General features: G+C 62.8%; 64 protein-coding genes and 3 tRNA genes. 44 read left to right on the forward strand and 23 right to left on the reverse strand.

Annotated elements, in window-relative coordinates; all coding sequences use genetic code 11:
- Positions 1-2 precede the first annotated feature (2 nt).
- Positions 3-75: transfer RNA gene (locus G5134_RS17685), tRNA-Gly, on the reverse strand.
- Between the two features lie 249 nt (positions 76-324).
- On the opposite strand from G5134_RS17685, the gene G5134_RS17690 reads away from it, so the two are divergent.
- The 11 genes from G5134_RS17690 to G5134_RS17740 all read left to right on the forward strand — a co-directional run bounded on the left by G5134_RS17690 (position 325) and on the right by G5134_RS17740 (position 16,764).
- On the forward strand, positions 325-3,762 hold the full coding sequence (locus tag G5134_RS17690; RefSeq protein WP_421232097.1) for an ATP-binding protein: 3,438 nt from the start codon (positions 325-327) through the stop codon (positions 3,760-3,762).
- Between the two features lie 416 nt (positions 3,763-4,178).
- On the forward strand, positions 4,179-5,864 hold the full coding sequence (locus tag G5134_RS17695; protein ID WP_005303255.1) for an ABC transporter substrate-binding protein: 1,686 nt from the start codon (positions 4,179-4,181) through the stop codon (positions 5,862-5,864).
- A gap of 119 nt (positions 5,865-5,983) precedes the next feature.
- Positions 5,984-6,967, forward strand: coding sequence for an ABC transporter permease (locus tag G5134_RS17700; RefSeq protein ID WP_005303257.1), 984 nt, complete (start codon positions 5,984-5,986; stop codon positions 6,965-6,967).
- A 1-nt stretch (position 6,968) separates the two neighbouring features.
- Positions 6,969-7,889 (forward strand): ABC transporter permease, encoded by a 921-nt coding sequence (locus G5134_RS17705; RefSeq protein WP_017778439.1) that lies wholly within the window; start codon positions 6,969-6,971, stop codon positions 7,887-7,889.
- Positions 7,886-8,908, forward strand: coding sequence for an ABC transporter ATP-binding protein (locus G5134_RS17710; RefSeq protein ID WP_042007195.1), 1,023 nt, complete (start codon positions 7,886-7,888; stop codon positions 8,906-8,908). Before G5134_RS17705 ends, G5134_RS17710 begins: the two co-directional genes overlap by 4 nt.
- An 11-nt stretch (positions 8,909-8,919) precedes the next feature.
- Positions 8,920-9,912, forward strand: coding sequence for an ABC transporter ATP-binding protein (locus G5134_RS17715; RefSeq protein WP_099359582.1), 993 nt, complete (start codon positions 8,920-8,922; stop codon positions 9,910-9,912).
- 114 nt (positions 9,913-10,026) lie between these two features.
- On the forward strand, positions 10,027-11,742 hold the full coding sequence (locus G5134_RS17720; protein WP_421232098.1) for a glycoside hydrolase family 9 protein: 1,716 nt from the start codon (positions 10,027-10,029) through the stop codon (positions 11,740-11,742).
- Positions 11,735-12,607, forward strand: coding sequence for a BadF/BadG/BcrA/BcrD ATPase family protein (locus tag G5134_RS17725; RefSeq protein WP_421165012.1), 873 nt, complete (start codon positions 11,735-11,737; stop codon positions 12,605-12,607). Before G5134_RS17720 ends, G5134_RS17725 begins: the two co-directional genes overlap by 8 nt.
- Positions 12,608-12,701: 94 nt before the next feature.
- Positions 12,702-14,570, forward strand: coding sequence for a beta-N-acetylhexosaminidase (locus G5134_RS17730; protein WP_005303270.1), 1,869 nt, complete (start codon positions 12,702-12,704; stop codon positions 14,568-14,570).
- A 216-nt stretch (positions 14,571-14,786) separates the two neighbouring features.
- Positions 14,787-16,340 carry a methyl-accepting chemotaxis protein gene (locus G5134_RS17735; RefSeq protein ID WP_421232099.1) on the forward strand — a complete coding sequence of 518 codons (1,554 nt, stop codon included), beginning with the start codon at positions 14,787-14,789 and terminating at the stop codon, positions 16,338-16,340.
- A gap of 67 nt (positions 16,341-16,407) precedes the next feature.
- Entirely contained in the window at positions 16,408-16,764 is a 357-nt protein-coding gene (locus G5134_RS17740; protein ID WP_017785210.1) for an MGMT family protein, read from the forward strand.
- A gap of 15 nt (positions 16,765-16,779) precedes the next feature.
- Here the strand turns inward: G5134_RS17740 and G5134_RS17745 are convergent, their stop codons facing one another.
- The gene (locus G5134_RS17745) at positions 16,780-16,947 is read right to left on the reverse strand and encodes a hypothetical protein (protein WP_005303277.1); all 168 of its coding nucleotides are present in this window, start codon (positions 16,945-16,947) and stop codon (positions 16,780-16,782) included.
- 114 nt (positions 16,948-17,061) lie between these two features.
- Positions 17,062-19,683 (reverse strand): type I DNA topoisomerase, encoded by a 2,622-nt coding sequence (topA, locus tag G5134_RS17750; protein WP_010633259.1) that lies wholly within the window; start codon positions 19,681-19,683, stop codon positions 17,062-17,064.
- Positions 19,684-20,044: 361 nt separating this feature from the next.
- Between topA and astB the strand changes: the two genes are divergently transcribed.
- Positions 20,045-21,382, forward strand: coding sequence for an N-succinylarginine dihydrolase (astB, locus tag G5134_RS17755; protein WP_211052463.1), 1,338 nt, complete (start codon positions 20,045-20,047; stop codon positions 21,380-21,382).
- Positions 21,383-21,454: 72 nt separating this feature from the next.
- Here the strand turns inward: astB and sohB are convergent, their stop codons facing one another.
- Positions 21,455-22,462, reverse strand: coding sequence for a protease SohB (gene sohB / locus G5134_RS17760; RefSeq protein WP_195878941.1), 1,008 nt, complete (start codon positions 22,460-22,462; stop codon positions 21,455-21,457).
- 233 nt (positions 22,463-22,695) lie between these two features.
- Between sohB and G5134_RS17765 the strand changes: the two genes are divergently transcribed.
- Positions 22,696-23,451 (forward strand): YciK family oxidoreductase, encoded by a 756-nt coding sequence (locus G5134_RS17765; protein WP_201877632.1) that lies wholly within the window; start codon positions 22,696-22,698, stop codon positions 23,449-23,451.
- Positions 23,452-23,568: 117 nt separating this feature from the next.
- Entirely contained in the window at positions 23,569-24,453 is an 885-nt protein-coding gene (locus G5134_RS17770) for a LysR family transcriptional regulator (RefSeq protein ID WP_336289259.1), read from the forward strand.
- A 59-nt stretch (positions 24,454-24,512) separates the two neighbouring features.
- On the opposite strand, the gene G5134_RS17775 is transcribed toward G5134_RS17770, so the two are convergent.
- Positions 24,513-25,685, reverse strand: a complete 1,173-nt coding sequence (locus G5134_RS17775; RefSeq protein ID WP_010633254.1) for an MFS transporter — start codon at positions 25,683-25,685, stop codon at positions 24,513-24,515.
- A gap of 161 nt (positions 25,686-25,846) precedes the next feature.
- Here G5134_RS17775 and G5134_RS17780 point away from each other — a divergent pair, with 161 nt between their 5' ends.
- Positions 25,847-26,986 (forward strand): MalY/PatB family protein, encoded by a 1,140-nt coding sequence (locus tag G5134_RS17780; protein WP_010633253.1) that lies wholly within the window; start codon positions 25,847-25,849, stop codon positions 26,984-26,986.
- 221 nt (positions 26,987-27,207) lie between these two features.
- Entirely contained in the window at positions 27,208-28,584 is a 1,377-nt protein-coding gene (locus G5134_RS17785; protein ID WP_421232100.1) for a TAXI family TRAP transporter solute-binding subunit, read from the forward strand.
- 70 nt (positions 28,585-28,654) lie between these two features.
- On the opposite strand, the gene G5134_RS17790 is transcribed toward G5134_RS17785, so the two are convergent.
- Positions 28,655-29,563, reverse strand: coding sequence for a LysR family transcriptional regulator (locus G5134_RS17790; RefSeq protein WP_421232101.1), 909 nt, complete (start codon positions 29,561-29,563; stop codon positions 28,655-28,657).
- 191 nt (positions 29,564-29,754) lie between these two features.
- On the opposite strand from G5134_RS17790, the gene G5134_RS17795 reads away from it, so the two are divergent.
- The 4 genes from G5134_RS17795 (at position 29,755) to ygjK (ending at position 35,251) form a co-directional block, all read left to right on the forward strand.
- Positions 29,755-31,011, forward strand: coding sequence for an adenylosuccinate synthetase (locus G5134_RS17795; RefSeq protein ID WP_005303296.1), 1,257 nt, complete (start codon positions 29,755-29,757; stop codon positions 31,009-31,011).
- A gap of 214 nt (positions 31,012-31,225) precedes the next feature.
- Positions 31,226-31,762 (forward strand): YbhB/YbcL family Raf kinase inhibitor-like protein, encoded by a 537-nt coding sequence (locus G5134_RS17800; protein WP_216973219.1) that lies wholly within the window; start codon positions 31,226-31,228, stop codon positions 31,760-31,762.
- 11 nt (positions 31,763-31,773) lie between these two features.
- Positions 31,774-32,571: a helix-turn-helix transcriptional regulator gene (locus G5134_RS17805; protein WP_421232102.1), complete on the forward strand. Its 798-nt coding sequence runs from the start codon at positions 31,774-31,776 to the stop codon at positions 32,569-32,571.
- Between the two features lie 199 nt (positions 32,572-32,770).
- The gene (gene ygjK / locus G5134_RS17810; protein ID WP_421232103.1) at positions 32,771-35,251 is read left to right on the forward strand and encodes an alpha-glucosidase; all 2,481 of its coding nucleotides are present in this window, start codon (positions 32,771-32,773) and stop codon (positions 35,249-35,251) included.
- Positions 35,252-35,329: 78 nt separating this feature from the next.
- On the opposite strand, the gene tyrS is transcribed toward ygjK, so the two are convergent.
- The gene (tyrS, locus tag G5134_RS17815; protein ID WP_065016864.1) at positions 35,330-36,529 is read right to left on the reverse strand and encodes a tyrosine--tRNA ligase; all 1,200 of its coding nucleotides are present in this window, start codon (positions 36,527-36,529) and stop codon (positions 35,330-35,332) included.
- 114 nt (positions 36,530-36,643) lie between these two features.
- On the opposite strand from tyrS, the gene G5134_RS17820 reads away from it, so the two are divergent.
- From G5134_RS17820 to G5134_RS17830, 3 genes are all read left to right on the forward strand, one after another.
- Positions 36,644-37,954, forward strand: coding sequence for a peptidoglycan DD-metalloendopeptidase family protein (locus tag G5134_RS17820; protein WP_065016863.1), 1,311 nt, complete (start codon positions 36,644-36,646; stop codon positions 37,952-37,954).
- 140 nt (positions 37,955-38,094) lie between these two features.
- Complete coding sequence (locus tag G5134_RS17825) at positions 38,095-39,198, forward strand: anhydro-N-acetylmuramic acid kinase (RefSeq protein ID WP_065016862.1); 1,104 nt, start codon at positions 38,095-38,097, stop codon at positions 39,196-39,198.
- Positions 39,199-40,292: 1,094 nt separating this feature from the next.
- Positions 40,293-41,558: a RidA family protein gene (locus G5134_RS17830; protein WP_065016861.1), complete on the forward strand. Its 1,266-nt coding sequence runs from the start codon at positions 40,293-40,295 to the stop codon at positions 41,556-41,558.
- Positions 41,559-41,699: 141 nt separating this feature from the next.
- Here the strand turns inward: G5134_RS17830 and G5134_RS17835 are convergent, their stop codons facing one another.
- The 3 genes from G5134_RS17835 to tkt all read right to left on the reverse strand — a co-directional run bounded on the left by G5134_RS17835 (position 41,700) and on the right by tkt (position 44,839).
- The gene (locus G5134_RS17835; RefSeq protein ID WP_156559711.1) at positions 41,700-42,155 is read right to left on the reverse strand and encodes a hypothetical protein; all 456 of its coding nucleotides are present in this window, start codon (positions 42,153-42,155) and stop codon (positions 41,700-41,702) included.
- Positions 42,152-42,574, reverse strand: a complete 423-nt coding sequence (locus G5134_RS17840; RefSeq protein WP_421232104.1) for a hypothetical protein — start codon at positions 42,572-42,574, stop codon at positions 42,152-42,154. The genes G5134_RS17835 and G5134_RS17840 overlap by 4 nt, the downstream gene beginning before the upstream one ends.
- Before the next feature lie 273 nt (positions 42,575-42,847).
- A complete protein-coding gene (tkt, locus tag G5134_RS17845; protein ID WP_065016860.1) occupies positions 42,848-44,839 on the reverse strand; it encodes a transketolase in 1,992 nt (663 codons plus the stop codon).
- A 342-nt stretch (positions 44,840-45,181) separates the two neighbouring features.
- Here tkt and metK point away from each other — a divergent pair, with 342 nt between their 5' ends.
- From metK to gshB, 5 genes are all read left to right on the forward strand, one after another.
- Positions 45,182-46,333, forward strand: a complete 1,152-nt coding sequence (gene metK / locus G5134_RS17850) for a methionine adenosyltransferase (protein ID WP_005303314.1) — start codon at positions 45,182-45,184, stop codon at positions 46,331-46,333.
- A gap of 69 nt (positions 46,334-46,402) precedes the next feature.
- The gene (locus G5134_RS17855) at positions 46,403-46,936 is read left to right on the forward strand and encodes a SprT family zinc-dependent metalloprotease (protein ID WP_290034795.1); all 534 of its coding nucleotides are present in this window, start codon (positions 46,403-46,405) and stop codon (positions 46,934-46,936) included.
- A 73-nt stretch (positions 46,937-47,009) separates the two neighbouring features.
- On the forward strand, positions 47,010-47,711 hold the full coding sequence (locus G5134_RS17860) for an endonuclease (protein ID WP_005303317.1): 702 nt from the start codon (positions 47,010-47,012) through the stop codon (positions 47,709-47,711).
- 130 nt (positions 47,712-47,841) lie between these two features.
- Positions 47,842-48,573: a 16S rRNA (uracil(1498)-N(3))-methyltransferase gene (gene rsmE / locus G5134_RS17865; RefSeq protein WP_017781922.1), complete on the forward strand. Its 732-nt coding sequence runs from the start codon at positions 47,842-47,844 to the stop codon at positions 48,571-48,573.
- A gap of 46 nt (positions 48,574-48,619) precedes the next feature.
- Positions 48,620-49,573 carry a glutathione synthase gene (gene gshB / locus G5134_RS17870; protein WP_005303321.1) on the forward strand — a complete coding sequence of 318 codons (954 nt, stop codon included), beginning with the start codon at positions 48,620-48,622 and terminating at the stop codon, positions 49,571-49,573.
- 105 nt (positions 49,574-49,678) lie between these two features.
- Here the strand turns inward: gshB and G5134_RS17875 are convergent, their stop codons facing one another.
- Positions 49,679-51,304, reverse strand: a complete 1,626-nt coding sequence (locus tag G5134_RS17875; RefSeq protein ID WP_065016859.1) for a methyl-accepting chemotaxis protein — start codon at positions 51,302-51,304, stop codon at positions 49,679-49,681.
- 118 nt (positions 51,305-51,422) lie between these two features.
- On the opposite strand from G5134_RS17875, the gene G5134_RS17880 reads away from it, so the two are divergent.
- Positions 51,423-51,977, forward strand: a complete 555-nt coding sequence (locus G5134_RS17880) for a YqgE/AlgH family protein (protein ID WP_005303325.1) — start codon at positions 51,423-51,425, stop codon at positions 51,975-51,977.
- Between the two features lie 46 nt (positions 51,978-52,023).
- Entirely contained in the window at positions 52,024-52,446 is a 423-nt protein-coding gene (gene ruvX / locus G5134_RS17885; protein WP_005303327.1) for a Holliday junction resolvase RuvX, read from the forward strand.
- Between the two features lie 45 nt (positions 52,447-52,491).
- Here the strand turns inward: ruvX and dtpB are convergent, their stop codons facing one another.
- Both dtpB and blaAQU read right to left on the reverse strand, forming a co-directional pair.
- Complete coding sequence (gene dtpB / locus G5134_RS17890; RefSeq protein WP_005303329.1) at positions 52,492-53,994, reverse strand: dipeptide/tripeptide permease DtpB; 1,503 nt, start codon at positions 53,992-53,994, stop codon at positions 52,492-52,494.
- 556 nt (positions 53,995-54,550) lie between these two features.
- On the reverse strand, positions 54,551-55,693 hold the full coding sequence (blaAQU, locus tag G5134_RS17895) for an AQU family class C beta-lactamase (RefSeq protein ID WP_065016858.1): 1,143 nt from the start codon (positions 55,691-55,693) through the stop codon (positions 54,551-54,553).
- Positions 55,694-55,885: 192 nt separating this feature from the next.
- On the opposite strand from blaAQU, the gene G5134_RS17900 reads away from it, so the two are divergent.
- Genes G5134_RS17900 through G5134_RS17910 form a run of 3 tightly spaced genes read left to right on the forward strand, consistent with a single transcriptional unit; the run spans position 55,886 to position 59,746 of the window.
- The gene (locus tag G5134_RS17900; protein WP_065016857.1) at positions 55,886-56,806 is read left to right on the forward strand and encodes an AAA family ATPase; all 921 of its coding nucleotides are present in this window, start codon (positions 55,886-55,888) and stop codon (positions 56,804-56,806) included.
- Positions 56,806-57,792 (forward strand): DUF58 domain-containing protein, encoded by a 987-nt coding sequence (locus tag G5134_RS17905; protein WP_065016856.1) that lies wholly within the window; start codon positions 56,806-56,808, stop codon positions 57,790-57,792. Before G5134_RS17900 ends, G5134_RS17905 begins: the two co-directional genes overlap by 1 nt.
- Entirely contained in the window at positions 57,779-59,746 is a 1,968-nt protein-coding gene (locus tag G5134_RS17910; RefSeq protein WP_065016855.1) for a transglutaminase TgpA family protein, read from the forward strand. Before G5134_RS17905 ends, G5134_RS17910 begins: the two co-directional genes overlap by 14 nt.
- 327 nt (positions 59,747-60,073) lie before the next feature.
- Here the strand turns inward: G5134_RS17910 and G5134_RS17915 are convergent, their stop codons facing one another.
- Positions 60,074-61,516: an alanine/glycine:cation symporter family protein gene (locus tag G5134_RS17915; protein ID WP_005298492.1), complete on the reverse strand. Its 1,443-nt coding sequence runs from the start codon at positions 61,514-61,516 to the stop codon at positions 60,074-60,076.
- Between the two features lie 742 nt (positions 61,517-62,258).
- Between G5134_RS17915 and tal the strand changes: the two genes are divergently transcribed.
- Together tal and G5134_RS17925 are read left to right on the forward strand one after the other, a co-directional pair.
- Complete coding sequence (gene tal / locus G5134_RS17920; RefSeq protein ID WP_010633233.1) at positions 62,259-63,209, forward strand: transaldolase; 951 nt, start codon at positions 62,259-62,261, stop codon at positions 63,207-63,209.
- Between the two features lie 160 nt (positions 63,210-63,369).
- The gene (locus G5134_RS17925) at positions 63,370-63,552 is read left to right on the forward strand and encodes a DUF3545 family protein (protein ID WP_005298488.1); all 183 of its coding nucleotides are present in this window, start codon (positions 63,370-63,372) and stop codon (positions 63,550-63,552) included.
- Between the two features lie 51 nt (positions 63,553-63,603).
- Here the strand turns inward: G5134_RS17925 and G5134_RS17930 are convergent, their stop codons facing one another.
- A complete protein-coding gene (locus tag G5134_RS17930) occupies positions 63,604-64,152 on the reverse strand; it encodes a hemerythrin domain-containing protein (RefSeq protein ID WP_329273392.1) in 549 nt (182 codons plus the stop codon).
- 159 nt (positions 64,153-64,311) lie between these two features.
- The gene (gene ung, locus G5134_RS17935; protein WP_017765029.1) at positions 64,312-64,980 is read right to left on the reverse strand and encodes a uracil-DNA glycosylase; all 669 of its coding nucleotides are present in this window, start codon (positions 64,978-64,980) and stop codon (positions 64,312-64,314) included.
- An 866-nt stretch (positions 64,981-65,846) separates the two neighbouring features.
- Between ung and grcA the strand changes: the two genes are divergently transcribed.
- Complete coding sequence (gene grcA / locus G5134_RS17940; protein ID WP_005298483.1) at positions 65,847-66,227, forward strand: autonomous glycyl radical cofactor GrcA; 381 nt, start codon at positions 65,847-65,849, stop codon at positions 66,225-66,227.
- A 136-nt stretch (positions 66,228-66,363) separates the two neighbouring features.
- Here the strand turns inward: grcA and G5134_RS17945 are convergent, their stop codons facing one another.
- The 7 genes from G5134_RS17945 to hemA form a co-directional block, all read right to left on the reverse strand.
- Positions 66,364-67,644 carry a dicarboxylate/amino acid:cation symporter gene (locus G5134_RS17945; protein WP_421232105.1) on the reverse strand — a complete coding sequence of 427 codons (1,281 nt, stop codon included), beginning with the start codon at positions 67,642-67,644 and terminating at the stop codon, positions 66,364-66,366.
- Between the two features lie 308 nt (positions 67,645-67,952).
- Positions 67,953-68,807 (reverse strand): 3-deoxy-8-phosphooctulonate synthase, encoded by an 855-nt coding sequence (kdsA, locus tag G5134_RS17950; RefSeq protein WP_005298479.1) that lies wholly within the window; start codon positions 68,805-68,807, stop codon positions 67,953-67,955.
- Between the two features lie 173 nt (positions 68,808-68,980).
- The gene (locus G5134_RS17955) at positions 68,981-69,781 is read right to left on the reverse strand and encodes a SirB1 family protein (protein ID WP_010633228.1); all 801 of its coding nucleotides are present in this window, start codon (positions 69,779-69,781) and stop codon (positions 68,981-68,983) included.
- A gap of 11 nt (positions 69,782-69,792) precedes the next feature.
- The gene (locus tag G5134_RS17960) at positions 69,793-70,176 is read right to left on the reverse strand and encodes a SirB2 family protein (protein WP_065016854.1); all 384 of its coding nucleotides are present in this window, start codon (positions 70,174-70,176) and stop codon (positions 69,793-69,795) included.
- Between the two features lie 43 nt (positions 70,177-70,219).
- Positions 70,220-71,068: a peptide chain release factor N(5)-glutamine methyltransferase gene (gene prmC / locus G5134_RS17965; RefSeq protein WP_421232106.1), complete on the reverse strand. Its 849-nt coding sequence runs from the start codon at positions 71,066-71,068 to the stop codon at positions 70,220-70,222.
- Complete coding sequence (prfA, locus tag G5134_RS17970; protein ID WP_010633225.1) at positions 71,068-72,156, reverse strand: peptide chain release factor 1; 1,089 nt, start codon at positions 72,154-72,156, stop codon at positions 71,068-71,070. The genes prmC and prfA overlap by 1 nt, the downstream gene beginning before the upstream one ends.
- Before the next feature lie 51 nt (positions 72,157-72,207).
- Positions 72,208-73,467, reverse strand: a complete 1,260-nt coding sequence (gene hemA, locus G5134_RS17975; RefSeq protein WP_005298470.1) for a glutamyl-tRNA reductase — start codon at positions 73,465-73,467, stop codon at positions 72,208-72,210.
- Between the two features lie 121 nt (positions 73,468-73,588).
- On the opposite strand from hemA, the gene lolB reads away from it, so the two are divergent.
- The 8 genes from lolB (at position 73,589) to G5134_RS18015 (ending at position 80,902) form a co-directional block, all read left to right on the forward strand.
- Positions 73,589-74,173: a lipoprotein insertase outer membrane protein LolB gene (gene lolB, locus G5134_RS17980; protein WP_123246801.1), complete on the forward strand. Its 585-nt coding sequence runs from the start codon at positions 73,589-73,591 to the stop codon at positions 74,171-74,173.
- A gap of 26 nt (positions 74,174-74,199) precedes the next feature.
- Positions 74,200-75,069: a 4-(cytidine 5'-diphospho)-2-C-methyl-D-erythritol kinase gene (gene ispE / locus G5134_RS17985; RefSeq protein WP_026140914.1), complete on the forward strand. Its 870-nt coding sequence runs from the start codon at positions 74,200-74,202 to the stop codon at positions 75,067-75,069.
- A tRNA-Gln gene (locus G5134_RS17990) sits at positions 75,049-75,123 on the forward strand. The genes ispE and G5134_RS17990 overlap by 21 nt, the downstream gene beginning before the upstream one ends.
- Before the next feature lie 309 nt (positions 75,124-75,432).
- Entirely contained in the window at positions 75,433-76,380 is a 948-nt protein-coding gene (locus G5134_RS17995) for a ribose-phosphate pyrophosphokinase (protein WP_005298464.1), read from the forward strand.
- A 102-nt stretch (positions 76,381-76,482) separates the two neighbouring features.
- Positions 76,483-78,474 (forward strand): bifunctional metallophosphatase/5'-nucleotidase, encoded by a 1,992-nt coding sequence (locus G5134_RS18000; protein WP_065016852.1) that lies wholly within the window; start codon positions 76,483-76,485, stop codon positions 78,472-78,474.
- Positions 78,475-78,668: 194 nt separating this feature from the next.
- The gene (gene pth, locus G5134_RS18005; RefSeq protein WP_017765021.1) at positions 78,669-79,265 is read left to right on the forward strand and encodes an aminoacyl-tRNA hydrolase; all 597 of its coding nucleotides are present in this window, start codon (positions 78,669-78,671) and stop codon (positions 79,263-79,265) included.
- A gap of 234 nt (positions 79,266-79,499) precedes the next feature.
- Positions 79,500-80,591: a redox-regulated ATPase YchF gene (ychF, locus tag G5134_RS18010; RefSeq protein WP_005298458.1), complete on the forward strand. Its 1,092-nt coding sequence runs from the start codon at positions 79,500-79,502 to the stop codon at positions 80,589-80,591.
- Positions 80,592-80,825: 234 nt separating this feature from the next.
- Positions 80,826-80,902 (forward strand) — tRNA-Met (locus tag G5134_RS18015).

The following is an 80,902-nucleotide window of genomic DNA, read 5'->3' on the forward strand; positions in this document are numbered from 1 at the left end:
GGAGCGGGAAACGAGACTCGAACTCGCGACCCCGACCTTGGCAAGGTCGTGCTCTACCAACTGAGCTATTCCCGCATTACTGCTTGTGTGCCAGTTGCCTGACAACGAGGCGCATTATACGTACCCCGAGCAGAGGCACAACCCTTTTTTCTCACTTTCAGCCCTTTCTCGTGCTGTTTGCTCAGGGTTTAGACGGCTTGCCCAAAAAAAACGCGCCAGGCTGTGACCCAGCAGGCGAATTCAAGATAAAGTCATTGAAATGATTAGCCTTTAATCAGAGACTTGCGGCGGTTAGTAACCGGATTCTCAATTGAAAATCTCCCGATGAAATGGATCTTCAAGCCTCGTGGACTCAGGCCGCAGCTGATGCTGGCATTTTTTATGCTGGCCATGGTGCCCTTCCTGGTTGTCACCCTGTTTTTCCTCTATAGCCACGGCAAGGATCTCACCACCCAAACCTCCAACCATCTGGTTTCCGTTCGCAACATCAAGAAGAGCCAGCTGGAAGATTACTTCGGCAACCTCAAACAGCAGATCATCAACTTTTCCCAGCAGGATTTTGCCGGCAACAGTATCGGTCGCTTCTACGGCTTCACCGGCGCCTTCGAGAAACTCGGCACCACACCGCAGGAGGCCCGCGCCCGCGCCCAGGCCCGCTATGTGCCGGGCTCCTGGGATCAGTTGCAAAAGCCCGACAACACCCCCGACATCGAGCCCTCCATCAGTGCCCTGATCCTGGCGGACGAGATGTATGGCCGGGTGCATCAGCGCTTTCATCGCGGCTACGCCGACATGGTGCGCAAGTCCAACTACAGCGACATCTTCCTGATCGACCTCAACGGCGACGTGGTCTATTCGGTCACCAAGCGCGCCAACTTCGCCACCAATCTGCTCTCCGGCCCCTACCAATCGAGTGGTCTGGGCCAGACCTTCGCCAAGATCAAACGGCGCCTCGACGGCGGCCAGAAGCCGCAACAGATCTTCGAGTTCACCGATTTTGGCCGCAACGAACTGACCGGCCAGGTGGTCGCCTACATGGCCGCCCCCGTGATGCAGTACGACTATGTGCGCGGCGTGGTGATCTTCGAGCTGCTGCCGGACAAGCTCAACCAGATCATGGCGGAGCGGGAGGGGCTCGGTGCAACCGGCGAGACCATCCTCATCGGCCCGGACAAGCGGATGCGCGCCAACGCCTGGCTGGCGCCCGAGTTCAGCGTGGAGAACAGCTTCAGCCCCAACTTCCGGCCGCTGCAGACGCCGCTGGTGGTCAAGGCGCTCTCCGGCGAGCAGGGGGTCGGGCTGTTTCGCTCCTACCACGAGGACGAGGTGCTGGCCGCCTACACCCAGGTGAAGGTGTTCGACACCGAGTGGGCCTTCATCGCCGAGATCTCCACCAGCGAGGCCTATCGCCCCATCCGCCAGCTGGAAACCCTGGTGATCCTGCTGGGGGCCGGCTCATTGCTGCTGCTGATCCTCTTCTCCCGCTGGCTCTCCCACTCCATCACGGCGCCGCTGCGCTCTCTCACCGCCGCCGCCGAGCAGGTGGCCGACGGCGCCCTGGATCACCCCATCGCCATCGCCCGCACCGATGACGACATCGACCGGCTTGCCCAGGCGTTTCGCCACATGCAGCGCTCGGTGAAGGACAAGATCGAACTCATCGAGCGGCAGACCCAGGAGCTGCAGCAGCAGGTCAAGCTGACCCACAAGCAGAACCTCAGCCTGCAGCAGGCGGACAAGCTCAAGGATGAGCTGCTGGCCAACACCTCCCACGAGCTGCGCACCCCCATCCACGGCATCAAGGGGATGGCCGAATCCATGCTTGCCAGCCAGCAGGACTTGACCGAAGGGCAGCAGAAACAGCTGGGGCTCATCATCAAGAGTGCCGACGGCCTGGCGCGGCTGGTGGACGATCTGCTGGACTACCACCAGATGCGCTACGGCCAGCTGGAGATCCACCCCCAGCCGGTCTCCTCCAAGGGGGTCATCCGGCTGGTGCTGGATCTCTGCCAGCACCTGGTGCAGGCCAAACCCCTCACTCTGGTGGACAAAACCCCGGCCGAGCTGCCGCCTGTGCTGGCGGACGAGCAGCGGCTCGAACAGGTGCTCTACAACCTGGTGGGCAACGCCATCAAGTACACGCCGCAGGGCAAGGTGGTGCTGAGCGCCCTGGTGGAGGGCAACTTCCTGCACATCCGGGTGACCGACACCGGCATCGGCATCGCCAGGGATCACCTGGAGCACATCTTCGAGCCGCTGGTTCAGATGAGCCCTGAGGTGAGCAAGCAGGGGGCCGGCCTCGGCCTCTCCATCACTCGCCAGCTGGTGCACCTGATGGGGGGCGAGCTGTTCGTGGAGAGCGAGCCGAGCGTCGGCTCCACCTTCGCCTTCACCTTGCCGCTCGCCAGCGGCAAGGCCGGCAGTCTGACCCTCGACAGCCGCCAGATAGAGCATCAGCTGGTGCGCCAGCAGCCGCTCGCCCTGCCGGAGTGGGAGAGCGATGACCTCCCCCCACCGCCCGAGGATGCGCCCCTCATTCTGGTGGTGGACGACGAGCCCATCAATTTGCACATACTGCGCCACCTGCTGCAGCCCTGCGGTTATCGCATCCTGCCCAGCAGCGACGGCCACGACGCGCTGGCCAAGCTGGCCCAGGAGCCGGTCGACCTCATCCTGCTGGACGTGATGATGCCGACCCTCTCCGGCTTCGACGTCTGCCGCCGGTTGCGGGAGCAGCATCCCAAGGAGAAGCTGCCGGTGCTGCTGCTCACCGCCCTCAACCAGCCCAAGGATATCGAGGAGGGTTTCAACGCCGGCGCCAACGACTATCTGGTGAAACCCTTCTGCAAGGAGGAGCTGTTCGCCCGGGTCAGGGCCCTGCTGGAGGCGAGCGCCGGGCGCGCCTCTCTGGTGGAGAACCGCTTGCTCAAACAGGAGATAGAGCACCGGCTGGTGCTGCAGGAGCAGCTGCATCAGGATCAGCAGCGGCTGCTGGCCCTGCTCGGCGAGGGGGCCGACCCCATGGTGTTCATCGATAGTCAGGGCACTGTGCTGTTCGCCTCGCGGGTGCTGGCCCGCCTGCTGGGCCAGGAGCCGGAAGCCATGGAGGGGCAGCCGCTGGACGACTGGCTGGCCAGCCCGCTGGCCAGCCAGTGGCCCGGGCTGCAGGCCGGCCAGGAGCAGTCGCTGGCGTTTCTGGTGGCGGGTCAGCGGGACGAGCTCAACGCCCGCGCCCTGCCCATCAGTCTGGGGGGGCAGGCCGCCTATGCGCTGGCCCTCAGCACAGAGTCGCGGCCCGACGAAAACCGGGTGATGGCGCTGGAGAACGCCCTCAAGAGCCTGTCGCGCCAGGCCATCATCGAGGATGGTCAGCTGCTGGGCGAGCTGAGCCGGCTGGGCGGGGAGTTCCGCTCGCTCGCCGACGATCTCATCCGCCAGCAGGATGACGAGCCATTGCGCCGCGCCCTGGTGGACACCATGCGGCTCACCCTGGATGCCTGGCAGCAGAGCACCGGCAAGGGCAAGATAGTGCTGGCCGAGAAGAGCAAGCTGTGGCGGGTCTACATGGACCGCTCCAGCCCGCAGACCCGCACCCTCGACAAGTACCTGAGCCTGGACACCCTGCCCAAGGCGCCGCGCTGGAAGACGGTGGTCGCCACCGCCGAATACGTGCTCAGCCACGGCCCGCTCAACGAGGCCCAGCGCCAGCAGCTACACCACAGCGCCCAGACCCTGCGCCAGCTCGCCACCCGCAAGAGCTAGCGCATCCCCTCCCCGCCCCCATCTCCAATCTGAGCCCTGGCTCACACTTGGCGGGGCGGTTTTTTTTTGTGCAAAATTAAGCCCGCTCCCCACGTCAAAACGAGAGCCGATCCAATTCACACAATTGTCATGAGAGGCAGATTGACGGGGACTTATTACGTCAGAGCAATTAACATAACCTCATGATTTAAATTGAGTTAAAAGCCATTTTGACGAAATTGACGTGATAGCGCCGATTTTTACGATATCGACGATCTGAACAGTTGTTGTTTTCCTGTTAACTCTGCTTTGCTAGGGACGTTGGATGACACAACTACAAGGGTGAAAAACCTGACCAACATTGAGGGCCGACCTCCCCAGCATGCGAAGTCGGTGCTCAAATCCAAACAAGGAATATAAATAAGAAAGGAAATAATATGCTTGCCAAAGTATCCAAAATCTCTACTGCTGTAATGCTGGGCACCATGATGCTTGCCGGCGCTGCCGGCAACGCCATGGCGGCCGACAACAAGACGGTGCTGACCCTGGTCGCACAACAGGAAACCGCGTGGGTCAAGAACTTCAACCCCTTCCTGCAGGCGGGTCTGCTGCACACCACCCGTCACTTCATCTATGAACCCCTGGTGATCTTCAACGATATGCAGGGCGGCAAGCCCGTCTATCGTCTGGCCACCCACTTCGAGTTCAGCAAGGACCTCAAGTCCGTCACCTTCGATCTGCGTGACGGAGTGAAGTGGTCGGACGGTCAGCCCTTTACCGCCGATGACGTCCTCTTCTCCTTCAACCTGGTCAAGGCCAACAAGGCGCTGGACGAGCGCTCAATCTGGACCCAGATCAAGAGCGTCGAGAAGCTGGCTCCCAACAAGATCAAGTTCGACCTGACCGACGTCAACACCAACGTGGTGAACGACCTGGTGCTGGTGCCCATCGTACCGGAGCATCAGTGGAAATCGGTGAAAGACCCGGTCGCCTTCACCAACGACAAGCCGGTCGGCACCGGTCCCTTCACCGAAGTGGACAACTTCTCCGCCCAGCTCTACACCCAGTGCCGCAACCCGCACTACTGGGACAACGCCAACCTCTCCATCGACTGCCTGCGCATGCCGCAGATGGCCACCAACGACCAGGTATTGGCCGCGGTGATGAAAGGTGACGTGGACTGGTTCGGCTCCTTCGTGCCGGACATCGAGCGTCTCTACGTCGGCAACGATCCGAAGAACAACAAGTACTGGTTCCCGGCCTCCGGCACGGTGGCGTTCAACGTCAACTTCCAGGCCAAGAAACCGGGCAACCACGAAGCCTTCAACGACGTCAACTTCCGCCGCGCCTTCTCCATGGCCATGGACCGCCAGTCCATGGTGGACATCGCGGGCTACGGTTACCCGACCGTCAACGAGTACCCGTCAGGGCTCGGCAAGGCGTTCGACTCCTGGAACAACCCGGAAGTGGACAAGAAGTACGGCAAGTACAACAAGTTCGATCTGGAAGGCGCCAAGGCCCTGCTGAAACAGGCCGGCTACAAGGATTGTGACGGCGACAAGTTCCTCGACACCCCCACCTGCCAGAAGATCGAGTTCAAGGTGCTGGTACCGAATGGCTGGACCGACTGGGTCAACACCGCCCAGATCGGCGTGGAAGGGCTGCAGGCACTGGGCCTGAACGCCAAGACCGCCACCCCGGAAGCCACCGTCTGGACCGAAAACCTGATCACCGGTGACTTCGACGTCGCCCTGCAGGGTTACTTTGCCGGTGCCAACCCGCACAAGTACTTCGAGACCGCCTTCCACTCCCGCAACATGGGTGAGCGCGGCAACCGCTTCGCGGCGCCCCGCTACAAGGATCCGGCGCTCGACAAGCTGATCGACGACTTTACCCAGACCGCCGATGCCGCCAAGCAGAAGGAGATCATGTTCGAGATCCAGGACAGGGTCGGTGCCAACCAGACCATCATCCCGGTATTCAACAACCCGACCTGGTACGAATACAGCACCAAGCGTTTCCACGGCTGGTTCAGTGCCGACAACCCGGTCGCCAAGCCGCAGGTTCACCCGGACACCCCGGAGCGTCTGCTGCACGTGTTGTCACTCAAGCCGAACAGCTAATCAATCCCGGCCCCCTGCGGGGGGCCCTCTTCCCCGCCCATTCCCCTTATCTCCCGGCTCTGCCGGGGTTGGGGTAACTATGCCCGGCGCGGGGCGGACCAGCAGTAAAAGGTATCATCATGGGATTCATACTGAGACGCTTTTCCTTCTATCTGGTCGCCTTTCTGGTGGCCGCCACCATCAACTTCCTGCTGCCCAGAGCCATGCCGGGGGACCCCGTCTCCGTCATGTTTGCCCGGGCCGGCGCCATGATGGAACCCGCCGCGCTGGAGGCCCTCAAGGCCACCTTCGGTTTCGTGGACGGCCCCATCGGCACCCAGTTTCTCACCTATGTGAAGAGCGTCTTCACCTGGGATCTCGGCACCTCGGTGCGCTACTACCCCCAACCGGTCGCCGACGTACTCGGCCGCGCCATCGGCTGGACCCTGTTTCTGGTGGGCACCTCCACCATTCTGAGCTTCTCCATCGGTTCCATCGTCGGCATCTTCGCCGCCTGGCACCGGGGCGGTCGCCTCGACAGCATCCTCTCCCCGCTCACCCTGGTGATGCAGGCCATTCCACCTGTGGTCATCTCGCTGCTGGCGCTCTTCCTGTTCGGGGTGAGCCTGGAGTGGCTGCCCATCGGCTACGCCTACAGCCCGGAGATCACCCCCGACTGGGGCTGGGAGCACATCAAGAGCATCCTGACCCACGCCATCATGCCGGTGGGCACCCTGGCCATGGTGCAGGTGGGGGGCTTTCTCATCACCATGCGCAACAACATGATCAACCTGCTGGGCGAGGACTACATCACCATGGCCAAGGCCAAGGGGCTCTCCAGCAACCGGGTGATCTTCAACTACGGCGCCCGCAACGCCATCCTGCCGAGCGTCACCGCCCTCTCCATGGCGCTCGGTTTCGTCATCGGCGGATCCCTCATCACCGAGGTGATCTTCAACTATCCCGGCCTGGGCCTGACCCTCTATCAGGGCATTCTGGCCCGCGACTACCCGCTCATTCAGGGGCAGCTGCTCATCATGACCATCACCATGCTCAGCTTCAACTTCCTGGCCGACGTGCTCTACGTCTTCCTGGATCCCCGTCTGCGTACCGGAGGCAAATAAGATGCGCATGCCGACTATTCTGAAAATCCTGCTGGGCAACAAGAAGGCCGCCTGCGGCCTCTTCATCGTGGTCAGCTTCGTGCTGATGGCCCTGTTCGCCCCCATTCTGGCCGGCAACGAACCGACCAAGCGGGTGGCCCGCCCCCACCAGCCCCCCAGCACCGAGTTCGTGATGGGCACCACCCGCATGGGCCACGACATCTGGGCCCAGTTCACCAACGGCGCCCGCATCTCCCTGATGGTGGGCTTCAGCGCGGGCCTGCTGGTGTGCGCCCTCGCCGTCGCCATCGGCATCACCGCCGGCTACTTCGGCGGCCTGGTGGACGAGTGCCTCACCTTCCTGATGAACGTGGTGCTGGTGATCCCCAACCTCCCTCTATTGCTGGTGCTGGCCAGCTTCATCGGGGAGGCGTCACCGGCGGTGATCGCCCTCATCATAGGCTTTACCTCCTGGGCCTATGGCGCGCGGGTCATCCGCGCCCAGACCCTGGCCCTGCGCGAGAAAGAGTTCGTCATCGCCGCCGAGGTGCTGGGGGAGCCGGCCTGGCGCATCATCCTGGTGGAGATATTGCCGAACCTCATCTCCATCATCGGGGTGAGCTTCATCGGCTCCATCATCTACGCCATCGTCACCGAGGCGACCCTGGAGTTCCTGGGCCTTGGCGACCCCACAGTCGTGAGCTGGGGCATCATGCTCTACAACGCCCAGACCTCGAGCGCCATCCTGGTCGGCGCCTGGTGGGAGATCCTGGCCCCCTGCTTCGCCATCGCAACGCTCGGTGCCGGTCTGGCCCTGCTCAACTTTGCCATCGACGAAATCGCCAACCCGCAGCTGCGCTCCCACAAGGGGCTCAATCGCTGGAAGAAACTCGCCGCCCCCGTCACCACGCCGGTACCGGCCGTACAGGAGAAGACAGCATGAGATCGCAACAACCCCTGCTGTCGGTACGCAACCTCTGCGTCGACTACATCACCGAGAACGGCGACGTGCGCGCCGTCAACTCGGTCAGCTTCGACATCGCCCCCGGTGAAGTGTTTGGCCTGGCCGGCGAGTCGGGCTGCGGCAAGTCCACCGTCGCCTTCTCGGTGGCGCGGCTGCACAAGCCGCCCGCCTACATCAGCGGCGGCGAGATCCTGTTCAAGGGGGAGAACATCCTCCACTACGGCGATGAGCGGCTGCGCAGCTACCGCTGGCAGCAGGTGTCGGTGGTGTTCCAGTCCGCCATGAACGCGCTCAACCCGGTGCTGCGCATGGAGGAGCAGTTCTGCGACGTGCTGCTGGCCCACAACCCGGGGCTCACCCGCTATGAGGCGATCAAGCGCGCCCAGGAGCTGCTCGCCATCGTCGACATCCACCCGAGCCGGCTCAAGGACTACCCGCACCAGTTCTCCGGCGGCATGCGCCAGCGGCTGGTGATCGCCATCGCCATGGCGCTCAACCCCGAGCTGCTGATCATGGACGAGCCGACCACGGCGCTCGACGTGGTGGTGCAGCGGGAGATCCTGCAGAAGGTCTATGCGCTCAAAGAGAAGTTCAACTTCTCCATCCTCTTCATCACCCACGACCTCTCGCTGATGGTCGAGTTCTGCGATCGCATCGGCATCATGTACGCCGGTGAACTGGTGGAGGTGGCGCCGGCCAAGGCGATCCTGACCGCGCCGCTGCACCCCTATACCAGGGGGCTCGGCAACTCCTTCCCGCCCTTGCACGGGCCCAAGAAGGTGCTGGAGGGGATCCCGGGCACCCCGCTCAACCTGCTGGAGGTGCCGGTGGGCTGCCGCTTTCAGGCACGCTGCGCCAGGGTGCATGAGCGCTGCCGTCAGCAATACACCAAGCTCGCCGAGATCCGCCCCGGCCAACAAACCGCCTGTCACCTCTATGAGGCGCAGGATGAGCAACAAGATCCCCTGATCTATCTGGACAAGGCCGCTGGCTGTTAAGGATGTCTGTCATGCAAATCGCCAAAACCGACGCCCCCATCATCGAAGTCCAGCACCTCTACAAGGACTTCCCCGTCAACTCCAACGCCATCAAGAGCGGCAAGATGCGAGCCCTCTCGGACATCACCTTCAACCTGCACCGGGGCCGCGCCCTGGCGGTGGTGGGAGAGTCCGGCTCCGGCAAGAGCACCATCGCCAAGATCATCGCCAAGATGTACAAGCTCTCCGGCGGCCGCATCCTCTATCGCGGCCGCGATCTGGAGGAGTTCAACAAGGGCACCGCCCTGCTCGACTACCGTCAGAGCGTACAGATGGTGTGGCAAGATCCGTTCGGTTCGCTGAACCCGACCCACACCATCTACCACCACATCGCCCGCCCCCTGCTGCTGCACAGCAAGGTGATCGACAAGAAAGATCTGCCCGACATGGTCTATGGCCTGCTGGAGAAGGTGGGGCTCACCCCTGCCAAGGCGACTGCGGCCAAGTACCCGCACCAGCTCTCCGGCGGCCAGCGCCAGCGGGTCAACATCGCCCGCAACCTGGCGGTGGAGGCGGAAGTGGTGCTGGCGGACGAGCCCACCTCCATGCTCGACGTCTCCATTCGCATCGGCATCCTCAACCTGATGGAGCAGATGAAGGACGAACTCGGCGTCTCCATGCTCTACATCACCCACGACATCGCCACCGCCCGCTACGTGGCCGAGGATCTGGCGGTAATGTACGTCGGGCACATGGTGGAGTGGGGCGAGGTGGACGAGATCCTGCACCACCCCCAGCACCCTTACACCCAGCTGCTCATCTCGGCGGTGCCCGACCCCGAGAAGAGCATCCACGCCGAGCTGGAGGGGGGCCGCAAGGGGGAGATCCCGCTCTGGACGCCGGAATCCTGCGGTTGCCCCTTCGCCGGGCGCTGCAATCAGGCGATGCCGCGCTGCAAGGAGACCCTGCCCCCCGTCAGCAAGCTTGCCGACAACCACTTTGTGCGCTGCTACCTCTACGAGTGAGGGTGAGCCTTGAACCGGCCGGACAGCAGTGTCCGGCCATGCCTCGATACGGGGCGGCCATGGCCCCGTGATGTGCCTCACCGCCTGTCGGTGAACCACAGGAGTAATACCTCGATGGAACTCTTGATCAATCAGGTGGGTTACCCGTGCGACGGGGAGAAGATCGCCCTGCTACAAGCCACCCCCGCCCATGATCTCGGCGGCTATGTCAGGCTGCAACGCCAGGGTGATGGCCAGATCCTGTTTGAAACTCCGCTGCAAGCGACCGGCAGCGTCCCCGGCTGGCAGGGCCGTGCTTACTGGCGCGCCGACTTCTCGGCATTCCAAGAGCCAGGCCACTATCGGCTGGAGGCGATCACCGCCCAAGGCATTGTCCGCTCTACCCGCTTTGCCATCGGCCCCGATCTGCTGGCCAGCTGCTGCCTCTCCGACGTCATCCACTACTTCAAGGGACAGCGTGCCAGCGGCGCCTTCGATCGGGCCGACCGCAGCGCTCGTCTGTTTGGCACCGACCTGCGCCGGGACGTGCACGGCGGCTGGTTCGATGCCAGCGGCGACATGAGCAAATACCTGAGCCACCTCTCCTACGCCAACTACCTCAACCCCCAGCAGACCCCCATGGTGGTCTGGGCCCTGCTCAAATGCCGCGAGCTCTTGGCCCCGCGCCGCGACATCGACGGGGTCAACCTCTGCAAGCGGCTCAACGACGAGGCGCTGCACGGCGCCGATTTTCTCTGCCGGATGCAGGATGAGTCGGGCTTCTTCTACATGACCCTGTTCGACAAGTGGAGCAAGGATCCCGAGCAGCGCGAGCTGTGCGCCTACGCCACCCAGCAGGGGCTCAAGTCCGCCAACTGGCATGCCGGTTTCCGCCAAGGGGGCGGCATGGCCATCGCCGCGCTCGCCCGCGCCGCCCGCGAGAGCGTCAGCGGCGACTTCGATGCCAGCCGCTACGCCGAAGCGGCCAGACGCGGCTACCTGCACCTGCGCGAGCACAACCTTGCCTATCTGGATGACGGGGTCGAAAACATCATCGACGACTACTGCGCCCTGCTGGCGGCGGTGGAGCTGACCCGCACCCTGGGCCCAGAGTGGCTGGCAGAGGCCAGAGAGCGGGCCGACAAGCTCTGCGCCCGCCAGCGCCCTCACCCTGAGCTCGGCCACTATTGGGCCGCCAACGAGGATGGCGCGCGCCCCTACTACCACGCCGCCGAGGCGGGCCTGCCGGTGCTGGCCCTGCTGGAATACGTGGGGATCGAGCCGGACTGGGAGCGCAAGAGCGCGGTGCAGCGGGTGATCGAGCAGGCGCTGGCCGCCGAGCTGGCGCTCTGTGCCCGCCCCGGCAACCCGTTTGCCCTCGCCCGCCAGTATGTGAAAGGGGTTGGCGAAGCCCCCCGCGTCAGCTTCTTTATGCCCCACCACAACGAGTCGGGTTACTGGTGGCAGGGGGAGAACGCTCGCCTCGCCTCGCTGGCCGCCATGGCGTTTGCCGCCGCCGCCCAGTTGCCGCACCAGAGCCGCTTGCTGCGCACCTTCGGCCAACACCAGCTCGACTGGATCCTGGGGAAAAACCCCTTCAACGCCTGCATGCTGGCGGGTCACGGCAGCAACAATCCGAGCTACACCGCCGGTTATCCCAATGCGCTGGGGGGGATCTGCAACGGCATCACCTCAGGGTTTGATGACGAAAACGAGGTGGCCTTTATCCCCGAGGCCTACAAGGAGCGGCTGGATCAGAACTGGCGCTGGGGGGAGCAGTGGATCCCGCACGCCGCCTGGTTCGCCCTGGCCATCAGCTGGCAGAGCGCGCAGGGAGGCCACCATGATTGAGTACTGGGTCGGGGTGGATGGCGGCGGCACCCATACTCGCGCCCGCATTCGGGATCGGGCCGGCAAGCTGCTCGGCGAGGGGCGCGCCGCCGGCTCCAACCTGGAGCTCGGCATCGAGATCGCCCACGGCAACGTGCTGGCCGCCATCGAGCAGGCCCGTCTCGAGGCCGGACTTGCTGAGGATGCCCAGCAACGGATGGGGGTCGGGCTGGCGCTCGCCTCCGCCGAGCTGGCCGACTGCTATCACGCCATGCTGACCATGCCCTTCCCCTTTGCGAGCGTGCGGCTCACCTCCGACGCCTTCGGTGCCTGCCTGGGCGCCTTTGGCGGCGAGGAGGGGGCTATCCTCATCGCCGGCACCGGCTCGGCCGGGCTCATCTATCGCCACGGCCAGCTGCACACCTGCTCCGGCCGCGGCTTTCCCATCTCGGATCTGGGCAGTGGCGCCTGGCTGGGGCTGCGCGCCATCCAGCAATCCCTGCTCTGCCACGACGGCATCCTGCCCCCCAGCACATTGGCCATCCGCTTGCTCGATCACTTCAAGCGGGATCAGGCCGAGGTGGTACGCTGGGCCGCCCGCGCCATCCCCGCCGACTACGGCCGCTTCGCCCCCTGGGTGTTCGATGCCGCCAGCGACGGCGACGAGCTCGCCTGCCAGTTGCTGGAGGAGACCTGCCAGCAGTTGGCCATCCTGCTGGAGGGGATGCGCCAGCTGGGCGCCGACCGGATTGCCCTGCTCGGCGGCATCGGCATGCGCCTCGCCCCCCGTCTGGCGCACCTGCCGCTGGTCAGCCCCGCTGCCGACGCACTGGAGGGGGCTATCCTGTTTGCCAAGACGGAGGCGCTGCCATGCCTGCACTCCTGAACCGTGCCAGCACCAGCACGCCCTCCCCTCAACCATCGCCAGCCGTCTTCACCAGAGCGGCCGGCCCCCTGCTCGTGCAACCGAAGGAGTTTTCATGTCCGCACCTCTGATCCACACCCAGGTCGACCGACGCGATGGTGACGACGTCTGGTTTCGTTTCAGCCTGAGCCAGCTGCCAGATGCCCCCTGGAAGCTCCACTTCTGCCTGGCACGTCACATCGACCCCGGCTCGGTAGAGGGCGGTGAGCTGGAGCGCCAGAGCGGCAGCTACAAGGTCTTGCTCCCGCAAACGGGGGCCAGCGAGCTGCGCTTCTGCTGTCGTAGCACCCCCATCAAGCGCCTCTCCGACATGCCGCGCGGCTTCTTCCTGAGCCTGCCCCGGGCCAGCAGCGGCCCCCAGCTGATGCCGGTGGAGCTGACCGGCGAGGAGCTGGGCCTGCCACAATCCGCCACTGCGGCGCCAGATCTGCCCGAGGTGGAGCCCCTCGCCGGCATCGTGCCACAGCCAGATCGCTTGTTGCTGCTGGAGGGCAACTTCCGGCTGGCGGAGCGCGCCCACGTCAGCGGCCCGAGCCCCCTGCTCGGCCCGCTGCTGGCCCACTTCAACGAGCTGACCGGGCTCGCGCTGGCGCAGGATCACGACGCCGAGATCCGGCTGGTTGAAAGCGGCCTGGGCCCGGAGGCCTACCGGCTGACCATCACCCCGGAGGAGATAGTGATTGCCGCCGGCGGCGAGGCAGGTTGGCGCCATGGCCTCGTCAGCCTGGCCCAGTGGTATCTGCAGCACGGCGAGAGCCTGCCCTGCATCGAGCTCAGCGACGCGCCGCGCTTTGGCTTTCGCGGCATCTTTCTCGACTGTGCCCGCCACTTTCACTCCCTCGCCACCCTCAAGCGCCTGCTCAAGCTGATGAGCCTCTACAAGTTCAATCGCTTCCACTGGCACCTGACCGATGACGAGGGGTGGCGCCTCGAGATCAAGGCCTTCCCCCAGCTGACCGAACTGGCCGCCTGGCGCGGCCACGGCCTGGCCGTCGGGCCCCAGCTGAGCGGCGGCCCCGAGCCCTATGGCGGCTACTACACCCAGAGCGAGGTGCGCGAACTGGTGGCCTATGCTGCCGGACTTGGCATCACCATCATTCCGGAAATTGACATCCCGGGTCACTGCCACGCCGCTATCAAGGCGCTGCCCGAGCTGCTGGTGGAGGAGGCCGACCGCTCCCGCTACCTGTCGGTGCAATATTTTGACGACAACGTGCTCAACCCGGCCCTGCCCGGCACCTATCAATTCCTGGAAGCCGTGATGGACGAGGTGTGCGAGCTGTTCCCGGGGCCACTGGTGCACATGGGGGGAGACGAGGTGCCCAGCGGGGTCTGGACCGACAGCCCCGCCTGCCAGCAACTGATGAAGCAGCAGGGCTATCAGGATTGCCGCGAGCTGCAGGGCCACCTGCTGCGCCACTGCCAGCAGTACCTGGCCGGCAAGGGCAAGCGGATGCTGGGCTGGGAGGAGATTTTGCACGGCGACAAGGTGAGCCGGGACGCCACCATCTTCGCCTGGACCAGCTTCCAGGCCGGGCTCGAGGCGGCCACTGCGGGTTATCCGGTGGTGATGGCACCGGCCCAGCACCTCTATCTGGACCTTGCCTGGAGTCAGGACATCCATGAACCCGGCCTCTACTGGGCGGGCACCCTCAATCTGGCGCAGGTCTACGCGTGCGACCCGGCCCCAGCCGATTTCCATGCCAACGATAACATCCTGGGGGTGCTGAGCCCCTTATGGTCGGAACTGATCACCTCTCGCGATCGTCTCGACTATATGTTGTTCCCGCGCATGCTGGCGACCGCCGAGGTGGCCTGGAGTGCCCCCGCCCGCAAGGGGTGGGAGCACTTCGCCGCCCGTCTGCCGGGCCAGCTGCAGATCCTCGACCAGCTCCAGGTGCGTTACCGGGTACCGCAGAGGTAGTGTTATCTTTTTTCCTTGGCGGCCTGATGGCCGCCTTTTTTTTACGATTAACCAACAAAACATCAACTTGCCCCTACCATTCATCCGCCATTGTTGGCAAAATTCAGCCCCCTATGAAGCCGGTCTGCCACCTGCTGGCGCGAGCCTGCGGCCATCTCCAGATCTGCCACAATAACAACGACAAAGTTATCAACAAGAACATCGGAGCGTATTCCTATGGCCCGCAGAGACGTCCATACCCTGGACAGCGAAGTGGAGTTTCCTGCCGACGAACAACTGGTCTCCACCACGGATCTGCGCGGGGTGATCACCTACGCCAACCCCGCCTTCTGCCGCATCGCCGGCTACTCGGTCGACGAGCTGGTCGGCCATAACCACAACCTGGTGCGCCACCCAGAAATGCCCAAGGCGGCCTTCGCCGATCTCTGGGCCCGCCTCAAGGAGGGCAAGCCCTGGCGCGGCATGGTGAAGAACCGCTGCAAGGATGGCCGCTACTACTGGGTCGATGCCTATGTGACCCCCATCTACGAGGGCAACCGGATCAGCGGCTACCAATCGGTGCGCTGCAAGCCGGATCCCCAGCTCAAGCGCATCGCCGGCCAGGCCTACCAGGCCCTGCTCAAGGCCGAGCGCGGCACCGGCAGCCGCCTCCCCTCCCTCGCCCGGGTGCGCGCACCGGCCATCGCCCTGCTGCTGCTCGGCCTGATGGGCTGGGCCTTCGCCAGCCAGGGAGCCATGACCGCCCTACTGATGCTGCTGCCCCTGCTGCTCATCGGCGGCGCCTACTGGCGCGAGATCTTTGCCCTGCCGCTCTATCTGCAGCAGCTGGGCCGCGAATATGACAGCCTGACCCGGCTGGTCTACTCAGGTGACGGCCCCGGCGCCATCGCCGACTTTCACATCAAGATGCTGCAGGCCCGCATCCGCACCGTGCTGGGCCGGGTCAACGATGCGACCAACCCGCTGCAGGCCCTGGCCAGCAACCTGAAACAGGCCTCCCATCAGGCCTGCCTCGACATCAACGAGCAGGATGCCCAGACCCAGCAGATGGCCGCCGCCATGACCCAGATGGCCAGCACGGCCCACGAGATTGCCCGCAACATCCAGGACTCCAACGGTCAGGTGAGCGAGGCCCGCAGCCGCTGCCAGCACACGGACAAGCAGCTGGCCCAGACCGAGCAGCGCATCGAGCAGCTCGCCAGACAGGCGGAGCTGGCCTTCAACTCGGCGGTGGAGCTGGCCAGCGAGTCAGAGCGGATCGGCAGCGTGATGGGGGAGATCCAAGGCATCGCCGACCAGACCAACCTGCTGGCGCTCAACGCCGCCATCGAGGCGGCCCGGGCTGGCGAACAGGGGCGCGGCTTTGCGGTGGTGGCCGACGAGGTGCGTACCCTGTCGACCCGCACCCACAAGGCGACCGAGCAGATCCAGGGCAGCATCCAGCAGATCCAGCACACCCTGGGCCGCTGGAAGGGGATGATGCAGGAGAACCTGCAGCAGACCCGCGAGTGCGCCGAGATGACCCGTCAGGGCTCCAGCAGCCTGCATACCGTGCTGCAGGAGATCGAGCTGGTGACCGAGTTCTCCACCCAGATCGCCGCCGCCGCCGAGCAGCAGCAGACGGTGGTGGAGGATATCAGTCGCAGCATCCACCAGATCTCCGAGTACTCCCACGCCAACAGCCAGAAGATGCAGGAGGTCGACGACTCCAGTCAGGAGCTGCTGGAGCGGGCCAGGCAGCTCAAGGGGCTCAGTCAGACCTTCGGCTGACCCATTTGCCAGTCACCCGACAGAAGCGCCACAATGGCGCTTCTGTTGTTTTTGACGAGTCAACTTCATGAGAACGGAATCGACCCCCACCCCGCTGAACAAGGTGGCCCGCATCGAGGCGATCCTGGCCCTGATCCCGGCCGGTCGCGTGGTGAGCTATGGACAGGTGGCGGATCTGGCGGGGCTGCCAGGCCGGGCCAGGCTGGTGGGCAAGGTGCTGCGGGAGACCGACAAGGTGCTGCCCTGGCACAGGGTGCTGGGCGCGGCGGGCACCATATCGCTGCCCAAGGGGTCGGCAGGCTTTGACAGACAGGCGGGATTGCTGCAGGAAGAGGGGGTGCCCGTGATTGGCGGGCGGGTCAGGATGAAGGAGTGGCAGTGGCAGCCCGACCTCGCCGAGCTGCTGTTTCTCCTGCCCTTCTGACGATGGCGGCCCGCCTCACCGGGTGATGGGGGCCAGGATCTCGTCGCTGCGCACCTGCACCGGGATGGTTTCGTACTCCCGTTGCAACAGCACCAGCAGACTCTGCTTGTCCACTTCCAGCACATAGGCGGTTCCTTCCCGGGTCAGACAGGTCATTCCCGGCCGGATCTCGTTAATCTCCATCACAACCTCCGTGTCCAGCGCTGCCATCCTTGCAGCGGTTTCAGTATACCGCCATCTGAAAACAAAAAGGCCCCTGCAAGGGGCCTCTTTCATCAGAGTGTGCTCGCTGCGCAATCACGCCTTCTTCGACTTGGCCAGGCTCTCCTGCCACTTGCCGTTGTCGTAATGCGCCGTCCAGCCGGTCGCCTTGCCGTTGACCTCGGTCATCACGTACTGCTCCTTGGTCTTGCGACTGAAGCGCACGATGGAGGCGTTACCGTCAGGATCTGACGCCGGGGCATCGGCCAGGTACTGGTGCTTGGGCGACAGGCGCTCCTTGAAGCGCTTGAGCTCTTCCACCAGCGGCGCACGAGTCTCGCGGGATTTCGGGAAGTTGCTGGCGGCCAGGAACAGGCCGGCGGCCCCGTCACGCAGCACGAAGTGAGCGTCGGACTGGGTACATTTCAGCTCCGGCAGCGGTACCGGGTCTTCCTTCGGCGGCGCGATATCACCGTTTTTCAGGATCTTGCGGGTGTTCTTGCAGGTGTCGTTGGTGCAACCCATGTACTTGCCGAAGCGGCCGTTCTTGAGCTGCATTTCGCTGCCACAGCGGTCACATTCGATGCTCGGCCCTTCGTAGCCCTTGAGCTTGAACTGGCCTTTTTCAATTTCGTAGCCGTCGCAATCCGGGTTGCGACCGCAGACGTGCAGCTTGCGGCTGTCGTCGATGATGTAGGCATCCATGGCGGTGCCGCACACGCCGCAGCGGTGCTTGGCGCGCAGCGCCTCGGTTTCGGCCTCGTCACCATCGGTGGCAGAGACGAACTCGTCGGCGGAGACCAGGTTGATGGTCTTCTTGCAGCGCTCTTTGGGTGGCAAGGCGTAGCCGGAGCAGCCGAGGAAGACCCCGGTGGTGGCGGTGCGAATGCCCATCTTGCGGCCGCAATCCGGGCAGTCGATGTCGGTCAGCACCATCTGGTTGGCACGCATGCCCCCCTCTTCCACCGGCAGATCCGCTTTTTCCAGCTCCTGGGTGAACTCGGCGTAGAAGGCGTCCAGCACCTTCTTCCACTCCAGGCTCCCCTCGGCGATGCCATCGAGCTTGTCTTCCATCTTGGCGGTGAACTCGTAGTTCATCAGCTCGACGAAGTTCTCCACCAGCCGGTCGGTGACGATCTCGCCCATCTTCTCGGCGAAGAAACGGCGGCTCTCGACCCGCACATAACCACGGTCGACGATGGTGGAGATGATGGAGGCGTAGGTGGACGGACGGCCGATGCCGCGCTTTTCCAGCTCGCGCACCAGCGCCGCTTCGGTGAAGCGGGCGGGCGGCTTGGTGAAGTGCTGGCGCGGATCCAGCTTGACCAGTTTGAGCACCTCGCCGACGGTCACCGCCGGCAGCTGGCTGTCTTCACCCTTGCGGCCCATGGGCGGCAGCGCCTTGGTCCAACCGGCGAAGCGCAGGGTGCGGCCGCGCGCCTTGAGCTCGAACTCACCGGCCTTGACGGTCAGGGTGGAGGAGTCGTACTGGGCCGGGGTCATCTGGCAGGCGACAAACTGACGCCAGATGAGGTCATAGAGCCGCATCGCGTCCGGCTCCATCCCTTCCAGCATCTCGGCCGTCACCAGCACGCTGGAGGGGCGGATCGCCTCGTGGGCCTCCTGGGCATTGGCCTTGGCACCGTACAGGTTCGGATCGCTCGGCAGGTAGGCGGCGCCATACTGCTCGCCGATGTATTCCCGCACCGCCTCGACCGCCTCTTTGCTGAGGTTGGTGGAGTCGGTACGCATATAGGTGATGTAACCCGCTTCATAGAGGCGCTGGGCCATCATCATGGTCTTCTTGACCCCGAAGCTCAGCCGGGTGGAGGCTGCCTGCTGCAGGGTGGAGGTGATGAAGGGGGCAGACGGTTTGGAGCCGGTCGGCTTGTCTTCGCGGTTCACCACCTTGTAGTCGACCCCTTCCAGGGCGGCCACGGCAGCGAAGGTCTCGGCCTGGGTCACCGGCTTGAAGTCGGCCCCGTTGCGGCTGACCACCTCCATCCGCAGATCGGCGTTATCACCGGTCAGCAGGTCGGCGTTGAGATCCCAGAACTCCACCGGCACGAACGCCTTGATTTCACGCTCTTTGTCGACGATGAGGCGCACCGCGACGGACTGTACCCGGCCGGCGGAGAGGCCGCGGGCCAGCTTCTTCCAGAGCAGCGGGGAGACCATGTAACCCACCACCCGGTCGAGGAAACGACGGGCCTGCTGGGCGTTGACGCGGTGAATGTTCAGCTCGGACGGCTGGGCGAACGCCTCCTGGATGGCGGTCTTGGTGATCTCGTTGAACACCACGCGCTTGTAGCGGCTGTCGTCGCCGCCGATGATCTCGCGCAGGTGCCAGGCGATCGCTTCCCCTTCTCTATCCAAGTCGGTTGCGAGATAGATGGTGTCAGCCTTCTCGGCCAGACTCTGCAACTCGCTGACCACTTTTTCCTTGCCGGGCAAAATCTGGTAGTTGGCCTGCCAGCCTGCGGTCGGATTGATCCCCATCCGTGAGAACAGGGCATTGCGCTCCTTGGCAGCCTTTTCTGATTCGCTCAGCTTGATGCCGCGAATGACAGGTTTTTTGGGCTCGTTGCTGGCGCTGCCGCTGGTCGGCAGATCGCGCACGTGACCAACGCTGGATTTCACCACGTAGTCCTTGCCCAAATATTTGTTGATGGTCTTGGCCTTGGCCGGAGACTCCACTATGACCAGTGATTTGCCCATGCTGTAACTATTATCCTCATTGCACCCGACGGGGTTGGTGTGCGGTTTTGTGGGGCTGTATAAGAGATTTGACGGGAAAAAGCAATCTTGTGAGCAAATTTGCCCAGCAGCCCGAACCACCTTGCTTCTTTATTTATTAATGCGAAGCCGAGCCGCGGGAAGCAACCGCTTTTTTATTTTTATGCTATATCCACCCTCTTTTTATATTGGAAACGACATAACCAACCGCTCTTGTAACATAACAAACCAGTTTCGTTATCAGCTTGTTACAAAAGACAAAATCTCCTTATAATGGCTGCATCCCGCAGCATTGTGCGCGGAAGGAACCGCTACCCATATAAAAATCGAAAGGATGTACTCAATGAAGCACTTCGAGGTCAACTTCGACGGCCTGGTCGGCCCGACCCACAACTATGCCGGCTTGTCCTATGGCAACGTCGCCTCCCAGAACAATGCCAAGGAAGCGTCCAATCCGAAGGAGGCCGCCAAGCAGGGTCTGCGCAAGATGAAGGCCTTGACCGACCTCGGCATGGTGCAGGGGGTACTGGCCCCGCAGGAGCGGCCGGATCTCGCCACCCTGCGCCGCCTCGGCTTCACCGGCAACGATGCAAGCGTCTTGGCCCAGGCTGCCAAACAGGCGCCCGCCGTACTGGCCGCCTGCTATTCGGCTTCCAGCATGTGGACCGCCAACGCCGCCACCGTCTCCCCCAGTGCCGATACTCAGGATGGCCGCATCCACTTCACCCCCGCCAACCTGACCAACAAGTTTCACCGCTCCCTCGAGCCCGAGGTGACTGGCCGCATCCTGCGCGCCGTGTTCAACAACGACCGCCACTTCTATCACCATCAGCACCTGCCGGAGAACGACCACTTCGGTGACGAGGGGGCCGCCAACCACACCCGGCTGTGCCGCGCCTATGGCGAGTCCGGGGTAGAGCTGTTCGTCTATGGCCGCAGCGCCTTCGACGTCTCCCAGCCCGCCCCCAAACGCTACCCGGCCCGCCAGACCCTGGAAGCGAGCCAGGCCATCGCCCGCCTGCACGGCTTGGGGGACGAGAGCGCCGTCTTCATCCAGCAGAACCCGGACGTGATCGATCAGGGGGTGTTCCACAACGACGTGATCGCGGTGGGCAACCAGAACGTGCTGTTCTTCCACCAGCAGGCGTTCCTCAACACCGCCTCGGCGCTGGCCGAGGTGCGCACCAAGTTCGGTGACGGCGAGCTGCACTTTATCGAGGTGCCCACTGCCGAGGTGTCGGTGCAGGATGCGGTGAAGTCCTATCTGTTCAACACCCAGATCCTGACCCTGCCGTCCGGTGAGATGGCGATCATCGCCCCCACCGAGTGCCGCGACAACCCGGCGGTGTCAGCCTATCTGGCCAAGCTGGTGACCCTGGGCACCCCCATCAAGGGGGTACACTACATGGACGTGAAGCAGAGCATGAGAAACGGCGGCGGCCCCGCCTGTCTGCGACTGCGGGTCGCCATGAACGACACCGAGCTCGCCGCAGTCAACCCGGCCTGCCTCATCAACGACGGCCAGTTTGCCCGCCTGGACGCCTGGGTGGAGAAACACTACCGCGACAGCCTGGCGCTGGACGACCTGCGCGACCCGGCACTGGTCATGGAGTCCCGCACCGCGCTGGACGAGCTGACCCAGATCCTGAAACTGGGCTCCGTCTACCCGTTCCAGCGCTAAGGCGCTCCTACGCTATAAAAAAGAGAGCCGGGCAAGTGCCCGGCTCTCTTTTTTCCGTCCTTGAACTGTACCTCAGCGCCAGGGGCCCTGCTGCCACAGGCGACCCAGACCGGACTCCAGCGCCACGGCAGCCTGCTGGCCGAGCTTCTGGGTCAGGCTTTTCGGCTTGCTGTAGCGAATGCCGACCACCTTGTGCTGGCTGGCCTGGGCCAGCAGATAGTCATCGCTGGTGCAGAGGCTGTCCACCAGCCCGAGCTGCTTGGCCTGGCTCGCCAGCCAGTGCTCGCCTGTGGTGACCTTGTCGATGTCGAGGTTGGGTCTGTGCTCGGCCACGAATGCCTTGAAGCGCTCGTGGATGGCGCCCAGCTCCTCGCGAAACTTCTCGCGCCCCAGGTCGTCGTTCTCGCCGAACATGGTGATGGTGCGCTTGTACTGGCCGGCGGTGTGCATCTCGAACTCGATGTCGTGCTTTTTCAGCAGCTTGTTGAAGTTCGGCAGCTGGGCGATCACCCCGATGGAGCCGACGATGGCGAACGGCGCCGCCAGGATCTGATCCGCCACGCAGGCCATCATGTAGCCGCCGCTCGCCGCCACCTTGTCGATGGCCACGGTCAGCTTGATGTCACGATCCCGCAGCCGCTGCAGCTGGGAGGCCGCCAGACCGTAGCCGTGCACCACGCCGCCGCCGGATTCGAGCCGCAGCAGCACTTCGTCCCCCGGCTGGGCTACGCCTATCACGGCGTTCACCTCTTCGCGCAGGGAGGCTACCTCCTTGGCATCCATGCTGCCGTGAAAATCGATGACGAACAGCCGGCTGCGGGCATCTTCGCTCTTGGCCCGGGCCTTGTGCTCGGCCTTGCGCGCCTTCTCCAGCTGCTTGCGCTCCGCCTTGCCGGCCAATGCAGCCTGCAACTGGTGACGCCCCTGCTCCAGCTCGCTGGAGAGATCGGTCACCACCAGCTCCCCCTTGCGGGATTTGGGCTGACGGCTGCTTACCACCATCAGGATGACGGCGCCGATGGCGAGCAGTAGGGTAATGGTCTTGGCCAGGAACAGGCCGTATTCGGTCAAAAATGCCACTTGATGCTCCACTGGTGTGCCCCCGGGGGGACGATTTTTTCACATTCTAGGGAGTTTGCCCGGTGCGCGCAAAAACTCTGCGTCAACCCGTCAGAAATGCCAATCGACTATCACAACCCCTCTGATTTATTCACATTTTTGCCATCTCATACTGGTCAAACGCCGTGCGGGATCAGTACACTTGCCCCTCTATTGCCGGGCGCATCAGCCACGAATTGTTAACAGGAGTTGTCATGTTCGATTATCAGGCCCCCCAGGATCTGCTCAAGGACAAGGTCATTCTGGTCACGGGTGCCGGTGACGGCATCGGCCGCGAAGCGGCGCTCACCTATGCGGCCCACGGCGCCACCGTGATCCTGCTCGGACGCACCAGCGCCAAGCTGGAGGCGGTCTACGACCAGATCGAGGCGGCCGGCCACCCGCTGCCCGCCATCGTGCCGGTGGATCTGAAGGGGGCGACCGCCGCCCACTATCGCGGCATGGCCGAGACCTTCGCCCAGCAGTTCGGCCGCCTCGACGGCGTGCTGTTCAACGCCGGCCTGCTCGGCACCCTGTCACCGTTCGAACACATCCAGGAGCAGGAGTGGGACGAAGTGATGCAGGTCAACGTCAAATCCGAATTCCTGCTGACCCAGGCGCTGCTGCCGCTCATTCGCCAGACTGCCAAGGAGTACGGCGATGCCTCCATCGTCTACACCTCCTCCAGCGTGGGTCGCAAGGGCCGCGCCTACTGGGGCACCTATGCCATCTCCAAGTTCGCCATCGAAGGCATGATGGAAGTGCTGGCGGACGAACTGGAAAACACCGCGGTGCGGGTCAACACCCTCAACCCGGGTGGCACCCGCACCAAGATGCGGGCCAGTGCCTTCCCGGCCGAAGATCCGCAGACCCTCAAGACTCCGGCCGACCTGATGCCGCTCTATCTCTATCTGATGGGAGTGGACAGCAAGGGCAAAACCGGCCAGACCTTTGTGGCCCAGCCCAAATAAATCAACAAAATAACCCCAACCCTGCGCGGCATGGGGTTAAATTCAATAGGGTGCCGTCGGCACCCTGTTGCGAATATGGCAAGGCCCGTTCCATCCAGTCCCTTATCAGGTTGAGATATGTTTCGTCCCAAGAGCACGTTTGAGCAATGGCGGATCTTTCAGGCCGTGGTGGATTGTGGCGGCTACGCCCAGGCCGCCGAGGCGCTGAACAAGAGCCAGTCCTCCCTCAATCATGCGGTAGCCAAGCTGCAGCAGAGTCTGGGGGTGGCCCTGCTGGAGGTGAGAGGGCGCAAGGCGGTGCTGACGCCAGCGGGGGAGATCTTCCTCAAGCGTGCCCGTCAGCTCAGCCAGCAGGTGGAAGAGCTGGAGAACCTGGCCAACAACCTGGAGCGGCAGTGGGAGCCGCAGATCAACCTCTATGTATCGGTGATGCAGCCGCGCGAGCGGCTCTATCGGGCGCTGGCCCACTTCTACCCCCGCAGCCGGGGCTGCCGGGTCAATCTGCACGAGCGAATCCACTGCCACTTCAACGCCCTGCAGGTGGGGGATCTGATGCTCTCGGAGCACCTGCCCCATGATCGCACCGGTCTGCCGCTGGACGAGGTGTGTCTGCTGCCGCTCTGCGCGGCCGATCACCCGCTCGCCACTCAGGGCGGCGCCATCGCCGCCGAGGCGCTGGCCGGCCACAACCAGATCAGCCTGCACCCCCCCATTCACCGCTCGGTGGACTGGAACGATGCGGACGACACCGGCTGGAAGGCGACCCACTACCACGAGGTGATCGCCATGCTCAGGCTCGGCCTCGGCTATGCCTGGCTGCCCCGCCACCTGGTGCAGGAGGCGCTGGCGAGCGGCGAGCTGGTGGCGCTGGATCTGGCAGGTGGCAACGAGCGCCACCTCTATACCTATCTGCTGACGCCGTCGGCCGACGCCCTGGGCCCGGCCACCGAGCTGCTGCTGCGCTGCCTGCGCAACGAATATCAGGACGACAGCGACCGCTAGCCCGCTCCCCCGCCGCCATCAGGCAGTGAGGCGGGGCAGACCCGCCCTCCCCTTTGGCTTCAGACGTTCGGCACCCGCCAGCAGGCGGCCAGTGCCAGCAGCGCCAGTCCCATCGCCACCATGAAGACCCCGTGGAAGCTCCAGATCTCCGCCACAGTCCCCGCTATCGCCCCTGCCATGATGGAGCCGGTGCGGATGCTGTTGGCGAACAGGGTAGTCGCCACCCCGGCGCGACCCGGCATCAGATCCTGGAAGTAGGACATGCCGATGCCGGCGACGATGCCGATGAAGATGGCGTTGAGCAGTTGCAGCGCAATGAGGGCATGCTGGCTCGACAGGGTCACCAGCCCCACGTAGAAGCCGACCCCGGCCAACACCGCCAGCAGCATCATGGGGCGCTTGCCAAAACGCTGGGTATAGTGACCCGCCAGCAGCATGAAGGGGATCTCGAGAGCCGCCGCCGTGCCCATCAGCACCCCGGCCAGCTTCTCCTCCAGCCCCAGCTCGCGGGTGATGTAGAGCGGCATGTTGATGAGGTACATGCTGTTGCAGGTCCACATCAGGGTGGAGGCGATAAAGAGCGCGCGCACCGACGGATCCCGCCAGCTGCTGACCCGCTCCACCTCGCTGTCCATCACCGGCAGCGGCAACGAGGGCAGCCAGCGCCACACCACGAAGGCGCAGAGCAGATAAGCCAGCGCGGAGGCGAGGTACATCACCTCGAAGCCGTAGCCGATGGCCAGCGCGAAGGCGATGGGGGGCCCTATCACCCAGGCCAGCGAGAACTGGGCCCGCAGCACCGAGCTGAACATGTCGGCCCGCTTGTTGCGGCTGTCGGCATATTCCCGCGCCAGCGCGAACAGCTGGGGGCTGGCGGTGGCGGCCAGGCTCGCCAGCAACACCCCCAGGCTCACCAGCAGCCAGTATTGCCGGTTCCAGGCAAACAGCAGGGAAAGCACCACGCCGGCGAAGCAGCAGCGCAGGATCAGTCGCTTGCGATCCCCCTTGTTGTCGGAGCGGTGGCCGAGCCACTGGCTGATGAGGATGCCGATCACCGCGTTGACGGTATAGAAGAGCCCCACCAGGAAGGGGCGCACCTGCACCTCCTCGGCCAGGAACAGGCTCAGGGTGGGCACCTGCAGTGCCACCGCCACCCCGGTCATGAAGGTCACGGCCAGAAAAGAGAGAGAGACGGGATCCGTCCTGTTGCGGGCAGCAGTCAACAAGCGCATAGAATTACCACTGATTGGAGGGAAGAAAACTGGCCAAAATTCGGCAAGTGCATGAAATGGCGCCGCTTATTTTATGTCATTATCAAGAGCCACCTCAAGGCTTGCGACCCCGTCGCCGACCCCGTACAGTGAAAGCCCACTGGCCAGCATAAGGATTTCACATGTTTGATTTTGACCGGGAAATAGATCGCAGCGGCACCATGAGCCTGAAATGGGACAAGTACAAGGGACAGGACGTGCTGCCCATGTGGGTCGCCGACACCGACTTCGTCTCGCCCCCTGCCGTCGTCGAGGCCCTCACGGCGCGGGTCGCCCACGGCATCTTCGGCTACTCGCGCCCCTCTCCCCGGCTGATCGAACTCATCATCACGCGGCTGGCCAGCCGCTATGGCTGGACCATCCAGCCCGAGTGGCTCGTCTTCCTGCCCGGCGTGGTGCCCGGTCTCAACCTGGCCTGCAAGGCCTGGAGCCAGCACGGGCGTGGCATCATCACCCCCAAGCCGGTCTACTACCCCTTCCTGCAGGCACCGGGCTTCAACGACCGGCCGCTGCTCACCGTGCCCATGGTGGAAGAGGCCGGTCGCTGGGTACTGGATATCGAGGAGCTGGAGCGCCAGGCGCCGGCGGCGGATCTGCTGCTGCTGTGCAACCCGCAAAACCCGGGCGGCACCGTCTTCACCCGCGAGGAGCTGCTGGCCATCGACGCCATCGCCGAGCGCCACAACCTGGTGATCTGCTCCGATGAAATTCACTGCGACCTGTTGCTGGACAAGGACGCCCGCCACATCCCCTACGGCGCCATCAGCCCGGCGGCGGCCGAGCGTTCGGCGGTGATGATGGCCCCGAGCAAGACCTTCAACATCGCCGGGCTCTGCTGCGCCTTCGCAGTGGTGCCCAATGCCCGTCTGCGCCTCAAGCTGCAGCAGGCGATGCGCGGCATCAGTGCCGACGTCAACCTGCTGGGCTTCGTGGCCGCCGAGGCGGCCTATGAAGGGGGCGAACAGTGGCTCAGCGAACAGCTCGACTACCTGGCCGCCAACCTGGCGCTGATCGAGCAGGCGGTCGCCCGCTGGCCCGGCATCAAGCTGGCGCGCCATCAGGCCACCTACCTCGCCTGGATCGACGTGAGCGCGTTGGGGCTGGACGATCCCATCGCCTTCTTCGAGCAGGCCGGGGTGGGGCTCTCCCCCGGTGCCCAGTTTGGTGACGGCCAGTTCGTGCGGCTCAACTTCGGCTGCACCCGGGCCCGCCTCGTCGAGGCATTGGCCCGCATGGAGAAGGCCATCCTGGCTCGCCGCTGAGCCCCTGCGGGGCGGCGCCGGCCGACCCCGCAATATAATCTGTCCGACCCGATCCGAATCCGCACGCAATAGGGTATATTTTGGCGACGCCCCACCCCGGCCATCCCGGGGCGCCAGGGGCCACCCAACACGGCACCGGCCGCCCTCTTGCGGGCAACGGCCCGATGCCAACCGGGATGGGGCTGACCCATCCTTTTTATCAGCCAATGATCCGGTTCACTATGTTCCAACGCGTCTTGCATCTTCTGCCCATCCGGCTGCGCCGAGCCCTGCCCTGGCTGGCAGCGACCCTGGCCCTGCCCCTGCAGGCCGCCACCTATCTCACCATCGGCACGGGGCCGCTGAACGGCGTCTACTACCCGACCGGCGGCGCCATCTGCCGGCTGCTCAATGAAGAGAGCGGCAGCCACGGCCTGCACTGCTCGGTGCAGAGTACCTCGGGTTCCCTCGCCAACCTGAAGGCGCTGGCGCAGGGCAACATCCAGCTGGCGCTGGTGCAGTCGGACGTGCTGCATCACGCCGCTCACGGCACGGGCCCCTTCCAGAGCCAGCCCCCCGCCGATCAGCTGCGCAGCCTATACCGCCTCCATCAGGAGTCGCTGACCCTGCTTGCCAGCGCCACCAGCAACATCAACACCCTGGTCGACATCGAAGGCAAGCGGGTCGATCTCGGCAACCCAGGCTCCGGGGAACGGGTCACCAGCCTGGCGCTGCTCGACGCCATGAGCTGGCAGGCCAAGAGCTTTGCCCCCCTCATCCCCGCCGCGGCCAACAACCGGCTGGAGGGGCTCTGTGACGGTACCCTGGACGCCGCCTTCGTGGTGGCGGGCCACCCCAATCAAGCCATCGGCGATCTCACCGGCCGCTGCAAGGCGCGCCTCATCCCCATCGAAGGGGAACAGATAGACAAGCTGCTCAAGCAGCACCCCTACTATCAACGCGGCCGCATCGGCGCCAACCTCTATCCGGGCCAGACCAGCGGGATCAACACCTTCGCCGTCACCGCCGAGCTGGTGGCGCTGGCCAGCCTGCCGGATAGCGAGGTGCGCACCGTGCGCGACGTGTTGAGCGGCCGGCTCAAGCAGTTCACCCGCCTCCATCCGGCACTGACCCAGCTCACCCTGGAGGGGATGCTGGGTGAGGCGGAAGTGCCGCGTCACGCCGGCATGGCGGATGCTCCGCCCCCCCTGCTGCCCGAGACCCTGGGCCCGGCTCCGGCGACCTCGGAGGCCCTGGCAACCTCAGCGGCGCAGCCCACCGAAGTGGCGCACCCCGCCGGTGAGGACGCGAAGCAAGCTGCCGGCGAGACGGGCGCCCCCTCCCCGGAAGGCACGCCCGCCACCTCCTCCGGGCAGACCCCTGGCGCCCTGCTGCCGACCCCCTCGGCAGCCGCGGCCACCGAGCCGGGCGCGAGTAACGTGCTCGAAGGGGCCGCCGTGGAACAGGGCGGCACGCTGACCGGCACGGCCGCGCCAAGCCCCTCTGCCGTGGTGAGCGGGGCACAGCCCGCCTCGCCGGCCCCCACCGAACCGGCACCGACAGCACCGGCCGCAGCAAGCGGCGCCTCACCAACCGCAGAGGGCACGCCTGCCCAGTAAGGCCGCCAAACCGCCACAACGACAGAGGCCACCCAAGGGTGGCCTCTTTTTGTTTCGATATTGGGTAGGCTCAAGCCCCGGCGTCCGGCAACGGTGCCGGGCACTGGATCTCCTGCTCCACCCAGTGCAACAGTTGCTTGATGGCGCGCGACAGCACCTGATTCTGGCGCACCACATACCCTAAGCTGGTGCCGGGAAAGTCGGTGAGCCGGGTCACCGGGGCGGTCAGCTTGAGCCGCGGGTGAATGGAAAAGTCCGGCACTATGGCCACCCCGAAACCCGCCTCGGCCCAGTCGAGCTGGGCGTCCACGCTGCCTACTTCCATGATGCGACAGCTGGGCAGACCGAGCAGCGGCAAAGAGGGGTCGATGAGCGCCCGGGTACGGGTGTCGTGCCCCAGCAGGATCAGGGTCGGCTCGTCGAGGGCATCGCTCTCCCCCGCCTTCGCCCGCGCCTGCCAGCGGGCGAGACCGTGGCCCAGCGCGCACCAGGTCACCTGCTGCAACTCGGTGTAGAACAGCGGCTCGCTGCGCTTTTGCGCCATCACGAAACCCAGATCCGCCTTGCCCGCCTTGACCAGCTCAGCCGCCTGATCCGAGGTGGTGTTGAACAGGGTGAGGTCGATGCCGGGGAACTCCTGCTTGAAGCGCTGAAAGGGCTGAATGAGCAGCAGGCGCGAGATGATGTCGCTGGCGGCGATGGCCAGCGTCCCCTGGCTCAGCTGGTTGAGGGCGTTGAGATCGGACTGGCAGAGCTGCAGCTCGGCGATGGCGCGCTCGGCGCTTTGCAGCAGCCGCTCGCCGGCCTGGGTCAGCCGAAACGGGCTGCGCTCGATGAGTTTGACCCGGGTGGCCTGCTCCAGATTTTTGAGGTGCAGGCTCACATTGGGCTGGGTCATGTGCAGTTCGGTGGCGGTCTGGCCGAAGTGCTGCAGCCGGGCCAGGGTGACGAAGGTGTGCAGCCAGTGGATGTCCAGCATGAGGGTCCTCCTGTGCCGCCCGGCAGCGGCCCCCCTGCTCGACAACGGCGAGGCGGCGCGACCAGGGGGCAGTTTGCCGATAAATTCACCGCAATTATATGACTCTCTTATCGGAATTATAAAGATAATTAATTTTTCTAATCCTCCTGAGCCTCCTAGGATGATCGCCTAACGTCTTAGGAGAAAGAGTCATGTCGTCTATCGTAGTCGTAGGTGCCAACTGGGGTGATGAAGGCAAAGGCCGCATCGTGGATTATCTGGCAGGCCAAGCAGGCGCCAGCATTCGCTTCCAGGGCGGCAACAACGCCGGCCATACCGTCGTCAACGACCTTGGCACCTTCAAGCTGCACCAGGTTCCGAGCGGTGTGTTCAACCCGGATTGCCTGGTCGTGCTGGGCCCGGGCATGGTGATCAGCCCCGAGAAACTGACCGTCGAGCTGGACGAAGTGAAAGCCTCCGGCGTCACTCCCAAGCTGGCCATCTCTGATCGCGCCACCCTCTGCCTGCCGCTGCACGCCATGGAAGATACCCTGGAAGAACAGCGCTTGGGCGATGGCGCCTACGGTTCCACCCGTCAGGGCATCGCCCCTGCCTACGGCGATCGCGTCATGAAGAAAGCGATCCTGGTGGGCTGGCTGAAGCAGCCGGAAGTACTGGTCGAGCGTATTCAATTCTTCCTCGACTGGAAACTGCCGCAGCTCAAAGCGCTCTACCCGACCTTCGAATTCAACCAGACCGCCCAGGAGATGGCTGACTGGCTGCTGGAAGTGTCCGCACCCTGGATCGACTCCGTCTGCAACGTCAGCATGCCGCTCAAAGCGCTGCAGGCCGAAGGCAAGACCCTGTTGTTCGAAGCCCAGCTGGGCGCCGGCCGTGACCTGATCTACGGCGAATACCCCTGGGTGACCTCCTCCCACGTTTCCGGCGCCTATGCCGGCATCGGTGGTGGCCTGCCGGGTCTGCGTCCCGAGCGCGTCATCGCCGTCGCCAAGGCGTTCAGCACCTCCGTCGGTACCGGCACCCTGCTGACCGCCATGGAGAACCAGGACGAGTTCCGCAAGATCGCCAACGAGTTCGGCGCCACCACCGGCCGTCCCCGCGACGTCGGCTACTTCGATGCCGTCGCCACCAAGAACGGTGTCGAGCTGCAGGCTGCCAACGAAGTAGCGCTGACCAAGCTGGACTGCCTGACCGGTCTGCCGGATCTGAAGATCTGCGTCGCCTACGAAGGTGCCCACACCGAGAACCCGATCTGGCCGCAAACTGCCGGTCTGAAGCCGGTTTACGAAGTGATGGAAAGCTGGAGCGAAGACATCACCGGCTGCCGTACCTTCGCCGAGCTGCCCAAGGCGGCTCAGCAGTACGTACTGCGCATCGAAGAGCTGCTGGGCGTACCGGTGCCGATGGTCTCCGTCGGCCCGGGCCGTGACGAGATGATCCTGCGCTAAGTCGCGCGATCAGCTGTCAGCACAGTAAAAAACCGGCATCCAGGATGCCGGTTTTTTTATGCCCGGACGCACCACCGCGCTTTCGCAGCGCTCACCAGCAATCAACACAACAACTCATATAATGGCGGAAAAACGACCACTTTAAGCGGTTGAGTTACTTACCTTCTCCCCCTCTTCGCTAGACTGATCCCATCATCCACCGAGGAGCCTCACCATGAAGATTGCCAAGCGTACCACCCTGCTCTCCCTGCTGTGCCTGGCAGCCCTGCCCGCCAGTGCCATGACCCTGAAGAGCAGCGACATCCACGAAGGCCAGCTGATGGACAAGGCCTTCAGCTTCAACGGCTTTGGCTGCAGCGGCGACAACCGCTCGCCCCAGCTCAGCTGGCAAGGCCTGCCCGCCGGCACCAAGAGCGTCGCCATCACCGCCTATGATCCAGATGCCCCCACCGGCAGCGGCTGGTGGCACTGGCTGGTGGTGAACCTGCCGGCCAGTCAGAACGAGCTGCCGAGCAACGCCTCGGGCAAGCTCAAGCAGGGGCTGGAGCTGAAAACAGACTTCGGCAACCAGGGTTACGGCGGCCCCTGCCCGCCCGCCGGCCACGGCATGCACCGCTACCAGTTCACCGCCTGGGCTCTGCCCCAGGCCCTGGAGGTGAAGGCAGACACCCCGCCCGCCATGGTAGGCTACATGCTCAACAGCATGGCCCTTGGCAAGGCCACCCTGACCGCCACCTTCGTCACCCCCTAGGAGTCCGCCGGATGAGCACGCCTCTGCTGCAACTGCACCACTATCTCGGGATCCGCCAGCAGCCGCTGCACCGGGTGCTCATCTACGCCCCCACCATCATCTGGGTGGAGCAGGGTCACAAGCAGTTGTGGTGGCAGGAGAAGCGCCTGGCATTCGATCAGGCGAGCTGGCTGCTGATCCCGGCCGGTCACCAGCTCACCTTCGTCAACCAGCCGGAGCAGGGCAAGTTTCGCTCCCGCGCGCTGACCCTGCTGACCCCGCCCCCCATCGACTGGCTCGGCGCCGCCCATACCGGCCCGCTAAGGGAGCCGCGCCTGACGGTCAGTCCGGCGCTGGCTTTCTGTTTCGAGCTGGTTTGCTCCATGGCGGATCGGCGGCTCAATGAGGCCACCCAGGCCCAGCTGCTGCAGGGCTTTTATGCCGAGCTGCAGGCCGCCGGCGGGCTCGACCTGCTGTTTCCCGCCCATACCATGACCCTCGGCGAGCGGCTGGCCCGCTACCTCGGGGTGGAGCCGGGCGCCGACCACACCCTGGAGGGGGTGGCACCGCACTTCGCCATGAGCCGCGCCTCCATGGCGCGCAAGCTGGCCGCCGAGGGGCGCAGCTTTCGCCAGCTGCTGACCCAGGTGCGCATGAGCCACGCCCTCACCCTGTTGCAGCAGGGGCTGGCACCGCTGGAGACGGCCCTCGCCTGTGGCTACGACTCCCCCAGCCGCTTCGCCGCCCGCTTCAAGCAGGAGTTCGGCCTGACCCCCTATCAATACCTGCGCACCTGCCCCTCCTCTCTCTCGCTGGCTGCCGCCAGATAAGTAAATAGTTACTAAAACATCAAGCTATGTAACCTCGTGTAACCGGGTGATCCGGCTCACACCTGCCCCTCCGGCACTGTGACACAGCGCCAATAATCCCCTCAAAATCGCCCTATAATGGCTCTAGCAAACGATTTCACTAAAACAAGCACTAAAAAACACCTTCCTTAACCTACAAAAACTGTCATTGGAGCGAGAGATGTTTCGTAAAAGTTTACTATCCGTTACCCTGAGCATCGCCCTGTTCGGCCTCACAGCCTGCAACGGCAATGACTCCAGCAGCCCGGCCGCCCCCAGCGCCACCCTGGCGAACCAGTATCAGAACGTGATCGACCGCAGCGGCACCCCGCTCCAGTTCCGTGACTTTGACAGCTACTCCAACCTCAAATACAACCCGCTGCTCGATCTCGGCGCCTGGCACGGCTTCCTGCTGCCCGCCAGCGACAGCGAATGGGGTGGTTTTACCGGCCCCATGGTCATCGCCGAGGAGTACAGCCTGTTCTTCGCAAGCGAATTGGACAAGCTGACCCTGAGCGACGAGAACGGCCGCGCCTTCCCGCTCACCAGCGCCAGCAAGCAGGCGCTGTACGCCATCCCGGGGGCGCTGGTGCAACGCTTCGAATTTGAACCCTTCACTCTGGAGCTGGAGCTGCGCTACGGCGATGCCCGCACTGCGCTGGTTCGCACCCGCCTCATCAACCACACTGACGCCCCCCTCACCCTCAAGCTCAACTGGCAGGGGGAGCTGCTCAACCAGTGGGATGCCAACAAGACGGTCGCCGAGCAGTACCCCGCCTGGACCCGCTCCATCAGCCAGACCGAGCGCGGCGTGGCATTCCAGTTCGGCAAACTGCGCAGCACCTGGAACATCATGCAAAGCGGCAGCGCCAGCTACCGCATCGATCGCACCCTGCCCAGCCGCACCACCCTCGATGAGCAGGGGCTCGGCTACGTGAGCGAGGCCAGCCTCACCCTGGCCGCCAAGGGCCAGCAGGACATCTACACCCTGCAGAGCTATGTGCACTCCAGCGATGAGGCGGGTCGCTTCGAGCAGAGCCGCCAGGCGCTGCTGGCCGACCCCGCCAGCCATTTCGACGACTCCATCCGCCGCTGGGAGGATTACCTGGCGCGCGGCCTCTCCAATCAGGGGATCCCGGAATCGGAGCGACGCATCGCGGTCAAGGCGATGGAGACCCTCAACGGCAACTGGCGTTCCCCAGCCGGCGCCATCCTGCACGACGGGGTGACCCCCTCCAACACCGCCCGCTGGTTCGACGGGGTTTGGGCCTGGGACAGCTGGAAGCACGCCTACGCCATGGCCCATTTCAACCCGGAAGTAGCCAAGAACAACGTGCGCGCCATGTATGACTACCAGATTCAGGCCGATGACCCGGTCCGGCCGCAGGATGCCGGCATGGTGATCGACGCCGTCTTCTACAACAAGCTCGCCGATCGCGGTGGCGACGGCGGCAACTGGAACGAGCGCGACACCAAGCCGCCCCTCTCCGCCTGGGCCATCTGGGAGATCTACAGCGCCACCCAGGACAAAGCCTTCATCGCCGAGATGTATCCGAAGATCCAGGCCTATCACGACTGGTGGTATCGGGCGCGGGACAACAACCGCAACGGCATCATCGAATATGGCGCCACCCGCCACGTCGAGCACAACGACGAGTTCGGCAACATCACCTTCAAGGTGCAGTACCCGACGGGGGTACCGGCCGGGCTGGATCTGTCGAGCTGCACCGATGAGGGAGATGGCTGGTATGGCTGCGCCGGCATGGCGCTCTATCAGCAGGTATTGAGCGTTGGCGGCTACGCCGACATGGATATCGGCGCCCAGCACGGCGCCGGCTGGGAGTCCGGCATGGACAACGCCGCCCGCTTCGGCTTTATCGAGCCGGATCAGCTCAAGCGCTATGCCGACAAGACCTATGGCGGCGACATGGCCAAGGCGCGCCAGGACTGGAACGTCTTCTTCTTCGAAAACCATCAGGACGATGGCAGCCTCATCGGCTTCTCCATCGATCAGGAGTCGGTGGAGCTCAACGCCTTCCTCGCCAAGGAGAAGCGCATCCTGGCCGACATGGCCGAGCTGCTCGGCAAGCCGGACGAGGCGAGCCGCTATCGCGAAGGGGCGACCCAGCTGGCCGGCTATATCAACAGCTGCCTGTTCGATGAGGCCTCCGGCTTCTATTACGACCGCCAGATAGCCCAGGGGGATCTGCCGGACGCCAACGGCTGCGTCGGCAAGCTGTTGACCGCCCGCGGCCGCGGCCCGGAAGGGTGGAGTCCGCTCTGGGCCGAGGTGGCGGACCAGGAGAAGGCGGCGCGGGTGCGCGAGGTGATGCTCAATGCCCAGGAGTTCAACACCAGGGTGCCGCTCGGCACGGCGGCGCTGACCAACCCGGCCTATGACCCCGACATCTACTGGCGCGGCCGGGTCTGGCTGGATCAGTTCTACTTCGGGGTGAAGGGGCTGGAGAACTACGGCTATCGCAGCGATGCCCAACAGCTCGTCAACAAGCTGTTTGCCAACGCCGAGGGGCTGGCGGGCAGCGGCCCCATCCGCGAGAACTACAACCCGGAGACCGGCGCCATGCAGGGGGCCAGCAACTTCAGCTGGAGCTCGGCCCACCTCTACATGCTCTACCGCAACTTCCTGAAAACAGAGGGCTGATCCCTCTTTGCAGGCATGAGCCAACAAAAAGGCCTCCGCAAGGGAGGCCTTTTTTATGGCGGCGCCAAAGGTGGCGACTTACTTGACGGTCACCCGGGCAAACTTGCGCTTGCCGACCTGGTAGACGGCGGTGCCGGCACCGATGAGTGCCTTGCCATCTTCCAGCTTCTCGCCGTCAACCTTCACCGCGCCCTGCTTGATCATCCGCAGCGCTTCGGAGGTGGTGGCCACCAGATCGGCGTCTTTGAGCAGGTTGGCAATGGCCAGCCCTTCGCCTTCCAGTGCCAGCTCGACTTCCGGCATTTCGTCCGGAATGGCGTTCTTGGAGAAGCGCTGGGTGAAGTCTTCGTGGGCCGCTTCAGCCGCCGCTTCGTCGTGATAACGGGCGATGATCTCTTTGGCCAGCCAGATCTTCACGTCACGCGGGTTGAGGGTACCGGCGGCGATGCCCGCCTTGAACTCTTCAATTTCAGCCAACGGACGGAAGGAGAGCAGCTCGTAGTAGTTCCACATCAGATCGTCGGTGATGGACATGATCTTGCCGAACATCTCGCCCGGAGCGTCGTGCACGCCGATGTAGTTGGCAGCGGACTTGGACATCTTCTTGACGCCATCCAGGCCTACCAGCAGCGGCATCATCAGCACGCACTGGGTCGCCATGCCGGCATCTTTTTGCAGCTCGCGGCCCATCAGCAGGTTGAACTTCTGATCGGTACCGCCGAGCTCGACGTCCGCCTTCAGCGCGACCGAGTCATAGCCTTGCAGCAGCGGATAGAGGAATTCGTGAATGGCGATGGACTGGCCGTTGCTGTAGCGCTTCTTGAAATCGTCGCGCTCCATCATGCGAGCCACGGTCTGCTTGGCCGCCAGCTTGATCATGCCGGTCGCGCCCAGCTCGCTCAGCCAGCTGGAGTTGTACTCGATGCGAGTCTTGGCCGGGTCGAGGATCTTGAACGCCTGCTCGGCATAGGTGAGGGCGTTGTGCTTGATGGCCTCTTCGGAGAGCGGCGGACGGGTGGCGTTCTTGCCGGAGGGGTCACCCACCATGGCGGTGAAGTCACCGATCAGCAGGATCACTTCATGGCCCAGATCCTGGAAGGTCTTCAGCTTGTTGAGGATCACGGTATGACCCAGATGAATGTCGGGAGCCGTCGGGTCCATCCCCAACTTGATGCGCAGCGGGCGCCCTTCCTTCAACTTGGCGACCAGTTCTTCTTCCACCAGAATTTCTTCCGCTCCGCGCTTGATCTCGGCTAGCGCCACCTCGAGCTGGGACATTTTTTGACTCTCCAATCACGATTCCACAGGGCCAGACATATTACTGGAATGGCGGGCCAATTGGAAAGGCGGTAAACTCCGACATTCTTCCCGGCTCAACTTCGTCTGCTTCTCATGGTCATTTGGCACGCCTTCAACTCTCTCCCCCACTGGCACCGCAAGATGGTGCTGATCCTGAGCATCATGGTGATGATGCTGGCGGCCTGGCCCAGCGAACAGGCGGTCGCCACCCGGGTCGATGACAACGGCAACGAGCTGGCCATCGAGCAGCAGGTCGACGAGGAGGCGCTGCTGGCCGAAGCCAAGCCCGTCGCCCCGCCCAAACCGAGCTACATCACCAAGCTGGTGAAGGTGCGCAGCGGCGACAACATGGGGGTCATCTTCCAGCGCCTTGGCCTGAGCACCACGGATCTGCACCTCATCGATCAGCTGAACGGCACCGACACCCTGCGCCTGCTCAAGCCAGGCCAGGAGCTCACCTTCAGGCTCACCAAGGGTGGCGAGCTGCACAGCCTCTACTACCCCCACAGCCTGGAGCAGGCGCTCAAGGTGATCCGCAAGGATGAAGGGTTTGTCGCCAGGGCGGTCAAGCTCGAGCTCGACACCCGCGAACAGGTGGCCAAGGGCGAGATCCGCTCCAGCTTCTGGGGCGCCGCCGTCGATGCCGGCATGACCGAAGATCAGATCATGGACTTGGCCGCCATCTTCGGCTGGGACATCGACTTTGCCCAGGACCTGCAACCGGGGGACAGCTTCCGGGTGGTCTACGAGGAGAAATTCCAGGATGACGAGCGGGTCGCCTCCGGCGACATCCTGGCCGCCGAGTTCGTCAACCAGGGCGCCATCTACCGCGCCGTGCTGAACGAGGATGGCAACTACTACACCCCGGATGGCAAGGCGATGCGCAAGAGCTTCCTGCGTGCGCCGGTCAACTTCAAATACATCAGCTCCAACTTCAATCCGCGCCGTCTGCACCCGGTCACCGGCAAGGTACGCCCCCACAACGGCATCGACTACGTGGCGCCGGTGGGCACCCCCATCATGGCGGCCGGTGGCGGCAGCGTGGTGGCCGCCGGCTACAACCAGTTCAACGGCAACTACGTCTTCATCAAGCACGCCGGCAACTACGTGACCAAGTACCTGCACCTCTCCAAGCGCACCGTCAACAAGGGGCAGCGGGTGAAGCAGGGCCAGACCATCGGCCTGCTCGGCGGCACCGGCCGGGTCACCGGGCCGCACCTGCACTATGAATTCGTGGTGGGCGGCGTGCACAAGAACCCGCGCACCCTCAACCTGCCGCAGGCGGAGTCTCTCAGCGGGCGGGCGCTGGCCAGCTTCAAGGCACAGGCCATGCCCCAGCTGGCCAAGCTGGACAGCCCCGAACTGCAGCTGGCCCAGAACAAGCGGGCCAACGGCGGCAACTGAGCCACCATGCCAGAGAGCCACAAGGAGCAGTCATGAGCGAGCGTTATATCGGCTTGATTTCCGGTACCAGAATACGGCATGGGATTGAGGCCGCTCCCTCTCTCACGTACTTTTTCCCGACCTGCAAGTAAGGAAGCCCCATGACTGAACGCTATATAGGCTTGATGTCCGGTACCAGCATGGACGGCATCGACGCCGTGCTGGTCGTGATCGAGGGGGATCAACTGCGGGTCGAAGCGGCCCTCAGCCACCCCTGGCCCACCGCTCACGAGCTGCACCAACTCTGCACCCCGGGGGGCAACGAGATCGATCGCATGGGGGTGGCCGACAACCTGGTCGCCCGCGAATTTGCCGCCGCCACCCACGCCCTGCTGGCCAAGGCGGGGCTGACTCCCAGGGATATTCGTGCCATCGGCAGCCACGGCCAGACCATCCGCCACCGTCCCCAGCTCGGCTTTACCCTGCAGATCGGCAACGCGGCCCTGCTGGCGGCGCTGACCGGTATCGACGTGGTGGCCGATTTTCGCACCATGGACATGGCCCTCGGCGGCCAGGGGGCGCCACTGGTGCCCGCCTTCCATCAGGCCTTCTTTGCCCGCCCCGGCGCCCTGCGGGTGGTGCTCAACCTCGGCGGCATCGCCAATATCTCTGTGCTGCCGGGCCAGGCCGACGGCGTCTATGGCTTTGATACCGGCCCGGCCAACACCCTGCTCGACGGCTGGTATCGCCGCCATCACCCCCAGGGGGTCGGCTACGATGCCGGCGGCCAGTGGGCGGCCAGCGGCCAGCTTATCCCTGCACTGCTGGAGCGGCTGCTGGCCCACCCCTACTTCGCCGCCCCCCACCCCAAGAGCACAGGGCGGGAGATGTTTACCCTCGACTGGCTCGATGGCGAGCTGGCCGGCCACCCCCATGCCCCGGCGGATGTACAGCGCACCCTGCAGGCGCTTACTTGCCACAGCGTCGCCCGTCAGTTGCCCGCACTGGCTGATGCACAGAGCCAACCCGAGCTGTATGTCTGTGGCGGCGGCGCTCATAACGCCCCGCTGCTGGCGGAGCTGGCCAGCCTGCTGCCCGGCTGGCGCATCGCCAACACGGCCGAGCTGGGGATTGCCCCCGACTGGATGGAGGGCGCGGCGTTTGCCTGGCTGGCACAGCGCTTTATCCACCGCCAACCCGGCAACCTGCCCGCCGTCACCGGCGCCAGCCGCCCCGCCGTGCTAGGTGCCCTCTATCCCGCCTGAGCCAGGACTAGTCCAAGGCTCTGCCTGAACAAGGAGGGCAACCTGCCCTCCCATACGCCGGTGCCAGCCGCCTTGCGATACTGGGTGCCCTCTACCCCGCCTGAGCCATACCTGGTCCAAGGCGCCGCCTGAACAAGGGGCCTGCAATCCAGGCGGCCAACCTTTCAAACACCAGACCCTGTCGCGCCGCCCATGGGGCGATGCCGGGTTTTTCCGCCAGAACAGGGCAAAGCGGCAGCGCTATCTTGTCCGGGCTCCAGGCACAAGGTTTACACCCGCTGAAGCAGCCTGCCCCCCCCCCCCCCTGTTGCATCCTTCGCCCGATATCGGCTGGGCTGGAACATCCGTCCTGATATTTGCCCCTGATGGCGCTTGTCCCACGCTGCAATTTCATTGCATAAACCTGACGGGTGCCATCTGGAAAATAACGGCAGCCAATATCTGGCAAATAATGGCTGCCCGCGGCGAGCTTTGCCTGCAAATAAGCCGACAGCCATGCAAAATCACTGAATGATATGTCAGGTGCCGACGAATGGGCACAATAACCGCCCCCGACTAGCATATTTTCCATGCATATGAAAGCCCCTTTCAACGCAATGAAATGCATAGCCATGCATAGTTTTTTGCATTAACAGCGAAATAGTGCCAATAATTAACGCTTTATTCACAGGACCGATCGCTGAGCATGATGACGGGAAGCCACGCCATTCGGCCTTCACCATCATAACGCACTATATGAAGCCATTTATCCCGTCATTTATCGTGCATTGAATGCCATTCTGGCTATATTTCAGAGCGTTGAGCCACCTCATAGAAATGCGATCCCGGTTTGCATCCCCTGAATACCCTTCATAGAATCCTCTCGTCTGAGATAACCAACCCAATCCATACCTCTGTTATCCGATCGCCTGCACAGGCGACCTTGACTCAATATGCGAGGCGATGTTTGCCACCCGTCATTATTTGGCGGGAATGGCCGGCTATTGCCGAAATAAAGAGGAGAGCCTGCTCGCTGGCGAGCCGAGGCGGCCATCAGAAGATGAGGGAGGGTGACCCGTACCTACACCAATAATGATTGAAAAAGGAGTATCGCCATGAGTGGTACCATCATCAAGTCAGCCAGAAATACCGCCAATGCACCGCAGGATCTGAACCCCAGCACCCAGAGCGTGGCGTTCTCCCACTACAACAATATCTCCGCCCAGCTGCCGGTCGACCCGAAAACGGGCGCGCTGGTCGCAGTGGATATCAAGGCGCAGGCCAGACAGTGCCTCACCAATATCAAGGCCATCGTCGAGAGCATCGATCATGTGATGGATGACGTGGTCAAGATCACGATATTTCTCAAAGAGATTGCCGATCTCGACGCGGTCAACGCCGTCTATGGCGAATTCTTCCCGCGTCTGCTGCCGACCCGCACAGTGCTGGCGGTGGCCGGTCTGCCGCTCGGCGCCGCCGTGCAGATGGACGCACTCATCTCCAACGGTGAAGGCACCTTCCCGCAGGCCCCCTGCCCGTTGCTGAAGCTCTCCCGCAACAGCGACAAGGCGCCGCAGGATCCGCTCTCGACCCATACCGTCGCCTTCTCCCACTACAACAATATCGGTGCCCAGCTGCCGGTCGATGCCGCGTCGGGCCAGCTGGTCGCCGGCGGTATCCAGCAGCAGGCGGAGCAATGCCTGCGCAACATCAAGCACGTGCTGGAGAGCATCGATGTGCCGTTTGACGATATCGTCAAGGTCACCGTCTATCTGACCAGCCTGGCCGATCTGGACGCCGTCAACGAGGTCTACACCACCTTCTTCCCGGACTCCGCCATTGCCCGTGCCGTCGCCTATCTGCCGGCCCGCTCTGTGGTCAGTGCCGCCGCCCTGCCGCTGGGCGCCCGGGTGCAGATGGATGCGGTCATCTCCCACGGGGACGGCACCCCGCCACAGCTGGTGGAAGACAGACATAATCTGGTGATCCGCGCCCGCAACACCGACAAGGCACCGCGCAGCCCGCTGCACACCCAGACTGTCGCCTTCTCTCACTACAACCATATCGCCGGCCAGTTGCCGCTCGATCTGGCCACCGGCAAGATCCTGACCGGTTGCATCAAAGAGCAGACCGCCCAGTGCCTCGGCCATATCAAGACCATCGTCGAGAGCATCGGCCACGTGATGGACGATATCGTCAAGGTCAATATCCAGCTGAAGAACATCGCGGATCTGGCGGAGGTGGATGCCATCTACACCAAATACTTCCCGGCCTATCTGCCCGCCCGCACCGTGATTGGCGTGAGCGAGCTGCCCGCCGGCGCCCTGGTGCAGATTGATGCGGTGATGTCCAACGCGGAAAGCACCCCGCCGCAGGCATAAGACATGCCTTGAATAATAAAAAGAGACCGGCTGATGGCCGGTCTCTTTTTTGGTAACACGAGGGAATATTCTTTTTATGGCATCGGCACAGATGCCCGAACGTCCAATTACGCTTCGCTAATCGAACCTACAGGCTAATTATCAACTATCCCCAAAGGCTAGTAGTGAACCACCACCACTAAAAACATTACTCGATAGATTTATCCCACCAGCGGTAAGCGAAGATTTTTTTCCATAGATATTGAACCCTATCGGACGGAGATCTAACTGGTCAATCACTGCTGTGTTGTCATCAATTTGTTTAATATTAACTACATGTACACCACCAATAGAAATAGATAGACCATCCTTGTTACTGACAATTCCAACCGCTGAATTTGATGCAACTGATGCCGTAACAAGTGGAATATACTGTTTACCACTTTTGTCAGTAGGAGCTTGCAACCATACTTTAGGACCTTCATTGCTACTTCCGACTAATAGTGGTAACACCTCACCAATAACAACTAGATGTCCGCCACCCAGAAGGGTATTGCTACATACCGTTAGTTTTTGATACGGTTTATAGGTTTTAGGCAACTTAGTACGAGTAATCATTCCTGCTCTCCCACAATATGTGAGGATGGTTTCGCATCATCAAAATGTTTCGCTATTTTACTCATAAGTTTCTTCTTATCATTAGGACAGAAAAAACCGATCGCATATAAGACAATAGATATAACAGTACCAATAATAATTGTATATATTTCATCAGATGTGAGAGCTGATGTTTCCCCATTAAATAGATGAGCTATTTTTGGGCCTAGACTCACTATATAACCAATCACACCGGAAAATATTATTGTTGCAATAGCAGCAGTAACCGGTGGGCTACCTTTCAAGCGTAGAAAATCTGCTTCGGTTAGCAAATATGGCTGTTGCATAGTTGTCACTGTTCGACCATTTAGAAGACCGGTGACAACAATTGGTTGTTGAATCTGCTTACCTTTGTACTCATCCACCATGGTTTTTCTCACAGAACAGTGACGCCTAATATTCACACTACATGCATATCGGATTACTACTTGGCACCCACAATATTTTATAAATTAATGACAAGCAAGTTAGATTCCACATAAAGTCGTCTTACATTGCTGATTCACTCTACAATAAAAAATTAATAGATATTAAAAACTCATCTATAACCTAGCAAGCCACCGACTATATCTCTACAAAAAACGCCCCCCATCTTGCGATGGAGGGCGTTTTATTTTCCGGCTATTGGGCCAGAGTGGCCCAATGGTCAGCTATTACAGGGACTCTGCGGTCGCAACCACGTTTTCCACGGTAAAGCCAAATTCCTTGAACAGCAGCTCGGCCGGCGCGGACTCACCGAAGGAGCGCATACCGATGATCTTGCCGCCAAAGCCCACGTACTTGTACCAGTAGTCGGCGATGCCGGCTTCGATGGCCACACGCTTGGTGACGGAGGACGGCAGAACAGACTCTTTGTACTCGGCAGATTGAGCATCGAACACGTCGGTAGACGGCAGAGAGACCACGCGCACGGCACGGCCCTTGGCAGTCAGCTGCTCATAGGCGGCAACGGCCAGTTCCACTTCGGAACCGGTGGCGATCAGGATCAGCTCCGGAGTACCGGCGCAATCCTTCAGCACGTAACCACCCTTGGCGGTGTCGGCCAGTTGCTGGGCAGTACGATCCATCTGGGCCAGGTTCTGACGAGAGAAGATCAGCGAGGTCGGGCCGTCGGTACGCTCGATGGCGTGTTTCCAGGCGATGGCAGATTCAACCTGGTCACACGGACGCCAGGTGCTCATGTTCGGAGTCAGACGCAGGGAGGCGATCTGCTCAACCGGCTGGTGAGTCGGGCCATCTTCACCCAGACCGATGGAGTCGTGGGTGTAAACGAAGATGGAACGCTGCTTCATCAGGGCGGCCATGCGCAGAGCGTTGCGGGCATACTCCATGAACATCAGGAAGGTGGCGCCGTAGGGGATGAAACCACCGTGCAGGGCGATACCGTTCATGATGGCGGACATGCCGAACTCGCGGACACCGTAGTGGATGTAGTTGCCGGAGGCATCGTCGTTGGTCAGAGACTTGGAACCGGACCACATGGTCAGGTTGGACGGAGCCAGGTCAGCGGAGCCACCCATGAATTCCGGCAGCAGCTTGCCGAACGCTTCCAGTGCGTTCTGGGACGCTTTACGGGTTGCGATCTTGGCCGGGTTGGCTTGCAGGGTTTCGATGATCTTGGCGGATTCAGCTGCCCAGTTGGCCGGCAGTTCGCCTGCGGTGCGGCGCTTGAATTCGGCAGCCAGAGTCGGGTGAGCGGCTTCATAGGCAGCGAACTTGGCAGCCCAGTCGGCTTCCAGTTTGGCGCCCTTCTCCTGACCGTTCCACTCGGCAGCGATATCAGCCGGGATAACGAACGGGGCGTGGTCCCACTTCAGGAACGCGCGAGCAGCGGCGATCTCGTCGTTGCCCAGCGGTGAGCCGTGGCAGTCGTGAGAACCGGATTTGTTCGGAGAACCGTAACCGATGATGGTGCGGCAGCAGATCAGGGTCGGCTTGCCGGTCTCGGCCTTGGCGGCTTCGATGGCAGCGTTGATCGCTTCCGGGTTGTGGCCGTCAACAGCCGGGATAACGTGCCAGCCGTAGGCTTCGAAGCGCTTGACGGTGTCGTCGGTGAACCAGCCTTCTACGTGACCGTCGATGGAGATGCCGTTGTCATCCCAGAACGCGATCAGTTTGCCCAGTTGCAGGGTACCGGCCAGAGAGCAAGCCTCGTGGGAGATACCTTCCATCAGGCAGCCGTCGCCCATAAAGGCGTAGGTGTAGTGGTCAACGATGTCGTGACCCGGCTGGTTGAACTGCTCGGCCATGGCCTTCTCGGCGATCGCCATGCCCACGGCGTTGGTGATGCCCTGACCCAGCGGACCAGTGGTGGTCTCGACGCCCGGCGCGTAACCGTACTCCGGGTGACCCGGGGTGCGAGAGTGCAGCTGGCGGAAGTTTTTCAGATCGTCGATGGAGAGGTCATAACCGGAGAGGTGCAGCAGGGAGTACAGCAGCATGGAGCCGTGGCCGTTGGAGAGGATGAAACGGTCGCGGTCGGCCCACTTGGGGTTGTTCGGGTTATGTCTGAGGTGGCTGCGCCACAACACTTCGGCGATATCCGCCATTCCCATGGGGGCGCCCGGGTGACCGGAGTTGGCTTTTTGAACGGCATCCATACTCAATGCGCGAATGGCATTGGCAAGCTCTTTACGAGAAGGCATCTGTATCTCCTGCGATTGCTTCATTTGATGGCCAAGATTAAGGCGCGTCATTGTCCCAGCAGGGGGCGCGGCGTGCAAATATTATCTGGGCGAATAAAGCCGCTTTGGGAGCTCAATCGCTTTTCTTGACGGGGCAAACGATTGAGTCATGACCACTATCTACCCCAAATGGGGTGAAGAACGGATCTTGTTCGGCCAGGGGGCGGCAAAACCAAAATAGTGCTGGCAATCGAGGGGGTCGCTAACTAAAATGGACGTCCAGATGTAGATACCTCTACAATCATCCTATCATCACCCGGTTATTGCTGCGGCGATAACCCCAGACAAGCTGAGAATCCCATCATGGCAAAGCTGTTTACTTCCGAGTCGGTCTCCGAAGGCCATCCCGACAAGATTGCGGATCAGATCTCCGATGCGGTCCTGGACGCCATCCTCAAGCAAGACACCAAGGCACGCGTTGCCTGCGAGACCCTGGTCAAGACCGGCATGGTCATGGTGGCCGGTGAAGTAACCACCACCGCCTGGGTAGACATCGAGCAGATCGTGCGCGACACCGTGCGCGAGATCGGCTACACCCACTCCGACATGGGCTTCGATGCCGACTCCTGCGCCGTGCTGAACGCCATCGGCAAGCAGTCCCCGGACATCAACCAGGGCGTTGACCGCAGCGATCCGCTGGAACAGGGCGCGGGCGACCAGGGCCTGATGTTCGGCTACGCCACCAACGAAACCGACGTACTGATGCCGGCCCCCATCACCTACTCTCACCTGCTGGTGAAGCGTCAGGCCGAAGTGCGCAAGAATGGCACCCTGCCGTGGCTGCGTCCGGATGCCAAGAGCCAGCTGACCTTTGCCTACGACGACGCCGGCAAGATCATCGGTGTGGATGCCGTGGTGCTCTCTACCCAGCACGCCGAATCCATCAGCCACAAAGACCTGGTTGAAGCAGTGCGCGAAGAGATCATCAAGCCGGTGCTGCCGGCCGAGTGGATCAACAAGGACACCAAGTACTTCATCAACCCGACCGGCCGTTTCGTTATCGGCGGCCCGATGGGTGACTGCGGTCTGACCGGTCGCAAGATCATCGTCGACACCTACGGCGGCATGGCTCGTCACGGTGGTGGCGCCTTCTCCGGCAAGGATCCGTCCAAGGTTGACCGCTCCGCTGCCTACGCCGCCCGCTACGTGGCCAAGAACATCGTCGCCGCCGGTCTGGCCGATCGCTGCGAAGTACAGGTCTCCTACGCCATCGGCGTGGCCGAGCCGACCTCCATCAGCGTCGAAACCTTCGGCACTGCCAAGGTGGCCGAGGATCTGCTGGTCAAGCTGGTGCGCGAGCACTTCGAACTGCGTCCGTACGGCCTGATCCAGATGCTGGATCTCAAGCGCCCGATCTACCAGGCCACCGCCGCCTACGGTCACTTCGGTCGCAACGAGTTCCCGTGGGAGCAGACCGACAAGGCCGAACTGCTGCGTTCCGCCGCCGGTCTGTAAGCGTCACGATTGTGGTATAAAGGGGAGCCTGGCTCCCCTTTTGCTTGTCCGCCATTTGCCGAGAACCCGATGTCCGCCACCGCTACCCGCCTCGATCCCGCCCTGCACGAGCAGCTGCTCACCCGCGTCGACGCCTGTTTTGTGCAGGCCGAAGCGCGCCTTGGCCGGCTCTTTCCCCGCCCACAAGTCCATTGCAACATGCGCGGTCGGGCGGCGGGATCGGCGCGGCTGCAAACCTGGGAGTTGCGCTTCAACCCGGCCCTCTATCAGGCCAACCAGCAGGCGTTTCTGGCCGAGGTGGTGCCCCACGAGGTGGCCCATCTGCTGGTTTATGCCCTGTGGGGAGAAGGACGTGGCAAATCGCGGGTGCTGCCCCACGGCCGCCAGTGGCAATCTGTGATGCGGGAGCTGTTCGGCCTTGAGCCCAGAACCACCCACAGCTTCGATCTGGCGGTACTGGCGCAGCCGACCATCCCCTATCGCTGCCTCTGCCAGCAGCATCAGCTGTCGGTGCGCCGCCACAACAAGGTGGTGCGCGGCGAGGCCCGTTACCACTGCCGTCGCTGCCGGCAGCCGCTGGAACGGGTCGTCACCTCGCAGTAAGCCAGCCGGTGTCGCGCCCTTGTGGTAGGGTGCCCGCCATCGTTCGTCAATCATCCCGTTTGCAAGGAATCCCATGCGTATCCTCTCTTCCCTCGCCCTGACCCTGCTGGCCGGTTTGCCGCTGCTCAGCGCGCCCCTGCATGCCCAGACCTTTCGCGAAGCCAAGCAGGATCTAGTCAAGCTCTACCAGAGCCAGCCCGCTGTCACCACCATCTACTGCGGTTGCAACATCGACTATCAGGGCAAGAAAATGAGCCCGGATCTGGCCAGCTGCGGCTATGAGCCGCGCAAGCAGCCCAAGCGCGCCGCCCGCATCGAGTGGGAACACGTGGTGCCGGCCTGGGAGTTCGGCCACCAGCTCAAGTGCTGGCAGCAGGGGGGCCGCAAGAACTGCGGCAAGAGCGACGAGTTCAACCAGATGGAGGGGGACATGCACAACCTCTTCCCCGCCGTTGGCGAGGTGAACGGTGATCGGGCCAACTTCCGCTTCTCCGACTGGAACGGCACCCCGGATCAGTACGGCCAGTGCCGGATGCTGGTGGATTTCAAGGAGCGCCGGGTGCAGCCACCCAAGGGGCCGGTACGGGGCCAGATTGCCCGTGCCTACCTCTACATGAGCCAGCAGTATGGGCTGCGTCTGGCGGCGCAACAGCGTAAACTGTTCGAAGCCTGGGACAGGCAGTACCCGGCCGACGGCTGGGAGTGCGAGCGCAATCGCCGCATCGGCAAGCTGCAGGGCAATACCAACCCCTTTATTGAAAAGCAGTGCCAGTAACCCCATTTGACCTGGGAGGGGGATCGCCCCCTCTTATCATGAAACCCTTCACCCTCTGCTGCGTGAGCCTTGCTCACCGCCGTGCAGTAGGATATTGAAGGGTTTCCAAGCAAGAGACTGACTATCAGCCATGCGCATTCCACGTATCTATGAACCGGCCGCCCTGCAGGTGGGCCAGACCCTCGCCCTGTCGGAAGACGGCGCCAACCACATCGGCCGGGTGCTGCGCATGCAGCCGGGTCAGCAGCTCGAGCTGTTCAACGGCGACGGCAATCAATACCCCGCCACCATCGCCAATGTGGGCAAGAAGTCGGTGGAGGTGACCATCGACAGCTGCGAGCAGCGCTCGGTGGAGTCACCGCTGGCCATCCACCTGGGTCAGGTGATCAGCCGCGGCGACAAGATGGACTTCACCATTCAGAAATCGGTGGAGCTGGGCGTCACCTGCATCACCCCGCTCTTCTCCGAGCGCTGCGGCGTCAAGCTGCCGGCCGATCGGCTGGAGAAAAAACGCGAACAGTGGCAGAAGGTGGTGATCAGCGCCTGCGAGCAGTGTGGCCGCAATACCGTGCCCGAGGTGCGCATGCCGATGGAGCTGGACGCCTGGCTGGCGGAAGAGACCCAGGAGCTCAAGCTCAACCTGCACCCGCGCGCCCCTTACAGCATCAACACCCTGCCGGTTCCCGAGCACGGCGTGCGGCTGCTGATCGGCCCGGAAGGGGGCTTGTCGAGCGATGAGATCGCCCGTACCGTGCAGGAAGATTTCAAAGAGATGCTGCTGGGGCCGCGGGTGCTGCGCACCGAAACCGCCGCCCTGACCGCGATTACTGCGCTGCAGTGTCGCTTCGGCGATCTGGCCTAACTCCCGGAGCCTGCCAAGGCGGGCTCCTCTACAGAAGGAACAGCGGATGACCATTAAACTCGGCATCGTGATGGACCCCATCTCGGCCATCAACATCAAGAAGGACTCCAGTTTCGCCATGCTCGAAGAGGCGCAAAAGCGCGGCTACGAGCTGTTCTATCTGGAGATGAAGGATCTCTATATGGAGGCCGGTCGCGCCTTCGGCACCATGCGTCCGCTCACCGTCAAATATGACTATGCCGACTGGTATAGCCTCGGCGAGGTGGTGGATCAGCCGCTCTCCAGCCTGGACGTGATCCTGATGCGCAAGGATCCCCCCTTCGACACCGAGTTCATCTACGCCACCTACATGCTGGAGCGGGCCGAGGACGAGGGCTGCCTCATCGTCAACAAGCCCCAGAGCCTGCGCGACGCCAACGAGAAGCTCTACACCGCCTGGTTTGCCGAGCACACCCCGACCACGCTGGTGACCCGCCGCGCCGACAAGCTGCGCGCCTTCCACGCCCAGCACAAGGACGTGATCCTCAAGCCCCTGGACGGCATGGGCGGCGCCTCCATCTTCCGCATGAAGGAAGATGACGCCAACGTCGGCGTCATCATCGAGACCCTCACCGCTCACGGCAGCCAGTACTGCATGGCGCAGACCTATCTGCCCGCCATCAAGGATGGCGACAAGCGGGTGCTGGTGGTGGACGGCGAGCCGGTGCCCTACTGCCTGGCCCGCATCCCAGCACAAGGGGAGACCCGTGGCAACCTGGCGGCCGGCGGCCGTGGCGAGGCGCGCCCCCTGAGCGAGGCGGACTGGGCCATCGCCCGCGCGGTGGGCCCGACGCTGAAAGAGAAGGGGCTCATCTTCGTCGGCCTCGACATCATCGGCGATCGGCTGACCGAGATTAACGTCACCAGCCCCACCTGCATCCGCGAGATTGAAGCGGCCTTCGACGTGCACATCACCGGCATGCTGATGGATGCCATCGAGCGCCGGCTGGCCAAGGCTTAAGCCGTCCCAGCCCAGCAGTGACGACAGATGATAAACAACAGAGGCGGCCCCGGGGTCGCCTCTTTTCTATCCATCCATCAATCCATCTATCCAGCATCAGTCCCCTCAGCAGCGGAATTGCCCCACCTTCTCCTTGAGATCCCCCGACAGCTGCTCCAGCTCGTGACAGTTCTGGTTGAGCTGGGTGGCCGCCCCGGTCGATTCGGTCGCGATATGGGCGATATTGACCACATTGCGGGTGATCTCCTCGGCCACCTTGCTCTGCTCCTCCGCCGCCGTGGCAATCTGGGTATTCATCTCGTTGATCACGTTGACCGAGCTGACGATCTCGCCGAGCGCCTGACCACAAGCCAGCACGGTACGGTTGGACTCCTCCACCTGCTCCAGCCCCTGCTCCATGCTGCTGGCCGCCTGATTGGCCCCCTGCTGCAACTTGACGATGGTCTTGCCGATCTCTTCGGTGGAGCGCTGGGTACGCTGGGCCAGGGTGCGTACCTCGTCGGCCACCACCGCAAAGCCGCGCCCCTGATCCCCTGCCCGCGCCGCCTCGATGGCGGCGTTGAGGGCCAGCAGGTTGGTCTGCTCGGCGATGCCGCGAATGGCGTCCATTACGCTGCCGATGTCCCGGCTGTCATCCGCCAGCTGGGTGATCATGGCTGCCGTGTTCTGGATCTGGGAGGAGAGGTGTGACATGCGCGCAATGGCATCCTCCACTATCTGATGGCCGTGCCGTGCGCTGTCGTCGGCATGACGGGCCGCATCGGCCGCCTGGTTGGAGCTGTTGGCCACCTCGGCTACCGTGCTGCTCATCTGGTTCATGGCGGTCGCGGTCTGATCCGTCTCCGCCTGCTGCTGGGCAAACCGCTGGCGGCTCTCGACCCCGATATGGGCCAGCTGGGCCGATGCCCTGGCAAGCTGCTCGGCAGTCTCGTTGATCTGGGCGATGAGGCCGCGAAAATGGCGGATCACCTCGTTGAGGGAGTGCGCCAGGCTGCCCATCTCATCCTTGCGCAGCACGGGGGCCAGCCGGCTCAAGTCGAGATCCGTCTGCATGCCGCGCAGGATCTGCCCCATGGCCGCCAGCGGCTGGCTGACGCTGCGCCCGGCCCAGATCCCGATGAACAGGACGCAGCCCCCCACCACCACAAACAGCGCGACAAACAGCTGGGTCAGTTGCTGCCTGAGCTGGTTGAGCTCGGCCACGTTCTCTTCCGCCTCCTGCAGCTGGAACGCCACCTGATCGCTCACCGCATCGCTGACCGGGTCGATCATCTGATAGAGCGGCATGATGGCGGCGGCGAGCGCCGCGTTGTGTTCGCCCGGCGAACCGTCCAGCAGCCCCATCACCTTTTCTATCTCCCGGTTGGCGGCGGCAAACAGCGCCTCCACCTTGTCCGCCCGTCTGCGCTCCTCGTCACTCATGTCGTGGTTGCGATACTGGCGCCAGATGGTGGCGATCTCCTGCTGGGCGGCGCTCATGTCGGCCTTGGAGCGAGCCGGCTCGAAGCCCCCGACGTTGGCCTTGTTGGCGGCATCGATCACCTTGACCGCATAGAGATCGGCGATCTGCTTGAGCTCCTTGAGCTGGACCACCTCCCCCTGATACATGGCGTTGATGCCGGTCATCAGCCGGGACATCGCCTGGGTTGCTCCTATGACCAGCAGCAACAGCGCCAGCAGGGGAACCACACAGCCCAGGATCAACTTCTGCCTGATTGAAATACCTTCCATGGCTTTCTCTCCACTGAAACAGATTGACTGGTCTGAGCCAGCCGCCCAAAAAGCGGTTTTGCCAGACGAAGCGAGCTGCCATAATTGACTGCAAATACCTTTGCAATATTTGGCCCATATGCAAACACTGCAAAATCACTTCCTGCTCGCCATGCCGAGCCTCACCGACCCCTATTTCGAGCGCTCGCTGGTCTATCTGTGCGAACACAACGAAGAGGGCGCCATGGGGCTGGTGGTCAATATTCCGGTGGACATGTCGCTGGAGACCATGCTGGATCAGCTCAAGCTGGCACCGCCCGCCAACCCGGAACTCAAACAGCCGGTGCTGCAGGGGGGGCCGGTTCACGCCGATCGCGGCTTCGTGCTGCACAGCTTCCGCCCCGGTTTCAACTCCACCCTGCAGGTGGGGGACGAGCTGATGGTCACCACCTCCAAGGACATACTGGAGACCCTGGGTACCGAGGAGGCACCGGCGCACTGGCTGGTGGCGCTCGGTTACGCCGGCTGGAGCGCGGGGCAACTGGAACAGGAGCTGGTGGACGGCGCCTGGCTGGTGATCCCCCCCAATCCGGATCTGGTGTTCAAGACCCCCATCCACCAGCGCTGGCAACGCGCCGCCGCCAGCATCGGGGTCAATCCCGTTCACCTGTCCAGCGACATCGGCCACGGCTGATGCAATCTGCTGTGCAATTTGCGACGCATTCTGAGGAAATTACCCAATGTCATCACGCAGTATCATGGGCTTTGACTACGGCACCAAGAGCATAGGGGTCGCCATCGGTCAGGAGCTCACCGGCACGGCCCGCCCGCTGCGCGCCCTCAAGGCCAACGACGGCATCCCCAACTGGGACGAAATAGACAAGCTACTCAAGGAGTGGCAACCGGACCTGCTGGTGGTGGGTCTGCCGCTCAACATGGACGGCACCGAGCAGGAGATCACGGTGCGCGCCCGCAAGTTCGGCAACCGCCTGCACGGCCGCTTCGGCAAGCAGGTGGAGTTCAAGGACGAGCGGCTCACCACTACCGATGCCCGCGCCCGCCTGTTCGAACAGGGTGGCTATCGGGCGCTGGAAAAGGGGAGCGTGGATGGCGTCTCCGCCCAGCTCATCCTGGAAGCCTGGATGGAAGAGCAATACGACTGATCTGCCGGGGTGAGGCGCTCGTGCGCCTCACCCCTTCTGCCCCTCTCAGGCCTTGGCCTGCGACAGTTCCTCCTCCTCGCCATGGCGCTCACCGGCCTGCATCATGCGGTTGAGCCAGGGCACCATCAGCCCCATCACCCCCGCCACCAGCAGAGTCACCAGACCAATCTTGCCGAACACGTCCGTGTAGATGGGCAGGGTCTGCAGCGGATCCGTCACCCCTTGCGGCACCGCGGTAAAGGTCGCCACATAGCCCCCAAGCAGGGAGGCCATCGCCTGGGTCAGGAACCACATGCCGAGGATGAAGCCCATCAGCCGCTGCGGCACCAGCGCCGCCACCATGGCCAGCCCCAGGGCGCTGATCATCAACTCCCCCAGACTCTGGAACAGATAGATGAGCACCATGAACCAGGGTGAGGTGAGCCCCTGCGCATCGGCAAACCAGATGCCGGACGCCGCCGCGGTGAGAAAACCGAGGGAGCAGAACAGCATGCCCAGGGTGAACTTGAGCGGCATGGTGAGATCCCGCCCCTGGCTGCCCAGCCGGGTATAGATCATCGCCAGCACCGGGCTACCCAGCACCACCCAGAAGGGGTTGAGCGCCTGGAAGCTGACCGGGTTGACGGTCACCCCCAGCATTTCATGGTGCATGTTGTTGATGGCAAAGAAGTTGAGCGAAGTCGGCATCTGGGCATAGAGCACGTAGAACACCACCGCCTCCAGCATCAGCACGAAGGCCACGTACATCTTGTTGCGCCCGACGCTGTCGAGCTTGAACGCCTCGCGAAAGAAGAAAACCACCACGGCCAGGGTCACCGTCATCAGCACCATGTTGGCGATCACCACGTGGTGCATCAGCCAGGCGCAGAAGAAGACCAGGGCGACTGAACCCAGCAGCACCAACAGCAGTTTGCCGTAGTCGAGCGGCAGGTGATCGGGGGCCGAGCCTATTCCCTTGACCATGCGGCGGCAGGCGAAGAAGGTGAGCAGGGCGATCACCAGGCCAACCCCGCACAGGTTGTAGGTCACTGTGTAGCCGTAGTGATCGGCCACCACGGGAGCCAGCGACAGGGAGATGAGCGAGCCGACGTTGATCGACATGTAGAACAGGGTGAAGGCACCATCCAGCCGGGGATCCCCGGGCTCGTAGCACTTGGCGAGCAGGCTGGCGGGGTTGGCCTTGAACAGGCAGTTGCCGACGGCAATGGTGCCCAGTGCATAGAAGATGAGGTCGGGGTTGTAGATGGACATGCCGGTCATGAAGTAGCCGATGACCAGTACGATGGCCCCCAGCACCATGGTGCGCTTGGTCCCCAGAATATGGTCACCCACGTAACCGCCCACCGAGATGAGGCCGTACACCAGCGCCGAGAAGGCACCGAAGGTGATGAAGGACTGCTCCTGGGAAAAGCCCAGCTGCTGGACGAAGAACACCGCCAGCAGGCCCTGGACGCCGTAATAGCCGAAGCGCTCCCAGAGCTCGACGAAGAAGATCATGAAAAAGGGTTTTGGTTGTTGCAACAACCCGGTCGGGGTGGATGGACGCATGCTAACCTACCTGTCTGTATGTATTTTCTTATTCATGTGAGCGGCCCCGCAGCCGGGTTGGCCAGGGGGCGCAAGCTTGCTGCCGCGATGCAGACGAAGGGGGGAACAGGCCGACTGGCCCGGATGGGGTGATGCTGAGGGGGCGATGGTTTTCGCCATGCCATGAACCTCCCTGCTCGGGTCATCGATCCCTTGCTGGCGGCAGACCGAATATCGGCGGGCAACCAAAAATGGGGGATCGAACGGGCCTTCCTCTCCTGCCGCGACTCGCTTCCAGTCAAGATGGCCCGGCATTCACCGCATAACGTTAAAACATCGAGCAATCATCACTATTTATGATAATTAACCACATATGAAGCAAATAAGCCGTAGATCACACTTGTAACTATGCCATTGGTGAAGTTTTCTAATATGGCGGGATTAGTTTTGTTAATCTCAAACGGGTCTTTGTTTTGCTGCTGCCCCCAGACCAGATGACAACGCCGGGCAAAGCCCGGCGTTTTTCAGAACAGGTGGGTCGCGGCAAATGGCGCCGTGACCCGCGGCCAGTGCCCGATCAGGGAGCCAGCTTGCTCAGGATGGCGTGGGCCGCCTTTACCCTCTCCTGGATGGGGTAGTTGCGGTTGGCCAGCATGACGATGCCCACTCCCTTGGCCGGCACGAAGGCCACATAGGCGCCAAAGCCGTTGGTCGAGCCGGTCTTGTTGAAGAGCCGCTGGCTCCCCATCTCCTTCGGCGCGGCCGTCGTCGGATTGGCCTTCATGATCACCTGGGCCGAGTTGCCCGCCAGCAGCGTCTGCTCGCTGACCGGATAGGGGTAACTCTCCCAGCCCAGCCCCTGGGTCATCTCGCCTACCGAGTAGCGCCCTTGGTGGGTCAAAGCGATGGCCTGCTGCAATCCCTTGTCATCCACCCCCTTGATGTTGGCCTTCACGAAGGCGAGCAGATCCGCCGAGCTGGTCTTGATGCCGTAGGCCTCGTCCGCCAGCACCCCTGGCGTGACCCTGATGGGCTTGTCCTCTTTCGAATAGCCATAGGCGTAGTTCGCCATCGCCTGCTTCGGCACATTGATATAGGTGTGATGCAGGCCGAGCCCTGGCAGCAGGGTCTGCTCCATCAACTGGGCAAACGGCTGCTGCAGACTGCTCGCCGCCAGATAGCCGAACAGGCCGATACTGGGGTTGGAGTACTGGCGATGGCTGCCTGGTTGATAGGCCGGCGTCCACTGGCGATAGTAAGCCTGCATCTGCTCGAGCGATTCCACCTCGTCGGGGAATTGCAGCGGCAGACCCCCGGCACTGTAAGTGGCAAGCTCGGCCATGGTGATACCATCAAAGGCGGAGCCCTTGAGCCAGGGAGCGTGCCGGCTCACCTTGTCATCCAGCCCAATGCTCCCCTTGACCACGGCGTAGGCCCCCAGGGTCGCGGTCAGGGTCTTGCTGACCGAGCCAATCTCGAACAGGGTCTGCTCGCTGACCTTCTTCCCCGTCGCCAGCTCGGCAACCCCGTAGTTGAAGTAGTGGGGTTGCCCCTCTTTGAACACGGCTACCGCCATGCCCGGGATCCTGTGCTCTTTCACCAGCGGACGAATGACGTCATCCACTACCCCGACCAGCGGATCGGCGGGAGCGGCCTGGGTGAGGGGCGACAGCAGCAGGGCGCTCAGCGCCAGCAACGACAAGGGTGAGGTTTGCTTCATGACGATAGATCTCGTGAGGTTGGAAAGCCGCCAGCATAGCGGGTCAATATGTGGCGAACATGAGCACAGGTGAAGTCTGTGTGAAGTCGCGCCTCAAATCATCCGGATTCAATGGGTTATATGCAACTTATCCTCTTGCCACCGAACTGGCGTATTAAGCTGTAGGGGCAACGACACCGAGGGGAGGCACCCGTGCAGACACAACCACAGATAACCCGGCTGCTGACGGCATTGGAGCAGGTGATCCTGGGCAAGCCGCTGCAGCTCAAGATTGCCCTGGTGACCCTGCTGGCCCGCGGCCACCTGCTGATCGAGGATCTGCCCGGCATGGGCAAGACCACCCTGGCCCACGCCCTGGCGCAGGTGCTGGGGCTCGACTGCCGGCGGGTGCAGTTCACCGCCGACCTGCTGCCGGCCGACCTGCTGGGGCTGCAGATCTTTGACCCCCAGCAGCAGCAGTTTCGCTTTCACCCCGGGCCCGTCTTTGCCCAGGTGTTGCTGGCGGACGAGATCAACCGCGCCAGCCCCAAGGTGCAGAGCGCCCTGCTGGAGGCCATGGCCGAGGGCAAGGTGAGCATCGAGGGGCAGAGCCACCCGCTCCCCTCCCCCTTCTTCGTCATCGCTACCCAGAACCCGGCGGATCAATCGGGCACCTACCCCTTGCCGGAATCCCAGCTCGATCGCTTCGCGGTGCGCCTCTCTCTGGGCTTTCCGACCCCGGAGGCGGAGCGGCGGCTGCTGCGTGGGGGCAGCCAGAGCGCCCCCCTCGCGCGCCAGCTCGATGCCGCAGATCTTGCCGCCCTGCAGGCAGAGGCGGCGCAGATCCACCTCGCCGATGCCACCCTCGACTACCTGCTGGCACTGGTGCAGCAGAGCCGCTTCGATGCCGAGCTGCCGCAGCCGCTCTCACCCCGCGCCGCCCAGACCCTGCTGGCGGTGAGCCGGGCCTGGGCGCTGGTGGCGGGCCGCCGCTTTGTCAGCGTGGAGGATGTGCAGGCGGTCTTCCCCTATGTGGCCGAGCACAGACTCAGGGGCAGCTTTGGGGTGCAGCGCGGGGAAGCCTGCCCGCTCAGCCAGCGCCTGCTGGCCCGAGTCGATCCGGATCGTCCCTGATGAACTGGCGCCAGCGCAGAGCCAGGTGGCAGCAAGGCTGGCTGGCCCGGCGCATCCCGCCAGCCCGCCAGCTCACCCTGCAGGGGCGCTGTCTGTTCATTCTGCCCACCCGGCTCGGCCTCTGCTATCTGCTGGTGATGCTGGCCATCTATCTGCTCGGCACCAACTACCAGAACAACCTGGTGTTGCTGCTGGCCTACGGCCTCGGCAGCCTGTTCATGGTCACCATGTGGCTCACCCACCGCAACCTGCTGGGACTAGCCCTGCTGGGGGGGCCTGCCGTGCTGGGAGAGGTGGGCAGCCCCTTGCCCATGCGCATCACGGTGCGCAGCGAACGGCCGCTGCAGGCACTGCAGTTTTCCCTCAATGAAGGGCGGCTCTGGCTGGCGCAGGTGGATGTGGTGCCCCAACCCCTGCTCCTACCGGTGCTGGGTACCCGGCGCGGGCGACTGCCGCTGGAGAGGCTGCGAGTGGAGAGCCGCTACCCCCTCGGCCTGTTTCGCTGCTGGTCGCTGCTGGATTTGCAACTGGAGGGCTGGCTCGCCCCGGCCCCGGCGTACGGCCCATTGCGCGGGGAGGCCGCGACCGACGCGGCGGGTAACCGGGGACAACCCACCCCGGCCTCGATGGGAGATTTCGACATGCTGCGGGCCCACCAGAGCGGGGAGCCGCTCAGCCGGGTTGCCTGGAAACAGCTCGCCCAGGGGCGCGGCCTGCTAGTGAAGCAGTTCTGCGAGCCGGGACAGGATGATACCCACCTCTCCCTCTCCCGGGTTGGCGGCCAGGATCTCGAAGCGAGGCTGGCGGTGCTCGCCTGGTGGTGTGGCGACTATGCCAAGCGGGGCATTCCCTTCAGCCTGACCCTGGCGGGCCGAACGCTCGGGCCGGACAGCGGCCCCGCCTTTTTGCAGCGCTGCCAACTGGCACTGGCCCGCCTCGACGCCCGGGAGCCGATGCAGGAGACAGACCTCGATGCTGCTCGATAACCGGCGCCTGCTGCCGCTGCTCGCCCTGCTGCAGTTGCTGCTGATCCCGGCCCTCTGGCCCCAGCTGCAGCTCTGGGTGATGGCCGTCTCACTGCTTGCCCTTGGCGTGCGGGCCATGATGCTGTGGCGGGGCTGGCGCCCGCCGCCCGCCGCAATGCTGGCACTGCTGGCCATACTGGGCGTGGCGCTGCTGGGCTGGCAGTGGCGCCAGCTCGGCACCCTGCCGGCCCTCATCAACCTGCTCTGGCTCGGCTACGGCCTCAAGCTCATCGAGGTACGGCGGGAGCGGGATGTGGAGCAGGTGCTGCTGCTCGCCTTCTTTCTGGTCGCGCTGGCGCTGGTGCAGCGCCAAAGCATGGGGTGGGCCCTGGCGATGGCGGGGGCGCTCTGGCTGGCAGTCACCACCCTGCTGGCGGCGGTGCAGCCTCTCGGCCGACGGCTGTGGCTGCGCGCCGGCGTCACCCTGCTGCTGGCCGCGCCCCTGCTGCTCACCCTGTTCCTGCTGCTGCCAAGGCTACCGCCGCTCTGGCAGATGCCAAGCAGCAACCGCGCCCTCTCCGGCCTCTCGGAGGAGGTGGCCCCCGGCGACATCAGCGAGCTGGTCAACTCCTCCGAGCTCGCTTTTCGCATCAGCTTCGCCTCAGCGCCCCCCCTGCCCCAGGAGCGCTACTTCCCGCTGATGCGCCAGGAGCTGTTCGATGGCCGCCGCTGGTTGTTAAGCGATGAGGTGCGCCGCTGGCAACAGTCCCAATCCGTGCAGACGCAGCCGGCGGCCAACCCGGCGACACCGCTGCCTGCCGGCGGCTATCAGGTGATCGCCGAGCCCCAGCGCCACCGCTGGACCCTGGCCCTGGCCGATCCCGAGGTGCTGAGCGGCCCGGTCACCTTGAGCCCCCTCGCCACCCTCTATCGCCAGGATAGGGGGGATGGCCGCGTCAGCTACCGGGTCAGCACGGCCGCCACGGCGCCACCAGCCAGCCAGGCGACCCGCCAGCTCAACCTGCAGCTGCCCGCCACCGGCAACCCCAAGGCACGGGCCCACGCCCTGATGCTCAAAGCTCGCCATCCGGCGCCAGAGGCGCTCGCCGCCGCCCTGCTGGGTGAGTTTCGTCAGGGCGACTTCTACTACACCCTGCAGCCACCACGGCTGGGGCAGGACGGGGTGGATGATTTTCTGTTCGAGAGCCGGCGCGGCTTTTGCGGCCACTACGCCATGGCCACCGCCTTCGTGCTGCGGGCGGCCGGCATCCCGGCCCGGCTGGTGACCGGCTACCTTGGCGGCGAGTGGAATCCGAGGGGCAACTATCTGGAGGTACACCAGTTCGATGCCCACGCCTGGGTGGAGTATCTGGATGAGCAGAACCGCTGGCAGCGGCTCGATCCCACCGCCGCGGTGGCGCCCCAGCGCATCGAGGGGGGTATGCCGGCGGCCCTGGCTGGCGAGTTCGCCGCCGCTGACCCGCTCTCTTTGCAGCGCTATCGCAACTGGGCCCTGCTCAACCAGCTGCGCTGGTGGGGGGCCAACCTCGATTACCAATGGACCCGCTGGGTACTCAACTATGATGCGGCCAGCCTGTGGCAACAGCTGGGGCAACGCTGGCCGGCGCTCTCAGGCCATACCCACTGGCTTATTCTGGCCGCCCTGTCGGGGGTGGCGACTCTGGTGGGCGGGCTGCTGCTCTGGCGCGGCCCAACCCCGGCGAGACTGCGGCTATGGCAGCCCCTGCGCCGGCGCGCCGCCCGCCACGGCTGGCAACCGCTGGCAGGAGAGAGCCTGGCCAGCTGGTGCGAGCGCCTCGCCGACCTCAGACCCTCGCTGGCGCGGCCGCTGCGACAGGGGGCCTGGCTCTACCGGCGCTGGCGTTATGCCCCGCTGTCACCCATTCAGCGCCAACGCACCCTGCACCAGTTGCGGCGCCGGCTGCGCCAAATCTGCCGGCGCTGGGATGCATAAAGCTGACGGCCAGACAGCATCAACACACCTTGCACAAGGTACGGTGACGACTGCGCCAGATCTGCCGGAGCTGGGATGCACACGGCTGACGGCCAGGCAGCGTCAACATACCTTGTGCCAGTTGCGACGACTACGTCAGATCTGCCGGTGCTGGGATGCCAACAGCTGACGGCAGTGTAGCGTCAACACACCTTGCACAAGGTACGGCGACGACTGCGCCAGATCTGCCGGCGCTGGGATGCCCACAGCTGACGGCGATGAAACGGCGCCCAAACAAAAGGGGAGCCCATGGCTCCCCTTGTTATCAGACAACGGCGACTGCGAGGCTTATGCCTGTTTGCTGTTTTGCGCCGGATTGTCCCAGATACCCTCTTCCAGCTGGCTGCGGATCTCGGGGTACTTGTTGGCATCGAAGGTGGGCAGCTTGCCCAGCTTGAGCTGGTCGTTGTAATCCTTGGCTAGCTTGATGGCCACCCCGGAGAGCAGCAGGATGGCCACCAGGTTGACGATGGCCATCAGTCCCATGGAGACATCCGCCATGGCCCACACGGTCGGCAGCTCGCCCACCGAACCGAACATCACCATTCCCAGCACGAACAAGCGGAACAGCATCAGGCCGCCCTTGTGGTTGTGCTCGAGGAACACCAGGTTGGTCTCGGCGTAGGAGTAGTTCGCCACTATGGAGGTGAAGGCGAAGAAGAAGATGGCCGCCGCGATGAAGATGTTGCCACCGCCACCGATCTGGGAGGAGAGCGCCCGCTGGGTCAGCTCCACCCCGGTGATGCCGGAGCCCGGTTCAAACTGGCCGGACATCAGGATGATGGCGGCGGTACAGGTACAGATGACGATGGTGTCGAGGAACACCCCCAGCATCTGCACATAGCCCTGGGAGGCTGGGTGCGGCGGATAGGGCGTCGCGGTCGCGGCGGCGTTGGGGGCGGAGCCCATGCCCGCTTCGTTGGAGAAGAGGCCGCGCTTGATGCCGTTGATCATCGCCTGGGAGATGGCGTAACCCAGCGCACCCGAGCCTGCCTGCTCAAGACCGAGAGCGGACTTGATGATGAGGCTGAACACGCCCGGCAACTCGTGAATGTTGACCAGCACCACGAACAGCGCCATCAGGATGTAAGCCAGTGCCATGAAGGGCACCACCAGCTCGGCGAAGCGGGCGATGCCGCGGATGCCGCCGAAGATAATGAGGCCGGAGAGCACCACCAGAGCCAGACCGCTGACCCAGTCGGGGATGCCGAAGGCCACGTTCATCGCCAGGCTGATGGAGTTGGCTTGCACCGCGTTGAACACCAGACCGAACGCCAGGATCAGGCAGAGCGAGAACAGCACCCCCATCCAGCGCATGCCGAGCCCCTTCTCCATGTAGTAGGCGGGGCCGCCACGGTAGTTGCCATCCTCATCCTTGACCTTGTAGAGCTGGGCCAGGGTGCTTTCAACGAAGGCGGTCGCCATGCCGATGAAGGCGATCAGCCACATCCAGAAGATGGCGCCCGGGCCACCCAGATAGATGGCCACCGCCACACCGGCCAGGTTGCCGGTGCCGACGCGGGCGGCAAGGCTGGTACAGAGGGCCTGGAAGGAGGAGATACCGGCCTTGTCTGATTTGCGGCTGTTGCGCAAAACGGAAAACATGTGGCCGAAGTGGCGGACCTGGATAAAACCCAGACGGAAGGTAAAGAAGATGCCGACGCCGATGAGCAGGTAGATGAGCACGGCTCCCCACATCAGGTCGTTAATCATTGCGATCAAGGTGTCCATATTTCTCTCGTTGTTATCACATCCATGGTCAGTCTGCGCTGACCCCTTGCTGTCGATTTCTGAATTTGCGGTTCACTAAAGGGGCGGAATCTAGCATAGCGAAGGAGTTCAGAATAGTGATCGGGATCACTACGGAAACAAAAAACGAGCGTTTTAGCGCAATAAAGCTTCATTTAACTCGCAAAATTTCAACAAAACTGAGAATCCAATCAATCGGCCAACAAATTAGACCCATAAGAAAACCTTTTGGCAATTATCTACATAGAGGTAGAAGCGGGAAAAAGGAGGCAAACCATTACGCAAGCGTTTACCCGTCGGGGATGCCAAAACGGCCCGGTTTCGCCAAACGTTTTACACGTAATAAAATTTCAAGTAGCTGACCACACAATTTATGTGATCGATAGCACAAAACAGATAATCAACCAAAAAAGTTGTTTTTGACGAAGGATAATTTCAGCGACTAAAAACAGATAAAAGTCGTTTTTTATCAAACACTTTTATCCACTCCTTCCCGCCTGCGCCAGGGAGTGGCTGATAAGCATACAGCCCCCCCTATTGCAGGATGCGCCACATCCGTATTAATTAGGCAGGCAATGACGATGGGGCCTGCCCATCGCGCTTTTCTGAGCCTGAGTCGCCGGGATTTTGTAATTTTATTTCAGAACTGTCGTCTCACGCCCGCCACCCCCGAGCCTGCGTCCTCACCAAGAGAGTGCGCCCTCATAAAGAGATGATATTTGCCATGGCCGATAAATTAACCCAGCTGAAAGCCCTGACCACAGTTGTCGCCGACACCGGCGATATCGAAGCCATCAAGCGCTACCAGCCCATCGATGCCACCACCAACCCCTCTCTGGTGTTGAAGGCATCCGAGATCCCCGAGTACGCGGCGCTGATCGAAGACGCCGTCACCTGGGCCAAGGCCCAGAGCCAGGACAAGGCACAGCAAATCATCGACGCGGGCGACAAGCTGGCGGTCAACATCGGTCTGGAAGTGCTGAAGATCGTCCCGGGCCGCATCTCCACCGAAGTGGACGCACGTCTCTCCTTCGACACCGAGGCCAGCATCGCCAAGGCCCGCAAACTGATCCGTCTCTACAACGACGCCGGCATCAGCAACGATCGCATCCTGATCAAGCTGGCCTCCACCTGGGAGGGGATCCGTGCCGCCGAGGTACTGGAGAAAGAGGGTATCCAGTGCAACCTGACCCTGCTGTTCTCCTTCGCCCAGGCCCGTGCCTGTGCCGAAGCCGGCGCCTTCCTGATCTCCCCGTTCGTGGGTCGCATCCTCGACTGGTACAAGGCCAAGAACGGCCGTGACTACACCGCCAGCGAAGATCCGGGCGTGGTCTCCGTCACCTCCATCTACAACTACTACAAGCAGCACGACTACCCGACCGTGGTCATGGGTGCCAGCTTCCGCAACACCGGCGAGATCCTGGAACTGGCCGGCTGCGACCGCCTGACCATTGGCCCGGCGCTGCTGGAAGAGCTGAGCAAGGCGGAAGGTGCCGTGGTTCGCAAGCTGGACTACACCGGCGAGCGCAAGGCCAAACCGACCCCGATGACCGAAGCCGAATTCCGCTGGGAGCTGAACCAGGACGCCATGGCTCACGAGAAGCTGGGCGAAGGCATCCGCATGTTTGCCATCGACCAGGGCAAGCTGGAAACCATGCTGGCCAGCCGCCTCTGATCGCTGCGCCATCTGCCGACAAAAACCGGGTTCCCGCAAGGGCACCCGGTTTTTTTATGGGCGCAGGATCCGCTGTCATGGGTTCGTCACGAAAACGTTTTATTTTCAATGCCGGTATGTTATACGGATGGTGAAAACGAGAATAACCAAGGAGGGAGCCATGGAAATGTTCAACTTCGATTATGAAGATGTAGTTGAGCTCGGTTCACGTAGCCGCGGGACAACGGGAAAAAAACGTAAATGGCGTGAGATAGAGGCGTTGAAAGACAAGCACCGCCTGCAGAAGGAGCTGCAATCCATCGACATCGCCTACGAAGGTCTCTCAGACGAGATCGAGTTGTAAAAACAAGGCCCCGGTTAACCGGGGCCTTGTTTTTCAAGGGAGTGTCGACCCTCAGGAAGAGATCGGCAGCGACAGGCGTCTGGCCAGTTCCTGAAAGTGCTGGCTGATCTCGGGCCCGAACAGGGGATCCCCGATGGCGCGGTTCTGCCAGACCTGCTCGAGGTGACGCCAGTCATCCTCGGTCAGCGAGTCGCGCAGATGGGGGAAGATGACCCCCTCTTCGTAGTTCATGTGCGCCTCCTGCAGCGCCACGAACTGCTCCAGCTTGGCGGTGAACTGATCGAGCGGAATGACCGCATCCATCAGGATCATCTCCACCATCTCCCTGAGCTCGGCACCGGCCTCCACCAGCTTGGCATGCTCCAGTTGCAGCCGGTTGGCCACATCCCCTTCCACTACCCGGTACTTGAGGTAATAGTCATAAATGATGTCTTCCTTCGGATGGTGATACTTGTCCGATACCTCCCGCAGGTAATCCACCACATCGCGGATCAGGAAATAGCTGACCCTTTCTTCGCTGCGAATGGCCGCCAGCTTCTGCTTGAGCAGACCCAGCAACCGGGCGATGTTGAGATGATCCTTGTGCAGACTCGCTAACATGGGCACTCCTTGCGCTGAAATGAAACGATTCTGATCCGAGTATACGGCCATTTATCGCGCCAACTTTGCACTCAATCAAGTCAGCTGCAGACAAAACGGCCAGTGGCGCATGCTGCCCCACCCTCCCGACCGAGCAAATCACGGCTGTCTGCCCCCGCGTTATTCGCAGACCGAGTGCCAGTTGATGGGGCTCATCCCCTGCTGGCTCAGCAAGCGGTTGGTCTCGGAGAAATGGCCGCAGCCGATGAAGCCGCGATGGGCCGAGAGCGGGCTCGGGTGGGGGGCACTCAGCACGTGGTGGCGGCTCCGGTCGATGAAACGCCCCTTCTTCTGGGCGTGGGCGCCCCACAGCAGGAAGACCACCCCCTGACAGCTGGCGTTGATCTGCTCGATGACCCGGTCGGTGAAGGTCTCCCAACCCAGATGGGCATGGGAGTGGGCCTGGCCCGCCTGCACCGTCAGCACGGTATTGAGCAGCAATACCCCCTGGGTGGCCCAGGACTCCAGAAAACCGTGATTGGGTGTGACAAAACCCGGCAGATCCCGCTGCATCTCCTTGTAGATGTTCACCAGCGAGGGAGGCGTGCGCACGCCGGGCAGAACGGAGAAGCAGAGGCCATGGGCCTGGTTCGGACCGTGATACGGATCCTGACCCAGGATCACCACCTTGACCTGATCCAGCTCGGTCAGCTTGAAGGCGTTGAACACGTCGGTGGCCGGCGGGTAGATCACCTTGCCCGCCTCCCGCTCGCTCCTGACGGTCGCCAGGGTTGCCTTGAAATAGTCCTGCTCCTTCTCGGAGCCAATCACATCAGTCCAGGTCAGCACCCCAATCTCCTCATTGATTCTGTCAGTGGAGGCGCTTATTTCGACCCGGCCGCTCGTGCGTGCAGGTCGGTGCACCTCTCTCCTCGATATACAGGGCCGGATGGATGGCCTGCACCCTGTCCACCCACATGGGCACAGCGCAGCACGCCACCATCCTCGATGAATACGGCAGGCCTGGGGTCACCTTGCTTTTTACGCAGGCCAATCGGCCAGCACGCGCCCTCTGCCCCCATTAATGCAGCAAGGGGCTCAGGATAGGGGGCCAGCCCCCAAGACGCAACCAGGATGCCCCTGCGGGTTCCTCCTCCCGGCCAAGCCGTGGCCACCGCGCTCACCTTTCGGTCGCTGCTGGCCATCTTCGGGTGAGCAAGAGGTCGGCACTGAACTCCCACGCGACTCCCCATGGCCTGGTCTGGCGATGGCTGGGCCACTCTCCCGCTTACCTGCCGACCCCCATCGCCCTCTCTTGCCTTGGTTAAGCCTCTCCTTCACCTTTTTGGCGTATCCCCATCATTGGCTTATCCCCTTCGCCTACTGTATGGCGAATCCAGCTTCGAGCGAGCTGGAACATGAAAAGATGTAGTTAAATTACTAGATTTAATTAATGAAAGATGCATAATTTGGATATCTTTCATAATCAGAAAAATGACCTATTTTTGATTAATCTCAATAATTTAATCCCTTCACATCCGCACGAATCGCGTATTTTTTGATTTAGATCAATTTTCGTAATATTACCATCGTGGTATATATGACCCAACAAAGTAAAGGTGTAAGGCAAGGGCCCTTTAAATCATCCCGGTGGTTTAAATACATCAGGGTAATGTCCTTACAGTTGAATCCGCTTTCCTATGAGGAGTCATACCATGATCAAGGGCATCCAAATCACCCAGTCTGCCAACGCCGCTCTGCTGAACTCGTTCTGGCTGCTGGACGAAGAGAAGCAACAGGCTCGCTGCATCTGCGCCAAGGGCGATGCCTTTGCCGCCGATCAGGAAGTCAGCCTCTCCGACCTGGGCCAGTTCGAATACCGTGAACTGCCGGTACAAGCCGAGCCGGCTGTCGAAGGTGGCCAGCACCTGAACGTCAACGTCCTGCGTCGCGAGACCCTGGAAGACGCCATCGCCAACCCGGAAAAGTACCCGCAGCTGACCATCCGTGTCTCCGGCTACGCCGTGCGCTTCAACGCACTGACCCCGGAACAGCAGCGTGACGTGGTGACCCGCACCTTCACCCAGAGCCTGTAAGCTGCTCTGCACCAACCGGTATCATGAAAAACGGCCCAAACGGGCCGTTTTTTTATGGCTTGAATTCCCCCCCCCCCCCCCCCGTTGGCAGCCCTTGCTCGACAGGCTGGCAGCGCACGGTGCAGGTATCGGTGGCTCAATGCTGATCCACCTTGACCGCCAGCGGCGGGTTGCTCAACGCCTCGTGCATCTGCTGCTCGTCGAGCTGATCGCAGTAACGGGCCACCACCAGGGTTGCCACCCCGTTGCCGATGAGGTTGGTCAGGGCGCGGGCCTCCGACATGAAGCGATCGATGCCGAGGATCAACGCCAGCCCGGCCAGCGGCAGGTGACCCACCGCCGAGATGGTGGCTGCCAGCACGATGAAGCCGCTGCCGGTCACCCCGGCCGCCCCCTTCGAGGAGATGAGCAGCACCACCAGCAGGGTGATCTGCTGGAACAGATCGAGCGGGGTATTGGTGGCCTGGGCGATGAAGATGGCCGCCATGGTCAGATAGATGGAGGTACCGTCCAGGTTGAAGGAGTAACCGGTCGGGATCACCAACCCCACCACCGACTTCTTGCAACCGAGCGCCTCCATCTTGACCAGCATGCGCGGCAATACAGATTCAGAAGAGGACGTGCCAAGCACGATCAGCAGCTCTTCCCGGATATAGGAAATAAAACGCAGGATGCTGAAACCATTCGCTCTGGCAATACTGCCCAGCACCAGGAAAATAAACAGCAGGCAGGTCATGTAGAAGCAGGCGATTAATTGTCCGAGCTGAACCAGCGAGCCGATACCATATTTACCGATGGTAAATGCCATGGCACCAAATGCCCCCACCGGCGCCAGCCGCATGATCATGTTGATGATCCCGAAAATAACCTGGGAGAAGCTGTCGATGACATTGAATATCACCTTTCCCTTCTCGCCGATATGGTGCAGAGAGAAGCCGAACAGCACCGCAAATAACAGCACCTGCAGAATGTTGCCGCTGGCGAAGGCGCCGATCACGCTGCCCGGGATCACGTCCAGCAGGAAGGGGATGATGCCCTGTGCCTTAGCCTGTTCGGCGTAGGCAGAGATGGCGCTGGCGTCGAGCGTGGCGGGGTCGACGTTCATGCCCGCCCCCGGTTGCAGCAGGTTGACCACGCACAGCCCGATGATGAGGGCGATGGTGCTGACCACTTCAAAATAGAGCAGCGCGATGGCGCCGGTTTTGCCCACCGCTTTCATGCTCTCCATGCCGGCAATGCCGGTCACCACGGTGCAGAATATAACCGGGGCGATGATCATTTTGATTAATTTGACGAAACCATCTCCAAGCGGTTTCATGTCCGCTCCGAGGTCGGGATATATATGCCCCAGGATGACTCCGAGGGTGATCGCTAACAACACCTGAAAATACAGGCTGCTGACTATTTTTTTCTGCATTCTTAACGTCCTGTCAGTTTAATGAGATGTGTCATGGCAGAAATACGCATGCAGCAAGCCGTGACGAAATATGGATTATCTCGCCCGGTTCGTGCCGTTCCCTCATCACAACAGGGGCTACTTTCACATGTTGAAAGAAGCAATTAATAGACATCAATCACACAACGGATTTAACAACATTAACACCATGGCAACCCAGATGTATTTATTCCGTGATTGATTTATGCTGACCCAGGAAATAAAAACAGCGCGAAAACAAAAATGCCCCGCAGTGCGGGGCATTTTTATGGGGCCAGCGTGGGCCAGGTTCAGATGGAAGTATCGAGCGGCTCGAAGCCCTTGACCAGATCGTCGATGGCCTTCATCTGCTTGAGGAAGCCTTCCAGCTTCTCCAGCGGCAACGCGCTCGGGCCGTCGCAACGGGCCACCTTGGGATCCGGGTGGGATTCGATGAACAGACCGGCCAGACCGACCGCCATGCCGGCACGGGCCAGCTCGGCCACCTGCTCGCGACGACCGCCGGAGGCGGCGCCCATGGGGTCACGGCACTGCAGGGAGTGGGTCACGTCGAAGATGACCGGGTAGCCGCCGGTGCTCTTCTTCATCACGCCCAGCCCCAGCATGTCCACCACCAGGTTGTCATAACCGAAGTTGACGCCGCGCTCGCACAGGATCAGACGGTCGTTGCCGCACTCCTCGAACTTGTCGGTGATGTTCTTCATCTGGCTTGGGCTCAGGAACTGCGGCTTCTTGATGTTGATGACGTTGCCGGTGCGGGCCATGGCCTCCACCAGATCGGTCTGGCGCGCCAGGAAGGCGGGCAGCTGGATGACGTCGACCACCTCGGCCACCGGTTTGGCCTGATGGGGCTCGTGCAGATCGGAGATCACCGGCATACCGAAGGTCGCTTTCAGCTCCTGGAAGATCTTCATCCCCTCTTCCAGACCCGGACCGCGGTAGGAGTGGATGGAGGAGCGGTTGGCCTTGTCCCAGCTCGCCTTGAACACGAACGGGATACCCAGTTTGGAGGTCACTTCCACGTACTTCTCGCACACAGCCATCGCCATGTCGCGCGATTCCAGCACGTTCATGCCACCGAACAACACGAACGGTTTGTCGTTGGCGACGTCGATGCCATTGACCTTGATATTCTTCTGTTCCATCTCAGGCTTCCTTAGGTAAAAGGGCTTGCAGGGCTTGAATCCACATCCGGCCGCACTGCCCAGGGCAGCATGGCCTCGATACTCGTCTGTTGCATCTCCCAGCCTTGCATGCAGCGGCATGGGACTCTCAATTCGGCCAGGGCCTCGCATGCAGCGAGGCCGTTGCTCGCCCCTCAGTGGAGGGGCTTGGGGCTCAGATCCAGGGCGGCCAGCTGGGCTTTCAGCACGTCGGCCACCGGATCGTCCGGGCACTGTTCAATAAAGTACTCAAAATCGTCAGCGGCGAAGCGCGGGCAGTCTAGCTGCTCGTAGATGAAGCCGCGATCCCGCGTCTCCAGCGGGTCACCGGGCTTCATCCGCAGCAGCAGTTCGCTGCAGCGCAGCGCCTCTGTCATCCGGTCTTCCCGCAGCAGGGCACCCTTGCTCACGTTGAGCAGCCGCTCGATGATCTCCCACTGACCGGCAGGTTGCAGGTGATCCGAGCTGAGGGTGGCCAGGTTGCCGAGGGCCCCGCGCAGCAGCAGCTCGATGTGGTGCAGGCTCAGCTCGTCGCCGGTGAAGGGGTCTACATAAACCTCTCCCTCGCTGCCGGCGAAGCTCACCAGGAAGTGGCCGGGGAAGCAGATCCCCTCCACATCCAGCCCGAGCTTGCGCCCCAGCTGAATGATGAGGATACCAAGGCTGACCGGAATGCCCTGCTTGCGGGCCAGGACCTGGGCCAGATCGCAGTTGGCCACCGAGAAGTAGTCCTGCCAGTCACCGTGAAACCCTAAGGTCTGGTAGAAGCCCTGCAGCAGCTGACGGCGCACCTGGTCGCAATCCCCCTCCTCGATGGCCTCGTCCAGCCAGGCGTCGAGCCGGGCCAGCTCCGCCGTCCCGCGGCCGCTGATGCCATGGATCTCGTCGCTCACCGACAGCGCCAGCTCGGCGATGTCATGGGCTTCGAAATCGGTCCATTCGTCTACGCGTATCATCGTCATCATCCTTAACCGAACAGGCTGGCCTGCTTGTAGACGGCCAGCTTGGCGATGAAGAAGAGCCAGCCGAGGGCTCCCAGAAACGCAAACCAGCGGATGCCGTTACTGCGGGCCAGGCGCAGTGCCATCATGGCCAGAAAGGCCACCACCAGGATGGCGGTCAGCTTCTCGCTGAGCCAGGGGGTGGCGTTGTTGAGCGGGTTGAGATCCAGCACCATGCACAGCAGCACGCCGGAGAGCACCACCAGGCCGTTGAGCCAGCCGCTCACCTTGAGGGTACGGGCGCTGGCGGCGCGGCTCGAGCAGGTCTGCAGCCAATAGAAGCGCAACATGAACATCAGCACGGCCAGGCCTATCAGCAGCAGGTGCAGATGTTTGATAGCAAAATACATAACGTGTCCTTGAACAGAGGCAGGCCCGGCCCGCCCGTCATCATCACTGAGCCAGCCGCCCCAGGGTCACCCGCTCGTTATCGCCGTAATCGCGCACGGTTTCCACCTGCACGTAGCCCTGTTGCAGCAGGAGTTGACGCACCGCCTCCCCCTGCTGCCAGCCATGCTCCAGCAACAGCCAGCCGCCCGGCAGCAGATGAGCCGGCGCGCCCGCCACGATGATGCGGATATCCGCCAGCCCCTGCTCGTCCGCCACCAGGGCGGAGCGGGGCTCGAAGCGCACATCCCCCTCGTCGAGGTGCGGATCCGCCCCGTCGATGTAGGGCGGGTTGGAGACGATCATCGCAAAGCGCAGCGCCTGGCTTGACGAGGGAGAGACCAAAGGCTCAAACCAGCTGCCGTCGCGCACCTTGATGGGCAGACCCAGCGCGGCGCTGTTGGCACGGGCCAGGGCGGCCGCTGCCGGCATCCTGTCTACCGCCCATACATCGGCATCCGGTCGCTCCGACTTGAGCGCCAGTGCAATGGCGCCGGTGCCGGTGCCCAGATCCAGCACGGCGCAGGGGCCTGCTGGCAGCCGCGCCAGCGCCTGCTCGACCAGCACCTCGGTGTCGGGGCGCGGGATCAGTGTGGCGGGGCTCACCTTGAGCGGCAGCGACCAGAACTCCCGCTCGCCAATCAGGTGGGCGATGGGTTCGCCATTGAGACGGCGTTCGAGCCAGCCCAGCAGGGTCGCCTGCTGGGCGGCATTTAGCTCGCGCTCCGGCCAGGTCATCAGGTAGCTGCGCCGGCACTCCAGCAGATGGCAGAGCAGCTCATCCGCATCGGCGCGGGGGGATTCCCCCCCTGCCAGGGTCGCCATGATGTGGGCGCGAGCCTGCTGGATCTGCATCAGTTGCTCTCGGCCAGGGAGGCGAGCTGGTCGGCCTGGTACTCCTGGATCATCGGGTTGATGACGCAGTCCAGGTCCCCTTCCATGATCTCGCCGAGGCGGTAGAGGGTGAGGTTGATGCGGTGCTCGGAGAGGCGCCCCTGCGGGTAGTTGTAGGTGCGGATACGCTCGGAGCGATCCCCCGATCCCACCAGGTTGCGACGGGTGCTTTGCTCGGCGGCGCGGTGGCGCTCATCCTCGGCCGCCTGCAGACGGGCGGAGAGTACCGACATCGCCTTGGCGCGGTTCTTGTGCTGGGAGCGTTCATCCTGACACTCCACCACCAGGCCGGTGGGCAGGTGGGTGATGCGGATGGCGGAGTCGGTCTTGTTGACGTGCTGGCCACCGGCCCCGGAGGCGCGGAAGGTGTCGATCTTCAGATCCGAGGGGTTGATCTCGATCTGCTCGGCTTCCGGCACTTCCGGCAGCACGGCGACGGTACAGGCGGAGGTGTGCACCCGGCCCTGGGATTCGGTTTCCGGCACCCGCTGCACCCGGTGACCACCGGATTCAAACTTGAGGCGGCCGTAGACGTGCTCGCCCTCCACCTTGGCGATCACCTCCTTGTAGCCGCCGTGCTCGCCGTCGTTGCAGCTGACGATGGAGACCCGCCAGCCCTGGCGTTCGGCATAGCGCGAATACATGCGGAACAGATCGCCCGCAAAGATCGCCGCCTCGTCACCACCGGCGCCGGCGCGGATCTCCAGGTAGCAGTTGTTGTCATCCTTGGGGTCGCGCGGCAGCAGCATCACCTGCAGCGCCTGCTCCTGCTCCTCGAAGGTCGCCTTGGCCAGCGGCAGCTCCTCCTGCGCCATCTCGCGCAGGTCGGCATCCTCCTCTTCCAGCATCTGGCGGGTGGCCTCCAGGTTCTCTTCAGCCTGGCGGAATTGCTGGAAAGCGTGAACGATATCTTCCAGCTGGGCATATTCCCGGGTCAGGGCGCGGTAGCGATCCTGATCCGCGGCCACGTCCGGCTCGCCGAGCATGGCCTGTACTTCTTCGTGGCGCTCGATGAGGCCTTCCAGCTTTCTGATCAGTGACGGGTTCATAAATCTTGTGTTCTCGATGGAGGACGGGACGACCGGGTGATCGCCCCCAAACTATGACTCTTGTGACAACCCCAGCACCTGGCGCAACTGGGCCAGCTGGTGGTGATCCCCCTGGGCGGCGGCCTGGCGCAGGGCCTGGGTCGGTGCGTGGATCAACTTGTTGGTGAGGCGGTGGGCCAGCGCCTTGAGCGCCTGCTCGGCAGGCTCGCCCTGCTGCAGAGCCAGCAGGGCGCGCTGCAGCTCTTCATCGGCCACCTGTTGGGACTGGTGGCGGTAATCGCGGATGAGATCCACCGAGTGGAGGCTGCGATACCAGCCCATGAAGTCATCGCGCTCTTCCTGCACGATGAGCTCAGCCTCGGCGGCGGCCCGTTTGCGGGTCTCGAGGTTCTGCTCGATGATGCCCTGCAGGTCGTCCACCGTGTAGAGATAGGCATCCGAGAGCTCGTCCACCTCCGCCTCGATGTCGCGGGGCACGGCGATGTCCACCAGGAACATGGGCCTGAAGCGGCGAGCCTTGAGCGCGCGCTCCACCATGCCCTTGCCGATGATCGGCAGGGGGCTCGCGGTGGAGCTGATGACGATGTCCGCCTCGTGCAGATAGTCCGGGATCTCTTCGAGCGTCATCACCTGGGCGCCGAACTCTTCGGCCAGCAGCTGGGCCCGCTGCAGGGTGCGGTTGGCCACCATCATCTGGGTGACGTTCTGCTCGCGCAGGTGGCGGGCCACCAGTTCGATGGTCTCGCCGGCACCGACCAGCAGCACCTTGGTCTGGGAGAGATCGGAGAAGATCCGCCGCCCCAGGCTCACCGCGGCAAAGGCCACCGACACGGCGCTGGCGCCGATCTCGGTATCGGTGCGCACCCGCTTGGCCACCGAGAAGGATTTCTGGAACAAACGCTCCAGCGCCCCCTTCACCGCCTCGGACTGCTGGGCATGGGCATAGGATTGCTTGATCTGCCCCAGGATCTGCGGCTCTCCCAGCACCAGGGAGTCGAGCCCGCAGGCCACCCGCATCAAATGGCGGACCGCCTCCTCGTCCTGATGCCGGTAGATGGCTGAGACCACCTCGGCCGCATCCAGGTCGTGAAACCGCTGCAGCCACTGCAACACCTGCTCGCCCTGCCCCTGCTCCAGGCTGCAGTAAAGCTCGGTGCGGTTGCAGGTCGAGACGATCACCGCCTCGCTTACACCGGGTTGTGCGACCAGCTCACGCAAGGCGCGATCGATGCAGTCCGGGCCGAAGGCGACCCGCTCCCGCAAGGCGACACTGGCGGTGTTGTGGTTGATTCCGAGGGCAAGCAAACTCATGAGTGGGCGTGGATCGTATCTGTGCGCAGGGAGTAAAGGCTGCCAATTGTACGAGAAAGGGTAAGTCTTTAAAAGCGATACGGCCCCCCCGTATACTGTGCCAAATCACCTTTTCCGGAGCATGACCTTGTTGTTGCGTCTTTTCACCCTTGGCTGCCTGCTGTTGCTGGCCGGTTGCGCCACCACCCAACCCCAACGCGATCAGGTCAACTGGCAGCAGGAGCGTACCCGGCTCGAGCAACTGACCCACTGGCAGCTGTCTGGCAAGATGGCCATCATCACCGCCCAGCAGAAGGGCAGCGCCCGGGTCAACTGGCAGCAGGATGGCGACGACTATCGCCTCAACCTCACCAGCCTGATCGGCACCCACATCCTGGAGCTATCCCGCAGCAAGGGCGAGATCACCCTGATCGACAACGAGGGCAACCCGCACCAGAGCCAGGATGCCGAGGCGCTCGTCTATCAGCTCACCGGCTGGAACATTCCGGTGGCCGGGCTGCCGGCGTGGATCAAGGGCTTACCGGGCGAGGCCGAGTTCGAGCTCAACCCCGACCGCAGTCTGGCCAGCGTGCGTGACGGCCAGTGGCAGATCGTCTACGGCGACTACCGGGATCAGGATGGCTACCGCCTGCCGCACCTGCTCACCATGACCGGCCAGGGCAGCCGCCTCAAGCTGCAGATCAACCAGTGGACCATCGCCCGCTGATCGCGGCCATCGACAAGGACTCTCCCATGAGCGCCATGCGCTGGCCGGCTCCGGCCAAACTGAATCTCTTTTTGCACGTCAACGGCCGTCGCCCGGACGGCTACCACGAGCTGCAGACCCTGTTCATCTTCCTCAACCACGGCGACTGGCTCGAGTTCGAGGTGATCCCGGCCAGCGACAGGCTCACCTTGAGCCCGGCTATTCCCGGCGTGCCCGATGAACAGAACCTCATCATCCGCGCCGCCCGCCTGCTGCAGGCCAGGCTGCCGAGCCCGCAAGGGGCCCATATCAGGCTGGAGAAGGTGCTGCCCATGGGTGGCGGTATCGGCGGTGGTTCATCGGACGCCGCCACCACGCTAGTGGCCCTCAACCACCTCTGGCAGGCCGGCTTGAGCGAAGACGAGCTGGCCGAGCTCGGCGTGCAGCTGGGCGCCGACGTGCCGGTGTTCGTGCGCGGCAAGGCCGCCTTTGCCGAGGGGGTCGGTGAGCGGCTGCAGCCGGTCGAGTTGCCGAGCGCCTGGTATCTGGTGCTCAAGCCCGATTGCCATGTGGCGACCGCCGCCGTGTTCCAGGATCCGGACCTGCCCAGAGATACCCCGAAAATGGCATTGCACAATCTGCTGGAAGGGGAGTGGAAAAACGATTGCGAATTGCTGGTGAAAAAGCGCCACCCCGAGGTTGCCAATGCGCTCGGCTGGTTGCTAGAATACGCGCCGTCAAGAATGACGGGCACAGGAGCCTGCGTCTTTGCTCAGTTTGAAGACGAAGTGGCTGCTCGGGAAGTGTTGGCAAAAGTGCCGAGAGAGTGGGATGGATTTGTCGCCAAGGGCGAGAACATATCACCACTCTTCGCTACATTGCAACAAGTCAGTGATTGGGGTATCGCCAAGCGGTAAGGCAGCGGGTTTTGATCTCGCCATTCCTAGGTTCGAATCCTAGTACCCCAGCCATCTCCTGAACATCGAACAGGGTATATCGATTCACCTGCCGCAGCAGTCTTGCCGGGAGTGCACACTCCCCCTCGCCGGTTGCAGCACCCATCGTTACCCTGTCGTCTTCGGGAAGGTCACTGGTCATCATGGATGACGGGGCGTCGACCAGCACGACGCTCAACCGGCTTGCCGCATGTAACGTGGGCACCTGACCTGAAAGCAGCCTATAGTGGTCTGACCCGTCAACTTGATAAATCGTTTGCCCCCAAACGATAAGGGTCTAATCAGACTCCCCACATACTGGATGCAACCCCGAGGTTTCAAACCGTGCCTGACATGAAGCTGTTTGCTGGTAACGCAACGCCGGAACTAGCCCAGAAGATCGCAGATCGCCTGTTTATCAAACTCGGCAATGCTGCCGTAGGTCGCTTTAGCGACGGCGAGATCAGCGTACAGATCAACGAGAATGTACGTGGTGGCGATATCTTCATCATTCAATCCACCTGTGCCCCGACCAACGACAATTTGATGGAATTGATCGTGATGGTGGATGCTCTGCGTCGTGCTTCAGCTGGCCGTATCACTGCCGTAATTCCCTACTTTGGCTATGCCCGTCAGGACCGCCGCGTCCGCTCCGCCCGTGTTCCCATCACCGCCAAGGTCGTCGCCGACTTCCTCTCCAGCGTCGGTGTGGATCGCGTGCTGACCGTTGACCTGCATGCCGAGCAAATCCAGGGCTTCTTCGACGTCCCGGTCGACAACGTGTTCGGCAGCCCGGTGCTGCTGGAAGACATGAAGTCCAAGAACCTCGAATCCCCCGTGGTCGTGTCGCCGGACATCGGCGGCGTGGTACGTGCCCGTGCCATCGCCAAGCTGCTGGACGATACCGACATCGCCATCATCGACAAGCGTCGTCCCCGCCCGAACGTCTCCCAGGTCATGCACCTGATCGGTGACGTGGCCGGCCGCGACTGCATCATCGTCGACGACATGATCGACACCGGCGGCACCCTGTGCAAGGCTGCCGAAGCCCTGAAAGAGCGCGGCGCCAAGCGTGTATTCGCCTACGCCACTCACCCGGTCTTCTCCGGTTCCGCCGTGGAGAACATCAAGAACTCCGTGATCGACGAACTGATCATCACCGACTCCATCCCGCTCACCGCGGAGATGAAGGCGGTCGACAAGGTCAAGCAGCTGACGCTCTCTTCCGTGCTGGCCGAAGCCATTCGCCGCATCAGCAACGAAGAGTCCATCTCTGCCATGTTTGAGCATTGATAGACCCTGTTGTGACAAAAACCGCCAGCTGGCGGTTTTTGTCTTTCTAGTCCCAGTTACACCCGGTATTGCCCTGCCCCGTCGCAGGTTAAGGATTGTTCCATGAATCGCTTGCGCCCGCTGCTGCTCCTCGCCTTCTGCAGCTTCCTGTTCGCCTGTCAGCCCAACAATGAAAACCAGCCTTTCGTGCTGACCCTGGCTCATATGAACGACACCCACTCCCAGTTTGACCCGGTCAACGCCGAGCTGAAGGGGCCTCTCTTTGGCAAGCAGGGGGAAACCGACACCCTCTACACCCGCTTCGGCGGCTATCCGCGCCTGCTCACCATGGCGAAATCCTTCCAGGCCGACGCGCTGGCCAAGAATCAGCCGCTCCTGCTGCTGCACGGCGGCGATGCCTGGCAGGGCAGCGGCTACTTCAAGCTCAACGAGGGGATGGCCAACGCCGAGCTGCTGAGCCAGTTCGGCCTCGACGCCATGGCGCTGGGCAACCACGAATTCGATCTCGACAACCAGAAGCTGGCCCGCTTCATCAAGGGGGTCAACTTCCCGGTGCTGGCCGCCAACCTGGATACCCGCGACGACCCGGATCTGCGCCACGCCGCCAACCTCAAGCCGTTCGTCATCTACGCCTTCGACGGCAACCAGAAGAGCCCGGTCACCGACATCAACAACCTGCCCCAGGGCAAGCAACTGGTCGCCGTGATGGGGCTGGTGCTGGAGGACATGGCCAACATCTCCCCCAACGTCGGCAAGCTGCGGTTCGGCAATGAAGTCACCTCGGCCCAGGCCACGGTGGATCTGCTGCGCCAGCACGGCATCGACCACATAGTGGCGCTCACCCACATCGGCAACCAGCGGGATCTGGCGCTGGCGGCCAAGGTGAACGGCATCGACGCCATCGTCGGTGGCCACTCCCACAGCCTGCTCGGCGATTTTCGCAACATCGGCTGGGGCAACACCGGCGAATATGCGGCGCTTGTCACCAACCCGGACGGGGTCGGCATGACCTGCGTAGTACAGGCCGGCTCCTATGCCCAGGCCATCGGACTGGCCCGGGTCAGTTTCGACGCCCAGGGCAGGGTCATCGCCTGTCAGGGTCAGAACCAGCTGCTGGCCAGCCGCGACTTCTTCGCCGATCCCGCCCGCAAGCAGGCACTGGATGAGACCCGCAGCAAGCAGGCCGGCAAGTTCATCGACGCTCAGCCCAACCTGGTGACCGTGGATGAGGATCCGCGCCTGCGCGGCATCATCGACAGCCACTACAAGCCCGCTCTGGAGCAGGCGTTCGGCCCCGTCATCGCCACCGTGCCAGCCGCCCTGCAAAATGCTCGCCGCCCCGGCGACAATGGCAGCGACAGCCACGGCTCCGACGTCGCCCCCCTGGTGGCCGAAGGGCAGTACTACTGGGCCAATACCCCGGCGGTGCAGGCGCTGACCGGCGGTCCGGTCCACTTCGCCCTGCTGGCAGTGGGCGGCGTGCGCGCCGATCTGCCGGCCGGCGAGCTGCGCGAAGGGGATGCCGCGCTCACCCTGCTGCCATTCAAGAACCAGCTCTCGGTGCTGACCCTGAGCGGCGCCGACGTGCGTTCCCTCTTGACCGAGACCATCACCGCCACCCTGCCCGCCAGCGCCCACGCCGGCAAGTTCCCCTACGGCGGCCACCTGCGCTACACCTTCACCGAGACCACCCCGGGCAAGGGCGGCGCCCTGACCCAGTTGCAGTGGCAGAACGCCGACGGCCAGTGGCAGGATCTGGTGGACAGCCAGCACTATCGGGTGGTGATGAATGCCTACAGCGCCAACGGCAACGATGGCTGGCAGGCGCTGGCCCGCGCCCAGGCGCAGCAAGCCGAGCGGCTGGATCTCGCCTGGCAGGATGGCAAGCTGACCGGCTTCCCGGTCGAGCGGGTGGAGCAGCGCGGCGATCAGCTGAGCGCCCGCTATGCCACCGGCCATCAGCTTGACTGCAAGGCGAGCGGCGTGGATTGCGGCACCGACGCCGCCTCCTTCGTTGTCTACGTGCGCGATGCGCGCCCCACCCTGACCGCCCTGGACGAAGAGACGGTCACCCTGGTGCGTGCCGCGCAGTAACCCGGCCTCCGCCGGCAAGCCACAAAACGGGCCCCGCACTGGGGCCCGTTTTGCTGACGTTGGCCACCGGTTCCCCGCTTTTCCCCGGCACTGGCCGAGCTTTGGTTGAGTGATCGCCAGTCGGCGGCTAGAATATTGCGTCCCATTGCCCTGGGCAGTCGGCCCATTGCAAGCAGCGAGTGAAGAAATCAAGCGTGACAAGCCAAATCAAACTGATCGTGGGGCTGGGCAATCCCGGCCCGGAATATGCCAAGACTCGCCACAACGCGGGCGCCTGGTATGTGGAACAACTGGCACGCTGGCACAATGTCAGCCTGCGCGAAGAGCCCAAGTTCTTCGGCCACACCGCCCGCATCCAGGTAGATGGCCAGGATGTGCGCCTGCTCATCCCGAACACCTACATGAACCTCTCCGGCAAAGCGGTGGCTGCGCTGGCCCGCTTCTACCAGATCGAGCCGGAAGCCATGCTGGTGGCCCACGATGAGCTGGACCTGCCCCCCGGCATCGCCAAATTCAAGCAGGGCGGCGGGCACGGCGGCCATAACGGCCTCAAGGACATCATTGCCAAGATGGGCAACAACAACAATTTCTTCCGGCTGCGGCTGGGGATAGGTCACCCGGGCGCCAAGGAGCTGGTCGCCGGTTTCGTGCTGACCAAGGCGCCCAGCAGCGAGCAGAGCCTGATCGACGCCGCGCTGGACGAATCCCTGCGCGCCACCGACATTCTGTTCAAGCAGGACATGACCAAGGCCATGAACCGCCTGCACAGCTTCAAGGCCGAGAAAGTCTGAATAGAGATGCCTGACACGCGTCAGGCTCGCACAATATGACGGGGTCGCCCAAGAACCTGTTCATGCTCTGTAACGAGAGGTTGTCAGCAAGGTAAAGCGCAGCGCAGGAACCGGAGCGTATAGTCATACGTGAGGATTCCGAGCAGCACATGAGCCTTGATCACAGCCTCGCAGCAAGAGCATGGACAGGTTCTGCGGCCCTCACACAGCATCCATCACGTAAGGTAACAATCCATGGGTTTTAAATGCGGTATCGTGGGCCTGCCCAATGTAGGCAAATCCACCCTGTTCAACGCGCTGACCAAGGCCGGCATCGAAGCCGCCAACTTCCCGTTCTGCACCATCGAGCCGAACACCGGCGTGGTACCGATGCCGGATCCCCGCCTCGACCAGCTGGCGGCCATCATCAATCCGCAGCGCGTTGTGCCGACCACCATGGAATTCGTGGACATTGCCGGCCTGGTGGCCGGTGCCTCCAAGGGCGAGGGCCTCGGCAACCAGTTCCTGGCCAACATCCGTGAAACCGAGGCCATCGGTCACGTGGTGCGCTGCTTCGAGGACGAGAACATCGTTCACGTGGCGGGCAAGGTCTCCCCGGCTGACGACATCGAGGTGATCAACACAGAGCTGGCCCTCTCCGATCTGGATGCCTGCGAGCGCGCCATCAACCGCCAGTCCAAGCGCGCCAAGGGCGGCGACAAGGATGCCAAGCTGGAAGTGGAAGTGCTGGAGAAGATCAAGGTGGCACTGGAAGATGGCCAGATGATCCGCGGCATGAAGCTGGACAAGGACGAGCTGGCCGCCGTCAGCCACCTGAACTTCCTGACTCTCAAGCCCACCATGTACATCGCCAACGTGGCGGAAGATGGCTTCGAGAACAACCCCTACCTGGATCAGGTGCGTGAAATCGCCGCCGCCGAGAACGCCGTCGTGGTGGTGGTCTGCTGCGCCATCGAAGCGGACATCGCCGAGCTGGATGACGAAGATCGCGCCGAGTTCATGGCGGACCTGGGCATCGAAGAGCCGGGCCTGAACCGGGTGATCCGCTCCGGTTACGAGCTGCTCAAGCTGCAGACCTACTTCACCGCCGGCGTGAAGGAAGTGCGTGCCTGGACCATTCCGGTGGGCGCCACCGCCCCGCAGGCCGCGGGCAAGATCCACACCGACTTCGAAAAAGGCTTTATTCGTGCCCAAACCATCGCCTTCGAAGACTTTATCGCCTACAAGGGTGAGCAAGGCGCCAAGGAAGCGGGCAAGATGCGCGCCGAAGGGAAGGATTACATCGTCAAGGATGGCGATATCATGAACTTCCTGTTCAACGTCTAATCCCATGAGAGGCCAGCATTTGCTGGCCTCTTTTTTATCTGGCCCAAACACCTATCTGCTGGATATGTCGTAAAAAAAACCAGATTGTTGGGCTTTTGCGCGATAGCGACCAATAACTCGCCAAACGCACTCAAATTCGTTTTTTCAGACAAAAAAAGGGTTGACGCCCCAGAGCCAGATACGCATAATTCGGCCCGCACAGTGACGAGGCAACGAGGCACTGGAAGCAAGGTTGGCTATGTAGCTCAGTTGGTTAGAGCATCGCACTCATAATGCGGGGGTCACAGGTTCGAATCCCGTCATAGCCACCA

Source organism: Aeromonas sp. 600276, from assembly GCF_049175815.1.
GTDB classification, from domain to species: Bacteria; Pseudomonadota; Gammaproteobacteria; order Enterobacterales; family Aeromonadaceae; genus Aeromonas; species Aeromonas dhakensis.

What these genes read in the sequence shown, in the direction of transcription:
- G5134_RS17690 (WP_421232097.1), top strand. Translation starts at nt 325, where the DNA reads ATGAAATGGATCTTCAAGCCTCGTGGACTCAGGCCGCAGCTGATGCTG.
- G5134_RS17695 (WP_005303255.1), top strand. Translation starts at nt 4,179, where the DNA reads ATGCTTGCCAAAGTATCCAAAATCTCTACTGCTGTAATGCTGGGCACC.
- G5134_RS17700 (WP_005303257.1), top strand. Translation starts at nt 5,984, where the DNA reads ATGGGATTCATACTGAGACGCTTTTCCTTCTATCTGGTCGCCTTTCTG.
- G5134_RS17705 (WP_017778439.1), top strand. Translation starts at nt 6,969, where the DNA reads ATGCGCATGCCGACTATTCTGAAAATCCTGCTGGGCAACAAGAAGGCC.
- G5134_RS17710 (WP_042007195.1), top strand. Translation starts at nt 7,886, where the DNA reads ATGAGATCGCAACAACCCCTGCTGTCGGTACGCAACCTCTGCGTCGAC.
- G5134_RS17715 (WP_099359582.1), top strand. Translation starts at nt 8,920, where the DNA reads ATGCAAATCGCCAAAACCGACGCCCCCATCATCGAAGTCCAGCACCTC.
- G5134_RS17720 (WP_421232098.1), top strand. Translation starts at nt 10,027, where the DNA reads ATGGAACTCTTGATCAATCAGGTGGGTTACCCGTGCGACGGGGAGAAG.
- G5134_RS17725 (WP_421165012.1), top strand. Translation starts at nt 11,735, where the DNA reads ATGATTGAGTACTGGGTCGGGGTGGATGGCGGCGGCACCCATACTCGC.
- G5134_RS17730 (WP_005303270.1), top strand. Translation starts at nt 12,702, where the DNA reads ATGTCCGCACCTCTGATCCACACCCAGGTCGACCGACGCGATGGTGAC.
- G5134_RS17735 (WP_421232099.1), top strand. Translation starts at nt 14,787, where the DNA reads ATGGCCCGCAGAGACGTCCATACCCTGGACAGCGAAGTGGAGTTTCCT.
- G5134_RS17740 (WP_017785210.1), top strand. Translation starts at nt 16,408, where the DNA reads ATGAGAACGGAATCGACCCCCACCCCGCTGAACAAGGTGGCCCGCATC.
- G5134_RS17745 (WP_005303277.1), bottom strand. Translation starts at nt 16,947, where the DNA reads ATGGAGATTAACGAGATCCGGCCGGGAATGACCTGTCTGACCCGGGAA.
- topA (WP_010633259.1), bottom strand. Translation starts at nt 19,683, where the DNA reads ATGGGCAAATCACTGGTCATAGTGGAGTCTCCGGCCAAGGCCAAGACC.
- astB (WP_211052463.1), top strand. Translation starts at nt 20,045, where the DNA reads ATGAAGCACTTCGAGGTCAACTTCGACGGCCTGGTCGGCCCGACCCAC.
- G5134_RS17765 (WP_201877632.1), top strand. Translation starts at nt 22,696, where the DNA reads ATGTTCGATTATCAGGCCCCCCAGGATCTGCTCAAGGACAAGGTCATT.
- G5134_RS17770 (WP_336289259.1), top strand. Translation starts at nt 23,569, where the DNA reads ATGTTTCGTCCCAAGAGCACGTTTGAGCAATGGCGGATCTTTCAGGCC.
- G5134_RS17775 (WP_010633254.1), bottom strand. Translation starts at nt 25,685, where the DNA reads ATGCGCTTGTTGACTGCTGCCCGCAACAGGACGGATCCCGTCTCTCTC.
- G5134_RS17780 (WP_010633253.1), top strand. Translation starts at nt 25,847, where the DNA reads ATGTTTGATTTTGACCGGGAAATAGATCGCAGCGGCACCATGAGCCTG.
- G5134_RS17785 (WP_421232100.1), top strand. Translation starts at nt 27,208, where the DNA reads ATGTTCCAACGCGTCTTGCATCTTCTGCCCATCCGGCTGCGCCGAGCC.
- G5134_RS17790 (WP_421232101.1), bottom strand. Translation starts at nt 29,563, where the DNA reads ATGCTGGACATCCACTGGCTGCACACCTTCGTCACCCTGGCCCGGCTG.
- G5134_RS17795 (WP_005303296.1), top strand. Translation starts at nt 29,755, where the DNA reads ATGTCGTCTATCGTAGTCGTAGGTGCCAACTGGGGTGATGAAGGCAAA.
- G5134_RS17800 (WP_216973219.1), top strand. Translation starts at nt 31,226, where the DNA reads ATGAAGATTGCCAAGCGTACCACCCTGCTCTCCCTGCTGTGCCTGGCA.
- G5134_RS17805 (WP_421232102.1), top strand. Translation starts at nt 31,774, where the DNA reads ATGAGCACGCCTCTGCTGCAACTGCACCACTATCTCGGGATCCGCCAG.
- ygjK (WP_421232103.1), top strand. Translation starts at nt 32,771, where the DNA reads ATGTTTCGTAAAAGTTTACTATCCGTTACCCTGAGCATCGCCCTGTTC.
- tyrS (WP_065016864.1), bottom strand. Translation starts at nt 36,529, where the DNA reads ATGTCCCAGCTCGAGGTGGCGCTAGCCGAGATCAAGCGCGGAGCGGAA.
- G5134_RS17820 (WP_065016863.1), top strand. Translation starts at nt 36,644, where the DNA reads ATGGTCATTTGGCACGCCTTCAACTCTCTCCCCCACTGGCACCGCAAG.
- G5134_RS17825 (WP_065016862.1), top strand. Translation starts at nt 38,095, where the DNA reads ATGACTGAACGCTATATAGGCTTGATGTCCGGTACCAGCATGGACGGC.
- G5134_RS17830 (WP_065016861.1), top strand. Translation starts at nt 40,293, where the DNA reads ATGAGTGGTACCATCATCAAGTCAGCCAGAAATACCGCCAATGCACCG.
- G5134_RS17835 (WP_156559711.1), bottom strand. Translation starts at nt 42,155, where the DNA reads ATGATTACTCGTACTAAGTTGCCTAAAACCTATAAACCGTATCAAAAA.
- tkt (WP_065016860.1), bottom strand. Translation starts at nt 44,839, where the DNA reads ATGCCTTCTCGTAAAGAGCTTGCCAATGCCATTCGCGCATTGAGTATG.
- metK (WP_005303314.1), top strand. Translation starts at nt 45,182, where the DNA reads ATGGCAAAGCTGTTTACTTCCGAGTCGGTCTCCGAAGGCCATCCCGAC.
- G5134_RS17855 (WP_290034795.1), top strand. Translation starts at nt 46,403, where the DNA reads ATGTCCGCCACCGCTACCCGCCTCGATCCCGCCCTGCACGAGCAGCTG.
- G5134_RS17860 (WP_005303317.1), top strand. Translation starts at nt 47,010, where the DNA reads ATGCGTATCCTCTCTTCCCTCGCCCTGACCCTGCTGGCCGGTTTGCCG.
- rsmE (WP_017781922.1), top strand. Translation starts at nt 47,842, where the DNA reads ATGCGCATTCCACGTATCTATGAACCGGCCGCCCTGCAGGTGGGCCAG.
- gshB (WP_005303321.1), top strand. Translation starts at nt 48,620, where the DNA reads ATGACCATTAAACTCGGCATCGTGATGGACCCCATCTCGGCCATCAAC.
- G5134_RS17875 (WP_065016859.1), bottom strand. Translation starts at nt 51,304, where the DNA reads ATGGAAGGTATTTCAATCAGGCAGAAGTTGATCCTGGGCTGTGTGGTT.
- G5134_RS17880 (WP_005303325.1), top strand. Translation starts at nt 51,423, where the DNA reads ATGCAAACACTGCAAAATCACTTCCTGCTCGCCATGCCGAGCCTCACC.
- ruvX (WP_005303327.1), top strand. Translation starts at nt 52,024, where the DNA reads ATGTCATCACGCAGTATCATGGGCTTTGACTACGGCACCAAGAGCATA.
- dtpB (WP_005303329.1), bottom strand. Translation starts at nt 53,994, where the DNA reads ATGCGTCCATCCACCCCGACCGGGTTGTTGCAACAACCAAAACCCTTT.
- blaAQU (WP_065016858.1), bottom strand. Translation starts at nt 55,693, where the DNA reads ATGAAGCAAACCTCACCCTTGTCGTTGCTGGCGCTGAGCGCCCTGCTG.
- G5134_RS17905 (WP_065016856.1), top strand. Translation starts at nt 56,806, where the DNA reads ATGAACTGGCGCCAGCGCAGAGCCAGGTGGCAGCAAGGCTGGCTGGCC.
- G5134_RS17910 (WP_065016855.1), top strand. Translation starts at nt 57,779, where the DNA reads ATGCTGCTCGATAACCGGCGCCTGCTGCCGCTGCTCGCCCTGCTGCAG.
- G5134_RS17915 (WP_005298492.1), bottom strand. Translation starts at nt 61,516, where the DNA reads ATGGACACCTTGATCGCAATGATTAACGACCTGATGTGGGGAGCCGTG.
- tal (WP_010633233.1), top strand. Translation starts at nt 62,259, where the DNA reads ATGGCCGATAAATTAACCCAGCTGAAAGCCCTGACCACAGTTGTCGCC.
- G5134_RS17925 (WP_005298488.1), top strand. Translation starts at nt 63,370, where the DNA reads ATGGAAATGTTCAACTTCGATTATGAAGATGTAGTTGAGCTCGGTTCA.
- G5134_RS17930 (WP_329273392.1), bottom strand. Translation starts at nt 64,152, where the DNA reads ATGTTAGCGAGTCTGCACAAGGATCATCTCAACATCGCCCGGTTGCTG.
- grcA (WP_005298483.1), top strand. Translation starts at nt 65,847, where the DNA reads ATGATCAAGGGCATCCAAATCACCCAGTCTGCCAACGCCGCTCTGCTG.
- G5134_RS17945 (WP_421232105.1), bottom strand. Translation starts at nt 67,644, where the DNA reads ATGCAGAAAAAAATAGTCAGCAGCCTGTATTTTCAGGTGTTGTTAGCG.
- kdsA (WP_005298479.1), bottom strand. Translation starts at nt 68,807, where the DNA reads ATGGAACAGAAGAATATCAAGGTCAATGGCATCGACGTCGCCAACGAC.
- G5134_RS17955 (WP_010633228.1), bottom strand. Translation starts at nt 69,781, where the DNA reads ATGATACGCGTAGACGAATGGACCGATTTCGAAGCCCATGACATCGCC.
- G5134_RS17960 (WP_065016854.1), bottom strand. Translation starts at nt 70,176, where the DNA reads ATGTATTTTGCTATCAAACATCTGCACCTGCTGCTGATAGGCCTGGCC.
- prmC (WP_421232106.1), bottom strand. Translation starts at nt 71,068, where the DNA reads ATGCAGATCCAGCAGGCTCGCGCCCACATCATGGCGACCCTGGCAGGG.
- prfA (WP_010633225.1), bottom strand. Translation starts at nt 72,156, where the DNA reads ATGAACCCGTCACTGATCAGAAAGCTGGAAGGCCTCATCGAGCGCCAC.
- hemA (WP_005298470.1), bottom strand. Translation starts at nt 73,467, where the DNA reads ATGAGTTTGCTTGCCCTCGGAATCAACCACAACACCGCCAGTGTCGCC.
- lolB (WP_123246801.1), top strand. Translation starts at nt 73,589, where the DNA reads ATGACCTTGTTGTTGCGTCTTTTCACCCTTGGCTGCCTGCTGTTGCTG.
- ispE (WP_026140914.1), top strand. Translation starts at nt 74,200, where the DNA reads ATGAGCGCCATGCGCTGGCCGGCTCCGGCCAAACTGAATCTCTTTTTG.
- G5134_RS18000 (WP_065016852.1), top strand. Translation starts at nt 76,483, where the DNA reads ATGAATCGCTTGCGCCCGCTGCTGCTCCTCGCCTTCTGCAGCTTCCTG.
- ychF (WP_005298458.1), top strand. Translation starts at nt 79,500, where the DNA reads ATGGGTTTTAAATGCGGTATCGTGGGCCTGCCCAATGTAGGCAAATCC.